Consider the following 115,343-nt stretch of genomic DNA (forward strand, 5'->3'; position numbering starts at 1 on the left):
GACGAGGACTACCTCAAGCTCAAGGTCATCGCCAGCTTCCTGCCAGCGCTACCCCAAAACGTCCGTTTGGACCCACACTGATCCGCGAAGACCCACAATTGTTAACAGGAGAAAACCCGGATGCGGAATCGTGGCGAAACCTCGATCCAGGTAATGTCGGCGTTATGCGGCGTGTTCACCGAGTTATGCGCCATAACGGCGGCCGCCGCGCCATATCAGGCGCAACGCGCAAAACGCGGGTCAGCTCTGGGACGACTTCAGCCCCGGCCCCTCTTCCAGCACCGCCCGCACCAGCGGCACGGTGACGCGCCGCTGGCGCGCCAGGCTTTCGCGGTCGATGCGGTCGACGAGGTCGAGCAGCGCCGGCAGGTCGCGGCGGTGCCGGCGGAACAGGAAGTCGAGGACGGTGTCGTCGAGGTCGAAGCCGCGGGCGCGGGCGCGGCGTTGCACTAGGCGGCGGCGCGCGTCTTCGGGCAGCGGGTTCAGTGCGTGCAGGGTGGCGGCGTTGAGCCGCGAGCGCAGGTCGGGCAGTTGCAGCGGCAGCTGCGCGGGCGACTGGTCTGACAGCAGCAGCAGCGCCCTGCCCTCGTCGCGGCAGCGGTTGAACAGGTCGAAGACGGCGACTTCGGCGTCGCGGCGGCCGGCGCAGTGTTCGATCTCGTCGATGACGACGAGGTCCTGCGACGACAGCGCGACCAGCGCGTCGACATCGAAGTCGGACCAGCGCGACAGGGCGATATAGGCAGTGCCGACGCCGGCGGCGCGTGCGGCGCTGGCGGTGGCGATGGCGAGGTGCGTCTTGCCGGCGCCGTCGGGCCCGACGACCAGCAGCGGCGCGCCGTCGAAGGCCTGCCGCGAAAGGCTTTCCAGCAGCGATTGCAGCGCGGCGACGACGCCTTCGTTGCCTTCGCTGTCGAATTCATCGAAGCGGGCGTGCGCGGGCGTCGGCCAGTTCAGCGGCAGCTGCGGACTCATGCCTTGCCCTTGCCGCGGCGTGCGCGCCGGCCCGGTGGTTTTTCCGGCGCGGGCGGCGGCGATGGCGGCGATGGCGGCACCGAGGCGGCAGCAGGCGTTTCCGCGGCCGCGACGGCATGCGCCGTGTCGGCGGCGCTGCGTGCGCTGACCTGCGCGTCGGCCGGTGCGGCGACTTCGACCTGCACGACGACCGGCTCGGTCTTCGGCGCCGGCTCCGGTTCGATGCCGGCATAGACGTCGCTGGCGCGATAGCGGCGATGGAAGTGGCGCAGCACGACGACCAGCACGGCGGCGACGGGCAGCGCCAGCAGCACGCCCAGGAAGCCGAACAGCTGGCCGCCGGCCATGATGGCGAAGATCACCGCCACCGGGTGCAGGCCGATTCGGTCGCCGAGCAGCAGCGGCTGCAGCACGAAGCCTTCGACCGTCTGGCCGATGCTGAAGACGATGGCGACGCCGACCAGCGGCCACAGCTCGCCGAACTGCACCAGCGCGGCGATGACCGCCATGCCGACGCCGACGATCGCGCCCAGATACGGAACGAATGAGATCAGGCCGGCGACCAGTCCGATCAGCAGCGCCAGGTTGATGCCGACGATCCAAAGGCCGACCGAATAGATCGTCGCCAGTGCCAGCATGACCAGCATCTGGCCGCGCAGGAAGGCGCCCAGGACCTGGTCGGATTCGCGCGCGAGGCGACGCACCACCGGCGCGTTCGGACGCGGGACCAGGCGATCGACCTGCGCCACCAGCGTGTCCCAGTCGCGCATCAGGTAGAAGGCGACGACCGGGATCAGCAGCAGGTTCACCACCCAGCTGATCACCGCCATGCCGGACTTCGAGACGCTGGCGACGACGGTGGCGGCGATGCCGCCGGCGGTGCGCCAGTGTTCGCCGAGCAGCGTCGCGACCTGGCCGCCGTCGAGCGTCGGTGTTTCCAGGCCCAGGCGCTCGGTGATCCACGGCAGCGCCGTTTCCTGGAACCACTGGAAGTAGCGCGGCAGTTCGTTGATGAGGCGGCCGATCTGCCGTTCCAGCATCGGCACCAGCCACAGCAGGACCAGCACGAGAATGATGACCCAGGCGGCGAAGACGACGACGACCGCGCCGGTGCGTCCCAGCGCGCGGCCGGCGATGGACCAGCGTTCCATGCGGTCGACCAGCGGATCGGCCAGGTAGGCCAGCAGCGCGGCGAAGACGAACGGCGTCAGGATCGGCGCCAGCAGGTACACCAGCACGGCGGTGACCAGCACCGTCACCAGCCAGAAACGGCCATTGGCGGTAATCATGCGGTGGCTCCGTGGGTGCGGGTGGGGGTGGGGGTGCAGGCTGTCATGACGCGCTCCGGTTGCGCCAGACCGAGCGGGCGCGCCGGCTCCAGACCCAGACGTAATGCGCGCCGCTGGTGATCGCCAGCGCGGCGACGACGGCGATCAGCGCGGTGATGGCCTGCTGCGGCACCGGCAGCGCGGCCAGCTGCGCCAGCACGGCCAGCACCAGCAGCACCTGCGCCATCGTGCAGGTCTTGCCGGGAATGCTCGGCTCGGCCGGCACCGGTTCGACGTAGTGGTTGTAGGCGAAGGCACCTGTGACGATCACTGCGTCGCGCAGCATGACGATCACGATCAGCCACCACGGCAGCGCGCCGATCCACGCCAGCGCGACGAAGGCGCAGACCATGAAGAACTTGTCGGCGATGGGATCGAGCAGCCCGCCGAGCCGGCTCTGCCAGCCCAGGGTGCGCGCGAGGAAACCGTCGAGCACATCGCTGAGTCCCGCGAACACCGCCAGCCACAGGGCAGCCTGCTCACGCCCGCTCACGATCAGCCACACCAGCGGCAGGCAGGCGCCGATGCGTGCCAGGGTGATCGCGTTGGGCAGGTGGCGCAGCATGTCCGGGTCGGTCGTTCCATTCTTCAGGCCCGCGCCGGCCGCACGTTGCAGCCGACGCAAGGGCTGAGGTTTGCCGAAGTGTACTTGCCAGCACCGTCGAGGCGCAGGCGCTGCCTGCCGCGGGGCAGGCGGGCATCAGCGGCCGGCCCGTTTCAGGGCTGCCACTGCAGGCTCAGGTCCGCGTCTTCCGGCTTGTCCGCCAGCACGCGCAGGCGGCCATCGGCGGCGAGCAGCGCCAGCAGCTGGCCCAGCGGTGCGGAGACCTGCGCACGCACGCGGACGCGGGTGCCGTCGGCCTGTTCCGGCGATACGCCGGTGACCATCGGCTGCGCGCGCAGCAGTTCCAGCGCCTGCACGTAGCTGCCGGCGCGATCCAGGCCGGTCAGCCAGATGACGTAGTCGCCGGCGCCGCGATCGACGTCAGCGCTGGATTCGATCACCGACTCCGGGCGCACGGCAAGCGCGGCGGCGAACAGCTCCAGCAGGGTCGGCGCACCGGCTGCCAGCGTGCCGGCGATGTCCTCGCCTTCGCTCGTGAACCGGTGGTCGCGACCGGCGGCGTGAACGTACCACTGCGCGACCAGGCCGGTGTCGGCGGCACGCAGCCATGCAAGCACGGCGGGCTCGGCACCGGTACGCAGCGCCGCGACCGGGAGCGCCTCGGCGACGCCGTCCTCGCTCAGGGCATCGACCATGCGCCAGTCTTCCAGGTCGTTCAGGGCCGGCATCACGCGCACGCCCTGGACACCCAGCGCCTTGCCCAGTCCATCGAGCAGGCCGGGCTCGTTGCCGTCGACCAGGCGGCGCTGGTCGCTGCTGTCGTCCACAAGCCACAACGTCGCGCCGACGCCGCCCCCCGGCCACACCGGCACGCCGGCGTTGACCAGCAGGCTGCGCGCCTTCGGCACGTTGAACCAGGCCCGCAGCATCAGCTTGATCGAGGGAATGCCGCTGGCGGTCGGACGGATGACCTGCTCGTATTCGAAACGCTGCAGGACCAGCGGGTCCGCTTCCAGTGCCGCCGCCAGGTCGACGCGATCCTGCGGCGCCGTCTCCGGCGTCAGCCGGCGGATGGCTTCGGCGAACACCTGCGGCAGCGCGGCGGCGCGCGTGGCGTCGCTGCGATTGGCCACCGCGACCTCGCCCATCACCACGTCCGCGGTCTGCGCCTGCACCGTCAGCACGCTGGCACACAACAGGAACAGGGCGAGGATCGAAGCGCGCATGGCCGGATACCGTGGGAAAGCCGGCGAGTTTCGCGCATGCGGCCAAGGCAAGTCCACCCGGCGGCCGCGCCGGGACGTGGCCGGAAGCGCCTCGCCGCGTCCCGTTGCCGGCACCGCCCGCCGCGCATCCCGAGCTTTCCAGGTGTCCGCCCGCGGGCCGGCGGCTATCCTGACCGCCTGTTTTTCCAGGAGGACATGATGGCCAAGGCCCTGATATGGATCGTCGGCGCGCTTACCGCGACCGCCGCGCTTGCCGCCGACGCACCGAAGTGGGACGTCAACACCGTCCAGGGCGAGGCGCGCCATGCCCGCTTCAGCACCGACGAAGGCACATGGATGAACGTCGACGTCAGCCCCGACGGCCGGACGCTGGTGTTCGACCTGCTTGGCGACCTCTACACGCTGCCGATCAGTGGTGGCAACGCCAGGCGCATCACCTCCGGGCCGGCCTTCGACGTGCAGCCGCGCTTCTCGCCGGATGGCAGCCAGATCAGTTTCACGTCCGACCGTGGCGGCGGCGACAACATCTGGCGCGCGAAGCCCGACGGCAGCGATGCCCGCGCGGTGACGCAGGAAACCTTCCGCCTGCTCAACAACGCGGTGTGGACGCCGGACGGCCAGTTCCTGATCGCCCGCAAGCACTTCACGGCGCGCCGTTCGCTGGGTGCCGGCGAGATGTGGATGTACCACGCCGGCGCCGGCGGCGAAGGCCTGCAGCTGACGAAAAAGAAGAACGACCAGCAGGATGCCGGCGAGCCGGCGGTGTCGCCGGATGGCCGCTACGTGTATTTCAGCGAGGACGTCAGCCCCGGCCCGAACTTCGAATACAACCGCGACGGCAACGGCACGATCTACGCCATCCGCCGCCTTGACCGCGAAAGCGGCGAGCTGGTGGACCTGGTGCGCATCCAGGGCGGCGCCGTGCGCCCGCAGCCCTCGCCGGACGGCAAGCAGCTGGCCTTCGTGCGCCGCATCCGCGAGAAGACGGCGCTGAGCCTGTTCGACCTGGAAACCGGCCAGATCCGCACCCTGTGGGATGGCCTCTCGCACGACCAGCAGGAAGCCTGGGCGATCTTCGGCGTCTATCCGAACTTCAACTGGACCCCGGACAGCCGGCACATCGTCATCTGGGCACAGGGCAAGCTGTGGCGCGTGTCGGCGGCCGATGGCTCGCAGGCGCAGATTCCGTTCACTGCCGAAGTGGACCAGCAGCTGTCCGAACCGGTGCGCGCGAGCTACCGCCTCGAGGAAGGCAGCTTCACGCCGAAGATGATCCGCGACGCCGCCACCAGCCCGGACGGCCGCACGCTGGTGTTCCACGCCGTCGGCAGCCTGTGGAGCAAGCGCCTCCCGGACGGCCGCCCGCAGCGCATCAGCAGCACCGACGCCTTCGACTACATGCCCAGCTTCAGCCACGACGGCCGCCAGCTGGTGTTCGTGCGCTACAGCGACGAGGAACAGAGCCGCATCATCGTGCGCGACATGGCCAGCGGCCGCGAGCGTGTGGTGTCGCAGCGCCCGGGTTTCTACTTCGATCCGGTGTTCTCGCCGGATGGCCGCAGCATCGCCTACAGCAAGCAGCGCGCGAGCGGGCTGATCGACTACCGCTTCGCCCTCGACACCGGCCTGTGGCTGCAGCCGCTTGACGGCAGCGCGCCGCGCCGCCTGCATCGCGACGGCCGTTCGCCGCAGTTCTCGGCGAATGGCTCGCGCGTGTACTACTTCAGCGGCGGCGGCATGGAGAAGAAGCTGTCGAGCATCGGCATCGACGGCACCGAGCCGCGCGAGCACTTCAACCTGAAGTACACCACCTCGGTGTCGATCAGTCCCGACGACAAGTGGGTGGCCTTCACGGAGCTCTACAACGCCTACGTGGCGCCGATGCCGAACACCGGCGGTGCCGTGGACCTCAACAAGGACACGCGTGCCCTGCCCGTCGCCCGCGTCAGCCAGGATGCCGGCCCGTACCTGCACTGGTCGGGCAACGGCAGCCGCCTGCACTGGGTGCTTGGCGACCGCTACTTCACGCGCGAACTGAAGGACGCCTTCGCCTTCCTGCCCGGCGCACCGGCAACGTTGCCGAAGCCGGAAGACGCGCAGTCGGTGGAGATCGGCCTGAGCCTGCCGCTGGATACGCCCAGCGGAAGCGTCGCTTTCACCAACGCGCGCCTGGTGACCATGCGCGGTGACGAAGTCATCGACAACGGCACGCTGGTGGTCGCCGGCGACCGCATCCAGGCCATCGGTCCGGCCGCCGACGTGCGCGCGCCGTCCGGCGCCCGCGTCATCGACCTCGGCGGCCGCACGATCGGCCCGGGCATCATCGACGTGCACGCGCACGCCAGCCACTTCAGCACCGGACCGTCGCCGCAGGCGAACTGGGCCTACTACGCCAACCTCGCCTACGGCATCACCACGATGCACGATCCGTCCGCCACCAGCGAGACCGTGTTCGCGCAATCGGAACTGGTGAAGGCCGGCCTGACCGTCGGGCCGCGCGTGTTCTCCACCGGCACGATCCTCTACGGCGCCGACGGCGACTTCAAGGTCGTGGTGAACTCGCTCGATGATGCGCGCGCGCACCTGCGCCGGCTCAAGTCGCTGGGCACCTTCAGCGTCAAGAGCTACAACCAGCCGCGCCGCGACCAGCGCCAGCAGATCAACCAGGCCGCGCGCGAACTGGACATGCTGGTGGTGATGGAAGGCGGTTCGACCTTCTTCCACAACCTGACCATGATTCTCGATGGTTCGACCAGCGTCGAGCACAACCTGCCCGTCGCGCCGCTCTACAAGGACGTGATCCAGCTGTGGTCGGCGACGCAGGTGGGCCAGACGCCGACGCTGGTCGTCGCCTACGGCGGCTCCAGTGGCGAGAACTGGTGGTACCAGAAGGAAGAGGTCTGGAAGAACGAGAAGCTGCTGCGCTTCTTCCCGCGCGAGCAGATCGACGCGCGCTCGATGCGCCGCACGGCCATGCCCGACGAACAGTATTTCCATCCGACGGTGGCCGAATCGGTGAAGGCGCTGCATGACGCCGGCGTGCCGGTGCAGGTCGGCGGCCACGGCCAGCTGCAGGGCCTGGCCACGCATTGGGAAATCTGGATGCTGGCGCAGGGCGGCTTCACGCCGCACGAAGCCTTGCAGGCGGCGACGATCAACGGTGCGCGCCTGCTTGGCCTCGACCGCGACCTGGGTTCGCTGGAAGTCGGCAAGCGCGCCGACCTGGTCGTGTACGGCGCCGATCCGCTGCAGGACATCCGCAACACCGAGGACATCGACTACGTGATGGTCAACGGCCGCCTGTTCGACGGCGGGACGATGGCGGAAATCGGCGGCAGGCAGCGTCCGGCGCCGACCTTCTACTGGCAGCGCCACGGCGCCGCCGCGGCGACCGCCGCCGGCATCGGCCTGCCCGGCCCGACCGCCGAATGCCATTGCCCCAAGTCCGCGACCAGCCAGCTCATCCTGCCCTGATCCAGTCGCGGCGCGGCGACGCGATCCATGCGTCGCCGTGCCGCGCGATGGCTGGAATCACCAACTGGCGGACATCTCCTGAAGCCCGCACCCGAGCTGGCGGCGCACAGCATCGCACCCGGGCGCGGGTGCCGGCATGGCGCCGTCGTTGCGAAGCCGGCGCCGAGGTGACCTGCGGAATCGGCCGGGCAACCTGCGTTCCGCCATTCAACGACCGGTCGCTCGGCCGTAGGGCTTCCGTGGATTGGAAAGACACAGGAGCCGCGTGCCGGCAGCGGGCTGTGCGCTGCCGGCGCATCAGGTCCGCGGCGTCACCCAGAACACATACATCGCCGCGAAGGTGTCGGGGTGCTCGGTTTCGAAGGCGTCCCACGCCGCCAGGTCGACCTTTGCCTGTGGCGACGGGAACCGGCGCTCGAAGGCCGCGGCCACCGGCCCCGGCACTTCCATGCCCAGCAGTCGCAGGCGCTGGCGATCGAGCAGTCCGGCGATCCCTGGCAAGGTGAAGCGATGTTCCTGGACATGGAACAGCAGGTCGCGGCACTCGCTCATCGAATGGAAATCGTTGAAGACGGTCGCCGGTTTCCGTGGATCCTTGTCCGGCAGGCACTTCAGCTCGGCGCGACAGGCGCGGATGCCTTCGCTGGTGGCCTCATGGCCACGCTCGGCAACATGGGCGCGCGCGGCGACGATGCCGCGGCGCGCCCGCTCGCTGTAAAGCGCGATGCGCATGACGCCGTTGTCGGCGAGCAGGCCGCGCAGGACCGACAGGCCCCGTTCGGGATCGGCCATGTGATGCAGCACGCCGGTCGATTCGATCAGCCCGAAACGTCGATCCAGCCGCCCGAGCTCGACGATGTCGCCCTGCACGAACTCGATGTTGTCCAGGCCCATGGCCTGCGCCTGGCGCTTGCCGTAGGCCAGGCTAGCAAGGCTGAGGTCGACGGCGAGGATCTGGATCCCGGCAATCCGGCTGGCCATGTCGATCGGATGCTGGCCGGTGCCGCATCCAGCATTCAGGGCGTGCACCTTCGCCGAGGCATCCAGCACGGGCAGCCCGGCTCCGGGCAGCTGCGCTGCCAGGAACCGCGGCAGCGGCAACGGCCGCAGGTCGCGCGGCAAGGACGACCAGCGCGGATACGGATTGCGCTCGTACTGCGCCCGCACCTTGACGGAGACGTCGTCGCTGATCGGGGTGACGGCGATGATGCCTGCACGCAGGCCGCGCTCCAGCATCGGCTCGCGCAACTGGCGTTCGATCAGCAGCCGCATCGGCGCCAGCCACGACTTCGCCGCCAGCGCTTCGCTGCCCTCGATCGATTCCAGCGACTGGTAACTGCCCAGCGCGCACAGCCACGAAGCGGGAATCGCCGCCTCGGCGCGCAGGCGCGCGCGCACCTTGCCGGCCAGTGCGCGCACCAGCGCCTTTTCATCTTCGTCCACCGCCCAGACGAATTCGTTGAGGTGGCACTGGACCGCCAGTGCGGCATGCAGCCGGAGCAGCGCCGGATCGGCGTAGTCGCCATCGCTTTCGGCGGCACGCTGCAGCAGCGCGCGGCGAACGCCAGTCAGCACCTGCTCCAGCGGCAGGGACGTCACCAGCGCGTGTTGAAGCCATGCCGGCAGCAGTGGCTCGCGCGCCACCACCTCGGGTTCCAGGCCGGGCAGGTCGCTGGCACCCGAGGATGCCGACGCCAGGACTCCGGCCAGCGCACCGCGGCTGCGCATGCGTGCAACCAGGGCGGGAACGATCGTCTGCGGACGCGCCCACGGCGTCGAAACGGCCTGGACCAGCAGCGCATCGAATTCCTCGGCCGGCCCTGCCGGCAGGTGCCCGGTGTCCAGCACCAGATGGATGAACCGCTGCCCCGCTGCCGCGAGTCCCGGCGCCATGCGCAGCGCCTGCATGAAACCCGCCAGCGCCTCGCCGTGCCGCCCCATTGCAGCCAGCACATCGGCGCGATTGAGGACGACACCGACCTCGTCGGGCCGCAGTGACAGGGAGCGGTCGAAGGCCTGCAGCGCCAGCTGCAAGCGACCCAGTTGCCGCAGCACCATGCCATGGTTGTTGTGCGCGATCGGATCGTCCGGCTGCAGGGCCAGCTGGCGCTCCAGTCCGGCCAGCTGCCGCTGCGGGTCGGCGTCCTGCTGGCCGCGGCACAATGCCAGCTGGTTGCGGGCCTCGGGGTCCTCCGGCGCGACCACGACGGCCCGTTCCGCAAGGACCAGCGCCTCGTCGAAGCGTTCGCTGGCGATCAGCAAGGCAGCCAGGTTGACCAGCAGCGAAAGACGGTCGGGGAGCAATGCCAGTGCCTGGCGGTAAAGCGGCTCGGCCTGGTCCAGCCGATTGTGGTTATGGTGATCGAGCGCCTGCATGAACAGGCGGCGCGCCTGATCGGTAGCATCCATGGAAGATCCGGTCCCGTGGCGATGAGGAACGACGGCACCCGATACCTGGCATCACCGCCCTCCCGGCGGCGACCGGCGTGACACACGGGCGGTCAAGCCGCCATGTTAAACGACCGGAGCGGATGTGTCCGGGCCCGCAATGGATCGGGCCGGCACCCGCGTGGAAGATAGACCGGGAAATGGTCGACAGGGAAAGGGTGTCCACGGTGGTTGCCATGGACACCCTTCCGGTCAGCCCGACTTGCGGGCCGAGGTCAAATCAGCGCCGGCTGTTGTCGGCCAGTCCACGGGGCTCGGAAGCGAGGCGCTCGAGGACTTCGTCCTGCCACTTCCAGTACAGGTCGGGCTGCCAGAAGCGGCGGTCGAACAGCAGTTCGCCGGTCACCATGTCCGGAAAGATCCCGGACTGCATGTACCCCGCATCACCGATCTGGCTGGTGGCGCGCAGGTTGCCGACGTGGCCGAGGCGGCTGCCGGTGATCGATCCCTGGTGGCGGCGCATCGCCTTCGCCTGCCGGGGCTTCGCCACCGCATCGCCATACCGGTCGTACACGCCCTGGCCGACCGCGATGGCCTCGTTGCGCTCGGCCTCCGACAACTGCTGCCAGAGGTATTCACGCCGGACCAGGAAAAGGCGGTTACCGCGCTCGGCCGCCAGGTCCATCCAGGCGTAGGCCAGCGGGCGGTTCCGCGACGTGCCATGCCCGATCCAGTAAAGCTCGGCGACCATGGCCTGCGACGGCTTGTCGGCGTAACGGGCGGCCTGCTCGAAGTTGACGAAGGCATCGCCGTGGTCGCCCTTGCGCATGGCATCCAAGCCGGCATGCCGCCAGCGCAGGTCCGGGTGACCGTTGATGAACGTCTCGCTCTCGACGATCGCGGCACTGGGCATCAACGACTGCCAGGACTCCGACCTCATGCCATCCGACGCCGTGGCCAGGCCCGCGCACAGGGCCACCGCCGTGACCGGTCCCAGCATCAGTTTCCATGTGTTCCGCATCATGCACCTCCCGCTCTGGTGATCCGTCTTCATCCTACTGCCGACCGGCAGGAATGTGCGGGTGGACTTCCCGGCCCGCTGCAATCGAGGACGGCGCCCACGGGATTTCCGTCGCAGCCCCGTCGCCGGGACGGCTTGGGAACGTCCCGGGAGCGGACGGCGTCGCCGGCCCGGCATGGCCGTTCCCCCCGCAGACGGGTGCGTGCCCGGGAAAAACAGGCCCTTCGGGTGGACTCAGCGCTGTGGCCGGCCCGCGCCCTGCCCCGGTCCCGACAGCAGGCCGCAGCGACGGAACCCGTAATCGAGCGGCAGCGTGAGCAGCGGCGGGATCGCCGCCAGCACCGCCAGCAGCAGCGCCCACATCGGCCAGCGCAACCGGGCGCCGGCGATGAACGCGGTCGCGAGATAAAGCAGGAAGGCACCGCCATGCAGCCAGCCGAAGATCTGCACGCCGAGGTCGGTCGTGCCGCTGCCGTATTTCAGGTACAGGCCGACAAGCAGCCCGGCCCAGGTGATCGCCTCGATCAGCGCCACGGCGGAAAAGATCCTGCCGGCGGTGCCCGGTGGTTCGGCTTGCATTCGCATCCGGTTCTTTCCAGTGAAGGTGGCCGGACGGATCTCCGGCCGGGGTGCAGTGCAGATGGACGGACGCCCGGCGCTGGGCCGGGCGTCCGTTTGCCTCGGGCGCAGGCCGTCAGGCGGCGGCGGTGTCGGCGACCTCGCGGTACTCCTCGATCTGGTCGAAGTTCATGTACCGGTAGATCTGGTCCCCGTTGGCGTTGATGACGCCGATGTCGGCCAGGTATTCCTCGCGCGTCGGGATGCGCCCCAGGCGCGCGCAGATCGCCGCCAGCTCCGCCGAACCCAGGTACACGTTGGTGTTGCGGCCGAGGCGGTTGGGGAAATTGCGCGTCGAGGTGGACATCGCCGTCGAACCTTCACGGATCTGTGCCTGGTTGCCCATGCACAGCGAGCAGCCCGGCATTTCCATGCGCGCGCCCGCGGTGCCGAAGGTGCCGTAGTGGCCTTCCCTGGTCAGCTCGGCGGCATCCATCTTGGTCGGCGGTGCCACCCACAGGCGCGTCGGGATGTCGCGCTTGCCTTCCAGCAGCTTGGCGGCGGCGCGGAAGTGGCCGATGTTGGTCATGCACGAACCGATGAATACCTCGTCGATCTTCGCGCCGGCGACGTCGGACAGCGACTTTGCATCATCCGGGTCGTTGGGGCAGCAGACGATCGGCTCGACGATGTCGTTGAGGTCGATCTCGATGACGGCGGCATAGTCGGCGTCGGCGTCCGGCTCCAGCAGCTGCGGGTTTTCCAGCCACTGCTCCATCCTGGCGATGCGGCGCTGCAGGGTCCGAGCGTCCTGGTAGCCCTCGGCGATCATCCATTTCAGCAGCGTGATGTTGCTGTTGAGGTATTCGACGATCGGCTCCTTGTTCAGGCGCACGGTGCAGCCGGCGGCGGAACGCTCGGCCGAGGCGTCGGCCAGCTCGAAGGCCTGTTCGATCTTCAGGTCGGGCAGGCCTTCGATCTCGAGGATGCGGCCGGAGAAGATGTTCTTCTTGCCCTGCTTGGCGACGGTCAGCAGCCCCTGTCTGATGGCGTACAGCGGGATCGCGTGCACGAGGTCACGCAGCGTGACGCCCGGCTGCAGCTGGCCCTTGAAGCGCACCAGCACCGACTCGGGCATGTCCAGCGGCATGACCCCGGTGGCCGCGGCGAACGCCACCAGGCCCGAGCCGGCCGGGAACGAGATGCCGATCGGGAAGCGCGTGTGCGAGTCGCCGCCGGTGCCGACGGTGTCTGGCAGCAGCATGCGGTTGAGCCAGCTGTGGATGATGCCGTCGCCCGGGCGCAGCGACACGCCGCCGCGAGTGGAGATGAACTCCGGCAGCGTGTGGTGCGTCTTCACGTCCACCGGCTTCGGATAGGCGGCGGTGTGGCAGAACGACTGCATGACCAGGTCGGCGCTGAAGCCCAGGCAGGCCAGGTCCTTCAGTTCGTCGCGCGTCATCGGGCCGGTGGTGTCCTGCGAACCGACCGTGGTCATCTTCGGTTCGCAGTAGGTGCCCGGGCGCACGCCCTGGCCTTCCGGCAGGCCGCAGGCGCGGCCGACCATCTTCTGCGCCAGGGTGAAGCCCTTGCCGGTGTCGGCGGGCTGTTGCGGCTGGCGGAACAGGTCGGTGCGCGGCAGTTCCAGCGCTTCGCGCGCCTTCGCGGTGAGGCCGCGGCCGATGATCAGCGGGATGCGGCCGCCGGCGCGCACCTCGTCGAACAGCACTTCCGACTTCACCTCGAACTCGGCGATCACCTCGCCGTCCTTCAGCGCCTTGCCTTCATACGGGCGCAGTTCGATGACGTCGCCATGCTGCATCTTCGACACGTCGAGCTCGATCGGCAGGGCGCCGGCGTCTTCCATCGTGTTGTAGAAGATCGGGGCGATCTTGCCGCCCAGGCAGACGCCACCGAAGCGCTTGTTCGGGATGTAGGGAATGTCCTCGCCGGTCCACCACAGCACGCTGTTGGTCGCCGACTTGCGCGAGGACCCGGTGCCGACGACGTCGCCGACGTAGGCGACGAGGTGGCCCTTCTCCTTGAGCTTGAGGATCTCGCCGATCGGGCCGCGCTTGCCGTCTTCCTCCGGCACGAACGGCGCATCCGGGCGCGCGTTCTTCAGCATCGCCAGCGCGTGCATGGGAATGTCCGGGCGCGTGGTCGCGTCCGGCGCCGGCGACAGGTCGTCGGTGTTGGTTTCGCCCGGCACCTTGAACACGGTCAGCGTCATCGACGCCGGCACGTCCGGCTTGCTGGTGAACCACTCGGCGTCGGCCCAGCTCTGCAGCACGGCGCGGGCATGGGCGTTGCCGTTCTTCGCCTTTTCCTCGATGTCATGGAAGGCATCGAAGACCAGCAGCGTGTGCTTGAGCGCATCGGCGGCGATGTGGCCGACGTCGATGTCGTCGAGCAGTTCAATCAGCGGATGCACGTTGTAGCCGCCCAGCATGGTGCCGAGCAGGCGCGTGGCGTCCTCGCGCGACAGCAACGGCGTGGTTTCGCGACCGAAGGCGACGGCTGCCAGGTAGGACGCCTTCACACGCGCCGCGTCGTCCACGCCCGCAGGCACACGGTGGGTGAGCAGTTCCAGCAGGAACCCGGCCTCGCCGGCCGGCGGGTCCTTGATCAGCTCGATCACGTCGGCGGTCTGCTGCGCGGTCAGCGGCAGCGGCGGGATGCCGAGCGCGGCGCGTTCGGCCACGTGTTGGCGATAGGCTTGCAGCATGGAAGTCTCCAGGAGGTGTCGCGGGTGTGGTGGGGCGTGGGTCGGGCTCAGGGGGCCTTGGGTACGATGATCTTCAGGCCCTTGAAGTAGTCGCGGAAGAATCCGGCGTCGCGGGTGATGAGGCCCGCGCATTGCAGCAGCGCGTGGGCACCGACGATGAAGTCCGGCACGGTGCGCGATGAAACGGAACCACCCTGCCCGGCTGCGCGGCGACGCTGGTTGAAGCGGCGCTGCATTTCGCCGGCACGGATGGCGGAGCGGCGCTCGACGGGCACGTAGCGCATGCCCATTTCCTCGACCACGTCCATGATGTCGGTGCCGTGGCCGAGTCCGGCGGTGATTTCGCTGACGACGACGTCGCAGAGCACGACCGGGCCCTGCGCCAGCGCGTCGCGGACGCACTGCTCGGCGGCGTCGGCGCGGGCCGGGTCATTGCCCAGCAGGTCGATCAGGACCGGCGTGTCGATCGCGATCATGCCGTCGACCGGTCAGGGTTCCACCGGATCGTCCGGTGCGCGGCCGCGCAGTTCGCGCATCACGTCATCGGTGCTGACGCCCTCGGGCAGCCTGAACCGGCCGCGGGCGCGGGAAATGGCGTCGTCGACGTTCTTGCGCAGGATGATGCGGCCGCCCTCGAGTTCGACCTTGAGCAGCGTGCCCTTGGTCAGGCCCAAGGCATCGCGGACCGCCTTGGGCAAGGTGATCTGCCCGCGTTCGGCAACGGTGGCTTCCAAGGCAACCTCCTGCAAAGTAGGCGTCAGCCGGTATGCGCGCATTATACATACCTGGCATGACATACTTCCAGAGGCATACCGGGCTGTTCAGGCAACTGCGGCTGGCAAAACCACGGTTTCCGGGGCCTCGACGGTGAATGCCAGGCACTCGCCGTCGTCCGGGATGGACAGCCGGTCGGCGACACCGGCGCGGGCCGCTTCCGCGGCAAGGCCGGCACGGGTCTGCGGACAATGGCTGAGCGCCTCCAGATGGTTGGCCACGACGTGGCCGCGCACCAGGGTCGCCAGCTCGACCGCGGCGGCGCCGTCCATGATGACCTCCCCACCCAGGTCGAAGCGCGCGCCGCCGGCCGGGACCACGCACACATCCGGCTGCTGCCGCGCGACGAAGGCACGGATCTCGTCCGTGAGCAGTGTGTCGCCCGCCAGGTAGACGGACGGCTCGCCGGGCATCTCGATCAGGTAGCCGACGCCATGCTCCATCAGCCGCCCGATCAACCCCCGGCCGTGCAGGCATCGCTGCGTGCGGATCTGTCCGTCCAGGAAGGGGCTGGGATGTCCGTGATCGGCGGGCAACGGCACCACATTGAGACCTTTCCGTCGCAGGTGCGGGGCGTCATGCGGCGTGCAGACCACGGGCAGCTGGCGTTCGCGCAGCCAGCGCGCGCCAGCCCTGTCCAGGTGATCGAAGTGGCCCTTCTGGCAGTGGGTGATCAGGCCGTGCGTGACCTGGTCCAGCAAGGGTTCGTGGCCTGCGGGCAGGTCGACCAGCGGATTGCGCAGACGCCCGCCGCCCAGACGCAACGGCGGCAGGGCCCCACGCGGCGCCAGCATGGGATCGACCAGGACCCGTGCCTGGCGGTATTCGAGGACGAGGGTGGCATTCCGCAGCTGGTGGATCTTCATGGCATGGGCTCCGATCGGGGTGCCCACATGGTCGGCTCGCCAGGCGGCCACCGAAATGGCATGATTCGCCATCTTTCATTCGATTCCTGCCATGGTTGCCCCGTTGCGCATCGGCCTGCTGCTCTATCCGGGCTGCATGCCGGCCGGTCTGTTCGCGTTCGCCGACCTGCTGCACGCCGCCAACCGGCGCGGCGGCCGCCGGCTGTACGAGACCACGTTCGTGTCGGCGCAACCGTGGACCGCGACCGGGCCGCACGGGACGCCCGTGCGCGCGCAGGATCGCCTGCCCTTCGCCGGTGACGCGTTGCTGGTGCCCGGCTTCTGGGCCGAATCGCAGGCGGACGTCGAGGCCGCGCTGTCCGCCAATGCCGACCTGGTCGCAACACTTCGCCGGCTGGGCCGTCGCTGCCAGCTCTGGAGCTACTGCGCGGGCGTGAGCCTGCTCGCCGCCGCCGGACGTCTCGACGGCCGGCGGGCGACCGCCACCTGGTGGCTGGCCGATGCATTGCGGCGGCGCCATCCGCGGGTGCACTGGGCGTTCGGGCAGGACTGCGTCGCCGGCGAGCGGACGATGACCGCGAGTGGTACGAATGGCCATCTGCCAATTGCCCAGGCCTTGATCGAACGCGATCTCGACGCCGAGGCCTTCCTGGATCTGACCCGCCTGATGGTGCTGCCGCGTCCCACGCCGGGCCATGACGCCTTTGAACAGCTGGCGCTGATCGAACAGGGCAGCGACTGCCTGCGCGACCTGCACCGGGTGGTCGAACGCCTGCCGGCCTCGAGGCTCACCGCCAGCGCACTGGCAATGGCGCTGGGCATGTCTTCACGCACGCTGGCTCGGCGTGTGAGAAGCGAAACCGGGCTTTCCCTGGCCGCGCATGTGCGCCGGCTCAAATTGCGCCAGGTCAGCGACCGCCTGGTCCTGACCAGCGAGCCGGCCAGCGCCATCAGCGCTGCCCTGGGTTTCAGCAGTGAATCGAACATGCGCCGCGCCTTCAAGGCGGTCACCGGGATGACGCCCGGCGACTACCGCCGGCGCCATGGCCGGCGCTGAGCCTGACCGACATCTGACGGGCGCCGGCGCGCCGGAAGCGCGGGCGACGTAGACTGCGACATTGCCAGCCATGCCAGCCAGAGGAGCCCCGCCATGCATGATTCGTTCTCCACCCGGAGCCAGCTTTCGGTCAACGGCAGGACCTACGCCTACTACAGCCTGCCGAAACTCGGCGCGCGCTACGACATCGCCCGCCTGCCCTTCTCGCTGAAGATCCTGCTGGAAAACCTGCTGCGCCACGAGGATGGCGGCATCACCGTAGGCAGCGCGCACATCGAGGCGCTGGCGCAGTGGGACCCGGCGGCGACACCGGCCACCGAGATCGCCTTCATGCCCGCGCGCGTGGTGCTGCAGGATTTCACCGGCGTGCCGTGCGTGGTGGACCTGGCGGCCATGCGTGACGCGGTGGTCAAGCTGGGTGGCCGTCCCGAACAGATCAATCCGCTGATCCCCTCCGAGCTGGTCATCGACCACTCGGTGCAGGTCGATGTCTTCGGTCGCGCCGATGCACTGGACCTCAACGGCCGCATCGAATTCGAACGCAACCAGGAACGCTACGGCTTCCTGCGCTGGGGACAGAAAGCGTTCGCCAACTTCAAGGTCGTGCCGCCGAACACCGGCATCGTCCACCAGGTCAACCTCGAACACCTGGCGCGCGTCGTGTTCGCCGCCGAGCGTGACGGCGAATGGCTGGCCTATCCGGACACCGTGTTCGGCACCGACTCGCACACGACGATGATCAACGGCATTGGCGTGCTCGGCTGGGGCGTCGGCGGCATCGAGGCGGAAGCGGCGATGCTCGGCCAACCCTCGTCGATGCTGATTCCGCAGGTCGTCGGCTTCAAGCTCACCGGACGCATGCCGGAGGGCGCGACCGCCACCGACCTGGTGCTGACGGTGACGCAGATGCTCCGCCAGCATGGCGTCGTCGGCAAGTTCGTCGAGTTCTTCGGCGACGGCCTGCAGCACCTGCCGCTGGCCGACCGCGCCACCATCGCCAACATGGCGCCGGAATACGGCGCCACCTGTGGCATCTTCCCGATCGATGCCGAATCGCTGAATTACCTGCGCCTGTCGGGCCGCAGCGAAAACGAAATCGCGCTGGTCGAGCAGTATGCGCGCGTGCAGGGCCTGTGGCATGAGCCCGGCGCACCGGAAGCGCAGTACAGCAGCGTGCTGCACCTGGACATGGGCGAAGTCCGCCCGTCGCTGGCCGGTCCGCGCCGGCCGCAGGACCGCGTGCTGCTGGAAGATGTCGCCACCAACTATCGCGACAACCTGCCGGCCCTGACGGCAAACCGCGAAAAGCGCTGCACGGAAGTGGCCGACTTCGTCAACGAAGGCGGCGGCGCCGCTGTCGGCAACGAACAGCTGCAGAAGGGTTTCGCCGACATCGAGATCGGCGGCGAGACCTTCCGCCTCAAGGATGGCGCCGTGGTCATCGCGGCGATCACTTCCTGCACCAACACGTCGAATCCGGCGGTGATGATCGGCGCCGGCCTGCTGGCCCGCAACGCGGCGGCGCGCGGCCTGACGCGCAAGCCCTGGGTGAAGACCTCGCTCGGGCCAGGCTCGCGCGTGGTCACCGAATACCTGGAAAAGGCCGGCCTGCTCGACGAACTGGAGAAGGTCGGCTTCTATGTCGTCGGCTATGGCTGCACGACCTGCATCGGCAACTCCGGCCCGCTGCCGCCGGAAGTCAGCGCCGGCATTGCCGCCGGCGACCTGGTGGTGACCTCGGTGCTGTCCGGCAACCGCAACTTCGAAGGTCGCATCCATGCCGAAGTGAAGATGAACTACCTGGCCTCGCCGCCACTCGTCGTCGCCTACGCACTGGCGGGCACGGTCGACATCGACCTGACCACGCAGCCGCTGGGCCACGACGGCAACGGCGAGCCGGTCTATCTGCGCGACATCTGGCCGACCAACAAGGAGATCGGCGATTTCATCGCCGCGACCATCGGCCCGGACATGTTCAAGCAGACCTACGCCGATGTCTTCAAGGGCGACTCGCGCTGGAACACGATCGATTCTCCGGATGGCGACCTCTACGCCTGGAGCGATGCGTCGACGTACATCAAGAACCCGCCGTACTTCGAAGGCATGTCCATGCAGGTGGCGGGCATCAACGACATCGCCGGCGCGCGCTGCCTGGCGCTGCTGGGCGACTCGATCACCACCGACCACATCTCGCCGGCTGGCAGCATCAAGAAGGATTCGCCGGCCGGCCGTTTCCTGATCGAACATGGCGTGCAGCCGGCCGACTTCAATTCCTATGGCAGCCGCCGCGGCAACGACGCCGTGATGGTGCGCGGCACGTTCGCCAACATCCGCATCCGCAACCAGATGCTGGAGGGCGTCGAGGGCGGCCACACCCGGCACATTCCCAGCGGGGAACAGCTGTCGATCTACGACGCCTCGATGCGCTACCAGGCCGCCGGCACGCCGCTGGTGGTGATCGCCGGACAAGAATACGGCACCGGTTCGTCGCGTGACTGGGCGGCCAAGGGCACCAACCTGCTCGGCATCAAGGCGGTGATCGCGGAAAGCTTCGAGCGCATCCATCGCTCGAACCTGGTCGGCTTCGGCGTGCTGCCGCTGCAGTTCCGTGCCGGCGAAAGCGCCCGCAGCCTCGGCCTCACCGGCTACGAGACCTTCTCGATCTCCGGGCTGGCAGACGGCGCCGCCAAGGTGGCGACGGTGACCGCGGTCGCCGACGATGGCCGCGTCACCACCTTCACTGTCGATGTGCTGCTGCTGACGCCGAAGGAGGTCGAGTACTTCCGCCACGGCGGGATCCTGCACTACGTGCTGCGGCAGCTCGCCGCACGACCGGCCTGAGGCACGGCATGGTCCACAAGGACTTCGGCGCCGGCGCGGCCTGCGCGCGGGACATTCGGGCATGACGACGAAATCCCTGCCCGCGGCCATGGTGCATGTCGGCTACGCCCTGCCCCGCAGCGGCCTGCCTTCTGTGGTGTCGTTCCGCGCCTGGGTCGCCGCCGCGCTGGCAGGCGCGCGGCGGCGGGCGGCCAGCGAACTGTCGATCCGCCTGGTCGATGCCGACGAAGGGCGGGCGCTCAACCGCGACTACCGCGGCCGCGACTACGCCACCAACGTGCTGTCGTTCCCGGTGGAGCTGCCGCCGGGCGTGCGCTCGCCGCTGATCGGTGACATCGTCATCTGCGCGCCCGTGGTCGCCCGCGAAGCGGCTGAACAGGACAAGCGGCTGCGCGACCACTACGCCCACCTCACCGTCCACGGCGTCCTGCACCTGCTCGGCCACGACCACGAGAACGACGCCGACGCCGAACGCATGGAGAAGCTGGAGGTCCGCATCCTCGCCGGCCTCGGCATCGCCGATCCCTACCGGAAGGCCGAGAGACGCTGAATCCGTCCAGATCGCGCCGGCCGGCAGGCCGGCGTGGCGCCTTTGCCCCGTTTCCCGCGTAACATGGCAGAGCAAGGCCAGTCGCTGCGCCATCCGGGAGGGATTCCATGCGCCGCCTATTCGTTGCATGCATCGCCATGGCGACCACCATCGCCGCGGCTGCGCCGCCATGGTCGACCGACGACGACAGGACTCCGAAGGTGACCGACCCCTCGGTGCCGATCACCTACGTCGGCGGCGACGGCAGCATTTCCATCGGATTCAATGCCGAAGGCGAGACCGAAGGCCAGCTGATGGGCGTCTTCGGCCGCAACGACGAGCACGCCGTGGTCGGCCAGCTGTGGTGGGACCGCAGCGGCGCCGGCGGCGTCCAGGGCGACTACAACTGGCTCTGGGGCGCCACCGCCGACGAAGTGCGCGAGGATCCCTCGAAGGCGGCGGTGGCGCGCCTGTCCTTTGCGATCGTCCAGAACGGCGACCACAACCGCAAGGCGACCCTGGGCTTCGGCATCGAGCGGCCGAACTACGCGGTCGACGCTTACCTGTCGCGCGGATTCGGTGGCGGCCGATCCGCCGGCAGCAGGTTCAACGACATCGCGCGCCCGGTCACCGGCAGCGACGAGATCGGCGCCTACACCGAAATGGAGATCACCACGATCGAAACGCTGCTGGCGACGAAGGCCTACGACACCGAGGTCGGCGTGCAGTTCAGCCATGTCTTCGACCCGCTTGGCATGCGCGTTTACGGCGGCGCCGGCCTGCAGGACGGCGACGGCGCCGCCCGCGCGGCCATCTATTCGATCGGCCTGGACTCCCCGCTCGGCCGCCGCGGCTGGGCCATGACGGCGCGGGCCGAGCACCAGCGTCGCGAAGGCGACTTCGAGGACGAACATTCCGACACGCGGCTATCGTTCTTCCTGCGCTACCAGTTCGGCCGCAACGGAGTCTTCGTGCCCAGCACCGGCCAGGCCAGCCCGGCATGGGTGCAACGCGCCTTCGGCCGGCCCTCGAACGCCGCCCCGCGCACCGTCGATTCCTATGTCACCTCGGCCGGCACGCGCGTCAGCGTCAGCCAGGGCCCGCGCGAATACAGCAACTACTTCCCTGTTGCCCAGCCGGACAGTGCAACGACCCGACGTGGAACGGCTGTCGCCATCGCCGTGCTGGCCAACGACGGCGATCCCGATGGCGATCCGCTGGTCCTCACTGGCGTCAGCCAGCCGGCCAACGGCAATGCGGCCATCCAGGGCATGCAGGTCGTGTACACGCCGGACCCGGATTTCATTGGCGTCGACACCTTCACGTACACCGTGGCCGATCCGGATGGCGGCACCGGCGGCGCCACCGTCACCGTCACGGTCGAGGAACAGCCGGATCCCAACCGTGCCCCGGTGGCCCGTGACGACCAGGTGGTCGCACAGGCCGACACGGCGGTCAGCATCGACGTACTGGCCAATGACGAAGATCCGGACAACGACAGGCTGGTCCTGGTCGAAGCCGGACCGGCAGCCAACGGAACGGTAGTGGCTTCCGGTGACCGGGTCATCTACACGCCGCTCCCCGGTTTCGTCGGCACGGACAGCTTTGCCTACACCATCAGCGATGGCCGCGGTGGTACTGCTACGGCAACGGTCGTGGTCACGGTCACGCCGGCGCCGAACCGGCCACCGGTCGCCAGCAGCGACGGCGCCAACACCACCGTCAATACGCCGGTCAGCATCGACGTGCTCGCCAACGATTTCGATCCGGATGGCGATCCACTCGTGATCTTCGCCACCAGCGCGCCGTCGTCCGGCACCGCCGTCGTGGCCGGCAACGTGGTCGTCTATACGCCGGCGGCCGGATTCACCGGCAACGATGCGTTCTCCTATACGGTCGGCGACCTGCGAGGCGGCATCGACACCGGCTTCGTCAGCGTCCGCGTCGACGCCGCGGCGAACACGCCGCCGGTTGCCGTCAACGACACCACCACGACGACCAGCGGCACGGCGATTTCCATTCCCGTGCTGGCCAACGACAGCGATCCCGACGGCGATCCGCTGACGATCATCGCGGTGGGCACGCCGGCGCTGGGCACGGCGTCGATCGCCGGCGCGAACATCCTCTACACACCGGGTGCCGGCCTCGTGGGCGCCGACAGCTTCAGCTACACCATCGACGACGGCAACGGCGGCCAGGCCAGCGCGACGGTCACGGTGAACGTGCTGCCGCCGGTGAACCTGCCGCCCGTCGCCGTCAATGACACCCGCACCATCCTGCTGGGCGCGCCGACCAGCATCGATGTGCTGGCCAATGACAGCGATCCCGATGGCGATCCGCTGACGATCGTGTCGGTGACGACGCCAGCGGCCGGCACGGCGACGATCAGCGGCAACATGGTGGTCTACACGCCAGCCGTCCCGTTCCCGGGCACCGACAGCTTCGACTACACGATCAGCGACGGCAACGGCGGTTTCGCGACGGCGACGGTGTTCCTTGCAGCCGCGGTGAACAACCCGCCGGTGGCGGTCAACGATACCCGCACGGTCCCGCCGGGCGTCCCGACGGCCATCGACGTACTGGCCAATGACAGCGATCCGGACGGCGACCCGCTGACCATTGTCTCTGTGACGACACCGGGCGTCGGCACGGCATCGATCAGCGGCAACATGGTGATCTACACCGCTGTTGCCGGTGGCCCGGCGGCTGACACCTTCGATTACACGGTCAGTGACGGCAACGGCGGCTTGGCGACGGCGACGGTGTCCATCGCGATCAGCACGGTGAACCAGCCACCGGTTGCCGCCAACGATGCCGCGACGACCTCCGAAAGCGTTCCGGTGATGATCCCGGTGCTGGACAACGACAGCGATCCCGATGGCGACCCGCTCACCCTGGTGTCGGTGACCACGCCGGTGTCCGGCACTGCAAGCATCGTCGGCAACATGGTCGAGTACGTACCGGAAGCCGGCTTCGTCGGCGCGCTGACGTTCCAGTACACCATCAGCGACGGCAATGGCGGCACGGCCACGGCGACGGTCACGGTCACGGTGACGCCGGTCAACCAGGCGCCGGTCGCCCTGGATGACAACGTCACCATCGACCCGGCCACCTCGGCCACGATCAACGTGCTCGCCAACGACTTCGATCCGGATGGCGATCCGCTGACCATCGTCGCGGTCGGTCCGCCGTCCAGCGGCAGCGCCGTCATTTCCGGCAGCGTGATCGTCTACACCGCCATCGCCGCGTTCCCGGGAGCCGACGAGTTCACCTATACGATCAGCGACGGCAACGGTGGCACCGCCACGGCGCTGGTCCGCGTCACCGGCGCCCCGCCGAACCAGCCGCCGGTCGCCAACGACGACGTCGCCGTCACCGATTTCGGCACGCCTGCCGTGATCCAGGTGCTCAACAACGACTTCGATCCGGATGGCGATCCGCTGCTGATCATCTCGACCACGCAACCTGCCAATGGAATCGTGTCGTTCAACAACACCACGGTGACCTACAGCCCCAACGGCGGTTTCACCGGGGTCGACGCATTCACCTACACGATCAGCGACGGGCGCGGCGGCACCGCGACGGCCACGGTGCTGGTCGCCGTGAACTGATCCCGGGCAGCGGCGGCCGGAGACGGCCGCCGCTGCGTGGAGGGGAACATCCCGCAGGTCTGCAGCGGGCCCGATTCGCTCGGAACGACCGCCCAGCGGCGGCCTTTCTGCACAAAGTACCGGCAAACCCTTGATTTTCCGCGCTTACCAAGCTGAGCAGCAATCGGGTACACTCGGTTTCCCCGCTCCGTCGCGAGCGTGTTTTCCCGCTACATGAACGGCGAACCCCCCAGTAGTACGCAACCTTCCCGCTCCTGGCTGGAGCGACTCGGCCACATGCTCGGCGGTGAACCGCAGAGTCGTGAGGAGCTCATCGACGAGCTGCGCGCCGCGCAAAGCAACGGCCTGCTTGCAGCCGACACGCTCGCAATGATCGAAGGCGCGCTGCGCGTCACCGACCTGCGCGTGGCCGATGTCATGATCCCGCGCGCACAGATGGTGTCGATTCCGCTCGATGCCACCTACGACGACATACGCGCCGTGGTGATCGAATCGGGGCATTCGCGTTTTCCGGTACATGGCGAGGACCGCGATGAAATCGTCGGCATCCTGCTCGCGAAAGACCTGCTGAAGGTCCCGGCCTGCGACCACGGCCGCTTCGCCCTCGGGCCGATGCTGCGTCCGGCGGTGCTGATTCCCGAAAGCAAGCGCCTGAACCTCCTGCTGACCGAATTCCGCGCCAGTCGCAACCACATGGCCATCGTCGTCGACGAGTACGGCGGCGTCGCCGGCCTGATTACGATCGAGGACGTGCTGGAGCAGATCGTCGGCGACATCGACGACGAGCACGATGCCGACGATGCCACGGTCGTGCACATCCAGCCGGATGGCGACGGCTGGAAGGTCAGCGCGCTGACGCCGATCTCCGAATTCAATGCCCGCTTCGACTGCCAGTTCTCCGACGAGGACTACGACACGGTCGGCGGTCTGGTGACGGCGACCGCGGGCTACGTACCGGAGACCGGCGAAACCATCGAGATTGGCGGCTTCCGTTTCCAGGTCGCCCAGGCCGACGATCGCCGCGTGCACATGTTCACGCTGGCCTCGGCGAGCTGATGCCTGCGCAGACCGGCCACCAGGGAATGTTCCCGGGTGGCCAGGCGTTCCTGCTGTGCATGCTGATATGGCTCTGCGGCAGCCTCGCGCAGGCCGCGGAGCCGGTGCCGCCGGCGGCGGAAGGCATGAGCGTCGCCGCGAACGACGCCGAAGCGGCGGCGGACGGCACGGACCTGCCCGATCCGACACCGGCCGCGACGGTCGCCCTGGCCACCATTGCGCCCGGCGAGATCTACTGGGAGCGTTTCGGCCACAACATGCTGCTGGTCACACCACCCGGCAGGGAAACGCTGTCCTTCAATTTCGGCTATTTCGATTTCGAACAGCCGGGTTTCATCCGCCGCTTCATCCTCGGGCGCATGCTCTACCAGGCGCTGGCCTTCGCGGCCGAGGACGACCTGGCGGCCTATGTGTCCGATGACCGCGGCATCGTCGTGCAGGATCTGGCGCTGACACCTCGGCAGGCGGATGACCTGCTGCGATCACTCGTCGACGCGGTGCGTCCGGAAAACCGTGACTACCTGTACGAGTACTTCCGCGCCAACTGTTCGACGCGCGTACGCGACGCCATCGACTCGGCGCTGGGTGGCGGACTGCGCCGGCAGACCTCCGGCCGCTCGCGCGGATTCACCTACCGCATGCATGCGGCAAGGCTGGCCAAGGACGACGCCTGGCTGGCACTGAGCATCGATCTTGGCCTGGGCCCGGACACCGACCGCCGCCTGAGCCTGTGGGAGGAAATGTTCATTCCGGGCATGTTGCAGCGTTACCTCCGCGATGTCGTCAACAGCGAAGGCGAACCGCTGGTGACGAACGAGCGCGTGCTGCATCCCGGTCGTGGCAATGCGCCGGCCGAGCTGCCGCCGGATCGGCGCACGTCAATGGCCGTCACCGGCCTGTCCGTCGCAGTGCTCCTCCTGTGGCTGTCGTCACGTGCCCGGGCGCGCCGGGGCGCTGCACGCGCACTGGAATTCACCGCATTCCTGCTGCACCTGCTGTTCGGCGTAGCCGGCGCCGTGCTGCTGTTCCTGTGGCTGGGCACCGACCATGTCGCTGCGCATCGGAATGAAAACCTGATGCTGCTCAATCCTCTAAGTCTGGCGCTTGCGGCGTTGTGGCTGCTTGGACCGCGCGCCACAAAGTCTGGAAATACCCTCGCCTGGCTGGTAGGGTTGTCGGCCATGTGCGGGCTGGCGGTCAAGGTCGTGCCCGACACGTTCATCCAGCAGAACCTGCATTGGTGTCTGCTTTTCATCCCGATTCACGTATCCCTGCTTGTCGCCTGGAGGCGAAGCACCGTGACCAGATGATTGTCGACCTGCTGGACCAGACGCGCCTGCCCCTGCAGGACTGTGATGTGTGCATCCTCGGTGCCGGTCCTGCCGGCATCACCTTGGCACTCACCCTCGCCCGACTGCGTCCGGACTGGCAGATCGTCCTGGCCGAAGGCGGCGGCGAATCGCTGCCGACACCCGACGAGAACGACAGCTACCGACCCGCGGGGGACGATCCCGGCGTGTATCCGGTGGGCGCGACGCGACTGCGTTTCCTCGGCGGCACCAGCAACCATTGGGGCGGCTGGTCGCGACCGATGGACCCGGACATCTTCGAGCCGCGCGACTGGCTGGGCAATGGTGGCTGGCCGATCGCGCACGCCGAACTCGCGCGCCATTACGACCATGCCGCGACATGGTGCGAGATCGGCAGCAACGACTACGACGCCGACACCCATCTGGAACCCTGGCGTGATGCGCTCCTGGATGTCAGTGGCTCATCCCTGCTCTGCCACAAGCTGTTCCGCTTCAGTCCGCCCACGCGTTTCGGCGTCCGCTACCGCCCGGACCTGCAGGACGCCAGCAACGTCCAGTGCTGGTTGAATGCCACGGCCGTCGGCCTGGGCATGCGGGGTGACCGGATCCATGAGGCCGAGCTGGCCAACCGCACTGGACTGCGGGCGCGCCTGAAGGCGCGCCACTTCGTTGTCGCGATGGGCGGCATCGAGAACGCGCGATTCCTGCTGGCCGCCGCAGCCGGCGGCGCGCCGTCGGACAGCGGTCTCGCCTCGCCTGCCCTGGGACGGTACTTTGCAGACCATCTCGGTTTCGCACCGGCGCTCGTTCTGCTGCCGGCACGACTGGAATACGGACGCCGCTCGCACGAGTCCGGACCCGTGATGCCGATCCTGTCGCTGAAACCGGAAGCGCAGCGCGAACTGGAGCTGGGCAATTTCGCCATCACGCCCGTCGCGCACGCGGATGACCAGTTGATCCCGCACCGCTACGGTCGAAACGAAGCGCTGGGACTGCGCGGCGATGATTGCTGGTGGTACCGGATGCAGGTCGTCCTCGAGCCGCAGCCCGACCCCGACAGCCGGATCTCTCTCAGTGGCGAGCGCGACGCGCTGGGTGTTCCGCGCCTGCGCATCGACTGGCACATGCTCGACAGTGACCGCGAACGCGGCGACCGGTTGTTGCAGGCGCTGGCCAGTGAATGGGGCAGCCGTCGCACCGGCCGCGTGCGACTGATGCCGCCGGAACTCGCCTTTGAACGCAGTCCCACTTTCGTCGCCCACCACATGGGCGCCACGCGAATGGGCGCCGACGCCGAGGGCAGCGTCGTCAACGGCGACTGCCGCGTCCATGGCATCGAGAACCTGCACGTCGCCGGCTCTTCGGTGTTTCCATCGTATGGTTTCAGCAACCCGACGCTGACCATCGTCGCGCTGGCCCTGCGCCTGGGCGAACAGCTGTCCGGCCGCAGTGGAACGGGTACAGCGTGATGGAACGCCGCGAATTCATCACCGGCAGCCTGGGCGGCCTTTCACTGATCGCACTGGCCACCACCCTTCCCGGCTGCCGCAGCGGCCCGGCGGCACCCGTTGTCGAACCGGTGCAGGGCCTGCTCGACTCGCAGGCACTGGCTGTCATCCAGCAGTTGCGTGGAACGACGCCGGTGGCGCTGGCATGGAAGGCACGCCATGGCGGCGGTGAAAGCCCGGACCGTGAAGAACTGGAGCGTCGCCTGCTGGCGATGCTCGAAACCGACGAGCCCGTCCATGCATCGGCGCCGCACTTCAGCGAGCGGCTGGCGGCGGCCGTCAGCCGCGACTTCGAGGCCGGCAGGCTCTGCGAGATCGAAGGCTGGCTGCTCAGCGAGACCGAATGCCTGGCCGCGACCTTGCGACTCGTGCTGTACGGGGAAACGGAACCCGCGGGCGCGACCGACTGGCGCCAGGGAGAGCTGGCCGAAGTCGTCGACTGGGGCCCTCGGGAAACGACGCGCGGCGTGGGCGTCAACGTGCAGCCGGACGGCCACTCCGGACTCTGGTTCAAGATCGATCATGCGCCCTCCTGGCTGAAGATCGAAATCGACGGCGTGGTGGCGCCGACCGTGATATCCGAAGCCGTGGTGACGTCCGGACTGTACGGAGAACTGCGCGACCGCATCCTGGATGCCCCGGGCGAGTACCCCATCGCCCTGGTCGATCCGATGCAGCGCATCCGGCAACCCATCGGGCACTTCGTCGTGAAGGCACCGCCGCCCTATCTGGTCCTCGAAGACGGCTCGACCTCGGTGTTCTGCGCCGTGGAAGCATGGGGCCCCGATGTCACCTTCGCCGGCCGCCCCAGCAATCCGCAGCGGGAGGGTCACGAAGGACTGTGGATCCGAACGGCGTGTGCGCCCGACCAGGTACAGGTCCTTTACGACGGCGATGCGCTGGTGACCACCAACGATCGCGGCAACGGCCTGATTACGGCACTCCTGCCACCCAGCCACTTCGCAGTCGCACGCGAAGCCCGTCTACAGCTCCACGACATGGAAACCGGCGAAGTCCTCGATGTCGGCGTACTCGTCGTGAAGGATTGAAATCCCTGTGGCGGTCCGGACGGCGTAAGCGCCGCCCCATCGTGGCCGCCGTGCGCCCCTGCCGCTGCTTTTCACCCGGCCCGCTCCATCCAGTGCGGGATCGACGGGCGCAAGGCACATATCGATCAGCTTCCTGTATATTGGCAAGCTTCCAATATCCCCCGATGATCCAGCATCGGATCTTGTCACGCCATTGTCAGGTGCATGAACGCAGGACGCGGATCGACCAGCAGATCGCAGCAGCCGTGGTGGGACTTCCTCATACCGGTGGCCGTCATCACCGCCCTGGCGATCGTCGCCTGGGATCTGCTGGTGGTGAAAGGCATGAACTGGCATCTGAGCCAGCCCAGTGCCGTCGAGGGCGGAATCGAGGCGCTGGCGCTGCTGGGCTGCCTGGCGCTGGCGGCAGCGCGACGCCGGCGCGGCATGATTCTCATGGCCGTCGCGGTGACCCTTGTTTTCCTTCGCCGGCACAATGCCGAGCTCACGCTGCTGTCAGGCCTCTTCATCATGGAAAGCCTGTACGCGATCGGGGCGATGCTGCGCCGGACGCCGGGAGCCAAAGCGGCCGACCCGGCCGGCGCCGACATCTTCCCCGCATTCATCGCCGGGACGGGTGCGTGGGTTCTTGCCGTCGCCACACTCTCGCTTTTCAGCCTGGCGACCCCTGCCCATCTCGGCTGGCTCTTGCTGGCCATCGGCATCGCTGCAATCGCCGCTCACCCTAATCCGCTTTGCATCCAGCTGTTCCGCGCACTGCGATCGCGCCCCAGGTCGGACTGCGTGAAGGCAAGTCTGCTGCTCGGATGGCTGCTGATCCTCATGGCGCGAACGGCGAACGTGATCGGCCATGACACCGTCTGGTACCTCGGCCAGGGCGACCGCCTGCTCGCGCCGGGCGGATCGATCTTCCAGCCCCTTTCGCTGGTGGCGCCGGTGCACTATTTCCCGAAGCTGTGGGAAGTGCTGCTGTTGCCATTGACGTCGTTTGACCAGCTGCGGCCGCAGACCGGACTCGCCATCGCCGTCGGTGCCCTGTTCTGGATTGCCCTTTGGCAACTGGCAACGCAATTGGGAATCACGCGCCGCTGGCGATGGTGGGCGCTCTGGATCATTGCGACGCTGCCCGCCGTCGCCAACACGGCGTTGACGCTCAAGAGCGACACACTCTGCGCGCTGTTCATGGCGGTGATGTGCCTGCAACTGCTTGACTGGTTCCAGCGGCGAAGACCGCCAGCGCTGGGCTATGCGCTGGCCGCGGCGGCGCTTGCCTGTTCGACCAAGCTGACCGCCATTCCCTACGTCGGCATGGGCTTCATCGTGCTGGTCGCACACGAGCTCACACTCAGTCGGATGGCAACAGGCTGGCGACCGGAAAAAACGGCTGCCGCTGCCGAGCCGGTACGCGCTGTCGTCATCACGACGACACTGGCCCTGCTTGCCGCGCTGGTGCTCCTTGCGCGCACCTGGGCCCTCGCCGGCGTCCCTACGATCGGCCCTGACGCCCTGCTGTCACTCTGGAACGCCCTGGGCATGCACATCGCCGAGCCGGCCGGCACGCTCAACTGGACGCGGCCGCAAGACTGGTCCGATGTGCCCGCCCTGTTCCACGACTGGCTGTTTGCACCGAGCACCATGCCGAAGATGCCGATCGGCTGGACCGGCAACATCTGGGCTGTGCTGTCCGTGCTGTCGCTTGCTGCCGCGGCGATGGGCCGCGAACCACGTGGGGCTGGGCCACCCTCTCCCTGGTCGCGGGTGCTGCTGCTGGTGCTGGCGCTGACCGGACTGTTGCTGGCCATCGCCTGGCGCTACCACTCGCGCGGCAGCGACGGCAATTACTTCATGCTGCCCGTGGCGCTCGCCACGCTGCTCGCGATGCGCGCAGCGTCCTCACGCCTGGGCGACGCGGGCCGCCGCACCGGTGCGATACTCGCGACGACACTGCTGCTGACCGGGCTGGTCCACGCCACCCATTCCTTCATCAGTGCCGGATGGGGACAGCCGGGCACGCGCCCTTTCGATAGCCAGTTCGGGAAGACCCCGTTCGAAACCGGAGCGTGGCGGGAGCGCATCCTCCAGCGCGCGGGCGTTTCGGGCATTGCGCGGCGCCTTGCCTCGCGTCCGGCCTGGGAACGCGGCATCGGCTTCGACCCGCGAGACGAACAGTACTTTGCGGCCCTGCCGATCGCCGTGGAGGAGATCCGCAGCATCGGCTATTCCCGACCCGCCTACGTTCGGGATGGCGGCGCCCTGCTCGAATTCATGGACCTGTGGGGCATCCAGCATGTCGTCTTGCCACCCGACGAGGGATCGCCGCCAGCCATCGCCGACTACCGTCGGGCACTTCTTGCAGCGGGCTGGCTGTCGTTCGGGGACGCCGGCGCAACCTTGTATTCCCGGCCGGGTGCATTCAGCGGACAATGAGCAATGTGCATCCCACGATCCCACGACACCCGCGCAGGCGACGCGCGGGGAATCGCGGGATTGAGCGCGGTCCGGTCGGACCACTGCAGCGGCGGTTCAATCCGGGCAGCCGCATCGTGCCCGGCGCCAGGCGCAGCCGCTCGGCGTTGCGCGGCGGGTCGGGCCGTTCGGCCCCCGGCATCAGTCCGGTCGGGACAGGAACCGGCGCGCACGGGCCCGCGCCCGTAACGGGATCTACGGCGGTACGGGACAGTTTCCGGCTGCGCCAATGCACCTCGGATACAGCACAACCATCCGCCCTTTTGCAGACCGGATGCCGGCCATCCACTTGAACACCACATGCACGCGTCCTTGCGTGGGATAGCATGGACCCGGTCCCCTTGACCGTCTGGCACTAACCCATGGTTGGCAACGCCGTCCAACGTCTACCGCGCCCCAGTGCGAACATCGTTTTCCTCCCAGTTGCCGCTGTTTTCGTCGTTCTTGGACTGGTCGCCATTGCCAAGTACGGGTGGACCGAGATCCATGCCGACCAGTGGCGGCTCTATCGCATCTACCTGGAAAAGCCCTTTCCCGCCGACATCCTGACCCTGGAGAACGGCCATCGGCCGGTTTTCCCGGCCCTGCTGCGCGTGGTGGAGATGGAATGGCTGCTTGCCAACCAGGTCCTGCAGCTGGCTGTGGGCGCCCTTCTCGCCCTGTGTACCGTCCTACTCCTGGCCCATGTCGCGCGGCACGATGATTCATTGCCCGCGGCGTGCCGCGGCGCCGCCATTGCCATGGCGGCATTCGGCATTTTCTGGATGGGGAATGCCCGCTACCTGCTGCACGGCAACGAATCGGTCCACGGCTACCTGCTGACCACCTGCCTGGCTGGCGGGCTGCTGCTGGTCACCGGAAGCAGGCAGGGCGCGAGGCCGCTGCTGTCGGCGCTGCTGCTGGCCTTCATCGCCACCTTCAGCTTTGGCCCCGGCATGGCGACCTTCGTCGCGCTCGGGATGGTGCTGGCAATCCAACGCCGGTACCGCCTCCTGCCCTGGCTCGCCGCGGGCTTGGCGATGACGGTGACGCTGTATTTCCTGTTGCCGGGCGGTACCGGCGTCCGCGACCGGCTCGCCTTCGATCCGGTCCTGACCCTGACGACAGCCGCCACCTGGCTGTGCTCCGCGCCGGTGAACATGCTGCTGGCCTTCATCGACCCCAAGGTTGGCAGCTACCTTCCGGATTTGATCAAACCGGTCGCCGCCGCCAGTTCAGGACTGTACGAACGGGCATTTGGTTCGATCTGGAGCAATCACCGACATGTTGCCGTCGCCGGCCTGTCAGCGATCGCCTACGTCACCTGGGCAAGCGTCGACACCTGGAGGCACCGGCTCGGCTCCCGCACGTTGCTGGTCGCCCTGGGCCTGGCATGGTTCGCCATCGCCGCCTCGATCATCGTCGCGCTGGCACGGGCCGACTACTTCGTGCAGTTTCCGGAACAGATCTTCGCCACCCGGTTCCTGCCCTGGTCCAGCCTTTTCTGGATGGCTGTCACCTGGATCGCACTCGTCCGCGGCAGCCGGGCAACGGCGGCGGGGAAGCCGCGCCTGGCCACGGTTTTCGTGGCGCTTGCGCTGGCGACCGGACTGGCCACGGGCATCGGCTATGTCGGCTGGGGACACCGGGTCCAGAAGGATATCCGCCTGGTGGCCACCGGCCTGGCTGTGGGCGTGTTGCCCGTCAACGGGGGCCGCTACGGCGAGACCTATCTGAACGAGGTGCTGGAAGGACTGCCGGCGGTACGTAGCGCTGGCCTGTCCATGTTTGCCTGGCCCGAGTCGCGCATGCAGGGCCGCCGGATCACATGGGCAGCCACCGAGGCCTGGCCGGATCCGCCGGTCATCGAGTTCGATGACGTGGACAACGAACTACCCGACGCGCCGGCATGGGAAATCCGGTTCACCGCGCCTGCGGGCGAAGGCAGGCGACGGCTGCTGGCCGTCGATGCGGAACACCGTGTCGTCGGTTTGTTGTCCCGCTTCGTCGAGGGCGACAGCATCCGGTTCAGGGGCTATGTGGTCGGGCTGGACGACAAGCGCGGCCTCCGCATCGCGAGTCTCGACAAGGATGGTCGCATCCGCTGCCATGCCAACTGCATGCCGGCCGTCGATTGAATACGGCAACGCCAGCGATGTCGACCCGCGGGCCGGCGCACGAGCATCAGGCCGGGGTCCCCTGAAGGGTAGCGCCGGTGCCGCCGGCTCGGACAGATCAGCAGTCGGAAGGACAGCCTTGTTCGTGCCGCCGGTCGCGGCCGGCACGCGGGTCAGCGCAGGCTGGGATGGACGCTGGCCTCGGGCGTGATGCCACGGCTGCAGAAACGCCGCTGCGCCGGCTCCGTCGCCAGCACCGCGAGCATGTGCGTCGGGGTCAGCCGTCCCTCGGCCAGGCCGGCTTCGTCGTAGGCATGCAGGCGGTCGACGAAGGCGCGGTCCCACTCGGCGTCGGCATTGAAGTTGTGACCGAAGTTGCGGTCGACGAAGACATCGATCACGTTGCCGAAGCCGATGAAACAGTGGAAATGCAGTCGTTGCAGCAGTGCCGGAACGATATCCTGGGCACGGATGCCCTCGAAGCCTTCGTGCGAGCAATCCCAGTTGATGTACTGCGGCTCGTGGCGCTTCAAGGCCTGGTTGTAGCGGTAGGCATCCGGCAACTCTGTCCAGAACGACTGCACCGCCCTCAGTGCCTCCGGCCAGCGCGCATGACCGTTGCGGCCGATGATGTCGCTGACCACGAACAGGGCGCCATCAGCCAGGCAGTCATGTACGCTGGCGAACAGGGCCTCCAGCTCCACCACATGATGCAGCGACTGGTTGGCCATCACACCGTCGAAAGTCCGACCCGGCCGCCAGTGGTTGAAATCCCCATGCAGCGGCCGGATATGCGCGGCCACGCCTTCGGCTTCGGCCAGCGCCATGCCGCGCGCCAGCATCGCCGGGTTGATGTCCAGACAATGGATGACAAAGTCCTGCAAGCCCTGTTCGCGCAGCAGTTTCGCCACGCGCACCTCGGTGTCGCAGTTGCCTGCGCCGATGCTCACAAATTGAGCAGCCGCCCCGCTATTTCCATTTTGGGCACTTTGCATCAGGAAGCGGGCGAAGAACTGGTCGGGATTGGACGCCCCGACCTCCTCGATCATCGGCCGGATATAGGTATCCGACCAGTAGTGGAAGATTTCCGGAAGCGCGTTGACATCAACGCAGGCGGAGTAGTTGGCCAGCTCCTGCTGCAGCCGCCGGTCGTAGGCATCGCCCGTCTCCGCGGCGCGGACCTTTCGCAGCCATCGCGCCACCGATTTCAGTGCACACATCGGCATCTCTATAACTTCACCGAGCCGGCTTCTCGACCAGCCACTGCGTCAGCCAGGCGTTGACGGTGTCGTGCCAGAGGATGGAGTTGGCCGGCTTGAGGATCCAGTGGTTCTCGTCCGGGAAGCGCAGGAAGCGGCTGGGAATGCCCTTGCGCTGCAGCGCCGTGAAGGTGCTGATGCCCTGCTCCAGCGGCACGCGGAAATCGAGATCGCCGTGCACCACGAGCATCGGCACGCGCCACTTGGCGACGTGGTTGGCGGGATTGAACTGCTCGTAGACCTCCGGCGTCTCGTAGTACGGGCGACCGCCGTGCTCCCATTCGTCGAACCACAATTCCTCGGTGGCGTAGTACATGGTGCGCGCGTCGAAGATGCCGCTGTGGTTGACCAGGCACTGGAAGGCATCCGGCCAGTTGCCGGCGATCCAGTTGATCATGTAGCCACCGTAGGATGCACCCAGCGCGCAGACCTTGTCGCCATCCAGCCAGTCGTACTTGGCGAGCGCGGTGGCCAGCCCCTTCTGCAGGTCGACCAGCGGCTTGCCGCCCCAGTCGGTGCGGATGGCATCGGTGAACGCCTGGCCATAGCCGGTGGAACCGTGGAAGTCGATGAACACGGCAGCGAAGCCGGCGCCGGTGTAGGTCTGCGGATTCCAGCGGTAATGCCAGTGGTTGCCCATCGAGCCCTGCGGGCCGCCATGGATGATGAAGGCGACCGGATAGCGCTTGCCCTGCTCGTAGTTCCACGGCTTGACGACATGACCGTACACCGTGGCGTCATTGGCACCGTAGAAGCTGAACTGCTCATAGGCTCCGAAGGCGACATCCTGCAGGCGCTCGCGGTTGAGCTGCGTCAGCGGCTGCACGTTGCCGCCCTGCAGGTCCATGCGGAACAGGTCGGCCGGCGTGGTCAGGTCGTCATAGACATAGACCAGGTCCCTGGCGCCGACGGCGACCGCGCCGACATAGCCGACGTCATTGAGCGCGCGCACCGTGCCCTTGGCGATGTCGATGGCGAACAGGCGATGCTGGCCAAGCTCGTCAGCGGTGACATACAGCGTCTTGCCATCGGGCGAGAACGCCAGCGAACCCGCCGAACGATCCCAGTCGGCGGCCAGCTCGCGGGTTTCGCCGCTGGCGAGGTCGCGCAGCAGGATGCGCTGGCGGTCGGCCTCGTATTTAGGCCGCGACATCGCCAGGTAGGCCAGCGTCCTGCCGTCCGGCGACACCACCGGCGTGCTGTCGCTGGCGTCGTTGTCGTCGGTCAGGTTCACCGGACGACGACTGCCGTCCACCGGCGCCTGCCAGATGTCGAGGTTGGTGGACAGCGGCTCCAGCGCGGCATCGACGTCGCGCAGCACGAAGAACACGCTGCTGCCATCGGCGCTGAAGGTGAAGTCGCCATCGCCGCCGAAGGGCTTGGAGGGCGTGTCGCCGTTCAGGCCCTTGCTGACCCAGACCGGCGTGCCGGCCTTGCCGTCGCGACCGATGTCGGCGACGAACAGCTGCGAGCGCGTGCCGTCCTTCCAGGTGTCCCAGTGACGCACGAACAGACTGTCATAGACGTGGCCGCTGGCCTTCTCCGAGGCACGCGCCTCGTTGCGCTGCACCGTGCAGGCAATGTCGGCGCAGTCGAGGAACATGTCCATCGACACGGCGATCCTGCGACCGTCGCGGCTCAGTCCATAGGCACCGATGCCGAGCGGATAGCTGGTCACCTGCTCGGCCTCGCTGCCGTCCAGCGGCAGGCGCCATACCTGCGCCGAGCCGGACTTGCCGGACACCGCATAGAGCCGGCCGTCACCCGCGAAACGCGCGCTGGACCAGCTTTCGCCGGCCGGCGTCAGGCGGACCGCCTCGTCGTCGCGGCGGTCAAGGCGACGCAGCCACAGGCTGTTGACGCCCTTGTTGTTCTCCAGGTCGGTCTCGCGCACGGCATAGACCAGCAGCGTGCCGTCCGGGGAAACCTGTGGGTCGGACACGCGTTCCAGGGTGACCAGGTCGCGGACATCGAATCCGCGGGTGTCGGCCAGTGCGGGCACGGCGACAAGGGAACACAACACGGCGGCAGTCAATGCGCGCATGGGAGGACTCCAGGACGGCAATACGGTCGGGCGATGGTAGCAGCCGGCCGTTGGCGCCGGCACGGGCGCGACAATCACGGCGAATTGCGCTACGGTCCGCGCTGGCGTTGCCGGCCAAGGAATGCGGCGCGCCGACCGGATGGGAGGCCGGCCATCGCATGGTCGATCGCTCCCGAAGTCGACCCCACTGCATGGAATTTCCGATGCGCGCCGAAGCCTTACCGCAGCTCACTGCACGTGCCGTCATCCTGGCCATTGTCCTGGCCGTGATCCTGGCCGCCGCCAATACCTACCTCGGCCTCTTCGCAGGCATGACCATCGCGTCGGCGATCCCGGCGGCCGTGGTGTCGATGGCCGTTCTGCGCGCCCTGGGGGGCGGCACCATCCTCGAAAACAACATCGTCCAGACCGGCGCCTCGGCGGGTTCCTCGATCGCCTCCGGCGTGATCTTCACCATTCCCGCGCTGATCATCCTGGGCTACTGGACCGAATTCAAATACAGCTGGGTGCTGGCCATCGCCGGCCTCGGCGGCCTGCTCGGCGTGCTGTTCTCGGTGCCGCTGCGCCGCTCCCTGATCGTCGACCAGGGCCTGGCGTTCCCGGAGGGCAAGGCGGCGGCGGAAGTACTGAAGACCGGTGAGAACCCGGCCCAGGGCGTGAAGATCCTCGCCGGCGCCGCGCTCCTCGGCGGCTTCATGAAGCTGGCGGCCGCCAGCGGCCTGCGGCTGATCTCCGATACCGCCGCCGGCGCCGTCTGGCTCGGCAAGGGCATCGCCTATGCGGGCACCAACCTGTCGCCGGCCCTGCTCGGCGTCGGCTACATCGTCGGACTGAACATCGGCATCGTCGTCCTTGCCGGCGGCGTCATCGGCTGGAACATCGCGATTCCGCTGTACAGCATGTTCGCCGAAAGCAATCCCGACCTGCTGGCCGCCATCACCGGCGCCTGCGGTGCGATCGGCACCGGCGACGCCGAATGCGCGGCCGGCGTGATCTGGTCGCGTGAAGTGCGCTACCTCGGCGTCGGCGCCATGCTCGTCGGCGGAGTCTGGACCCTGATCTCGCTGCGCAAGTCGCTGTTCTCCGGCATCAGGACCGGTCTCGCCGTCGCCCGTGCCGGCGCCAATGCCAACATCGCGCATACCGAGCGCGACCTGCCGATGAAGGCCATCCTGATCGGCCTGGTGCTCTTCACCCTGCCCCTGCTGGCGCTGTACCAGGCCATCGTCGGCAACTGGGGCGTCAGCGTGCCCATGACCATCATCATGATCGTCGCCGGCTTCCTGTTTGTGTCCGTGTCTGCCTACATGGCCGGCCTCGTCGGCTCGTCGAACAACCCGGTGTCGGGCATCACCATCGCCACCATCCTGTTCTCGGCCGGCGTGCTGGTCGTGCTGCTCGGACCGGATGCCGAGATCGGCCCGGTCGCGGCGATCATGATCGGCGCCGTCGTCTGCTGTGCGGCCTGCATCGGCGGTGACAACCTGCAGGACCTGAAGTGCGGTTACATCGTCGGCGCCACGCCCTGGAAACAGCAGGTCATGCTCGCCATCGGCGCGATCTCCAGCGCGCTGGTCATGGCGCCGGTGCTGAACCTGCTGGCGCAAGCCTACGGCATCGGCGTGCCGACCGAATCGCATCCGAATCCATTGCTGGCGCCGCAGGCCAACCTGATGGCGTCGGTGGCGCGCGGCATGTTCGGTGGCGACCTGCCCTGGAACACCATCGGCATCGGCGCCGCCATCGGTGCCGCCATCATCGCGCTGGACAGCTGGCTGAAGGCGCGCGGCTCCTCCTTCCGCGTACCGGTGCTGGCCTGCGCCATCGGCATCTACCTGCCGATCGAGCTGATGGTGCCGATCTTCCTCGGTGGCCTGCTGGCGCACTTCGTCGAGCGTCGCGCTCACGTCGGCAACGACGAGGAAGCGCGCGACAAGGTGCATCGCATGGGCATGCTGTTCGCCGCCGGCCTGATCACCGGCGAGGCGCTGATGGGCATCTTCATCGCCATTCCGATCGTCGTCGCCGAAAGCGCCGACGTGCTTGCCCTGCCGCCCAGCATGCAGCTGGGCAAGTGGCTGGGCCTGGTGATGCTGGCAGTGGTGGCATGGCTGCTGTATCGCAGCGCCACCAAGGCGCGCCCGGAGCACTGATCCGGCGATGGCAGGACCTGCGCGGGGCGCCTTCAGGCGCCCCGCGCATGGGTGGCCTTTCCTCGATGCCGCATGCCATGCACCTTCCCGCCTGCGGGCCGCTGTTCCAATGACCGACGCAACCCCGACATGATCGAACGCCTGCCCCAGTGGCTGCAGAACTGGCTGCACGAGTTGCTGCCACTGGTCCTCACGATCCTCGTCCTGCTTGCGGCCTGGCTGCTCAAGCGCATCCTGCGGCGTGTCATCGACGAGGCCGGTCGGCGCTACCAGATGCCGGCGGCGATGGTGATGGCGCCGAAGCGCCTGGGCGGTTTCGTCATCAATGTCGCCGCACTGCTGCTGATCCTGCAGTTGCTTGGCGTTTCGGGCACGGTGCTGTGGACGGCGTTCACGGGTTTCGCGGCGGTCGGCGCGGTCGCCTTCTTCGCCGCCTGGAGCGTGCTGTCGAACCTGTTCTGCACGCTCCTGATCATCACCACGCGGCCGTTCCGCCTGCATGACCGCGTCGAACTGCTGGAAAACGGCGAGAAGCCCGGGCTGAAGGGCGAAGTCATCGACATCAACATGGTCTATACGACACTGCGCGAGGACGGAGAAGCCGGCACCACGCTGCGCGTCCCGAACAACCTCTTCTTCCAGCGCACCATCCGCCGCTGGCCGCCGGGCACCGCGCCGGCACCGGAACCAACCATCCAGTAGGCACACGGCGGTTGTCCTGGCGGCGGAGCGCCATGACCGATCGGCCTACGGGTACCACGGCGCAGCCGCACGCCCGGCGGCGACGGTCGCGGCATCACCGCGACCGGCACGCGGCTCAGGCGTCGGGGAACGAGAACGCGAGGACGTCGCGGATGTCGTCGGTTTCGACGATGGCCATCAGCAGGCGATCGATGCCGAGTGCGACCCCGGCACACCCGGGCAGTCCGTCTTCCAGCGCCGCCAGGAAACGGGCGTCGATCGGCATCACCGGCAGGCCGCGCGCGGCACGCTGCCGGTTGTCCTGCTCGAAGCGCGCAAGCTGTTCGCCGGCATCGGTGAGTTCATGGAATCCGTTGGCCAGTTCGACCTGGCCGGCATACAACTCGAAACGCTCGCCGACCTTGTAACCATCCGGTTCCTTGCGGATCCGCGACAGCACCGCCTGGCTGGCCGGATAGTCGTAGACGAAGGTGAGCCCGGTCGGCGGCAGCGCCGGCTCGATGCGATGCGTGAGCAGTACGTCCAGGCAGGTGTCGCGGTCCAGGCGGTTGGCGTCGACCCAGAACGTCGCGGTGAGCTGGCGCAGCTCGTCATCGGATGCCCGCAGGGGATCGATGGCGAGGTGGCGCTTGAACAGCTCGCGGTAGGTGACGCGCTCGCTGTTGCCGGTGGTGCGTCCGCCGAAGGCGAAGGCGGTGCGGACCAGCGCCTCGACTTCGTCCATGAGGCGGTGATGGTCCCAGCCGACGCGATACCACTCGAGCAGGGTGAACTCGGGGTTGTGGCGCCGGCCGAACTCCCCGTTGCGGAACACCTTGCCCAGCTCGTAGCAGTCGCCGATGCCTTCGGCGATCAGCCGCTTGTGCCAGTACTCCGGCGAGGTGCGCAGGAAACGCTGGCGCACGCCGCCGTTCGCCGGCCCTGTGAAGCCGGTATCGAAACTTTCGATGTTCACGTCGGTCACGCCGGCCTGGCCGAGGATCGGCGTATCCACCTCGAGGACGGCGCGCTCGGCGAAGAAGGCGCGTATCAGTGCATACAGGCGTGCCCGCAGTCGCAGTACGCGGTCGCGGTTGTCATCCATCCGGGTTGTCATCCATGACGTTCGAGCAGTTGCAGGAAGGCGGCTTCGTCGAGGACCTCGATGCCCAGCGACTGCGCCTTGTCGAGCTTTGAGCCGGCAGCCTCGCCGGCGACCACGAAAGCGGTGTTTTTCGAGACGCTGCCGGCGACCTTGGCGCCCAGTGCTTCCAGCTTCGCCTTGGCCGCATCACGGCCCATGGAGGACAAAGTGCCGGTGAGCACGACGGTCCGGCCTTGTAACGGCAAGTCCGCGCCCCCCGCCTCCGCGTCGATGCCTTCGGCGAGCTCTTGCGCCGCGGCCTCGGCGGCGAACAGGCGCGGCGCCCAGTGTGGATCGGACAGCAGCTCGCGGACGGCTTCGACCTTGGCCACGGTCTGGCCCGACTGCGCGGCAAGCTGCCCACTGTCGCCGTCGCGCAAGGCCGCGAACCCCGTGGCCGCCTGGGCGATGGCCTTCAGCGATTCCGGGCCGACGCCTTCCAGCGGCGCGCCGAGGCGCTTCGCCGCTTCCAGCAGGAAGGCGTTGTCGAGTGCACGCACGAAAGACGCATCCGGTGCACGACGGTCGCCGATCACCACGCCGCGTGCGAACAGCGCGTCGATGACTTCATGGTTGTGCGGCTGCGCGAAGAACGCCGCCACCGATTGCGCGACCTTGGGTCCGACTTCCGGTACGGCCAGCAGCAGCAGGGGATCGGCGCTGGCGATGCGGCCGAAATCACCGAACGCACGCGCCAGCGCCTTGGCGGTTTCCTCGCCGATCTGGAGGATGCCGAGCGCGAACAGGAATCGGTCCAGGCGCGCCATCCGCGTCGCGTCGATGGCGGCGACCAGGTTTTCCGCCCACTTGCTGGCGACCTTGCCCTGGCGCACGGTCTGCGGCACCGTGCCGTCGCGCTCGTCGGCGCGCCGCTTCATGGCGATGAAATCATCGACGGCCAGTGCGTAGAGATCGGCCGGCGTGCGCACGTAGTCGAACTCGACCAGGCTTTCGATGAAGCGGTCACCCAGGCCTTCGATGTCCATGGCCCGACGGGATGCGAAGTGCCGCACGGCCTCCTTGCGTTGCGCCGGACAGAACAGGCCGCCCGAACAGCGCCATGCCGCCTCGCCCTCGGCGCGCACCAGCGCCGAATCGCAGACCGGACAGTTCGCCGGCATGGTCCAGGGCTGCGCGCCCTCCGGGCGGCGCTCGGCGATCACCTGCACCACTTCGGGGATGACATCGCCGGCACGGCGCACGATCACGCTGTCGCCCACGCGCACGTCCAGGCGCGCGATCTGGTCGGCGTTGTGCAGCGTCGCGTTGGTGACGGTGACGCCGGCAACGGCGACCGGACGCAGGCGGGCCACCGGCGTGGCGGCGCCGGTCCGGCCGATCTGGATATCGATGGCCTCGACCACGGTGCTCTGTTCCTGCGCCGGGTACTTGTGCGCCAGCGCCCAACGCGGCGCGCGGGCGACGAAGCCCATCTGCCGCTGCTGGTCGTAGCGGTCGAGCTTGTACACCACGCCGTCGATGTCATAGGGCAGCGCATCGCGCAGAGATCCGATCCGCCGGTAATAGGCGACCAGTCCGTCCAGTCCGCTGGCGACATCAACTTCCGGCGAAACCGGCAGTCCCAGTTCGCGCAGCCATTGCAGGGTCTGCGAATGCAGCGCCGGCAGCTCCAGGCCTTCCACCACGCCCACGCCATAGGCGTAGAAACTCAGCGGCCGCGTCGCCGTCACCGCCGGATCGAGCTGCCGCAGCGAACCGGCGGCACCATTGCGCGGATTCGCCAGCGTGCGCTCGCCGTTGGCCAGCGCGCGTTCGTTGAAGGCGAGGAAATCGGCGCGACGCATGTACACCTCGCCGCGCACTTCCAGCACGCGAGGCCAGGCCTCGCCACGCAGGCGCAGGGGAATCGCCTTCACCGTGCGCAGGTTGGCGGTGACGTCCTCGCCGGTCTCGCCATCGCCGCGGGTCGCGCCCTGTACGAAGCGGCCATCCTCGTAGCGCAGGCTGATCGCCAGGCCATCCAGCTTGGGTTCGACGGAAAAACGCGGTTCGGCGTCGCCTGTGGTGGTGACGATGCGGCGCACGAAATCGGCGACCTCGCGGAAGCGCCTGGCATCGTCGCCGGCTTCGGTATCGTCGAAGGCGTTGGCCAGCGACAGCATCGGCAGCGCGTGCGTGACCTGGGCGAATCCGCTGCGGCCACGCGCACCCACCTGGCGCGTCGGCGAATCATCGCTGGCAAAGCGCGGATGCTGCGCTTCCAGCGCCTCCAGCTCGCGCAGGAGACGGTCGTACTCGGCGTCGGGAATCACCGGCGCATCGAGGACGTGGTAGCGGTAGTTGTGCTCGCGGATCTGCGCTCGCAGCGCTTCGATCCGCTCGCCCGGATCGTACGTTTCGGCCATCCGCCAAGTATGGCGACTCGGGCCCGGATCCGGCAGTGCATGCGGCAAACCGGCACAGTTGTGTCGCCGCTTTCGTGCGCCAGGCCTCACAACTGTCCATGGCGGCATCACAGACCCCCGCTAAACTGCGCGCACCCGCGACAGGAATCCACCATGCCACACCGTTCGACCGGCAACCGCGCTGCCATCAAGGATGGCGACCTGCTGGCTGCCGTCGACCTCGGATCGAACAGTTTCCGGCTGGTCGTCGCCCGCTATTCGCTGGAGCAGCTGCATGTCGTCGACCAGCTGCGCGAAAGCGTGCGCCTGGCCGCCGGCCTGACGGCGACCGGTGACCTGATGCCCGAGAAGCGCAAGGCGGCACTGGACTGCCTGTCGCGTTTCGGTCAACGCCTGAAGGCGATTCCCGCCGAACGGCTGCGGGCCGTCGCCACGCACACGTTCCGGCGCATGCGTGCGCCGCAGGAATTCCACCAGGCCGCCGAAGCGGCGCTGGGCCACAGCATCGAGGTGGTGTCCGGTCGCGAGGAAGCGCGGCTGATCTACCAGGGCGTGATCCAGAGCGTGCACGAGAGCGGACGCCGGCGTCTTGTCATCGACATCGGTGGGGGCTCGACGGAATTCATCATCGGCGAGCGCGACCAGGCGCTGGAAACCGAAAGCGTCCAGGTCGGCTGCGTGGCGACGACGCTGCGCTTCTTCGGCGACGGCCGGCTGGGGGCGAAACGCTGGAAGCAGGCCGTCACCGAGGTCGGCGCGGAACTGCAGCAGTTCGCCGCCGACTACGTGCAGCGCGGCTGGGGCGAGGTCATCGGCTCGTCGGGCAGCGTCAAGGCCATGCTGCGCATCGCGCATGAAGCCGGCTGGTGCGATCGCGGACTGTCGGCGCAGGCACTGGCGCGCATGCGCGACCGCGTCCTGCAGGCCGGGCGCATCGACGACATCGACCTGCCTGGCCTTGGCGCGGAACGGCGACAGGTGCTGCCCGGGGGCCTGGTGATCCTCGATGCCGCCTTCCAGGTGCTGGGCATCACGCAGATGGAGTTCAGCGAAACGGCGATGCGCGAAGGCGTGCTCAACGACCTGCTTGGCCGTGCGCAGCATCGCGACCCGCGCGAAGCCAGCATTGCCGCGCTGGCGCGACGGTTCAGCGTCGATGCCGCGCAGGCGGCGCGTGTCGAGGATACCGCCTTCCATCTGTTCGACCAGATCGCCAGCCAGTGGTCACTGGGCGACGTCGAAGCCGACTGGCTGGCCTGGGCCGCGCGCGTGCACGAGGTCGGCCTGGCGATCGCACACAGCCAGCATCACGTCCACGGCGCCTATCTGCTGGCGCATTCCGACCTGCCCGGCTTCACCCGTGGCGAGCAGCAGATCCTGTCCATCCTCGTCCGCTGCCATCGCCGGCAGGTCGCGCTGCAGGCGCTGCGCTCGCTGCCGGCGCGCCTGCACCAGCCGGTGACCCACCTGATCGTGCTGCTGCGCCTGGCGGCTCTGCTGCACCGTCCGCACAGCAGTGAGACGCTGCCCGCGCTGCGGCTGGGCCAGGACGGGGCGGTGCTGGCGCTTGGCCTGTCGAAGGACTGGCTGGATGCACACCCGCTCACCGCCATGGACCTGGCGCAGGAGCGCAAGTACCTGAAGCCGCTGGGATACAAGCTGGAGCCTTGCTGACCGCGGCGGTGTGACCGGATCGCGGCGGGCAGTCGATTCGGTGTAACGTACGGGCATGTCGCCGGCCTTGCGAACCGGTCGTGTCGCACCCGCGCCGGACCGCACGATTCCGCCAGGCACCGCTGCCCCGGCAGCCGCGCCATTCCGAAACGGCACCATGGCGACAAGGAATTCCGAGGCTTCAAGCGTGCCGCAAAACGACAGCGCCCGCCTTCACATCTGCCTGGTCACCGAGACCTATCCGCCGGAGATCAATGGCGTCGCCCTGACGCTGCGGACGCTGGCGCACTCGCTGGCGGCGCAGGGCCACGCGGTGTCGCTGCTGCGTCCCCGGCAGCCGCGGTCCGCCGGCGACGCGGGCACCGGATTCGACGAACTGCTGGTGCCCGGCGCCGCCCTGCCCCGCTATCCCGGCCTGCGCTTCGGCCTGCCGGTCACCGGACGTCTCGCCGGTCAGTGGCGCAAGAACCGCCCTGACGTGATCTATGCGGCCACCGAAGGCCCGCTCGGCTGGGCGGCGGTGCGCGTCGCACGACGTCTTCGCATTCCCGTCGCCACCGGATTCCACACGCGCTTCGACGACTACTTGGGCCACTACGGCCTGCGTTTGCTGACGCCTGTGGCGTTCGCCTGGCTGCGGCGCTTCCACAACCAGGCCCAGGCCACGCTGGTGCCCACGGCGCAGCTGCGCGATGTCCTGTCCGGCAAGGGTTTCCGCAACGTGCAGGTACTGCGGCGCGCCGTCGATGTGCGACGCTTCGATCCGGTTTGGCGCGATGCCGGCCTGCGTCGCCAGTGGGGCCTGGACGACGACGACCTTGCGGTGATGTATGTCGGCCGCATCGCCGCCGAGAAGAACCTCGCGCTGGCGGTCCGCGCCTTCGAGGAAATCGCCGCGCGGCAGCCGCGTGCCCGTTTCATACTCGTCGGCGACGGACCGGCGCGTGCCGGGCTGTCGCGCGCGCATCCGGACTTCGTGTTCAGCGGCCTGCAGCTGGGTGAAGACCTGTCGCGCCACTACGCCAGCGGCGACCTGTTCCTGTTTCCCAGCCTGACCGAAACCTTCGGCAACGTGACGCTGGAAGCGATGGCCAGCGGTGTCGCCACGGTGGCCTTCGACTATGGCGCAGCGCATGAACACATCGTCGATCCAGGGCTGGGCCGCGCCGTGCCCTGCGCCGACGAGGCGGCCTTCATCGCCGCCGCGGTCGAACTGGCCGGCGACAGCGGACTGCGCCGGCGCATCGGTGCCGCCGCGCGCACCTCACTGCAAGGCCTGGACCCCGAAGGGCTTGCGGAGCGTTTCGTTGCCCTCGCCCGCGACCTGCAGGCGCGGAGCACGGCATGAGCCTGCCCACCCACGTTCCGGAGCCGCAAGGTGCCGAGCTGCGCCTGACCCTGGCGCTGAACCGGCTCGGCGTGCACCGGCCCGTACTGCGGCTGTTCCGCGCGGCCAGCCGGCTCGGTGACGGATGGATCTGGTACGGGCTGCTCGCCACGCTTGCCTTGTTCGGCGGCTATCCCGGTTTTCGGGCCGCCGCGCATATCGGCCTGACTGCGCTGTTCGTGGCCGGTCTTTATCGCGGCATGAAGCACCTGGTCCGCAGGCAGCGTCCGTACCGGCGCCATGCGGTGATCGTCGCACGCGTGCGACCGCTGGATGAGTTCAGCTTTCCCTCCGGGCATACGCTGCATGCCACCTGCTTCACGCTGATGACCATGGCCTACTACCCGCGACTGGGCTGGCTGCTGGTGCCGTTCTCGCTGCTTGTGGCCGCGTCGCGCGTGATCCTCGGCGTGCACTACCCCAGCGACGTGCTGGCCGCGGCGGTGATCGGCGCCCTCGTCGCCTTAGCTTCGCTGGCGCTGTTCTGAAAGGCCGCCGCCTTTACGACTGCGGCTGCGGCTGCGTTGGCATCTCCGCCTTTTCCACCAGCATCGCGTCGCCATAGGAGAAGAAGCGGTAGCGTTCGGCCACGGCGTGCCGATAGGCGGCGAAAACACGCTCTCGACCGGCATAGGCGCTGACCAGCATCAGCAGCGTCGATTCCGGCAGGTGGAAATTCGTCAGCAGCAGGTCGGCGCTGGCGAAACGGTAACCGGGATAGATGAAGATCGCCGTCTCGCCGGTGTAGGGCAGCACTTCGTCACCGCCCTGTCGCGCGCTTTCCAGCGCCCGCATCACCGTGGTCCCGATGGCGACAACGCGTCCACCGCGCGCGCGCGCCTGGCGGATCTGCGCGCACAGACCGGCGCCGACGTTGATCCACTCGCTGTGCATGCGGTGTTCGCGGATGTCATCCGCGCGCACCGGCTGGAAGGTGCCGGCACCGACATGCAGCGTGACGTTGCCGGACTCGACGCCCTGCGCGGCCAGCGTGTCGAGCAGTTCCTGGTCGAAATGCAGTCCGGCGGTGGGCGCGGCGACGGCGCCGGGTTCGCGCGCGAACACCGTCTGGTAGCGCTGCGCGTCGGCCTCGTCGACGGGACGGTCGATGTACGGCGGCAACGGCATCCGCCCCAGCCTTTCCAACCGCTGCGCCAGCGGCAGGTCGGCATCGAAACGCAGCAGGAAGAAGGCGCCGTCGCGCCCGAGCACTTCGACGCCACTGCCGTCCGCCAGCGCCAGGCGATCACCGCTGCGCGGCTTCTTGCTCACGCCCAGCATCGCCTTGACGTCGAACGGGCCGAGTACGCGCTCGATGAGGATCTCGGCGCGTCCGCCGGTGCGCTTCCGCGCATCCAGGCGTGCCGGCAGCACACGCGTGTCGTTGAACACAAGCAGGTCACCCGCGCGCAGCAGCGACGGCAGGTCGCCGATCCGGCGATCCTCGAGGTTACCGGAGGCCGGCAGGTGCAGCAGGCGCGAATCGCTGCGCCGTGGCAGCGGCGCCTGTGCGATCAGTTCGGGCGGCAGTTCGTAATGGAAGTCGCTGCGTTTCACGTCGGATGGCCTTGCGAATTCGGAATCGGCCATCCGCTCGTGCGAAGGCCAGCGTGTCAATTGTCGCCGATTCCCGCACAGACCTTTTCGGGATCGCTCCCGTGGGACGGGTCACCGGAGAATCCGGCATCCGGGGACCGGGCTGATGCCCTGCAGACCAGGCAAGGCGCAGCCGCTCGGCCTCGGCGTGGACCGCCACCATATCGATATCCGGGCCCGGTTTCAGCGCCGGGTCGAACCAGCCTGCCGGCGGCGGTTCGGCCCGCCCTTCATCCGGATTCAGAAGTCGGTCCAGTTCAGCGTAGACGAAGTGCCGGAACGCATCGGGTTCGCGCATGACCGTCGCCTGCGCAGTCAGCGCATCGGTCGGGAGGTGCACGCGCGCGAGCACAGCCGGGGCTTCGGGCAACCCTGACTGCAACGCTTCATCCAGATAGCGTCGCGCCACGGCTCGATAGCGCGCCCATTCCTCCAGATCGTCGAGAAAAAACGAAGGATCCAGGGCAGGCTCGGCGACATACCAGAGCCGCACGCGTGCATCGCCTCACTCTGCGGCGATGCGCTGATGTTCGACGGCACGACGCCAGTGCTCAGGTCCGATCCCTTCGCAGCGACGCCTGGATGCCAGCTGGCGATCCTCCATCTTGGCGAGCAGGTCCAATTCGAAATCGGAGATTTCGCCCCGGCGCTGCTGTACAGCGGACCGGAGCAGGTTCTGGATGTTCTCCTGCTGGCTGTGATTGCGACAGCGCAGCAGTTCGACGCCGAGGCGGCAGGCCGCCCGGGCATCTCCGCGCCGGGCGCGCGGTTCCAGCTGTTCGATGAGCTGCAGGACCGGCACATCGGCCGCAGGCAGGTCGCTCGACCTGGATGCCACGACATCGTTGGGCGTGACCGTCGGCGTTGCCGACAACGCGCGGACGTGTCCAACGGCGGCGTCGGCGGGGTCCGGCTCGAGCCTGGTCACTGCGCTGGCCTCGGCGTCCGGGGACGCCACGGCGTAATCGGAAGGAAGACCGGCGGGAAACCGGCTGCCTGCAAGATAGGCGGCCAGTGTGACCGGGATAATGACCAGGCCCCGCACCCACTTCCTGTTGAACATCCCCAGCGTATCCCTTCTGGACGAGTCCAGAGGGATCGTCGCGCCCCCGAAAAGTTCACGTTGTGCGGGCGGCGCGCGCGGCGGCGATGGCTCCGGCGTGTTCGACCAGGTCCTCGCGCTGCAGGACGAATACGCCCATCTGGCCGACCTTGAACTCGACCCAGGCGAAAGGCACGTCCGGCAGCAGCGTCTCCAGCGCGCGCTGCGACTCGCCGACTTCGACGATCAGTACGCCCTGCCCGTTGAGGTGGTTGGCCGCCTCGTCGAGCATGCGCAGCGTCAGGTCCAGGCCATCGTCACCGGAAGTCAGGCCCAGCTGCGGCTCGTGCGCGTATTCGGCGGGCATGGCCGCGTACTCGGCGTGCGTGACATACGGCGGATTGCTGACGATGAGGTCGTAGCGGCGACCGCCGAGGCTGGCGAACAGGTCGGACTGCACCAGACGCACGCGGTCGGCCACTTCGAAGCGCTCGACGTTCTCCGCGGCCAGGGTCAGCGCCTCCTGCGAGAGATCGACGCAATCGACGCTCCAGCCGGGGTTGTACACGGCCATGGCGATGCCGATGCAGCCGCTGCCGGTGCACATGTCGAGCGCGGAACCGACATCGATGTGGTCGATCCAGGGCGAGAAGCCCGACTCGACCAGCTCGGCGATCGGTGACCGCGGCACCAGCGCACGCGAGTCGGTGGAGAAGCACAGGCCGGCGAACCAGGCTTCCCCGGTGAGGTAGCAGGCCGGGATACGTTCCCCGATGCGACGGCGGAACAGGGCGCGGATCTCCTCCTGCTCCTCCTTGGTCAGGCGCGCGGCGCCGTACACCGGCGACAGGTCATGCGGCAGATGCAGCGCGTGCAGCACCAGTTGCGTGGCCTCGTCCAGCGCGTTGTCGTAGGAATGGCCGAAACTCAGGCCGGCGCGACCGAACTCGCTGGCGCCGAAGCGGATGAAATCCAGGATCGTCTTCATGGAACAGGGCTGCTTTGCGGGGGTGTGCAGGGTACAGCCAGCCGCTCCGCCACGGTAGCGCGGAGCCGGCCGGAAGTCGCAAAGCCGCGGGCCCGACGCCCGCCCGCATCAGAAGCCGCGCCGCAGCCAGGCCTCGTAGGCGTTGGGCGGCGCCACGTTCACGCCGCAGTCGTCGATGCCGCGGTCCAGTGGCCACTGCAGGAAGTACCGCACCTGCCGGCCGGTGGTGGCCATTGCCGAGGAGAGGCCCGCGGCGGCGACGGCATCGTTGAAGTACGACTCCGCGACGATCCAGGGCTCGTTGCGGCCAAGATCGGCCATGGCGTGGTGGTGGCGTTCGAAGATCGTCCGTTCGTCGGTCGTGCCGCCGCCATAGATGTCGATCGCGAACAGCGGCGGATAGCGCACGCTGCCGTCCGCCAGCATGTAGATGTAGCGCAGGTGGCGCACGCGTGCGCGGGTTCGTACCGGGTCGCTGTCACTGACGAACGAGAATCCGACGCTGCGCCTGTAGTCGAACTCGGCCACGTAGTTGCGCCATATCCGGCGTGCGTACTCGCTCCAGGCCGGATTGTCCGGCCGGTTGTCATCGATGTAGTACTGGCCCAGCGCCTCGACGAACCATGCCCGCGGCATGCCTTCGACACCCAGGTCGGTGCGGTAGGACAGCCCCGAGGCCTGCAGGATCGGCTCGATGCTGCGGATCAGCTGCCAGTTCTCCTGGAACAGGCTTTCGTCGAACGTCGTCCACCACACCGGCGTGTTGTCGCCCTGCGGGAAATAGCGGAACAGCAGCTCGCTGAAGCCGGCGCGGTAGACGTCGCGCAGGAAGGCGACAAGGTTGTCGCGGATCCGCGGATGCAGCGTCCCGCCGGTCGAGTCGATCAGCGTCCCGCCGTAGCGTCCGTCGACCGACTGGCCGGCCGGCGCGCGCAGGTGGACGATGCCGGTGGCGATCCGCTGCTGGCCGGCGTCGCGCATCGCCCGGAGTTGCGTCCGCACGGTATTGCGGACGCCGGCACGGTGATAGTTGGCGAGGATGCCGTATGGATCACGCGCATCGATGCAGGACTGCACCGGATCGGCGGCATCCGGCGGCACCCGGTCGACCCGGTACCAGAGGAAATTGCTGCCGCCACGGGCCAGCGCCGCGTTCTGGAAACCGCCGACGAACAGCGTGTCGGCGCCGGCGAATGCCGCCGTTGAAACCATCAAGGCCAGTGCCGGGAACAGCCAGCGCATCGGGCAAACGACTCCGGTGGGGTGGGATCGCGCATGATGCGGTGCGGAAGCTGAAGGGGCGCCTGCCCCGCCGTACCCATGCCCGCGCTGGCGCGGTTCGTTCCCGGACGCGGACGCGGGGAGATGCACGGCGACCGGAAAGCCACCACAATCACCGCGCAGTCCAGCGATGGGAGACCTGGCATGGCGATGATGACCGGCTCGGACGACGAGCGCACGGTCCTGCTTGCATCCGGCGTTGTCGAAGGCGGTGACGCCGGCGACGGCGCCAGCGCGGGCAGCCTCATTGGTGCCTACCGCCTGGAAAGACTGATCGGCGAAGGGGGCATGGGCCAGGTCTGGCTGGCCGAGCAGCGCGAGCCGATCCAGCGCAAGGTGGCGCTCAAGCTGATCCGCAGCCAGCTCGCCGGCAGCCTGGCCGAAGCGTATTTCGAGATCGAACGCCAGGCACTGGCGCGCATGGACCACCCGGCCATCGCCAAGGTCCTCGACGCCGGCCGCACCAGCGAGGGGTTCCCGTGGTTCGCCATGGAATACGTCGACGGCCAGCCGCTGGACGAATGGTGCAGCCACCACGCGCCGACACAGCGTGCGCGCATCGAACTGATCATCGCGCTGGCCTTCGGCGTCCAGCACGCGCACCAGCGCGGCATCATCCACCGCGACCTGAAGCCCAGCAACGTGCTGGTCTCGCTCATCGACGGCCGCCCGCAGCCACGACTGATCGATTTCGGCATCGCCACCGCGGTGGACAACCGGCAATCCAGCAATGCCAGGTCCAGCTACGAGCGCGTCGGCAGCGGTCTCTACATGAGCCCGGAACAGTATGCCGCGGACTCGTCGCTGGACACCCGCAGCGACGTCTATTCACTGGGCATGGTGCTGCTGGTGACGCTGCTGGCGGGCGAGGAATCGGACATCCTCAAGGGCCTGGATCCGCACACCCGCCAGCCACATGCACGCATCGACGCCTCGCTGCGCGCGCCCGGGCGCGAGCCGGCGCTGGAGCGCCTGCCGCGCGAGCTGCGCCATATCCTCGCCAGGGCCACGCATCCTGACCGCGAAGCACGCTACGACTCCGCGACGGCGTTCGCCGACGACCTGCAGCGTTATCTGGATGGCGATGCCGTGCTGGCCGTTCCACCCAGCCGGATGTACCGGCTGCGCAAGTTCGTGCAGCGGCGACGGCGGCTGCTGGCCGCGACAGGACTGGTCGCCCTGGCCCTGGTCGTCGGCCTGGTGGTCGCGGTGTGGGGCTTCGTCGAGGCCGAGCGCCAGGCCCGGAAGAGCAAGGCGACCTCGGAATTCTTCGCGACGGTCCTCTCCGGCATCGACCCCGAACTCGCCGCCGATCTGGACAAGACGCTGATGCGCAAGGTCCTCGACGAGGCCGCGCGGCGCGCCGCCGCGGGGCTGGGCGACCAGGCCGATGCCCTGGCGGAAATCGAGAACGTGATCGCCGGCAGCTACATGGCCCTGGGCGAATACGTGACCGCGCTGGAACACTCGCGCCGCGCCTATGACCTGTCCACGGTCCTGCACGGCGAGAATGACCCGCGCACCCTGAACATGACGCGCCAGCTCGGTCGCCTGATGGTGGACACCGGCGACGTTGCCGACGGCGTCCGGTTCCTGCGCGAAGCCGTGGCGCGAGCGCGTGAAGTCGGGGGTGGAAACGACCGCACCACGCTGATGACGATGCAGGCGCTGGGCTGGGCGCTGCGCGAGGACCAGGAACGCGAGGAAGCGCTGGCCGTCCTGAGGCAGGCCGGGCAGGGCCTGATGGCGCTGCTCGGGCCCGACAACGACGACACCATCAACGCCCGTTTCATGGAGGCCATCCTGCTCGCCGACCTGGACCGCCACGAGCAGGCCATTCCGCTGCTCACCGAGCAGATCGACCGCCTGTCGGCCCTGAACTCGCCCGACCACGCCGGCGTGTTGAACATGCGCAACAGCCTGGCAGTGTTCCATCTGCAGAAGCGACGCTTCGCCGAGGCCGAAGTGATCCTCAAGGACCTCGTCCCGGCCATGGAGCGCGTCTTCGGCCCGGACAACACCAACACCGTGATGGCTGCGGCCAACCTGGGTGGCGCCCTGCGCCAGCAGGGCAAGGTGGAGGAATCCGGCCCGCACTACCTGCGGGCGCTGGAGTCCAACCTGGCGCGCTTCGGCCCGCTGCACACGCGCACGGTCATGGCCCAGCACAACTACGCCAACTACCTGCTCGATGCCGGCCGCGCCGCTGAAGCCTTCGAGTTGCAGGACACGGCCCTGCAGGCCGCGGGTGGGTCGCTGGGCGAAAAACACCCGGTATACGCGGGCGCCATGCGCGGCAAGGGCATGGCCGCCATGCACCTGGGTCGGCTGCAGCAAGCCGAAGAACTGCTGCTGCAGGCCCTGGCCCTCCAGGAATCGATGTGGGCGCCCGGCAACAGCCAGATCATCCAGACCCGCGAAGCACTGGTGAAGCTGTACGAGAAGATGGGCCGGCCGGAAGCGGCCGCGCGCTATCGCGACTGAAGCAGGCGCTCGCGGTTCTGCCGCCACTGCGCCCGCGTCTGGCCCCAGACAACGGTGCTGACGTCCTCGTACGGCGGCGGCATGCGTGCCTCGCCGAGCGCGGCCGAGCCCAGGCGCTGCGCGACGAGCTGCGAGGCGACGTTGGCCGGCGCGATGCAATGGATCACGTCGTCCCAGCCGAGATGCCCGAAGGCCCAGTCCATGGCGGCAGCGGCCGCTTCGGTGGCGAAGCCCCGGCCCCAGGCCGCACGCCGGAAGGCCCAGCCGATCTCGTTCCCCGGCCAGCCCTCGGGTTTCCAGGGGCCGGCCTGGCCCAGCCATTCACCGCTGGCCTTGTCGATCACCGAGAACATGCCGAAGCCCTGCACCAGCCAGGCGCCGGGCTGCTGCAGGAACTTGCGCCAGGCCGCCTCGCGCACCATGTGCCCACCAATGTGGCGCGCCGCCTCCTCGTCGCCGACCAGATCGGCATAACCGTCGAAGTCACCGATGCGGGGCACGCGCAGCAGCAGGCGCGCGGTCTCGACGACCGTGTCCAGGCGGGAATGTCCTTCGCTGCTCACCGGGTACGACTCAGAACGCGTTGATGCCGGTCACCTCGCGACCGATCACCAGCTGGTGCACGGTCTCGGTGCCTTCATAGGTGATGACCGATTCGAGGTTCAGGGCGTGCCGGATCGCCGCGTGCTCGGTGGTGATGCCGGCCCCACCGAGCAGGTCGCGGCATTCGCGCGCGATGTCGATGGCCATGCGGCAGTTGTTCCACTTCGCCAGCGACACCTGCGACGGCACCATCTTGCCGGCATCCTTGAGGCGACCCAGCTGCAGCACCAGCAGCTGCGCCAGCGTGATGCGGCGGGCCATGTCGGCGAGCTTGATCTGCGCGCTCTGTGTCGCCGCCACCGGGCGGTTGAAAAGCATGCGCTCCTTCGAGTACTCGAGGGCCTCGCTGTAGCAGGCGATGGCGGCGCCGATCGGACCCCAGGTGATGCCGTAGCGCGCCTGCGTCAGGCAACCCAGCGGCCCCTTGAGACCCTTTACGTTGGGCAGCCGGCTGGCGTCGGGAATGCGCACGTTGTCGAGGAACAGCGCGCTGGTGACCGAGGCGCGCAGGCTCATCTTCTTGTGGATTTCCTGCGCGGTGAAGCCCGGCGTGTCGGTGGGCACGATGAAGCCCTGGATGCCGTCTTCGGTCTGCGCCCAGACGATGGCGATCTGCGCGAGGTTGCCGTTGGTGATCCACATCTTGGCGCCGTTGAGCACCCAGTCGCCGCCGTCACGGCGCGCGCTGGTCTTCATGTTGGCCGGGTCGGAACCGCCGTGCGGCTCGGTCAGGCCGAAACAGCCGATGACCTCGCCGGCGGCCATGCGGGGCAGCCACTCGCGGCGCTGCTCCTCGCTGCCATAGGCGAAGATCGGATACATGCACAACGAACTCTGCACGCTGACGAAGCTGCGGATGCCGGAATCGCCGCGCTCCAGTTCCTGGCAGATCAGGCCGTACTGCACACCGCTCATGCCGGCGCAGCCGTATTCCTCCGGCAGCGACGAGCCGAGCAGTCCGAGGCTGGCGACTTCCGGAACCAGCTCGCGCGGAAAGCGGCCCTGGTCGAAGCAGTCGCCGATGATCGGCAGCACCTTCTCGTCGGTGAAGCGGGCAACCGCATCCTGGACCATGCGCTCCTCATCGGACAGCAGCGAACGGACATCGAAGAGGTCGGTGGGGTTCAGGCTCATGGAAAGACGGCTCCGGTGGGACGGTGCTGGACACCCGGCGCTTTCGGCCCGGGTCATGCGCACGTGCAAAGGGGCGGCTATTCTAGCGCCTGCGCCCGTGCAGGGCACGACGACCGGTCGTGCGGCAGCGGCCGCCAGCGGTTTCGATGCGCATCCCTGTCCTGACCTATCACGCGGCCAATGTCGCCGGCATGGCCTATGCCGGCAATGACCACGTCGCCCTCGCCCACGACCTGCGGCTGATCGACGCACTGGGCTGGCAGATCATTCCGCTGGACGCCGTCCTCGACCTCATCGACGGGCGCCGGCCCTGGCCGTCGCGACCCTGCCTGGCCCTGACCTTCGATGACGGCACCGACCTGGACGTGCGTGCGATCGAATGGCCGGGCATCGGCCTGCAGCCGGGTTTCCTGCCGATCCTTCGGGCTTTCCGCGATGAAACCGCCGGGCGCCAGCCCGAACTGCACGCCACCTGCTTCGTCATCGCCTCGCCGGCGGCGCGCGAGGCCATGGACCGCCAGTGCCTGTTCGGCGGCGATGTCATGGGCGAGGACTGGTGGCCCATGGCGGCGGCGACCGGCCTGCTCGGCATCGGCAACCACAGCTGGGACCACAACCACGACGTGGCGCCGGAAGCGGCGCCCGATGGCCTGCCGCGCGGCCGGTTCTTCGCCGTGGACAATGCGGTCCGCGCCGACTGGCAGATCGCCCGCGCCCAGGACTACATCGCCGCCCGCGTGCCGGGGCAGCCCATCCGCCACTTCGGCTATCCGTATGGCGACGTGAACAGCTACCTGCGCGACGACTACCTGCCGTCGCGCGGGCAGGCACTGGGGCTGGCGGCGGCCTGGACCACCGATGGCCGGCCCGTCACCGCGGCGGAACAACGCTGGGCCCTGCCCCGCTATGTCTGCGGGCTGCACTGGCGCAGTCCGGACGAACTGGAAGCGCTGCTCGCCGGAGCATCGGCGTGATCCGCGCCGCCGCGTTGCCGAGCCAGCCGCTGACCGGCCGCGGCGTCGCCCTGATGATCGGCAGCGTGCTCTGCTTCGCGCTGATGGCGATCACCATCCGCCTGGCCAGCGATCAGCTTCACCCGTTCCAGATCGCGTTCTTCCGCAACCTGTTCGGGCTGGTCTTCACCCTTCCACTGATCTGGCGCGCCGGCCTGTCACTGCTACGCACGGATCGGCTGCGCCTGTACTTCCTGCGCTGCCTGACCGGCCTGTCGGCCATGCTGACCGGCTTCTGGGCACTGGTGCACCTGCCCTTGGCGCAGGCGGTGGCGCTGAGCTACACGACGCCGCTGTTCGTCACCATCCTCGCCGTCCTGGTGCTGGGCGAGGTGGTGCGCGCACGGCGCTGGAGCGCGGTCGCCATCGGCTTCGTCGGCGTACTCGTGATCCTGCGCCCGGGCGTCGATGGCCTGCAGTTCGCAGCGCTGGTCGCGATCGCATCATCGGCGCTGTCGGCCAGCTCGGCGATCAGCATCAAGTTCCTCTCGCGCACCGAGCCCGCCGATGCCATTGTCATCTGGATGGTGCTGATCATGACCCCGATGTCGCTGCTGCCGGCACTGCCGGTCTGGGTGCCGCCGGAACCGATGAGCTGGCTGTGGGTCATCCTCACCGGCGGCCTTGGCACGCTCGGCCATCTCTGCATGACGCGCGCCTACAAGCTGGCCGATGTCTCGGCGCTGCAGCCGCTGAATTTCCTGCAACTGCCGATCGTCGCGTTCATCGCCTGGCTGCTGTTTGCCGAACACGTCGATGCCTGGACGGTGGTCGGCGCGACGATCATCTTCTCGAGCACGTTCTATATCGCGCGCCGCGAGGCGCGCTTGCACCGCGCCAAGGTCATCGACCCGGAAATCGGCGCCGAATCGATGCCGAACCGCTGAGCGCCGGTCGGCCATCACCGGGCGCGCGGCTCACGGCGCCGATGCCGTCGCGTCCGGCACGCGCAAGACGGTTTCGCGCAGGCGCCGCAGGCGCGGCGCCAGCTGTTCGCCGTCGGTTTCAAGCAGCGGTCGCAGGTGCCGGCGACGGACGTCGTCGGCATCGGCGTCGCGACCCTGGCCGCGATAGAGCTCATACAGCGCCACCGCGAGCGCGTAACGTTCGTCGCCGGCCTCCACCGACTGCGCCGAGGCGGCATCCAGCAGCTCGCGCAGGCGCCGGATCGCGTCATCCGGACGGCCGATGTCCACCATCGCCCTGGCCGTCTGGATCGCCACATCGATCGTGTCCTCGGCCCACGGTCCCTGCGTCTGGACAAGACTCGCGTGCATCTCGCGGGTCAGCGACAGCATCTGCTCATGCCGGCCCATGCGCTTGAGCAGGTCGGCCAGGCTGCGGCCGACCCGGTAGGTGTCCAGGCTGCCGGGACCGAGGATGCGTCGCCGCATGGTGTACACGTCGCTGTAGATGGCCAGGGCCTGGTCATGGCGGTCGAGGCGGACCAGCGCCCGAGCCAGGCTGGCGCGGCTGCGCAGCGTATGTGGATGTTCCGGACCGAGCACGCGTGCCCGGCCTTCGGCGGCTTCCTCCAGCGCGGCCATGGCCTCGACCGGATCACCCGCCTCCATCATCGACATGCCCATGTTGTTGAGGATCATCAGCGTCAGCGGATGGTCGGCGCCGAGATGCTGGCGGTTCAGCGCGTAGGCTTCGCGCTCCAGTTCCAGGGCCGCCGCCACGTCGCCGGTATCGGCCAGCAGCGCGGCGTAGTTCACCAGCACGCCGACCAGCTGCTGCCAGTTGCCATCCTGGCCGCGCTGCACGGACAGGACCTGTTCGAACTGCGGCCGCGCCTGGTCGGAGGCCCCATCAAGGTGCAGCGACAGCGCGTACTGCTGACGCGCGCGGGCCACCTCGGGGTGGTCGGCCGGATGGATCCGCAGCGCGGCATCCAGCGCCTTCTCGTACCACTGGCGCGCCTTGCCGTATTCGATCTTGGAGCGGGCGACCTGGGCACGGACCATGGTCGCGGCGATGTGTCGGGAACTGTCTAGTGGCAGCCGTTCGACGGTTGCGACGGCCTCCGATGCCATGGCCTCGGCGGCATCGAACTGCCCGGAGCGCTCCAGGGAATTGGCCAGCGCCACCTGCGCGTCGACCACGGACTCGAGGTCCGGCTGCGGCAGCGCCACGCGCTGTTCCAGCACCGACTGCAAGGCCGCGACGGCCTCGTCGTACTGGCCGATCGCGTGATAGACCTCGCCCACCGACTGCAGCAGGTCGGCGGCCAGCGCCGGTTGCGTTTCGAAGCGCTGGCCGATGATCGACTCGGCGCGCTTGAGCACCGATTCCACCAGGATGGCTCGTGCCAGGCTGGGGCCGTCGAGAATGCCCGGCAGCTGCTCGACCTGCAGCACGGTGTCCCTTTCGCTGCGGCGCGACAGCTGGTCGCGCACATGGCCGACGAGTCGTCGACCCATGTCCATGACGTCGATGTCGCTGAGCATGGCCTGCTGGAAGGCGACGACCTGTTCCAGTTCATGCTGGCGCGCCTCGGCGACGCCGCGCTGGATGCGCGCCTGGTTGAAGGCGTGCAGGCTGAGCACCAGGCCGCCGACCAGCGTGAGCAGGACCGCCGCGCCGGAAGCCAGCCAGAGCCGGTGCCGGCGCGCGAATCGACGCAGCAGGTAACCCGGCGTTGCCGGCATCGCCTGCAACGGCAGGTGGGCCAGATAGCGGCGCAGCTCGTCGGCCAGCGCGATGGCGCTCGGATAGCGGTCGTTGCGATCGTGCGCCATCGCGGTCAGCACGACGCGGTCCAGTTCGCGCAGGCGGCCACGCCGCGGCGAGGCCGCGCCGGTGGGCAGGCGGCGGCTGCGCAGGCGCTGCGAAGGTGCCGTCAACGGGCCGGAACGCGTCGATGAAGCGGTTCGCCCGCTCTGGCTGGCGATGCCAGGGCGGTCACCGACGATCAGTTCGTAAAGCACCACGCCCAGTGCATAGACATCGCTGCGCGTGTCGATGCTGGCCAGTCGCCCTTCCAGCTGCTCCGGACTCATGTACTCCGGCGTGCCGGCCATGTCGACCGGGCCTTCCACCGCGGCGTCGGCCAGCCCGGCGCGTGCCGCCGCGGTGGCGATGCCGAAATCGATGATCTTCGGCAGCCACTCGCCATCGACGCGGGTGACCAGGATGTTGCCGGGCTTGAGGTCGCGGTGCACGACACCTTTCTGGTGCGCGTGCTGGATGGCATCGCAGACGCGCGCGAGCAGGGCCAGGCGCTGGTCCAGCGACAGGTCGCGCGCCACCTCGGTGATCGGGCTGCCCTCGATGAATTCCATCGCGAACCAGGGCACGCCGTCTTCGGTCGTGCCGGCGTCGAAGATCTGCGCGATGGCCGGGTGCTGCATCTGCGCCAGGGTCTGGCGCTCGATCTCGAAGTAGGCGCGCTGGCGCGTGCTCAGGCGGCCGCGCAGCAGCTTCAGCGCGACGGTGCGACGGACCGGCTGCAGCTGTTCGGCGCGGTAGATGGCGCCCATGCCGCCGCTGCCGATGCGGGCGACGACGCGGTAGTGGCCGACCAGGGTGCCCGGCGCCAGCACGCCCGCTTCCGGCGCATCGACGCCTTCATCTGTGCGTGTTTCGAGCCGTCGCGTCGCGTCGGCATCGTCGGCATCCGTTTCTCCGGTCGGCAGCATGGTCCCTCCACACCCTGGACCAGGCATGGTAGCCCAGCCTCCAATGGGTGAGGCGCTGCGCTATGCTTCCGCCAGCCAGAGGGTGGCCATGAACCGACGAAGCGACGAAGCGAGCACCACGCGCAGGACCATGATCAGTCCCGGGCCGGACCAGCCCGAGCAGGGGACCATGTGCCTGGTGGTGATCCATGGCGAAGGCCTGGGCAAGCGCATCGACGTGCCCGAACAGCCGATCGTGATCGGACGCTCGCACGACGCCGACCTGCACATCCCCCACGTCAGCGTGTCGCGGCAGCATTGCCAGGTCTGGCGGGAAGGCAACGCCTGCCACGTCCGCGACCTGGGCGCGACCAACCGTACGCGCATCAACGACCTGCCGGTCGAACACGGCACGCTCAGCGACGGCGACCACCTCACCATCGGCGAGAGCATCCTCAAGTTCATCGGCGAAGGCAGCGTTGAGGCGCGCTACCACGAAGAGGTTTACCAGGTCGCCACCCACGATGCCCTGACCGGCCTGTGCAACCGCCGCCACTTCATCGAGATCGTCGACAAGGAAATCTCACGCTCGCTTCGCCATGAACGACCGCTGGCGATGTGCATCGTCGATGTCGACCTGTTCAAGCCGATCAACGACACCTACGGCCACATCGCCGGCGACGGCGTGCTGCGGCAGATCGGCGAGATCATGCGCAACCACGTGCGCGGCGACGACATCGCCGCCCGCATCGGTGGCGAGGAATTCGCGGTGCTGCTGCCCGAGGCCGGCATCGAGGCCGCCGGCACCTTCGCCGAGCGCCTGCGGCAGGCGGTGGCGGAGTCCAGTTTCACCCTCGGCGACCAGCCGCACAAACTCACGGTGAGTATCGGCGTGGCCATCCTGGGACCCGGCCGCGAGGAGCGCAGCAGCCTGATGGCTGCGGCGGACTCGGCGCTGTATCGGGCCAAGGAAGGCGGCCGCAACCAGGTCTGCACGGCCTGACCAGGGCGGCGGCCGCGGGCGATGCCGTGCCCCGCCAAACCGCGATCAATCCGTCGCCGTCGCCACCGCTGCCGCGACGTCGCCGGGACCGTAGCGGCGCTGCACGTAGTCGTCGATCAGCGCGACGAAGTCGTCGGCGATGCGCTCGCCGCGCAGCGTGGTGAATTTCCGCCCGTCCACGAACACCGGCGCCGCCGGCGCCTCGCCCGTTCCCGGCAGTGAAATGCCGATGTTGGCGTGACGACTCTCGCCGGGCCCGTTGACGATGCAGCCCATCACCGCCAGCGTCAGGTGTTCGACGCCGGGATACTTCAGCTTCCACACCGGCATCTGTTCGCGGACATGGTCGGTGACCTGGCGCGCCAGTTCCTGGAAGAAGGTCGAAGTCGTGCGGCCGCAACCGGGACAGGCGGTCACCATCGGCGTGAAGGCGCGCAGTCCCATGCTCTGCAGCAGCTCCTGCGCGACCACGACTTCCGTCGTGCGCGACTGCCCGGGTTCCGGCGTCAGTGAAACGCGGATGGTGTCGCCGATGCCTTCCTGCAGCAGCACGCCCAGCGCCGCCGCCGAAGCGGTGATGCCCTTGCTGCCCATGCCGGCTTCGGTCAGTCCCAGATGCAGCGCGTAGTCGCCGCGCGCCGCAAGATCGCGGTACACGGCGATCAGCTCCTGCACACCGGACACCTTGCAGGACAGCACGATGCGTTTGCGCTCCAGGCCCAGTTCCTCGGCGCGCCGCGCCGACTCCAGCGCCGAGCGGATCAGGGCCTCGCGCAGCACGCGCGCGGCATCCCAGGGTTCGGCGCGCTGGCTGTTCTCGTCCATCATCCGCGCCGCCAGCGCCTGGTCGAGCGAACCCCAGTTGGCCCCGATGCGCACCGGCTTGCCGTGGCGGACCGCCAGTTCGATGATGGTTGCGAACTGGGTGTCCTTCTTGTGCCCGAAGCCGACGTTGCCGGGATTGATCCGGTACTTGGCCAGCGCTTCCGCACAGGCCGGTTCGGCGCTGAGCAACTGGTGGCCGTTGTAGTGGAAGTCGCCGATCAGCGGCACCGGCACCGACATCATGTCCAGGCGTTCGCGGATGCGCGGCACGGCGGCCGCCGCTTCCGGCGTATTGACCGTCAACCTGACCAGCTCGGAGCCGGCCCGCCACAACTCGGCCACCTGCCGCGTCGTGCCCTGGATGTCCGCGCTATCGGTATTGGTCATCGACTGCACGACGACCGGCGCACCGCCGCCGATGCGCACGTTGCCGACCGTCACCGCCGTGGTGCGGCGGCGCTGGCCGGGCTGGAGATCGGCGCTCATGTCCGTGGTTGTCCTCGAATGTTTGCGGCTGGACGCGTCAGCGCGGCCGGCGACTTGAGTCGTCCGCCGCTTTGGCCGAGACTGGGCCGCCGTTTACGGATTCCCGTCCGGCGCCATGGCCCTTCGCTTCGTCCTGCGCTGTCTGCTTGACCTGCCAGCGGTGATGCCGGCGCACGCGCAGTTTACCGTGGAACGCCTGTGGGAACTGAACCGCATGGGTGACTTCGCCGTCGCCCCGGATGGCCGATCGGTCGCGGTGACGACCACCGCGTTCGACTTTGATGTGAATGGCAGCCAGACCCGCCTGTGGCTGGTCGACAGCCTCGCCCGGCGCCCCGCCCGGGCCCTCGGCACGCCGGAAGGCAGCGACAGTGATCCGGCGTGGCACCCGGATGGACGGCGCCTGTTTTTCCTCGGCACGCGGCCGGGCACACCGACGCAACTCCATGAAACCGGTATCGATGGCGGACCTTCGCGGGCACTGACGAGCCTGCCGGTGTCCGTTCGCCGCTTCCGCGTTGTCGAAGATGGCGAGGCCATCGTCTTCGAGGCCCTGACCTGGCCCGACCTCGATGCCGACTTCAAGGCCGTCCAGGCACGCCTGCAGGCGCAGCGCGCCGACGCGACGCAGGCGCGCATCAGCGAAAGCCGCCTGCTGCGTTACTGGGACCGCTACCGGACGGACGGCCGCGTGCCGCACCTGTTCCGCCTCGACCTTGGCGACGGCTCGATCCGCGACCTGATGCCGGGGTTCGACCGCCTGACGGGACTCGACGGCTTCGACTGGGATGCATCGGCGGACGGCCGCTGGCTGGTGTACTCGGCCAACATCACGCCCGCGCCCTACACCACGATCGATTTCGACCTGTTCCTGCAATCGACCGAAAGGGGCGTCGACACGGCCCGCAACCTGACCGCGGACAACCCGGCGGACGACGTCGAACCCGTGTTCTCGCCCGATGGGCAGTCGATCGCCTACGGCCGGTTCAGTCGACCCGGCACCGGTTCGGACCTGAAACGCCTCGCCGTCCTCGACCTGCGGACATCCGGCCCGGCGCAAGTGGTCGGCGACGACCTGCCCGGGCCCGTCCGCGACTGGACCTTCACGCACGACGGCACGGCGCTCTACTTCCATGTCGAGGACGGCGGCCGCATCGATCTCTACCAGTGGAAGCAGCAGCGCCTGCGTCGGCTGGTCGAGGGCGGCAGCACCGCGAAGGTGCAGGTGGCGGGCAGCGGCATCGTCTATCTGCGCCATGCCTTCGACAGCCCGCACGACCTGTGGCGACTGGATCCGGGCGCCGGCCCGCGCCGCTTCACCACGCTCAACGATTCACGCGTGAAAGCCCTGCGCCACGGCCGTTACCAGAGCGTGACGTTCACCGGCGCGGACAGCGACCCCGTGCAGATGTTCGTCGCCTATCCGCCGGGATGGCGACACGGCAGCCGCCATCCGGCCGTCGTGCTCAATCACGGCGGCCCGTTTTCGGCCTGGACCGACGGTTTCAGTTTCCGCTGGCATCCCGGCGTCCTGGCCGCGCGCGGATACGTCGTCGCATTGCCGAACGTGCACGGATCCACCGGTTTCGGCCAGGCGTTCGCCGACAGCATCCTCGGCAACCACGGCGAGAAGCCCGCGGCCGATGCCCTCGCCGCCGCGGACTGGCTGGTCGCCCATGCCGGCGTCGATCCTGACCGCATCGCCGTGGCCGGTGGATCCTATGGCGGCTATCTCGCCGCCCTGCTGACCGGCCTGAGCGACCGGTTCCGCGCCGCGATCGTCCACGCCGGCATCTACGACCTTGGCCACCAGTTCGCCGCCGATTCGCACTGGCAGCGCCCGGTCGCCTACGGTGCCGCGCCCTGGGCCAACCCGGAAGCCCTGGCGGACTGGTCGCCCAGCAGGCTGGTGCCGCGGATGACGACGCCAACGCTGATCCTGCACGGCGAACTGGATTACCGTGTGCCGGTCACCCAGGGCATCAACCTCCACGGCGCGCTCAGTGGAAAGGGCGTGCCCTCGCGCATCGTCGTGTTTCCGAACGAGAACCATCGCATCAACCGGCCCCAGGCCGCGCGCCTGTGGTGGAACGAAGTGTTCGACTGGCTCGATCGCTGGACCGGCCCGCGGCGCGCTGCCCACGCACAGGACACAGCCCCTTGAGTACGCCCGACCCGCGCGAGATCCTCACGCCCAGTTCGCTCAACCGCCTGGTGCGGCAGCTTCTGGACGACGCCATGCCCCCGGTGTGGGTGGAAGGCGAGCTGTCGAACGTCGCCCGGCCGGCGTCGGGACACCTTTACTTCACGCTGAAGGATGCCGGGGCGCAGATCCGCTGCGCGATGTTCCGCACGGCGGCGACGCGCCTGCGCTTCCGTGCCGGCGACGGCCTGCACGTGCGCCTGCGCGGACGTGTCGGACTGTACGAACCGCGCGGCGACTACCAGCTTATCGTCGACGCGATGGAGGAAGCCGGTGAAGGCGCCCTTCAGCGCGCCTACGAAGCGCTGAAGGCGCGGCTCGCCGCCGAAGGGGTGTTCAACAGCGCGCGCAAACAGCCACTGCCGGCATTCCCCAAGCGGCTGGCCGTGATCACCTCGCCGTCCGGCGCCGCCATCCGCGACGTGCTCACCGTCATCGCCCGGCGTTTCCCGCTGCTCCCGGTCGATATCCTGCCGTCGCCGGTGCAGGGTGCGGAGGCCGTGCCGGTGCTGCGGGCACAGTTGCGTGCCGCCATCGCCGCAGGCCGGCACGATGTCATCCTCATCACCCGCGGCGGCGGCTCGCTGGAAGACCTCTGGGCCTTCAACGACGAAGGACTGGCTCGCGACATCGCCGCCTCGCCCGTGCCGGTTGTCGCCGCCATCGGCCACGAAGTGGACGTGACGCTGGCGGAACTGGCCGCCGACCTGCGCGCACCGACGCCCTCGGCAGCCGCCGAGTCCATCGCACCGGACGGTGCGCAACTGGCGCGGCAACTCCGCCTGCTCGGCCAGCGCCTGCGCCGTGACACCACGCGCCATTTGCAGGGGCTGGCGCAGCGTCTGGATTCCGCGCGCCTGCGCCTGCAGTCGCGTGATCCGCGCCGACAGCTGGAACACATGCGCGAACGCGCTCTCGCCGCCCGTCAACGTCTGCTGCTCGCGATGCGCAATGGCCTGGCGAACCGCCGCGGCCGCCTCGCCACCTCGGCGACCGCGCTGCGCAGCCAGCGACCGGAACGCCGCATCGCGCAGTGGCGCCTGCAGCTGCAGCAGGCCGGCCGACGCCTTCGCCACGGTGCGATCCAGCAGCAGCGCCAGCAGCGGCAGCGGCTTGAAACCGCCGGCCGCAGCCTCAATGCCCTGAGCCCCTTGCGCACCCTTGAACGGGGCTACGCCATCGTCCGTGAACCGGCCGCGGGCCATGTCCTGACCTCCGCCCACGAGGCGGCGCAACAGGCACGCCTGCACGTTCGCTGGCAGGACGGCCAACTGCTGGCGACGCCGCTTCCCGACTCGTTGCAGCGCCTGCCTGGCCCGGACCGGTCCGGCCAGGCCGACTGAAAGTGCCGCCGTCGCCGACGCGCGGCCGCCTGCGCCACCCGCCGCGGCGAAAACCGGCTAGAAAATGGCCGCCACGGCGTTCCTGCGTGATATAAGTCACATATTCGCCCCAGCCGTAAACGCGGCCCATGTCCCGCCCCAGGCCCAAGACTCCCGTCGACATCGCTCCGACCGCGCTTCCGCGAGAAGACGCGGCGGTGCCGGAACACCTCTACGACTGCCTGCCGGCAGCGGTATTCGTCATCGACGTCGACTCCGGGCAGATCGTGCATGCCAACGCCGGCGCGGTCGAACTGAGCGGCTTCCCGCTCGACCAGCTGGTCGGGCGCTTTGCTGTCCGCCTTTTTCCACGCAGCGACGTCTCGCGCTTCATCGATCCGCAGGCGGAAGTGCGCTTGCAGGGTGGATTCCTGGGCTGGATCCGCACGCGCGGCAAGGTGGACGTCGCCATCGCGGCACGCATCAGTACCGTGTCCGGCACCTCGCCGCGCAGGGCCCTGCTGGTCGCCTTCGACATCACCGAGACCCGCCAGCAGCTGGACAGCCTGTCCGAACGCGCCCGCATCGACACCCGCACCGGCCTGCTTCAGCGCGACGAGTTCGAGTCGGCACTCGCCGACATGGTGCTGTGCCGTCCCGGCCAGAACTCCTCGGCGGCGCTGTCCATCGCGTTCGACGGCGTGCAGCGTCTGCGCGACAGCCTCGGCCGCGAACAGGGCGACCTGCTGCTTGCCGAACTGGCGCGCCGCCTGCGCGAAGCCAGCGTCGCGCCCACGCTGATCGCCCGTGACGGCCAGGACGGCATCCTGCTGGTCTGGAACGACCTGCCGCCGGGCCTGCTGGAAGCCCGGCAGGAACTGGACCAGCGCGCGTCGGCGCTGCTCGCGTCCAGCCGGCAGCCGTATTTCGTCCAGGCCGTCATCATGGTCTGTACCTGCAGCATCGGCATCGCGCTGGCGCCGCACGACGCCGACACGCCGGGCGCGCTGCTGCACTACGCCGACCTCGCCCGCCGCCAGCAGCAGGCGGAAGGCCACGATGGCCACCACCACTTCGTCAATGGCGACCTGCGCCGGGTCAACGACGAACTGGAAGTCGAGAGCAACCTGCGCGAAGCCCTGCGCCACCGCAACCTGGAGCAGCGCTGGCTGCCCGTCGTGCGGCTCTCCGACGGCCTCTGCGTCGGTGTCGAGGCCCTGCTGCGCGGCAACGAACCGCTGCAGCGACATGAGGCCGGGCGCATCGTCGCGATCGCCCAGGCGCGCGGCCTGCTTCCGGAAGTCGGGCGGCTCAGCCTGCGCCAGGCCGCCGACTCCTATGCACAGCTGGGCCGCGCCGGGCGCACCGCGGCCATCCAGTATTTCGGCCTGAACCTGGGCGCCGACGAGGTCACCGCGCCGGGATTCGTGGAAGAGCTGATCGAAACCGCCCAGGCCGTCGCCATGCCGCTCGACCGCCTGATGCTGGAGATCGGCGAGGCCGACCTCACCGCGCGCATGGCCGGCGTCGGGCCGCCGCTGCACCTGCTCGCCGAACACGGCGTGCGCGTGGCGATCGACGGCTTCGGCAGCGGCTTCGCTTCGATGAGCACGCTGGGCAACCTGCCGGTCGGGATGATCAAGATCGACCGCCGTTTCGTCTGGCAGCTTGAACACAACGCATACGACCGCGAGATCGTGCGCACGATGATCGAGCTGGCCCACCGCATCGACCTGCGGGTGACGGCGGTCGGTGTCGAAACCGCGGCGCAGCAGCAGATCCTGCGCGACCTCGGCTGCGACTTCGCCCAGGGCTACCTGTACAGCCGGCCCTTGCCGCTGGCCGAGCTGGTCGAGTTCCTGCGCCCGCACGCCGCGCGCGCGCGCTGAGGACGCCGTCGCGCGGACACCGCGCAGCCCAGCTGTGAGAAACTAGCGCGGCCACCAGATTGCCGTGCGGGACGCCTGCAGGCGCCTGCACCGACCACGGAGACTCCGGCCGATGTTTGAAGGACTGCGACCGCGGCATTGCCGCGCCGAACTGCGCGACGACGGTATCGCCGTCATCACCCTGGACCGCGCCGACAAGCCGGTGAATGCACTGGCCCAGGCGCTGATCGACGAGATCGGCCAGCTGGTCGAGCGCATGGCCATCGAGCCGCCGAAGGGACTGGTCTTCATGTCCGCGAAGGATGGCGGCTTCTCGCCCGGCGCCGACATCGGCGAGTTCGAGGGCTTCTTCGCGCAGGGCACCATCGCCGACGCGATCAGCAACGGCCACAGGGTCTTCGACGCCATCGCGCGACTGCGCTGCCCGACCGTGGCGGCGATCCACGGCCACTGCTTCGGGGGCGGCATGGAGCTGTCGCTGGCCTGCGACTACCGTGTCGCCGCCGACACGCCGGACACCCGCCTGGGCCTGCCGGAAGTGAAGCTCGGCATCCATCCCGGCTGGGGCGGCCTCGCCCGCCTGCCGCACCTGGTCGGCGCCCCGGAAGCCATGCGCATGATGCTGGCCGGTGGCTCGCTGAGCGCGTCGCGCGCACGCGCGATCGGGCTGGTCGATGGCGTCGTTCCGCGCGAAGACCTGATGGCGAAGGCCACCGACCTGGTGCGCACGCGCCCTGCCCGCCCGTTCAGGCAGCGCCTCACCGCGTGGGCGACGAACACCTGGCCGGCGCGCGTCGCGCTGGCGCCGACCCTGCGCAAGACCGTGCAGCGCAAGGCGCCCCGCAAGCACTACCCGGCGCCGTACGCGATGATCGATGTATGGCGCAAGCACGGCGGCAGCGTCGCCAAGGCACTGCGTCCGGAAATCCGCTCGGTGGTCAGGCTTGCCGGCACGCCGACCGCACACAACCTGGTACGCGTGTATTTCCTCCAGGAAGGCCTGAAGGCGCGCGGCGCCGGCACCGGTCACGGCATCCATCATGTCCATGTCATCGGCGCCGGCGTGATGGGCGGTGACATCGCCGCCTGGGCGGCAATGCAGGGTTTCAACGTCACCCTGCAGGACCAGAACGCGCAGGCCGTGCAGGCGGCACTGGCACGCGCCGGCACGCTGTTCGAGAAGCGCCTGAAGACCGCCGATCGCATCGAGGCCGCCCGCAGGCGGCTGGCCGGCGATCCGGAAGGCGCACGCGTCGGCGAGGCCGACCTCGTCATCGAGGCCATCGTCGAAAAGGTCGAGGTCAAGCGCGCGCTGTTCGCCGACATCGAGCCGAAGATGAAGCCCGATGCCCTGCTCGCCACGAATACCTCGAGCATCGTGCTCGAAGACCTGCGCGAAGGGCTGGCGCGCCCGCAGAACTTCATCGGGCTGCATTACTTCAATCCGGTGCCCATGCTGCCGCTGGTCGAGGTGGTGCACCACGACCAGGCCAGCGGGGAATCGCTCAGGCGCGGCCTGGCCTTCGTCCGCGGCCACGACAAGCTGCCGCTGGCCGCCGCCAGCGCGCCGGGCTTCCTGGTCAACCGCATCCTGTTCCCGTACCTGCTGGAAGCCTTCCGCCTGCGCGAGGAGGGGGTGCCGCTGCGCGCCATCGACGAGGCCGCCGTCCGCTTCGGCATGCCGATGGGGCCGGTCGAGCTGGCCGACCAGGTCGGCCTGGACGTCTGCGCGCATGTCGGTGCCGTGATCGCGCCGAAACTCGGCGTCGAGCTGCCCGGCGGCGTCGAAGCGCTGATCGCGGCCGGCAAGCGCGGTCGCAAGGACGGCGAAGGTTTCTACACCTATCCCGAAGGGAAGGCCGTCAAGCCGCCGCTGCCGGAAAACTACGTGCCGCCGGTCGACCTGGAGGATCGCCTGATCCTGCCGCTGCTCAACGAAGCGGTCGCCTGCCTGCACGAAGGCATCGTCGCTTCCGCCGATGAACTCGATGCCGGCGTGATCTTCGGCACCGGCTTCGCGCCGTTCCGTGGCGGCCCGATCCAGCACATCCGTGCCGTCGGCAAGGACGAGGTCATCAAACGGCTGACCGAACTGGCCAAGCGCCACGGCCCGCGCTTCGCGCCCCGACCCGGCTGGTCCGAACTGGCGTCCTGAGGCGCAGCCGGTCCGCGCCGGTGTCCGCCGCCCGCCGCACGCGGTCTGCGCCGATGCCCGCCGCCTGCTGCGCCTGACGGCGTCGAATGTCCGCAGGCGGTCGCACAGTGACAAGGCGTACGCTCCGCATGGTGCCTGCCCTGGCGCTGGGGCTGGTCGCCACGCTCGCACTGTGGGCTTTCGGTTAAGGCATCGTCGCCATCAGGGATCCCGATCTCGGCGGCCCGGATCCGGCTGCCCAGGCGTGGGGCTGGCATCAGGCGCTCACTCCCGCGTTCGAAACCTGGGCGCGGGGGCGGGTCGTTTCTTCCGCGGCGCAGAAACTGTCGATCAGGGAAATTTCAGCGACCGAATGGCCACTGTTCTGCGCGGTCTTCTTTCTACGCGCAACCGAGAACCTCGATCGCGCCTGGACGGCGGCGCGCGGCCGCCCCCGTCCCGCGGTCTATGCCGAGGCGGCGGTACACGCTGCAGCAGAGTTGCTGGCGGATCCGGGGCATGCGCACTGGGTGCAGCTGCACTGGGGCGAAGACCAGTATCTCGACAGGGAGAACGTCTTCTACCGGATGCTGCTGATCGACGGCCTGGCAACGCAGGCGCGGATCTACGGCAATACGCCACACCTCGACCTGCTCCGGTCGCAGGTCGAGTCTTTGGCCGCCGAACTTGCCAACTCCGCGACGTGCCTGTTGGCCGATTTTCCGGCCCAGACATTCCCTGCGGACGTCGCGGCCGCGTGGCACGCCATCCTGCGTGCCGACGTCGTCCTCGGCACCAGCCACCGACAACGGGTCGCCGAGGGTCTGCGCGGTTTCACCGGCGTCATGGCACCGGGCGGTGGACTGCCGCCCTATGCCTGGTTCGATGATCCGCCCAGGCACACGCCGGTACGCGGTTCGGCAAACGCCTGGCTGCTGCACCACGCCCCCTTGCTCTGGCCGGAACAGGCTGCGAGCTGGGCCGGAACGTTCAACCGGCAATTCTGGCAGGCGTCACGCTGGCGCGTCGGCTACCGCGAGTTCGCACGCAACGAGCGGCATCCCCATTCCGGAGACATCGACTCGGGTCCGATCATTGCCGGTCTGGGCGTTGCCGCAAGCGCCTTCGGCATCGGCGCAACACGCATCCAGGCGGATGCCGCGAAAGCCCGGCCCCTCGCCCTGCAGGCCATCGCCCTGTCGTGGCCGCTTCCAAACGGCCGCTTGCTGCTGCCTATGGTGCTGTCGGACATCGGGCATGCACCGATGCTCGGCGAAGCGGCACTGCTCTACAACCTCAGCCTTGCCCCCTCACCGTCGCCAGCAGGCGGCAACGGAGGCCCTGGACCCGTGCCCTGGCTGGTCTGGACCATCCTGGCCGCCCAGCTGTTCCTTGGACTGTCCGCGCTGGTGTTCGCCGTACGTTTGTTCCGCCCCGGCTCCGGCAGCGACGCGCGCGGTTCCGCCGACTGACGGGAGAACCAGGCAACCCTGGGTACCTGCTGCTCCGGGCCCGTACACCGCCGCCGTGACCCACGCGGCCATCGTTACATCGTCAGCGTCGGCTTGTCGGAATTGAGCATGGCGCCGAGGACGGCTTCGATGCGGGAACGCGCCGCCTCGCCGTCGGGTGAGTCGTTGAACTGGATGCCGACGCCAGCGACCGCACCGGACTGCGCACCCGTCGGGGTCACCCAGACGACCTTGCCGGACACCGGCAGGCGGTCCCCTTCTTCAGCGAGGTTGAGCAGCAGGAAGATCTCGTCGCCGAGCCGGAACGACTGCGTCGTCGGCACGAACAGGCCGCCACCGCGAATGGACGGCATGTAGGCGCCATACAGCGCCGCCTTGTCCTTGATCGTGATCGGCAGGATGGCCTGCCGTGCTCCGCCCATCTGCATACAGCCCCCTGTAAAGCTGCCGGTATCGGCCGGCTTGCGGCACGAGTTTGCCACACGCGAAGCGGCGCGCGCGAGCGGCCACCGGCCGCGGCAGGGAACATTCACGCGGCTGGCGACCCGTTCGGCGCTATGCTCGGTCGGCCCAGACTGGCGGCTCCGACCAATGACCCCGGCAAAGACATCCACCCCGAACGCGCGCCTGCGCGCCCTGGTCCCGGGTCTCGCCGCTGCGGCAATGGCCAGCGCGGTGCTGGCGTCGCCGCTGAAGCGGGACGAGCACGTGCTCCTTGTTCCGACGCCGGCGCGTAACCTTGCAGACGGACGGGTCGAACTGGATATCCAGGCCTGGGTGTTCGAGTACGAGCCACGCCGCGGCAGCGTCGCGCTGTTCGCCCGCTATCTCGACCTCGATCCAGATGACCTGCCGCCGGAGCGGCGCGGCCTGTTCGAGGCGCGCACACAGCTGTTCCGCGTCGACTCCGAACGCAACAAGCAACTGCGGATCCGCATCGCGGGCGGGATCGAGGTCGACCTGCCACGCACGCGGTCCGATGGCCGGACCGGCAGGCGGGTCACGCTGGACGCGGGCGCCCCAGGCACCGCCGACTGGATCGAGTTGCAGGTCGTCGCACCCGGGGGCGATGACCGGCTGTTCACCGGCAGGGCACAGCGTGTACCCGACGAAGGGCTGTCCGTGGTCTCGGACATCGACGACACCATCAAGCATTCCAGCGTCCGCGACCGTCGCGAGCTGCTGCTCAACACCTTCGCCCGCCCGTTCACCGCAGTGCCAGGCATGGCGGCCCGTTACCGGACATTGGCTGCGGAATCGGGAACGCGTTTCCACTATGTCTCGGCCAGTCCGCTGCAGTTGCAACCGGCGCTGCTCGAGTTCCTGGACGACGCCGGCTATCCGGCCGGCAGCCTGCACCTGCGCGAGATGACGTCGTGGGTCAGCCTGCTCGGCGCCGCCCCGGATTCGCCGTCGCACAAGCGAGGGGCCGTCGACCGGCTTCTACGTGATTTCCCGGGGCGCCGGTTCCTGCTGGTCGGCGACTCCGGCGAACACGATCCGGAAATCTATGCCGGCATCGCGCGCGAGCATGGCAGCCGCATCGCCGGCATCGCCATCCGCGACGTCACCGGGGAGCCGGCCGGGGCGTCGCGATGGCAAGTGGTGTTCGAGGGCCTGCCCGAGGATCTCTGGACGGTGTTCAAGGATGGCGGCGACTGGCGGGCCACGCCCTGAACCCGGCTTGCGCGGCGGAAGAACCGGCGAACCATGTCTTGCGGCCATCGGCATCCAGTGAGCGGCGGCGGCGGACAAATCGTCCGTTCGGCGATCCTTCCAGACGAGCCCTCAGCAAGACACGGCCGTGGCAGGCAGCGGCGACGCCCCCCCCGGCGGTTAAACCGCAAACCGGAAACGAAAACGGGCCCTTGCGGGCCCGTTTCCATATATGGCGGAGAGGGTGGGATTCGAACCCACGGTACGCTATAAACGTACGCCTGATTTCGAGTCAGGTACATTCGACCACTCTGCCACCTCTCCGGTGGTCTTTCGGCGGCGAGGCCGCCTCCCGTCCGGTCCGGGCCGCGTGATCCAATCACGCCTGTTTGCCCGTATCTGTTGGGGTTGCGCAGTTTATAGGGCGGCAGGGGTCGTCGCAAGGCCCGTTGCACGGATGACGGGAGCCGTGCATTCTGCCGACCGCAGCAGCATAAGGACGCCAATGATCCATTACGGCCATGGCAGCCATGTCGGCCGCCGACGCCAGCACAACGAAGACACCTACCTGGCGGATGCCGGGTTGGGTCTGTGGCTCGTCGCGGACGGCATGGGCGGGCACGCGCATGGCGAGGTCGCCAGCGCGCTGGCGCGCGACGCCGTGCAGTCCGCCATCGAAGGCGGCCTGGGCCTGGACGAGGCCATCCGCAGCGCTGCCGAACGCATCATCCGCCAGAGCCGCAGCCAGGGCGACCAGGGACTGCCGATGGGCACCACCATCGCCGCCGTGCGCGCCGACGACAACGGATTCCATGCCGCATGGGTCGGCGACAGCCGCATCTACCGCTGGGATGGCAGCACGCTGCAGCAGATCTCGCGCGATCATTCCTATGTCCAGCACCTGGTGCAGCAGGGCACGCTCACGCCAGGTGAAGCGCGCCGCCATCCCCAGCGCAACGTCGTCACCCAGGCACTGGGCGTGACCGAACAGGACGCGCTCGACATCGCGATGATCGACCAGCCGTGGACGCCGTCGACGCAACTGCTGCTGTGCAGCGACGGACTTACCGAAGAAGTCGACGACGAGGCCATCGCCGCCGTGTTCGCGCGCAATTACGCGCCGCAGGAAACGGTGGACCACCTGATCCACGCGGCGCTGACCGCCGGTGGCTCGGACAACATCACCGTCCTGGTGCTCAAGCGCTGCTGAGCAGCGCGGAGGGCCTTGGCCGCGCTTGACGGGCCGGCCCCCCTGCTCCCCGCCCTCAACCCACCGCCGCTTCCGCGGCCAGCTGGCGCCACAGGCTGCCGCCGCTGACCTTGTCGATGCGGTCGAGCATGGCCTGGTGCTCCCGCAGCTCGTCGAGCGTGGCGCGCAGCACGCGGATCGGTGGCCGCTCGCCGATCGGGCGAGGAACGAAGGCCTCTCCAGCCGTGGCGGTTTCGGCATGCACACCGGCCAGCATGAGATCGGCCTGACCCGAGGTCATCGCCAGGTACACCTCGGCGAGCAGCTGGGCATCGAGCAGGGCGCCGTGCAGCGTTCGGTGTGCGTTGTCGATGTCCAGGCGCGAGCACAGCGCATCCAGTGAATTGCGCTTGCCCGGATAGCGTTCGCGCGCCATCGCCAGGGTGTCGGTGATGCGGGCGCACTCGGCCAGTGAGCGCACCCGCGCGCCAGCGCGCTGCAGTTCGGCATCGAGGAAACCGACGTCGAACGCCGCATTGTGGATGACCAGCTCCGCACCTGACACGAAGTCGAGGAATTCTTCGACCACCTGCTCGAACAGCGGCTTGTCGGCAAGGAAATCCAGCGTCAGCCCGGTGACTTCCTGCGCGCCGGCATCGATCTCGCGCTGCGGGTTGAGGTAGTAGTGGAAGTGCCGCCCGGTCGGGCGGCGCTCGACCAGTTCGATGCAGCCGATTTCGATGACGCGGTGGCCCTTCGACACTTCCAGGCCGGTGGTTTCGGTATCGAGGACGACGAGGCGCGCACCACTCATGGCACAGGACTCCGCAGGGATTCGGCGGCCGCGCGTGCCAGCTGGTCGACACGTTCGTTTTCGGCGTGGCCGGCGTGGCCGCGCACCCAATGCCAGTCGACCTGATGGCGTGCCGCGGCGGCGGCCAGACGTTGCCAGAGATCGACGTTCTTTACCGGCTTGCCGTCGGCCGTCCGCCAGCCCCGCGCCTGCCAGCGCGGCAGCCATTCGGAAATGCCCTGCTGGACGTAGCGGGAATCGGTGTACAGCGAAACGCGGCAGTCGCGCGTGAGCGCTTCAAGCGCCGAGATCGCCGCCATCAGCTCCATGCGGTTGTTGGTGGTGTCCGGCTCGGCGCCGGACAGTTCGCGTTCGCGGCCGGCGTAACTGAGCACGGCGGCCCAGCCGCCGGGTCCGGGATTGCCAAGGCAGGCGCCATCGGTATGGATGACCACGTGTGTACTCAAGAATGCGTGCTCCACATGCCTGTAAACAGGGCGGCGGCAGACAGCCGGCCGGGCGTGGTTCCGGTTGACCGACCAGCGTCGCGGAGGGCATCGGGTGGCCACGCGCCGGCGGGCGGGATGAGGGGCCCCGACCCCGCCTCGATGCGCCTGGCAAGGCTGTCACGCTCGTTCACGACGCGGGCCAGGCCATAGCCGGCCGGCACCGGCACGGGCGCCGGCCGCCGCCCCGGCAGTACCCACTGCCGGCTGCGCTTGCGTAGAACCCAGATACGCGTGGCGCGCAGGCTGGTGACCAGGGGCCAGCGCTCGGGCGCGCGTTCCGTTCCCGGCAAGCCGGCGACACTGTCACGCAGGCCCCGGCTGCCGAGGGCGTGGCGGTATTCCAGGGCCAGCCCTCGCGCCTGCGCTTCGGCCAGATGCAGGCGGCGACCCAGCACGCGCGGCGCACCGCCGCGCACCACGCCCGCGCTTCCGAATCGCCAGTACCACGGACTGAAGCGGTCGAAGCGCAGAACGTACAGCCGTCCCTCAGGCGCGAGCACGCGAGAGGCCTCGGCGAGGATACGGCGATCCAGGTCCGAGCCTTCGCAGACATGCTGGAGCACGATCGCGGGGACGCTGCCGTCGGCCCACGGCCAGTGTTCCGCGCTGGCGCGCACTGCGCCGCGCAGCCGGCCGTCCAATCCGGGCCGAAGCGACAGGATGCCGTGACGTGCCGATGGACCCGGCGGATGCCGGCGCAACCACAGCACCGGACGGACGCTGGCGATCTGGCGCAGCAGCCAGGCGTCCTCCTCGCGCAGCAGGCGACGCCAGGCGCGATACGTCACGTCCGGCGGTCGCATTGCGCCGTCGCTGGATCCGGTTTTCCTGAACATCGTCCGTGCATTGTCCCGCAAGCGTCGTTATGCTCGCCAGCCTCTCCACTGGTTCACGGGTTCCGATGCCGGACGCCGCGACGCCCTGCCGGATCGAGGCCGTTCCGGTTCTTGGCGACAACTACGTCTGGGTACTCCACGACGGCCGTCACGCGGTGGTGGTCGATCCGGGCGAGGGCCCACCGGTCGGTTCATGGCTGCGCGAGCGCGGCCTGGCCCTGACGACGATCCTCATCACCCACCATCACGGCGACCACATCGGCGGCGTGCCCTACCTGTGCGGCGCCTGGCCCGAGGCCATCGTGATGGCGCCGGAAGACGCGCGCATTCCGCAGGCACTCCGTCGCGTCGGCGAAGGCGACCGCCTGCGCATCGGCTCGCCGTCCTTCGACTTCGAGGTCTGGGCGATTCCGGGACACACTTCCAGCCATATCGCCTATGTCACCGTGGGCGCGGTGTTCTGCGGCGACACGCTCTTCAGCGCCGGCTGCGGCCGCCTGTTCGAGGGTACGCCGGCGCAGATGCTGGGGTCTTTGCAACGCCTGGCTCAGCTGCCCGATGACACCGCGGTGTACTGCACGCACGAATACACGCTGGGCAATTGTCGCTTCGCCCGCCATGTCGATCCGGACAATGCGGCATTGCGTGACTATTGCTCATGGGTCGCCGCCCGGCGTGCCGAGGCGCTGGTCACCCTGCCCAGCCGCATCGATAGAGAGCGGGCGGTCAACCCGTTCCTCCGCATCGACGAGCCCCCGGTCCGCGCGGCGCTGATGAAGGAACGCGGCCTGCAGGAGGGCGCCTCACCCGTCGAAGCGTTCGCTGTGCTGCGGGCCTGGAAGGACGGTTTCCGTGGCTGATTGGCGGCGACTGCTGTGGGTGGCGCTTGCCTGCGCGGGACTTGCGGCCTGCCAGGCGCACGCGCCGCGCCGGGTCGCAGATGTGCCGGCTGCAGACACGGCTGTGGATCCCGGATCACACGCCGGCGGCGGCGATATCCCGCTGCACAACCATCCGCCAGCGAGCAAGGCACGCGCACCGGGCAACATCGCGGACAGCCGCACGACCGGCGAAACGGCCGCGGAAGGCGACGTCTGGCAGCGTCTGCGCGCAAGCTTCGTGATGCCGGGCTGCGACTACACGCCGGGCGTCCAGCACTGGGTCCGCCGCCATGCCGGTTCGCCACGGCGCTTCGCAGCGCAACTGTCGCAGATGCTGCCCGCGATCGAATACACGCAGCGGCAGCTGGCCCAGGCATCCATTCCCGGCGAGTTCGCCCTGCTGCCGGTGGTGGAAAGCCATTACCACCCGTTCCCCGGTGGGCCGGACCGGCCGGCAGGCATCTGGCAGATGATCGCGGCGACGGGCCGCGCCGGCGGCCTGCGCGTGGACGCCTGGTTCGATGGCAGGCTCAATCTCGCAGCCAGCACCGCGGCGGCGGTTGTGCTGCTCGACCGCTATGCCGAACAGTTTGGCGAGGACTGGCGCCTGGTCGCATTCGCCTACAACGCGGGTGAATACCGCGTGCGGCGCGCCCTTGAGCGCCACAAGCCCGGTGACCATGCAGACAGCCTGCAGGCACTGGGCATGCCGCGTACCAGCCTGGAGTACCTCGACAAACTGCTCGCCCTGTCGTGCCTGGTGCGCGAGCCTGAGCGCGTGGGGCTGGAGCTGCCGGCGCTTCCCGCCGGACAGCAGCTGGTGGAGCTGGAACTGGATGGCGCGGTCGGACTGTCGCTGGCGCGTGCCCTGTCCGGCATGGACCGCGACGAATTCGCCCGCCGCAACGGCGGCATGCTGAAGGGCCGCACGCCGCCGGGCGACCGCCTGAAGCTGCTGGTGCCCGCGCATCGCCTGGACGATGCCAGGCGCGCCCTGGCCGGCATACCGGCCGCGCGGCGCATGGAATGGCAGCAGCAGCACCTGGCCTCGCCCGACGAGTTGCAGGCGATTGCGGCCGAGAACGGCCTGGACACCGGCGCGCTGCTGGCGCTCAACGGCCTCGATAACCTCGACGCCGACATCGCCGGCCAGCGCCTGTGGCTGCCGGGCGCTGGCGGCGGAAACGGTGACGTCGCGGCCGGCGCGCAAGGAAGCGGCACGGTCCATGTCGTCCGCAGTGGCGACAGCCTCTGGCAGATCGCCCGCCGCCACGGCCTCACCGTGGCCGAGCTGCTTCGTTACAATCGGATGAATGACACGCGCATCAAGCCGGGCCAGCGCCTGCGCCTGAGCGCGCCGTGATTCACGCCATTCCACTTCTCGGAGTACATCGCGATGGGATTTCTTGCCGGCAAGCGCGCCCTGGTCGTGGGCATCGCCAGTCACCGATCGATCGCCTGGGGCATTGCCGAGGCCATGCGCCGTGAAGGCGCCGAACTCGCCCTGACCTACCAGAACGAGCGCCTGAAGGATCGCGTCGACGAGGCGGCCAAGGAGTTCGGCAGCAATATCGTCCTGCCCTGCGACGTCGCCGAGGACAGCCAGATCGACACCCTGTTCACCGAACTGGGAAAGCACTGGGATGGCCTCGACATCCTGGTCCATTCGGTCGGCTTCGCGCCACGTGAAGCGCTGCAGGGCGGTTTCCTTGACGGACTGACGCGTGAGAACTTCGCCATCGCCCACGACATTTCCAGCTACAGCCTCGCCGCGCTGGCGAAGGCGGCGCGCCCGATGATGCAGGGACGCAATGGCGCCATCCTGACCCTGACCTACCTGGGCGCCGTGCGCGCGATGGCCAGCTACAACGTCATGGGCCTGGCAAAGGCCAGCCTCGAGGCCAACGTGCGCTTCCTGGCCTACAACCTGGGACCGGAAGGCACGCGCGTGAACGCGATCTCCGCCGGCCCGATCCGCACGCTGGCGGCTTCGGGCGTCGGCAATTTCCGCAAGATGCTGGACACCGTGCAGGCGGCGACGCCGCTGCGGCGCAACGTGACCATCGAGGACGTGGGCAATGCCGCCGCCTTCCTGTGCTCCGACCTGGCCGCCGGCATCACCGGCGAGGTCACTTACGTCGACGCCGGCTACAGCACGGTTGCGATGGCGGGCATCGAATAATCCGTCGCATTCCCATCCGCCAGGCCGCCGGCCTGGCGGATGTCGCCGCACGACCACGGCGACGGACGGCCTTCGCAAGACACCCGCTGCGCATGGCAACCGGGCAGCATCGGCTCCCGCCATAGGGTCTTGTGGCAAGCCGCAATTCGGGGCGTTACGGCTCACTCCGGCCGACCGGCGGCAGCCGCCCTGGCCACCGCGCGGCGGCTGGCGCGGCGACCTGGATGTCCTCGGCGTACAGCCCCGGCGCGGAAGTCCCTGGCCGACGGCGCTGGCAGCCTCTGCCGGCTGCCTGATCGCGCTGTGGTCGCCCGGCCGGGCGCCCGGCCGCCCAGCGGATCACGTCGACCCGTTGCATGTTCCCGCGCGGGACACTTGAGAGGCCTCACCTTGGCCTGGCACCGCGCAAAGGCGCGGACAGCCTCTGGCCATTGCGGACCGTCGGCAGGCGGCCGTCCGGAAGTCCCTGGCTGCGCCCCTCGGGTCCCATGACCGAAAAGGCCGGCAATGCCGGCCTTTTCATTCTCGCGGTCGGCGCGGGGCGTCGCCCGCGCTGGATCCGTCGCCCGGGGCTTACTGCTGCTCCAGGCGCTCTTCGGCGATGACGATGCGCGTCTGCGCGCGCAGCGCCGCAAGCAGCGCCTGCGCCTCGCCCATGCCCAGGCGCTGCTGCAGTTCGTTGCGGACCTGGTCGCGACGCGCGGCATCAACGGTGGCCGGGTCGCCATCCTTCACCGCGGACAGTTCGACCAGCGCCCAGGCATCGCCGTACTGCACGCGGGCGCGCGTCGGCACCTCGCCATCCGGACGGCGCAGGCGGAAGACTTCGCCGACCAGACGACTGTCCGGCATCAGCGCCGCCCGGGTCACGCCCTCGGCCGATTCGACTTCGGCTTCCAGTTCCGACGCAATCTCGTCCAGCGCACGGCCGCCTTCCAGGCTGGCGAACAGCCCCTGGGCGCGCTCACGCAGCGCATCGGCGCGACGCTGCGCGATCACGCGCGAACGAATGGAATCCGCCACCTCGGCGAGTGGCTTCGGCGCTGCGGCGACGTGATCGGTGACGCGCATGGCGACGACGTGGTTCGGGCCAACCTGGACCGGCTCGCTGACCGCGCCTTCGCGCAGCACTTCGTCGGCAAACGCGGCGTCGCGCACGGACGGTACCGCGAACGGACCTTCACCGGCCATGCGCGAGAACGGGCCCGCCTGCTTGATTTCGAGGTTCAGGGCTTCGGCGGTCGGCGCCAGCGAACCCGGCTCGGCGAACACCAGGTCGGTCAGCTCGCCCATGCGCTCGTTGAAGAGGCGCTCGCGTTCGACGTTGGCGTACTCGCTGACGAGCTGCTCGCGGACTTCCTCGAACGGGGTCTGCGTGGCAGCGCGTACTTCGCGCAATTGGATCAGGTGATAACCGTCGACACCCAGCACCGGCTCGGAAATCGTGCCCGGCTCCATGGAAAACAGCACTTCCTCGAAGGCCGGGTCGGTCACGCCGCGCCCCAGCCAGCCCAGGTCGCCACCCTTTTCACGGGAGCCCAGGTCGCGGGTGTGCTCACGCGCAAGCGCTGCGAAATCGGCGCCGTCGGCGCGAGCCTGGGCCAGAACCTCCTCGGCCCTGGCCAGGGCGGCGCGCTGGGCATCGGCGTCGTCACCGTCGGGCTGGATCAGGATGTGCGAGGCCAGGCGTTCTTCCGGCGTGCTGAAGCGCTCGATCTCGGCTTCATAGTGGGCGCGCAGGGCATCATCGTCCGCTTCCGGCAGGGAAATCGACGCGGCATCCAGCTCGACGTATTCGACGCTCACCGTTTCCGGATTCATGAATTCGTCGACGTGCTCGTCGAAGAAGCGCTGCAGTTCCTCGTCGGACACGTCCTCGGACACCGGCTCGCCGGGCGCGTTGACCGTGACGAAACGGAAGTCGCGGGTCTGCTCGCTGATGCGCAGGTAGGCGTCCACTTCCCCGTCCGTCACCACGGCCGAACCCATCACCGCGGCGGGCAGGATCTGCGCGCCGACGTCTTCGGAAATGCGGCGATCCAGTTCCGCCGCGCTCATGCGACGCGCGGCCAGGAACGCACGGTATGCCTCGGCGCTGTAACGGCCGTTCATCTGGAAAGCAGGAACAGCCATGATCTCGGAGCGCACGCGGCTGGCCGGCACGACGATGTCCATGCGTTCGTTGGCTTCATGCAGCACGGCGCGATCGACCATCTGGTCGAGCAGCTGGCGGCGCAGGCCCGGCTGTTCGAACAGGCGCGGATCGTAGGAGTCGCCCAGGCGGCTGCGCATGTTCTCGCGCCACTGCTGGTATTCCTCGCGGAATTGCGACTGGTCGATCTCGCGACCACCCACCTTGGCGACGTAGGTATCCACCGAAGTGGTGAAGTAGTCGGTGATCCCGAAGAAAGTCAGCGAGAACAGCGCCATGAAGAGGATGACAAGGGCGAACCAGCTGGACGCCTTGTTCCGGATCGACTGCAACATGCGAAAGGTCCGATGTCCGCGGAAAACAACCATTGTAGCCGTTCAGCGGCGCTTCGGGATATCAGGACTTTCAATCGGCGCGTCCGGAGCGCAACCGCGCAGGTCTCGAACAGGCAAAACGAAAGAGGGCGCCCAGGGGGCGCCCTCTTTGCGATATGGCGGAGTGGACGGGACTCGAACCCGCGACCCTCGGCGTGACAGGCCGATATTCTAACCGACTGAACTACCACTCCATTGTCTGTTCCGGCTCAAGCGGTCAAGCCGGGCGGCGCATTCTACTGCATCTGCGCCGAATTGGAACCCCCCGCGAAACAAAATCTCTCGTGGTGGGTGCTGAGGGTTTCGAACCCCCGACCCTCGCCTTGTAAGGGCGACGCTCTACCGCTGAGCTAAGCACCCCTAACGAGGTCACTCAGTTTACAGCATCCTTCAGGGCCTTGCCAGCCTTGAAGCTCGGCGTCTTCGACGCCGCGATTTCGAGTGTCTCGCCGGTGCGCGGGTTGCGACCGGTGCGAGCGGCGCGCTCGCGAACCTCGAACACCCCGAAGCCCACCAGGGTGACGGTGTCGCCGGCCTTCAGCGCCTTCGACACGACATCGGCGAAGGCATCGACGGCGCGCGCCGCATCCACCTTGCTCATGCCGGCGGCGTCGGCCACCGCTGAAACAAATTCCGCCTTGTTCATCTGTTACTCCCGTGAATGATTACCAATGGTGATCCTGTTGATGTGTGCATCCCGCGGCATCCGCGAAACACGCCAGCCTCACGCACCCCCTGGGAACATCGGCGCGTGAGGCTTTTATACCAGCGCCCCCCTACCCCCGCAAGGAGAAAACCGCGGAAAATCCGCAGTTTTCCCCACACTCGAAGTGGGTGGCGCAAGGTCTTGTCAATGCGGCCTTTGGGCGGGTGAAGACACCGTCTTCGACGACTCGATCGACGCCGACGCTTCCTCGTTATCCATGCCCGGAGCACGCGGATCGATGGGACGCACGAGTGCGATGTCCAGCACCTCGTCGATCCAGCGCACCGGATGGATCTCCAGCGAGCCGGTGATGTTCTTCGGGATCTCGGCCAGGTCCTTCCGGTTTTCCTCCGGAATGATGATGGTTTTCAGTCCGCCGCGATGCGCGGCAAGCAGCTTTTCCTTCAGCCCGCCGATCGGCAGGACGCGGCCACGCAGCGTGATTTCGCCCGTCATCGCCACGTCGCGGCGAACCGGCACGCGTGTCAGCGCGGACACCAGCGCCGTGCACATCGCGATACCCGCGCTGGGACCATCCTTCGGCGTCGCACCTTCCGGCACGTGTACGTGGATGTCGTGCTTCTGGTGGAAATCCGGATCGATGCCGAGGCGCTCGGTGCGCGAACGCACCACCGACAGCGCGGCCTGGATGGACTCCTGCATCACGCCGCCGAGCTGGCCGGTGTGGATGAGCTTGCCCTTGCCGGGGACGATGCTGCCTTCGATCGACAGCAGGTCGCCGCCGACGCTGGTCCAGGCCAGGCCGGTGACAACGCCGATCTCGTCCTGCGCCTCTGCGCGACCGAAATCGTGGCGACGTACGCCCAGGTAGGCCTCGAGGTTGCGGGCATCGACGCGTACGCGCCTGGCCTTGGCTGGCGGCTCGCCCTTGTTCTTGCGCTTCGCCGCGGACATGGTCAGTTCCTTGACCACCTTGCGGCAGATCTTGGCGATCTCGCGCTCGAAGTTGCGCACGCCGGATTCGCGCGTGTAGTAGCGCACGATGTCGCGCAGCGCCGATTCGCTGACATTCAGTTCGTCGGTCTTGAGACCGTTCGCCTTCAGCTGCTTCGGCAGCAGGTAGCGTTCGCCGATCGCGATCTTCTCGTCCTCGGTGTATCCGGGGATGCGGATCACCTCCATGCGGTCCAGCAAAGGACCGGGGATGTTCAGCGAGTTGGCCGTGGCGATGAACATCACTTCGGACAGGTCGACGTCGACCTCCAGGTAATGGTCGTTGAAGGTGTGGTTCTGCTCGGGATCGAGCACTTCCAGCAGCGCCGCCGACGGATCGCCCCGGAAATCCGTGGACATCTTGTCGATCTCATCGAGCATGATCAGCGGATTCCTGCTGCCCGCCTTGTTGAGGTTCTGGATAAGGCGACCAGGGAGCGAACCAATGTAGGTGCGGCGGTGGCCGCGGATTTCCGCCTCGTCGCGGACGCCGCCCAGCGCGATGCGCACGAACTTGCGGTTCGTTGCCTTGGCGATGGACTGGCCCAGCGAGGTCTTGCCGACGCCCGGCGGACCGACCAGGCACAGGATCGGTCCCTTGAGCTTGCGCACGCGCTGCTGCACGGCGAGGTACTCGAGGATGCGTTCCTTGACCTTCTCAAGGCCATGGTGGTCGGCATCGAGGACGCGCTGTGCCTCTTCCAGGTCCTTGCGCACCCGCGTGCGCACCTGCCAGGGGACGCCAAGCAGCCAGTCCAGGTAATTGCGCACGACGGTCGCCTCGGCGGACATCGGCGACATCTGCTTGAGCTTGTTGAGCTCGGCGCGGGCCTTGGTCTCGACGGGCTTCGGCATGCCGGCCTTCTCGATGCGGCGGGCCAGCTCCTCGACCTCGTTCGGCGATTCGTCGAGGTCACCCAGTTCCTTCTGGATGGCCTTCATCTGCTCGTTGAGGTAGTACTCGCGCTGGCTTTTCTCCATTTGCGACTTGACGCGGCCACGGATGCGCTTCTCGATCTGCTGCACGTCGATCTCGCTGTCGACGAAGCCGATCAAAAGTTCAAGCCGGGCGGCGATGTCGACCGCCTCCAGCACCTGCTGCTTGTCGGGCAGGCGGATGTTGAGGTGCGCGGCGATGGTGTCGGCCATGCGGCTGGGATCATCGATCGCACCCAGGGTCGCCAGCAGTTCGGGCGGAATCTTGCGGTTGAGCTTGACGAACTGCTCGAACTGGTTGAGCAGCGTGCGACCAAGGACGTCGATCTCGCGTTCTTCACGCGTGACCAGGTCGGCGATGGGCTCGACGCGCGCGCTGAGCTGGCCGTCGCGCTCCTCGAAGCCGACGATGCGGCAACGCGTGAGGCCTTCGACCAGCACCTTGATGGTGCCGTCCGGCAGCTTCAGCAACTGCAGGACGCTGGCGATGGTCGCCACGCCGAACAGGTCGTTGACGCCCGGGTCGTCGATATCCGGACTGGTCTGGGCGACGAGCAGGATCTGCTTGTCGCCTTCCATTGCCTCTTCCAGCGCATGCACGGACTTCTGCCGCCCGACGAAGAGCGGAATCACCATGTGCGGGTACACCACGACGTCCCGCAGCGGCAGGACAGGGAGCACGGAATGCTGGGAAAAATCGTTGGCCATCTAGAGTCCGATCACGTCAGGTGGGCACGACCACCAGGGTCGTCAGGGGCCCGCCGGGCTGCCTGGGCAGTGCGGCGGGCGTCCGTTGTCAGCCAGATTACTGGACAGTCCCAAGCTGGGGGCGCCCACGACGAAAGCAAGACCTTCCCGGAACCGGGAAGGTGCACGCAAGTGACTGATATATCAGCTGCTCAGCTTGTCCGAGGCTGCCTTGGCCCGGGTCTGGCCGGCGCCACCCTCGAAAATGAGGTAGGGCTCGGCCTGGCCGTTGATGACGGCCTCGTCGACCACGACCTTGCTCACGTTCTCGAGGGTCGGCAGCTCGAACATGGTGTCCAGCAGCACGCTCTCGAGGATGGTGCGCAGGCCGCGTGCTCCCGTCTTGCGCTGCAGCGCCTTGCGGGCGATGGCGACCAGGGCATCGGGACGGAACTCCAGCTCGACGCCTTCCATCTCGAACAGCTTGCGGAACTGCTTGATGACGGCGTTCCTGGGCTCGGTCTGGATCTTGACCAGCGCCTCCTCGTCCAGCTCCTCGAGGGTCGCGACCACTGGCAGGCGGCCGACAAACTCGGGGATCAGGCCGAAGCGCACCAGGTCTTCCGGCTCGACGTCCTTGAAGACCTTGCCGACGCTCTGCAGCTTCTTCTTGCTGCGCACCTCGGCGTTGAACCCGATGCCGACGGTTTCGGAACGCTGCTGGATGACCTTCTCCAGTCCCGCGAACGCACCGCCGCAGATGAACAGGATGTTGCGGGTATCGACCTGCAGGAACTCCTGCTGCGGGTGCTTGCGACCGCCCTGCGGCGGCACGCTGGCCACGGTGCCTTCGATCAGCTTCAGCAGCGCCTGCTGCACGCCTTCGCCGGAGACATCACGGGTGATCGACGGGTTCTCGCTCTTGCGCGAGATCTTGTCGATTTCGTCGATATAGACGATGCCGTGCTGCGCCTTCTCGACGTCGTAATCGCACTTCTGCAGCAGCTTCTGGATGATGTTCTCGACGTCCTCGCCGACATAGCCGGCTTCGGTCAGCGTCGTCGCATCCGCGATGGTGAACGGCACGTTGAGCAGGCGCGCCAGCGTTTCCGCCAGCAGCGTCTTGCCGGAGCCGGTCGGGCCGATCAGCAGGATGTTCGATTTCGCAAGCTCGACCTCGTCGTTCTTGCCGCGCGATTCCAGTCGCTTGTAGTGGTTGTACACGGCCACGGCCAGGACCTTCTTGGCCTGGTGCTGGCCGATCACGTACTGGTCGAGGACCTCGAGGATTTCCTTCGGGCGCGGCAGCGAGCTGCGGGTGCTGGCGGTCTTCTCCTCCAGCTCCTCGCGGATGATGTCGTTGCACAGCTCGACGCATTCGTCGCAGATGTACACGCTGGGGCCGGCGATCAGCTTGCGGACCTCGTGCTGGCTCTTTCCGCAGAAAGAACAGTAGAGGATTTTCCCGCCATCACCGCTGCCACCGCGACCCTGTCGCTCTTCGCTCATGCCTGCTTCCGAAGCCTCTTCATATCGGGAACGGAGAATACCACAGGGGTTTTCGGGCCCGTGTACACGGAATTGGCCTGGCCGGACGCCGCCTGGCCCGCCGTCTGGCCGCCCTGATCGGGCGGAATGCAGGCATCTCTGGACGGAAATCCGCGGTCCGTACCGGACAAGCCCGGGTCAGGCGGCCTGGACCATGAATTGGCGCAGCGAGGCGGCGGGCATCGGCCGGGCGATCAGGAAGCCCTGCGCATAGTCGCAGCCGATCTGGCGCAGGTACTGCCGCTGCGCCTCGGTCTCGATGCCCTCGGCCACGACCGTCAGGCGCAAGGCGCGGCCAAGCCGGACGACGATTTCGCAGATCTGTGCCGCACCTTCGTCCTCCTCGATGCCCTGGATGAACAGCCGGTCCAGCTTGAGCAGGTCGACCGGAAAGCTGCGCAGCTGGGCGAGGCTGGAATAGCCGGTGCCGAAATCGTCCATGATCAGCGTGACCCCGAGGGCCTTCAGTGCCCTCAGCCGGGCCAGAATGCCATCCGGGTCGTTCATGGCGCAGCTTTCGGTGACCTCCAGCGCCAGCCGGCGCGGCTCCATCCCGGTCCGCTGCAGGATGTCGGCGACCATGCCGGCGAACCGCTGCTCGCGCAGCTGCAGGACGGAGACATTGACCGCGACATAGTCGAAGGCGAGGCCTTCGGCGCGAAGGCCGACCAGCTCGCGGCAGGCCTGTTCGATCACCCAGGCGCCGATCGGCTGGATCAGCCCGCACTCCTCCGCCAGCGGGACGAACTGTTCCGGTGACACCTCGCCCAGGTCGGGGTGCGACCAGCGCAGCAGCGCCTCGATCGCCGTCGCCCGGCTGCCATCCAGGGGCATGATCGGCTGGAAGACCAGCGAGAGCTGTTCGCGTTCGAGTGCGCGACGCAGGTCGGCGACCACGCGCAGGCGGCGTTCGCCCTGCGCGCCCACCTCGGGCAGCCAGCGCGCGTGCCGGCCGCGGCCCAGGGCACGCGCCTCGGTCATGGCGACATCGGCGCGACCCAGCAGCATTTCCGCGGTGTCGCCCTCGCCTTCGACCAGTGCATCGCCGGCGGTCGCACTGACCGTCACTTCGCGACCGTCGACAATGATCGGCCGCGCCAGCTCGGCCAGAAGCTCGTCGACGCGGGCATCGAGCTGGTCTGGACCATCGACCAGCAGCAGGATCCCGAAGGCGTCGGACCCGAAGCGGCCGGCCAACTCCCCGGAGAGGGCATGGCGGCGCAGGCGCGCCGCCATCTCGATCAGCACGCGGTCGCCGCCCTCATGGCCCAGGTTGCCGTTGACGAAACGGAACTGGTCGAGGTCGATGGCCACGACCGCTACCCGATGGCGCAAGCCGGGTTCGGCCAGCGCCTCGGTGACCCGCGCAAGCAGACCATGCCGGTTAGCCAGGCCGGTCAGCTCGTCATGGCTGGCCAGGTATTCCAGCCGCTGCATGCGCTGCGTCGCATCGGTGACGTCGTGTGCATAGGCTTCCAGCAGCGATTCGCTTGACGCCGGGTCACCCAGGCAGACGCCGCGTTCCCAGAGATGCCGGATCGCCCCGTCGGCGCGGACGATGCGGTATTCGATCGTGTAACCGCCACCATCGGCGATCTGTCGCGAAACACTGCCGCGCACGCGCTCGCGGTCGGCGAAGTGGATCACCGACGCCCAGGTGCGGATACCGTCGAGGAATTCGCGCGGCGCGTAGCCGGAGAGTTCCTCGACGCCACCACTGATGTACTCCATCGTGTAGACATCGTCGTTGCGGCAGCGGAACAGCGTTCCCGGCAGGTTGCCGATCAGCGCCTGCAGCTTGCGTTCGCTTTCATTGAGGCTGTCGAGCAGCGTTTCGCGTTCGTCGATCTGTCGCGCGAACGCCATCGTCCCGATCGCCTTGCCGGCGTTGTCGTGGACCACGAAGGCACGGATTTCGAAGCAGCGTTGCCGGCCATGCCGGTCCGTCATCTTGCGGCGGTAGCGGATGCTGCCACCACTGCTCAGCAGGGCCTTGTCCTCGGCATCGATCTCCGCCGCCGAGCGGGCGTCATAAATGTCCGCGGCGCGACAGCCGATGATCTGTGCCGAACGGTTGCCACCGTGGCTGCGGTATTCATCCCAGTACGCCGAATTGACGGCCAGGTAGACGCCATCGACGTCCTTGATCCACGCGGGATCCGGCAGGGCGTCCAGCAGCAGCAGCGCGGCGCGCCAGCCGACACGACCCGCCGACTCGAATACCCCCACGTTGGCCAGCTTGACCATGACCCTCCCCGGTCAGTCCGGCTTGAACACACCGGCCGGGTCAGTGTGCGACGCTGGTCACGCCAACGCAAGGCACCCTGCAATGCAGGGCGAGGGCGCGATGCAGGCGACCCACGGTGACGACCCACTAACATTCATCCATGCGATTCCCGTCCCGCCGATGGGCGCGATTCCTGCGCACCACCCTGCTCTGCCTTGCCGTCGTTGCGTTGGTACTGCTGGCGCTGGATCGCCTGTGGCCGCCGCTGCTGCCGGATGCCGGACATGGCACCGTGGTCGTGGCGGCGGATGGTCGTCCGTTGCGCGCATTTGCGGACGAGCGCGGGGTCTGGCGTCGGCCGGTTGCCGTGGACGAGGTGTCGCCGCTGTACATCGAAGCCCTGCTCGCCTACGAGGACGGGCGTTTCTGGTGGCATCCCGGCATTGACCCGGTCGCACTGGCGCGGGCCGCGTGGCAGACGCTCCGCCATGGCCGCATCGTCTCCGGCGGCTCGACGCTGACCATGCAGGTGGCGCGCATCCTGCAACCGCCGGGCCGTCGCCACAGCGTGGCCGGCAAGATCCGCCAGGCTTTCCGCGCGCTGCAGCTGGAGTGGCGCCTCGACAAGAAAGACATCCTGGCGCTGTACCTCGATCACGCACCGTTCGGCGGTCCGATCGAGGGCGTTGCCGCGGCTTCCTGGGCCTACCTCGGCAAGCCACCGGACCAGCTCAGCCATGCCGAGGCGGCCCTGCTGGCCGTGCTGCCGCAGGCGCCCAGCCGCAACCGGCCGGACCGGCACCCCGGGCGCGCCCGCCGGGAACGCGACAAGGTCTTGCAGCGCATGGCCGACAGCGGCGTCTGGGCGGCGGATGTCGTCGCCGCCGCCATGCAGGAACCGGTGACGAGCCGGCGCCTGCGCGCACCCGCCGATGCCGCGCTGTTCGCCGAGCGGCTGCGCAGCGCCCACCCGCGCCAGGCACAGATCGCCACGCTCATCGATGCCGACCTGCAGGCGACGCTCGAGGCGCGCGTCAGCGGCTGGCTCGAGCGCTTCCCGCCATCGACCTCGGCCGCCGTGCTGGTCGTTGAAAACCATTCGCTGGCCGTCCGCGCCTATGTCGGCTCAGGCGCCTGGGGCGATCCGCAACGCCTGGGCCACGTCGACATGGTGCGCGCGCGGCGCTCGCCCGGCTCGACCCTCAAGCCCCTGCTGTTCGGCATCGCCGTCGATGACGGACTGATCCACAGCGGCAGCCTGCTGGTCGATGCGCCGCAGTCCTTCGCCGGCTACCGCCCGGCCAATTTCGACACCGGCTTCCGCGGCCCGGTGTCGGCGGCGGAGGCTTTGCGCCTGTCGCTCAATGTGCCGGCGGTCGACCTGCTCGACCGCGTCGGGCCTTCGCGATTCGCCGCCCGCCTGCAGCATGCCGGGCTGCGGCTGCACCTGCCGCGCGGTGCCGAACCCAACCTGAGCATGATCCTAGGCGGGGTCTCCACCAGCCTGGAGGACCTCGTCGCCGCCTACAGCGCGCTCGGAAACGGCGGGCTCGCCGGCCGGCCGAGACTCACGGCGGACCAGCCGGTTGTACAGCGCCGCCTGATGAGTGCGGGCGCGGCCTTCATCGTCCGGGAAATGCTGACCGAACCGGCGCCGCCGGGCTCTGCGGCGGAGCAACTGGCACGCGCGGACCGGCTGGTCGCCAAGACCGGGACCAGTTGGGGTTACCGCGACGCCTGGGCCGTCGGCGTGCTGCCGGGCTGGACGCTCGGCGTCTGGATCGGACGCCCGGACGGCACGCCGATGCCGGGCCACTACGGCGCGGTATCGGCGCTGCCGCTGCTGCAATCCATCGGCAATGACCTGCCCCGCCGCGCGACCGCCTTCGGCCGGCCCGACAGCGTCAGGCAGGTCGATGTCTGCTGGCCACTGGGCCAGCTGGCGGCAGGCAGCGAGCCGGAAACCTGCCCGCAACGGCGGTCGGCATGGATCCTCGACGACGTCGTGCCGCCGACGCTGCCCGACCGATCGGCGCCGAATGCGCAGCGCCGGATCCAGGTGCAGGTCGACGGCCGCGGCGAGCGCCGCGATACGGCCTGCGCCAATGGACAGGCGCTGACGACACGCACCATCGCGCGCTGGCCGCAACGTCTGCTGCCGTGGCTTGAGGCATCGGCGCGGAATGCAGCGACGCCACCACCGTGGTCGCCAGCGTGTCCGGGCCGTCCGGCGCACCTGGCGCAGGCGTTGGAGATCACCGGCCTGCGGGAGGGCATGACGCTGCGGCCGGCGCCCGGGAGTCGCGACTCGACAGCGCGAGTGAAGGTCACCGCACAGGGATCGGGCGCCGACATCTGGTGGCTGGTCGATGACCGGCTGGCCGCCCATAATGGACCGGGCGAATCGACGACGCTTGCGTTCGCCGAAGCAGGTCCGCACCGGGTCGTTGCGGTGGACGGCAATGGCAATCATGCCGCGGTGCGGGTCCGGGTGCTGCCGGCCAGCGGCGACCGGGCGGCGGACGCGCAGGAGCCGCCCTGAAGGTGTCGCGGCGGTCGCCGATGCCGCAAACGCGCCGAGACCGCCGGGTCCATCCGGGCTAGAATTGCCGACCTTTCACCCGACAACCGGCCCATGAGCGGCGAAACACGCAACGATTTCATCCGCCAGATCGTCCGCGACGATCTGTCCAGCGGCAAACACGACCGGATCCAGACCCGCTTCCCTCCGGAACCGAACGGCTACCTGCACCTGGGCCACACGCGCGCCATCTGGGCGGATTTCGGCATCGCCCAGGAGTTCAACGGGGCCTGCAACCTGCGTTTCGACGACACCAATCCGGCGAGGGAAGACCCGGAGTACGTGCAGGCGATCCAGGACGACGTGCGCTGGCTGGGCTACGACTGGCGTTCGCTGCGCCATGCGTCGGACTACTTCGACGTCTATTACCTGGCCGCCGAGAAGCTCATCCTCGACGGCAACGCCTACGTCTGCGACCTCAGCGCCGACCAGGTGCGCGAATACCGCGGCACGCTGACCGAACCGGGTCGCGATTCCCCGTTCCGCGGTCGCAGCGTCGAGGAAAACCTCGACCTGTTCCGGCGCATGCGCGCCGGCGAGTTCGCCGATGGCGCCCGCACGCTGCGCGCGAGGATCGACATGGCCAGCGGCAACATCAACCTGCGCGATCCGGCCCTGTACCGCATCAAGCATGTGCCACACCAGAACACCGGCGATGCCTGGTGCATCTACCCGATGTACGACTTCGCGCACGCACTGGGCGACGCCATCGAAGGCATCACGCATTCGCTGTGCACGCTGGAATTCGAGGACCACCGTCCGCTGTACGACTGGTGCGTGGACAAGGTCGATCTGGCCGGCAACCCGCAGCTGCTGCAACCGCTGCTGGATCGCGGGCTGCCGCTGGAAGCAGGCAAGCCGCGCCAGATCGAGTTCTCGCGACTCAATGTCAACTACACCGTCATGAGCAAGCGCAAGCTGATGGCGCTGGTGCAGGAAGGCCTGGTCGATGGCTGGGACGACCCGCGACTGCCGACGCTGCAGGGCATCCGCCGCCGTGGCTACACGCCGGCGGCGCTGCGCGCCTTCGTCGAGCGCCTCGGCCTGAGCAAGCAGAATTCGCTGATCGATTTCTCGGTGCTGGAAGCGGCGGTGCGCGAGGACCTCGACGCCAGCGCGCAGCGCCGCATGGCGGTGCTGGATCCACTGGGGCTGGTGCTGACCAACCTGCCCGAAGGGCACGGGGAAGTGGTCGCTTTCGCCAATCATCCGAAGGATGAAGCGGCCGGACAGCGCGACGTGCCGTTCTCGCGCGAGCTGTGGATCGAACGCGAGGACTTCATGGAGCAGCCGGTGAAGGGCTTCCACCGCCTGGTACCGGGTGGCGAGGTGCGGCTGCGCGGTATCGGCATCGTGCGTTGCGACGAAGTCGTCAAGGACGGCGATCGCGTGGTCGAGCTGCGCTGTTCGCTCGATCCGGAAACGCGACCCGGCCGCGAGGGCGCCAACCGCAAGGTCAAGGGCACCATCCACTGGGTCAGCGCGCGACATGCGGTCGCAGCCGAAGTGCGCCTGTACGACCGCCTGTTCAAGGTCCCGGATCCGGACGACGACAGCGACGGCCGGACCTACCGCGATCATCTCAATCCCGAATCGCGCCGCACCGTCCAGGCCTGGCTGGAGCCGGCGGCCGTCGATGTGGCGCCGGAAACCCGCCTGCAGTTCGAGCGCCTGGGCTACTTCGTCGCCGACCGCAAGGACCATTCGCCGCAGAAGCCGGTGTTCAACCGCACCGTCACCCTGCGCGATACCTGGGCCACGCGCGCCTGAACCCGGCGCCTGGAAGCGCCGTGACGCCGGTCACGGTGTGGCGGCGCCTCGCCGGCGCGGCAGGTGGATCCCGAAGCCCATCACCGCAGCAACCAGCAGCCCGCCCAGCAGCAGCCAGCCATCGACCGGCGACAGCAGTCCTTCCAGCACCAGGCTCGCGAACTGGACGCCGGTGTCGGCCAGCGAAGCCAGCGGCGACAGATGCAGCACGCGTGCGATATGGAAGGCCGCCTGTCCATACAGCGCCAGTGCGATCGTCAGCGCCGTGAGGCCGACCGCCCACAGCGCGCCGCGCCAGCGTCGGCCTCCCAGGATCTGCACGGCCACGCCCAGGGTCAGGCCAGCCGCCAGCGCCACCACGCAGCACGGTTGCCGGAACTTCAGCGAAAGCAGCAGCCACAGGCAGGCTTCAAACAGGACCAGAACCGTCCAGAACGGCCACATGCGCAGCAGGGAATCAACAGCGGCATTTCCCCGCGACGCGGAGTGTTGGACAATCACGTTCTGACCCCATCTAAGACATTGCAGAGCGACCCGGCGGCGGCACTGGCATGCACCGGGCCTTCACGGTGCCGGCAACGGCGACCGCGCGACCGGAACCCCTGTTCGGCATGACACCTTACAGCAGCACCAGCGAACCCTTCACCCTTCAGCGCGACTGCCCGGCCATCCTGGTACCGGCCGGCGACGAGGTGACCCTACCGGCCGGCCAGGCCGGCTACATCACCCAGGCGCTCGGTGGCAGCTTCACCGTCTATGTCGAAGGCAACCTGTTCCGCATCGCCGGCGCCGAGGCCGACGCCCTCGGCAAACTGCCGCCGCCGCTCCCGGAACTGCCGGAAGGGGCGACCGAGTCCGACGTCGAACAGGTCGTCTGGCAGCAGCTTCGGACCTGTTTCGATCCGGAGATCCCGGTGAACATCGTCGATCTCGGCCTCGTATACGAATGCGTGCTGTCGCGCAGCGCTGAGGGCGGCTACCGCGTCGACGTCAAGATGACGCTGACCGCGCCCGGCTGCGGCATGGGCGAAGTGCTGGTGGACGAGGTGCGCAGCAAGCTGGAGCTGATACCCACGGTTGAAGAGGCCGACGTCGAACTGGTGTTCGATCCGCCCTGGGGACGCACCATGATGTCGGAAGCCGCGCAGCTGGAAGTGGGGATGTTCTGATGGCGACACGCGAAGACCGTGGCATCGAGTTCATCCTGGATCGACCGCACGTGGAGCTGAACCAGTTGCTGAAGCTGGTCGGACTGTGCGACAGCGGCGGCGCCGGGAAGCAGATGGTCGCCAGTGGCGCGGTCAGCGTCGACGGCGAAGTGGAATCGCGCAAGACACGCAAGATCGTCGCCGGCAACGTCGTCGAGGCCGCAGGCGAGCGAATCCACGTTCGCGGCGCCTGAGGCGCAAAGCGGAGACACACCGCCGCAAGGGCAGGCGCTCGCGCGATACGGAAACGGGTGCGACGCCCCTGGGCTTGCCGGGCATCGTCGGTCGCTGATTCCAGTGCGCGGCGGCCAGGCCTGATAGCCGCCTTCAGCCGCCTTCAGCCGCCTTCAGCCGGCCGGCAGGATGAATGCAACGAGCACGCGCCGGCCCTCGCTTGCCAGCACGTTGTAAGTGCGTGCGGCAGCATCGTTGGCCATCACTTCCAGCCCGACGCCGCGCGTCAGCGGACGGGCCATCAGCGCGGCCGCCAGCTGCACGCGCGTGCGGCCGGTGCCAAGCAGGATGACATCGACGCCGGTCGCTACCAGCGTGTCCAGATGCGCGGCCTCGATGGCCGCTGCCGAGGCCACCGGCCAGTCCTCGATCACGCCTTCCGCCCACAGCGCGAAGCTTGACGGGAATTCGCGATCGCCGACCACCACCGCGTCATCACGCACCGAGCGCACCAGCGGCGCGCCGCCGGCATCGTCGAGGACGAGTGTCGTTGTCATCTCGTGCGCGGCCCGGTCACGCCGGCAGGGCGATCTTCGGCTCGTCGCGGTTGCGCCGGAACAGCACGACGATGTGGCCGATGGTCTGCACCACGCTGGCGCCGGTGCCGGAGACCAGTTCGTCGATCATGGCGGCGCGTTCCTCGCGGTCGCCGGCGGCGATCTTCACCTTGATCAGCTCGTGCTGGTCGAGGGCGACGCCGACCTCGGCGATGAAGGCGGCCGTGACGCCCTTGTTGCCGCTCTGCAGGACGGGCTTCAGGTGGTGCGCCTGGCTGCGCAGGTAACGCTTCTGTGTGGGCTTGAGATTCATCCGCGCATGATACAGCCCGCGCCCGCGCGCGTTGGGCTACACTACGCGCCGTTTTCGGGGAGTAGCCAGCTTCGCCGGGCCACCGGTGGAGCGTGTCCGTCAACATACTTGGCCCACAGGCCATGGCGGGCACCGGGTTCGACCGCAGCAAGACCGGAGACCGCGATGGCGCCAGGACCGGCCGCTTTCGTGGTCTTCGTGCGCCTGCCGGTCGGAATCATCGTCACCATGTCCACCTTCCTCCTTGCGACCGGCCTGGTCGCCCTTGCCGAGATCGGCGACAAGACGCAACTGCTGTCCCTGCTGCTCGCCGCACGCTACCGGCGTCCCTGGACGATCGTGCTCGGCATCCTGGTCGCCACGCTGGCCAACCACGCCCTCGCGGCCTGGCTCGGCGCCCTGCTCGCCGATGCCGTCAGCCCGGAGGTCCTGCGCTGGATCGTGGTGGCCGGCTTCGCGGCCATGGGCCTGTGGGCGCTGAAGCCGGACACCCTGGAAGCCGACAGCGTTCCGCAAAGCAGTCCGTTCGGCGTCTTCGGCATCACCCTCGTCGCATTCTTCCTGGCCGAGATCGGCGACAAGACGCAGGTCGCGACCATCGCCCTTGCCAGCCGGCACGCAACGGAACTGTCCGCCGTGGTGCTGGGCACGACCGCCGGCATGATGATTGCCAACGTGCCGGCCGTTTTCGCGGGCGCCTGGCTGCTGCGGAAGCTGCCCATGGTCTGGATCAGGCGCGCCGCCGCCGCCAGCTTCCTTGCCCTTGCTATCCTCGCGGCGCTGGCGCCCGTGCACGCGCCGGCATCGCACCCCACGCCGGCCACCGGGACGCCACCATGAACCGTATCGCGCTGCTGTGCCTGCTGTCGCTCCTTGCCGCCTGTGCGGCCGCCGTTCAACCCGACAGGCGTGAAACGGCGCAGGCGTCCGCTGCTGCGATCAGCGGCCTGAAGGCCCATCGCGGCATCGCCACGCACTGCGAACGCGACAGCGATTGCACCGTCCAGGACATCGGCAACTGTTGCGGTAGCTATCCGGCTTGCGTACGCGTCGATGCCCGACCGGACCCCGAGGCCGTCGCCAGCGAATGCGCGCGCGAAGGTCTCGCCGGCATCTGCGGCTTTCCGGACATTTCCACCTGCACCTGCGTGGAAGGCCAATGCGCCGCCGCCGGTGCTTCCCAGCAAGAGAACCTCCGATGACGTTGCCCCATTCGCTGAGCCTGACCCTGCCGGACTGGCTGCCCGACCTCGTCGATCCCGCGCTGCGTTTCGACAGCGACGAAGCCAAGGTCTCCATCGCGATCACGCTGTCGCGGCACAACGTCGACCACCGCAGTGGCGGCCCCTTCGGCGCGGCCATCTTCGATCCGGAAGGTCGCGTCGTGGCCGCCGGCGTCAATCGCGTGCTGCCGCAGAACTGCTCTGCCGCGCATGCCGAGATGATGGCGTTCATGCTCGCGCAGCAGCGCCTGGGGCGCGCGCGCATCAACGACGATGGTGGCCACTACACGCTGGCCACGTCGGCGCAGCCCTGCTGCCAGTGCTACGGCGCCAGCTTCTGGGCCGGCATCGACACGCTGCTGATCGGCGCGCGCAGCGAGGACGTCATGAGCCTGACGCAGTTCGACGAAGGTCCGCTGCCCGGCGACTGGGTCGGCGAACTGCAGGCACGCGGGATTGCCGTGCGACGCGACATCGAGCGCGAACAGGCCTGCGTCGTGCTCGCCGACTACGGCCGGCTCGGCGGCGTTTTCTACTGACCGGCATCGTGGCGATCATCGAACCGACCCACGCCGTGCTGGCACTGTGCCGCGCCGGCTTCGAAGGCGAATGCGGCCAGGAGCTGGCCGACCTGGCCGGTCGCACCGGCGGCGTCGGCTATGTGCGGGCGCGCAACGGCACGGCGATGGCGGAGTTCGTCGCCAGCGAAGACGGCAAGGCCAGCGCACCGGCCGTGGAATCGACGATCTTCGCGCGACAGGTTGTTTCCGTGTTCGCGCGCCTGACGGCGCTGGATGTCGGCGACCGCATCTCGCCGATGCTGGCGGCAGTGCGCGCGCGGGCCGACGAGGCGGGCCGGGTGCCGTGGCGCGAAGTGCTCATCGAATCACCGGACAGCGATGGCGGCCGCGAACTGGCACCGCTCTGTCGCCGCTTGGCGGGGCCGCTGGACCAGGCGCTGCTGCGTGCCGGCCTGCTGTCACGCACCGGAACGCGGCGCCTGCACGTGGTGTTCACCGCGACCGACGCCGCGATGCTCGGCGAACACACCTCCGACGCCAGCCGGCCCGCAGCCGGTGGCATTCCCCGCCTGCGCCGGCTGAGCGGTGCACCCAGCCGTTCCGCCGCCAAGCTCGACGAAGCGCTCGCGGTGATGATGGACGCCGACGAACGCCAGCGCCTGTTGCAGCCGGGCATGCGCGCCGTCGACCTCGGCGCCGCACCGGGCGGATGGACCTGGGTGCTGACCCGACACCATGTCCAGGTCAGCGCCATCGACAATGGCCCGCTCGCCGCGCACGTCATGGACACCGGGCTGGTCACCCACGTCCGTGCCGACGGCTTCCGCTGGCGGCCGGCAAAGACCGTCGACTGGCTGGTCTGCGACATGGTGGAACAGCCCATCCGCGTGGCCACGCTGATCGGCGGCTGGCTGGCCGACGGCGCCTGCCGCCAGGCGCTGTTCAACCTCAAGCTGCCGATGAAGAAGCGCTACGCGGAAACCCTCGCCTGCCTGGAACGCTTGCGCGACACCGCCGGCCTGCCGCTGGATCTGCGCTGCCGGCAGCTTTACCACGACCGCGAGGAAGTGACGGTACTGGCGATTCCGGCACGTCGCTGAGTCGGGTCCGACCTGCGCCGGATCGCGATGGGACCGGGACGGCAGGGCCGCTCCGGCGCCGGCGCGCCCCACGTCCATCCCGCCCCGGGACAGGTCGGGTCGCCGCCACAACGTCCAGTCGCGGCGACGTTCACCGGCATGCCATCCCGCTGACATGAATCCATCCTAAAATTGCCGCACCCCTGTCCCCGCCATCGAGGTCCATGCCGATGCAACGCTCCCTGGGCGCCCTTCGCGCTCTAGCCCTGCTCGCCGCGGTTGCCGCCGCACCGTCCGTTTCCGCACAGGTCGTCATCAGCCAGGTCTACGGCGGTGGTGGCAACAGCGGTGCGGTCTATACCCACGATTTCGTGGAGCTGTTCAACGCCGGCAGCGCACCGGCCGATCTGGCCGGCCTGACGCTGCGCTACGCCAGCAACAACGGCAACTTCCCGAACTCCGGCACCAACTATTTCGAACTGCCGGCCGACACGATTCCGCCCGGCGGCTACTACCTGGTGCAGATGGCCGTCGGCGCCAACACGGGCATGCCGGGCCTGCCGACCCCGGACGCGATCGGCGCCGCCACGATGGGCGGCACCAACGGCAAGATCGTGCTGGCCACCATGGGCGACCTTGCCTGCGGCAGCACCACCGGCACGCCGGTTCCCTGTTCGCCCGGGCAGCTCGACCTGATCATCGACCTCGTCGGCTTTGGCTCCGCGACGATGTTCGAAGGCAGCGCGCCGACCGCGGTGCTCTCCAATGCCACCGGCGCGATGCGCAAGGAAAACGGCTGCCAGGACACCGATGACAATGGCGCCGACTTCGACGTCGTCACCCCGGTTGCACGCAACTCCTCCAGCCCGGCCGCACAGTGCGGCTCGCCGAAGGTCGTCATCAGCCAGGTCTACGGCGGTGGCGGCAACAGCGGTGCGGTCTATACCCACGATTTTGTGGAGCTGTTCAACGCCGGCAGCGCACCGGCCGACCTGGCCGGCCTGACGCTGCGCTATGCCAGCAACAACGGCAACTTCCCGAACGCCGGCACCAACTACTTCGAACTGCCCGCCGACACCATTCCGCCCGGCGGCTACTACCTGGTGCAGATGGCGGCCGGCTCCAACCTGGGCCTGCCGGGCCTACCGACGCCGGATGCGACAGGCGCCGCCACCATGGGCGGCACCAACGGCAAGATCGTGCTGGCCACCACCGGCGACCTTGCCTGCGGCAGCACCACCGGCACGCCGGTTCCCTGCTCCCCCGGGCAGCTCGACCTGATCGTCGACCTGGTCGGCTTCGGCTCCGCCACGATGTACGAAGGCAGCGCGCCGACCGCGGTACTCTCCAATGCCACCGGCGCCATGCGCAAGGAAGACGGTTGCCAGGACACCGATGACAATGGCGCCGACTTCGACGTCGTCACCCCGGTTGCCCGCAATTCGGCCGCGCCGGCGCATGTCTGCGGCGGCGGTGGCGGCACCGACCTCGTCCTCTCGATCGCGAGCGCCAGCGTTGTCGAAGGTGACAGCGGCACGACCCATCTCGACTTCATCGTGACGCTGTCCGGTCCGGCTCCGGAAGGCGGCGTCGCTTTTGTCGCCACCACCACCGACGGCAAGGCCACGTCCCCGGATGACTTCACCGCCCTTTCCTTCGCGTTGTTCGCCATCGACGAAGGCGAGACCACGACCACCGTTTCCGTGCAGGTCAATGGCGACACCACCGTCGAACCGGACGAGACCTTCACCGTCAGCATCGACGCACCGGTAGCCGGCGTGGTGCTGGGCACGGCCACCGCGACCGGCACCATCATCAATGACGACGCCGAGATCCTTGCGATCAACGCCATCCAGGGCAGCGGCCTGCGCTCGCCGCTGGCGCCTGTAACCGGCAACGGCATCGGCACCATGGTCAGCACCACCGGCAACATCGTCACCGCGATTTCCAGCAACGGCTTCTTCATGCAGACGCCGGACGGCGCCGATGACGGCAACCCGGCCACCAGCGAAGGCATCTTCGTGTTCACCGGCAGCGCGCCGAACGTGCAGATCGGCGACGTGGTCAACGTCAACGGCAGCGTCCAGGAGTACTACGAGTGGACCCAGCTCACCGGCGTGACGGTGACCGTCACCGCCAGTGGCGCCACCCTGCCGACGCCGGTGGTCCTCGACGAGACCCGTCCTTCCGCCGACCTGCTGGCACTGAGCTGCCCGGAAACCGAAAGCAATTTCGAATGCTTCGAGAACATGCTCGTCCATGTGCCGGCGGGTGCCGTGGTGCAGGGCAACCAGCGCTTCGGCAGCGATCCGTTCGGCGAAGCCTTCGTGACTGCCAGCGGTGAACGTACGCGTCGCGAGAAGGGCCTGCTTCCGAACGTGACGCCGCCCGTGCCCGGCCTGCCGGTGTGGGATGGCAATCCGGAAGTGTTCGAGCTCGACGCCGACGGCGCCGGTGCGGTGCCGACCGGCACGGCCCTCTTCGGCGGCGACCTGTTCGAAGCCACCGGCGTGATCGCCTACCAGTTCGGCAATTACGCGCTGCGTCCGACTTCGCTGACGATCGTGCCGGCGGATCTTCCGCGTGCCGTTCCTGCCAGCGCCGGCGACGCCGAGCTGCGCATCGGCTCGTTCAACACGCTGAACCTGTGCCAGGGCAGCTGCAACGCGACCAAGGTCGCGCGTGTCGCCGCCTACATCGGCGACGTGCTGGGCCTGCCCGACGTCGTCGGCCTGCAGGAACTGCACGGCACCGGCGCGGCGACCGCGCTGGCTGCGCGCCTCAACGACCAGTACGGCACCGACTACGTCGCCTACACCGGCAGCACGCCGCACAGTGACGGCATCCGCAACGGCTTCCTGGTCAAGGCCGGCCGCGTCGATGTCACCCGCGTCCGCAACCTCAACGCCGGCGCGACCATCGACGTCTGCGAAGGTACGCCGCCCTGCGTGATGCATGACCGTCCGCCCTACCTGCTCGAAGCCAACTTCACGGGCGGCGAGGGCGAGCGTTTCGCGGTCATGAACAACCACACGCGCTCGCTGATCGGCATCGGCGACGACGGCGCCACCGGCACGCGCGTGCGCGCCAAGCGCTTCGCCCAGGGCAAGGACATCGCGCAGCTGGTCCAGCGCTTCCAGGAAGGCGAGGAACTGGAACCGGCATCGCCGGTCGGCAACCCGGACACCGCCGGCGTGCCGCTGGTGCTGGTGGGCGACTACAACGCCTTCGAGGTGACCGACGGCTATGCCGACGTGGTCGGGCTGATCACCGGCCACTACGACGACGACGAGAACGAATACCAGTTGTCCGGACCGAACATCGTCGATCCGCCGCTGCAGAACCTCGTCCTCGACGTGCCGCTCGACGACCGCTACTCGTACACCTACACCGAAGACCTGGGCGACACGCTGGCGGAAACGCCGCGCAACGTCGGCTCGGTGCAGGTGCTCGACCACGGCATGGTGAACGAGGCGGCGCTGACCTGGTGCGGCGGCCTGCACTACGGTCGCGGCAATGCCGATGCGCCGGTCGAACTGCGCAACACGGGCACCGGCGCGGTCGGCAGCTCCGACCATGACGGCCTGGTGGTGCGCCTGTTCACCGACCGCCTGTTCATCCATGACTTCGAGGATAGCCTGCGCTGCAGGCGCTGATCCGGTCCCGTACCGGCTCACTTCGACGGCTGCCTGCGGGCAGCCGTCGTCGTTTGCGGCCCCTGCCCCGCTAACATGGCGTCATGCGAACGTTGCTGCGCTTCCTGCCTTTGCTGGTCCTCGCTGCCCTGGCCATCGCCGCCTTCGTGGTCGGACTGCCGGGACGGCTGGCACCCGAGCGCCTGCTCACCGACGCCAGCGATTTCCTCGGCCTTGCCTCCAGTCGGCCGTTCACGACGTTCGGCCTGCTCTGCCTGCTGCTCGCGCTGGTGACCGCGGTCGGACTGCCCGGCGCGTTCGCGGTGTTCGCGGCCGCGGGTTTCCTGCTCGGTGCGCCCGCCGCCATGCTGGTCGCCGCGACCGGAAACTGCCTGGGCACGTCGGTGCTCATGCTGGCGCTCAAGCGGGCTTTCTTTTCGAGCGAGCATGCGCCTCGCGCCGACCAGGGCACGCTGTCGCGGCTGCGCCATGACTTCGCGCGCAGTCCCTTCTATTATGCAGTGGCCTTGCGTGCCATGCCGGTCCTGCCCAACGGCGTGGTGACGGCGACCCTTGCTGCGCTGCGCTGTCCCTGGCCCAGCTTCCTCGCCAGCAGTGCCGTCGGACCGCAGGTCAATGCCGCGCTTCTGGGCTGGATGGGCGCCGAGCTCGCCCATGAAGTGCGAGCCGGACATCCGCTGGAACTGGAAACGCTGGCCCGTCCCGGCCTGTGGTTGCCGATGCTGCTGGTGGTGGCAGTCGCCCTGTTGCCGCCCCTGCTGCGCAATCGCCGCGAGAGGAAGCGTGAGGCCGCCGCCGACGATGCGGTTAAGCCTGGTTACTCTAACCTCACGCCATGAATGCACTGTTCCGCCCGTCGCGCCTGTTCCTTGTCCTGCTCGCACTGCTGCCGGCAATGCCGGCCGACGCCGCGGTGCGCGTGGTGATCGAAGGTCTCAAGGGCGCGACGCTGCGTGAACAGGCCCAGAAATCGACCAGCCTCTACGGCTACCGCGACCGCGCGATCAGCCCGGCTCAGGCGCGCCGCCTGCATGAGCGCGCACCGGACGAAATCCGTCGCGCCCTGCAGCCGCACGGTTACTACCGGGCCGAAGTCACCGGCGACCTTGTCCAGAACGGTGATGACTGGGTAGCGACCTACACCATCCGCGTGCGCATCAGCGCGAAGGTGCGCAAGATCGACATCGCCTTCACTGGCGAAGGTGCCGACGACGAGGCGCTGCAGGCGCTGGCGTCACGTTTCCCCCTCGCCGTGGACGATCGCCTGGTCCATGCCCGCTACGAAAGCGGCAAGGCGGCCATGCTCAACGCGATCCAGGGGCGCGGCTACCTGCGCGCACGAGGCGTCACGACGCGGGTCGACGTGCACGTCGACGAGGACGCCGCAGACATCACGCTGCACTGGGACACCGGGCCGCGCTACCGGATCGGCGAAACCCATTTCGAAGGCGCACAGTTCCCCGACGAGTTCATGCGCCGCTTCGTCCAGCACAGGGAAGGCGACTACTACGACGCCGACACGCTGCTGAAACTGCAGCGACGCCTGATCGACGCCGACTATTTCGGATTCGTCGCCGTAACGCCGCGCATGCAGCGCCGTCGCACAGGCCGCGGCGCGGCTGCGGCGGCGGGGGCGGAAGGTGAAACGGTGACGACCGCTGTCGATGGCGACCTGCCCGCCGATGCGGACCCGCGCGCCGATGATCCACCCGCCGATGCCGCCACCGGCACGGCAGCCAGTCGCAGTCCGGGCGAAAGCGGCGCGGCAAATGGCGAAGCCATCGTGCCGATCGTCGTCCAGGTCGCGCCGGCGCCGCGCAACGTTTACACCGCGGGCGTGTCGATCGGTACCGATTCCGGCGTCGGCGTGCGGGGCGGCGTCAAGCGGCGCTGGGTCAACAGCCGCGGCCACAAGGCGAATGCCGAGTTCGAACTCAGCCAGCGCCTCACCGCGGGTGCACTGAACTACGAGATCTTCTCCACCGACGAACACCTGCGCAGCTTCAACATCGGTGCCACCCATCGCCGCGAAAGCACCGACAGCACCGAATCGGAAACCACCAGTGTCTTCGCCATGGAGAACCGCCTCTGGCATGGCTGGTGGCGCGACCTCGGCCTGCGCGCGCTGTATGGCGATTTCGAAGTCGCCCGCCAGCGCAGCAACTCCACCCTGGTCTTCGCCGAAGGCCGGCTGACGCGCCGACGCGCCAACGACGACCTGTTCCCCACCCGCGGCTACAGCATCACGCTGGAGGCCCGCGCCGGCAGCGAAGCCATGCTTTCCGACACCGATTTCGTCCAGTTGCGTGGCGAAGCGCGCTACATCCATCCGCTCGGGGACAGGCAGCGCCTGTACTTCCGTGGCATTGCCGGCAGCACCTGGGTGGACGACTTCAACGCGCTGCCTCCTTCGCTGCGTTTCTTCGCCGGCGGCGACCGCACCATCCGCGGCTATGGATACCAGGCTGTCGGTCCGGAAACGCGCGTCTGCGATTTCGACCCGGAACGACCCGGCTACTGCGAGGACTTCGTGGTCGGCGGCAAGCACCTGGCCGTGCTCAGTGCCGAATACGAACGCGACATCGCCCGCGACTGGTCTTTGGCCGGCTTTGTCGATACCGGCAATGCCTTCAACGACGCGGGCGCCTTCAAGACGCGCACCGGCGTCGGCGTCGGTGTGCGCTGGCGATCGCCGGTCGGCCTGGTACGGCTGGACATCGGCCACGGCCTCGACGACGCCAAGAACGCTGTCGAGCTGCACATCATCATCGGGCCCGACCTGTGAGGCGCGGCGTCCGCTACGCGCTGTGGGGGCTCGCCTCGCTGCTGGTACTGGTGGTGCTCGTGGTCGCCTGGCTTGGTGGCAGCCAGAGCGGCCTGCGCTTCGCGCTCGGCCAGGTGCGCGGACTGCTTTCCGACCGCCTTGACGTCGGCAGCGCCGAAGGCTCGCTGCTGGGCGGCATGCGGCTGCGCGACATCCGCTATTACGATCCACTCGTCGGCGATTACAGGCTGGCGCTTGTCGAGGTCGCGCCGCGCAGCCGGCGCCTGTTCAGCGGCGAACTGTTTCTTGCCGGCGTCACCGTCGAAGGCGTCGATATCACGCTCGCGCCACCGTCCGACGATACGCCGGCGGCGGACGATCCGTTCCGCCTGCCGCCCTTGCATGCGCCACTGGCGATGCAGGTCGAATCACTGGAGGTGCGCAATGTAGCCGTCCGCCAGCACGACGGCACGCCTGTGGTCGACATCGAGAGTATCGACGGCGCCGCGCGCTGGGCCGGGGCACGCCTTGCCGTCCAACAGTTCGACGTGCGCCTGCAGGAAGGCGAGCTGGGCATGACCGCGGACATCGACACCGCCGCCGACTGGGCCGGCGACGCCCGGGTCGCGTTCAACCTTCAATGGCCGGATCAGCCCGAACCGCTGGCCGGTGTCGCCCAGCTGCAGGGCCCGCAGGATACCCCGACGATCCACCTCGCCCTGGCGCAGCCTTCGGCGGCGACACTCGACCTCGACTGGCCGGCGGGACTGGAATCGCGCTGGCGGCTGAGCGCACGCAGCGACGGATTCGACCTTGACCGACTGCTGGCCGATGCACCGTTCAGGCGGATTGCGCTCAGCATCGAAGGCGAAGGCGACCTGCATACCGCCGCGCTGGATGGCAGCGTGCGGCTCGATGACTACGGCGTTGTCCTGGAAGCGCTGTCACTGCGTCGCGAGTCGCCCCGCGTGGTACTGGAACGGCTTGCCCTCGGTGAGGCCGATGGCAGTGGCCGCATCGACGCCAGCGGTGAGATCGACCTTTCCGGAGACACGCCGGTGGGCCGCATCGCGGCCGACTGGCATGGCATCAACCCGCCACTGCAGGCACCGTTCGACCAGCTCGCCGCCAGCGGACATGTGTCGGCCAGTGGCACGCCGTCGCAGTTGCGCGCGCGCATCGACGCCGTTGCCCAGGTCAACGCCCAGCAGGTTCGACTGGACGCGCAGCTGGAAGGCGATCCGCAGCGCGAACTTCGCGTCGCGCCGTTCACGCTGGTGACCGGCAACGGGCAGCTCGACGGTGAGGCGCGCCTGCTGCTGGCCGACGGCCTTGGCTGGGATGCGACGTTGCGCGCGCAGCAGTTCGATCCCGGCCTACTGTTGGCCGACTGGCCGGGACAGGTGGATCTCGACGCCACCTCGACGGGGCATGTTCCTGCCGGCGACCGCGATGCAATGAGGGCGAACGTCGAGATCACGCGCCTGGGTGGCCAGCTGCGGCAGCGCAGGCTGGCGGGTGGCGGCCGACTCGAGCTCGCCGACCGCGAAAGCGCGCGTACCGATCTCGACCTTCGGCTGGGCGACAACCGGCTGCGCATCGAAGGCCGTGTCGGCAGCACCATGGACGCGCGACTGCGCGCCGACCTGCCCGATCCGGCAGCGTTCCTGCCCGACGCCAGCGGACACGTGGACGCCGATCTCACAGCGCAAGGCAGCTGGCCGACGCTGGCGATCGCCGGCCGCATCAATGGCGAAGACGTCGCCTTCGCTGATGTCCATGTTGCCGGGCTGTCCCTCGACATGGACGCACGCAGCGACTTCAGTGGCGACAACCGCCTCCGGGTCCAGGCCACCGGCCTGCAACTGGCCGGCCAGCACTTCGACACGCTCGACCTCGCCGCAGGCGGCAATGAGGCGGACAACCGCATGACGCTGGAAACCGACTCCGCGCAGGGTCAGCTTCGCCTTGCCGTGGCCGGTGCCTGGTCGCGCGCCGATTCCCGCTGGGCGGGACGCATCGACACGCTGGAACTGGCGTCGCCACAGTTGCCCGAGCCGCTGTCGCTGCGCGACAGCAGTGCCCTGCAGCTGTCGGCGCAAGCGGTCGCGCTGGAACGCGCCTGCCTGCATGGCGCCGACACCCATGTCTGCCTCGACGGCGACTGGAACGCCGGCAGCGGCGGCGCCATCGGCTTCGAACTCGCACGCCTGCCGACGGCCTGGCTGGTGGCGCTGTCCGGCGACGACACCCTGCAAGCCAGTGGCGAACTCGGCGGTCGCGGCCGCCTGCTCATCGACGCGGACAACCACATCACCGGACAGGTGCGCGTCGAAGGGACGCCGGGCCGCATCGCATTCGTCGAGGCCGAGCGCAGCGACGAACGGCAACCCGACCTGCTCGCCTGGACGCGGCTGGAAGGCCAGGTCGAGCTCGCCGGCGACCAGCGCAGTGTCGATGCCACGCTGGAACTGAGCCCGAGCGGGCTGCTGCGTGTCGTCGCCGTCACCGCGCCGGGCGACGACGGCCGCGACACATTGGCGGGCCATGTCGACGTCGATGTGCCCGACCTGTCGATGCTGGCATTGCTGACGCCGGAGCTGGTCAACCCGGTGGGCGGCGTGCGCGGCCGGATCGCGCTGGGCGGCACGCTGGACGCGCCGGAAACGCGAGGCAACATCGAACTGGCCGGGTTCGGCGCCGAGATTCCGTCGGCGGGCCTGCGCGTGCGCGACAGTAACGTGAAGGTGGTGGCGGGCGCCGATGGCCGCCTCGACATCGAAGGCGATGTACGCACCGGTGATGACGGCAACCTGCGCATCGGCGGCTGGGTCGGCCCGTTCGCCGGCGAACGCATCGCGATGGAGATCACGCTGACCGGCGAGCAGGTGCTGGCTGCCGATATTCCCGCCGCGCGCGTGTTCGTCAGTCCGGACCTGCGCATCGTCAACAATGCGCGCGGACTGCGCGTGCTGGGCAAGGTGGCGATCCCGCAGGCGATGATCCGGCCGGAGCTCCTCGAAGGTGGCGCCAGCCCGCCCTCGCCCGATGTCCATATCGCCAACCAGGATGACGTCGATGTCGCCACCACCGGCCTGCCGGTGTTCGCCAATGTCGAAGTCACGCTGGGCGACCGTGTGCGCATCGAAGGATACGGCCTGAAGGGCAGCCTCGGCGGCAAGCTCGACATCCGCGAACGTCCGGACAGCGATACCCGTGCACTGGGTGAAATCACGGTGGCCGGCACCTACCAGGCCTATGGCCAGGATCTCGACATCGAACGCGGCCGCCTGCTGTTCTCCGGCCCGGTCGGAAACCCGGGCCTCGACATCCGCGCCATCCGCCGCATCGACGCCGTTACGGCAGGCCTGCAGGTCACCGGCTACGCTCAGCGCCCGATCCTCGAGGTCTATTCGGTGCCGGCGATGGACCAGGCCGAAGCCCTGTCGTACCTGGTACTGGGCCGTCCTTTGCGCCAGGCAACCAGCAGTGAAGACCAGAGTGCGCTCGGCACCGCCGCGACCGCCGTCAGTACCGCCGGTGGCGACCTGCTCGCCAAGTCGCTCGGCGCGCGCCTGGGCCTCGATGAGGTCGGCGTCGGCACCTCTCGCGAGCTCGGTGCCGGCGCCCTGACCGTGGGCAAGTACCTGTCACCACGCCTGTACCTGGGTTACGGGCGCAGCCTGTTTGACGGTGGCCAGCTGATGACGCTGCGCTACCGCCTGACCGAGCGTTTCGAACTGGAGGCGCAGTCGGGCACCCGCGACAACAAGGCCGGCATCAACTACCGCCTGGAACGCTGAGCAGGACCGCGTCGACGGCGGAAACCGGTTGGGAAGAAGGGGCAGCGCCGCGCGCATGCCCCCTTCGTGTCGTCGAATGCAAAGTTGCATCAGTGGTTGGATCAGTGGTGCACGAGAAGGCGCCCGGCTGCAACCGGGCGCGCAGGCGTCCTCGCCTCGCGCAGCTGGCGCAGGAAGGAGCGGCTCCAGGCATGGATGTCGTTCTGGCGGATCACGCGCATCATCGCCTGCCAGCGCTCGCGACGTTCCGCCTTCGGCATGGCGATCGCGCGCGCCACGGTGTGCGCAGTGCCATAGACGTCGTACGGGTTCACCAGCAGGGCGGCGTCCAGCTCGCTGGCGGCGCCGGCGAACGACGACAGCACCAGCACGCCCGGATCGGCGGGATCCTGCGCTGCGACATATTCCTTCGCAACCAGGTTCATCCCGTCCCGCAACGGCGTCACCAGGCCGACTTTCGATCCGCGGTACAACGCCGCGAGCTTCCGGAGTGGCAGCGCTTCCCTGACACAGTCCACGGGCTGCCAGCCGTCCGCGCCACAGTGGCGGGTATTGATCGTCTCGACCAGCATCTCCACGTGATCCGCCAGCTCGCGATACGCATCGACATCGCCGCGTGATGTCGGTGCGACCTGCAGGAAACGGAAACGGCCCTGCAGCTGGGGATCATCGCGCAGCAGGCGATCGATGCAGCGCAGGCGCTCCGGAATGCCCTTGGTGTAATCGAGGCGATCGACGCCGATGACCTGCGCGATGCCGTCATCGCGCTTGCCAGCGTCCGCGCGACTGCCGTTCGCCGCGAGCGCGGCAACGGCATCGGGGTCGATGCCGATCGGAAAGGGCTTAACCCGGAAGCCGCGACCATTGTCCAGCCGCACGCGCCCATCGTCCTCGATCCGGGCGCCATGCTCCCGTTCGAAGTAGTCACGGAGATTCAGTGCGTCCGTCTCGGTCTGCACGCCGATGAGATCGTAGGCGGACAGCATCGACAGCAGGCGCTGGTGCGATGGCAGCAGCGACAGGGTCGCTGGCGCGGGCACCGGGGTATGCAGAAACAGCCCGATGGGAACGCGAACGCCCAATTCGCGTGCCTGGTACGCCAGCGGCAGCAGGTGGTAATCGTGGACCCAGATGATGTCGTCTTCACGGACAGCTGCGTGCAACTGGCGTGCAAAGTGCCGGTTGACGGCCAGGTATCCATGCAGATCGCGGGGATCGAACGCCATCAGGTCCGGTCGCGCATGCAGCAGCGGCCACATCACGCTGTTGGAAAATCCACGGTAGTAGCAGCGGTAATCCTCGTCGGTGAGGTCCCTGACGAGGAACTGCATGTTGCCAACCGTGCTCTCGTGCACCGAGGGCTTTTCGCGGGTTTCTCCGCTCCAACCCATCCACAGGCCTTCGCTGCCCGCCAGCGCCGACTTCAGCGCCTGCCCGAGTCCGCCAACATGTTCGTGCTGCGGCTTGACGACTCGGTTCGAGACGACGATCACTCGACGTTTCGATGTGCCCGGCGTAATCGTGGACAAGGAAGCGCGTCGAACGGCGCCGTTGGCCGGGTCATTGGCGGCGGTGTTGATGTGTGGTGAGGGCGAATCCATCGGCATCGATCTCCATGAGTCTGCGCTGCTTCAAAGCAAGTCCAAAGCAAGGTCGATGCCAGCTGCATCAATCCTTCTTCCTGCGCTCCGGTGCATCGAGGTTGGGACGCCGATACACGCCACCGCGATAGGTCTTTCCTTCGGAGAGATCCGCCGGCTGAACGGTCCGGTCTCCGGAGGAGTGCGGCATCGTCCGCGGCGCGGTGTCGTTGTCTTGTACCGAAGGCGGCTCCTTCCGCTTAGCGGCCATCGTCCTGCTCCCGGTCCTGCTGTGGTCCAGTGCCCTTTTGCGGAGGTGCAACAGGCTGCGCGCCGGCCCGCGGCGCCGACGGATCCATCCGGCGCTGCGCGTCACCATCACCGCCGGGATGCGCGTCGGCGCGGACCGTCGGGGCGATCCGCAGGCATTCATGCGAATCGGGCGCCTGCAGCTCGGCACAACGGCCATCGCGAGCCGCCTGTTCGATCGCCGCACGCGACGTATCGCCATATGCACGATCATCGAGGCGATCGTCCTGCGAATTGCCACAGGCGGCGAAGAGGCCGATCGCGGATATGAATAGAATTCTCATGAGGTCACCTGTCTAGGGGTTATTGGCCGGAATCGACGGGCTTGGCCGGAATGAACGGCGATACCGGGTCACTGGCCGGGAATGTTTCATCGAGCGCCTCGTCCAGGTTTTCCTGCGTCTGCGCGCGGCGCCGGTAACGGGAAACCGCTGTTTCGGGCGGACAACCGGACTGGCGCTTCGGATCGGGGTCTTTCGCATCGCGTGGCATTGGCCGCTCTCCTGATGGAAGGTAGGGAGAGTCAGGCAAGCCGCGTGCCGGGTTCGCGGTTCGTGACGCCGCATTCAGGAAACAGGCACGTCTCCGCGCGTGATGGCCTGCCGCGTGCTTCGTGGCACCCATGTTCGAACTGGGCGTTCCGTTCTGGGAGTTGCCGATCCGCGCCGCCGCGGTCTATCTGGCTGTCCTGCTGATGATCCGTCTTTCAGGGAAGCGCACGATCGGCGAGTTTTCCCCTTTCGATGTCGTCGTCCTGCTGCTGATCGCCGAAGCGGCGCAGGGATCGCTCACCGGCAACGACACATCCCTTCACGGCGGGCTCGTGGTCATGGCGATCCTGATCGCGCTGAACTACGTCGTCGCCTACGTGAGTACCCGAAGCCGTCGCATGGAGCATCTTCTGCAGGGCCGTCCCGTGGTGCTGATCCGCGACGGCGTCCTCGATCGCGACATGCTTTGCCGCCACAACGTCCCGGAAGGCGACGTCGATGAAGCCATGCGTTCCAGCCAGATTTTCGATCGCGCCAACGTGCAGCTGGCGGTGCTGGAGCCCAATGGCGGCATTTCATTCTTCGAACGCCGGTCGGGCAGGCGCAACGCGGACTGAAGCTCCCGACGCCGGAAGCCCGGCTTGGCATGGCCGGTGCAACTACAGCGCCAGTCCACCCCAACACCAGGAGATACGTCATGGCCAAGGCGGAGCCGGGCTTCAACGCTGAACAGCTCAACGAACTGCTCTACCAGGCCCTCGAAACCGAAATGGGCGGCATCGAGATCTACGAAACCGCCATCGAGTGTGCGGTCAACGACGACCTGCGCGAAGAGTGGGAGAAGTACCACGCGGAAACCGTGAACCACCGCGACATCCTGCTCGGCGTATTCGAGCAGCTCGGCCTGGATCCGGAAGTGCAGACGCCGGGTCGCCAGGTGGTCCACCACATCGGCCAGTCGCTGGTCGAAGCCATGCGCATGGCGCTCGCCGAAGGCAAGGGCCCGGCCAGCGAGCTGGTTGCCGCCGAATGCGTGGTGCTCGCGGAAACCAAGGACCACATGAACTGGGAACTGCTCGGCAAGCTGGTCGAGCACAGCCGTGGTGACCATACCGGCATCCTCAAGGAAGCCTACGAGCAGGTCGAACAGGAAGAGGACCACCACCTCTACCACACGGCCGGCTGGGCCCGCGAACTGTGGATCCAGAGCCTGGGCATGCCGGCCGTGCTGCCGCCTCCGGAAGAGGTCAAGAATGTCGAGACCGCCATCGGCGCTTCGCGTGCCGAGCAGGCCCGCGACAACATGATCAACTGATACGGACGGACGCTTTGCCCGCGGCGTCCTGCATGACCGGCCTTGCCGGCTCGTGCAGGACGCATTGTTTTTTGCCGCCCGTCAATCCTGCACGGGCGCTTCCCAGCGCGAAAGATCCTGCTCCAGGCCGTCGATGCCTTCCCACGGATCGGCATTCAGGCGTTTGAGCCGGGCCGGCAGCGTCGCCAGCGAATAGGCGTCCGACTGTTTCAGTCGGCCCAGCTCGCGCCAGGCCAGCGACACGGCGACCGGTGCGCCGGGCCGCGCGCGCAACGAGTACGAGGCCACGCTGGTGGCACCGCGGCTGTTGCGCAGGTAGTCCACGAAGATCCTGTTCCGGCGACGGCTCATGGTCGCCACCGACACATAACGTTGCGGCTCGCTGGCAACCAGGGCTTCGGCGAATGCGCGGGCGAAGTTCTTCACCAGGGGCCAGCGGCTGCGCGGCCGCAATGGCAGCGCCACGTGCAGGCCCTTGCCCCCGGAGGTGCGCAGGAACGACTGGAAGCCGATCTCCGCTAGCCGGTCACGGACGGTCAGCGCCGCTTCCTTCACCTGGTCCCAGGAAATCCCCGGGCCGGGATCGAGATCGAACACCACGCGGTCGGCGCGCTCCGGATCGTCGGAACGCGCGCCCCAGGGGTGGAATTCCAGTGCGTTCATCTGCACGAGGGCCATGACATCGGCTGCGTTCTCGACAACCAGGTAATCGGCGCGCTTGCCGGATTCCTCGCGCAGCCGGACATGGCCCACCTCGTCCATGCCGCCACTGTGGTGCTTCTGGAAGAAACAGGAGCCGCCCAATCCCTCCGGGCAGCGGATGATCGACAGGGGCCGGCCGACGATTTCCGGCAGGAACCAATCCATCACCTTCGCGTAGTAGTCGGCGACATCGGCCTTGGTGAAGCCGTCTTCGGGATACACCACCCGTTCCGGACTGGTCAGGCGGCGCACGGTTTCGTCTGGCGCCTTTGGACCTTTCCGCCGTGCGGTGCGCCTGCCGCTTCCCCCGGTGGCCGGCGCCTGTGCGCCGGAACGCCGATCACTGTCAGAGAGTGCGTCCACGGACTTGTCCTCGCGCAGGGACTTGAATGAGGCCTGCCGCAACAGGCCGCTGGAGGCATGTCCCCGGACATTGACCTCGATCACGAACAAGGGCTCGAACCAGCGCGCGCCGCGCAGTTCGGTGTCGTTCGCAGGGATGCGGACCGTCGGGTCGCGGCCACCCGCCTTGCCGATCATGCGCGTGATCCGCCGGATCATCTCGTCGGAGAACCCGCTGCCGACGCGGCCGGCATAGGTCCATGCGCCGGCATCGTCGGGGCGCGCCAGCAACAGCGAGCCGAAACCGGTCCGGCTGCCCTGCGGTGGCGTGAACCCGACCACGGCATATTCATCGCCTTCGACCAGCTTGCTTTTCCGCCAGTCGTCACCGCGTCCACTGCGATGGGGTCGATCGGCCCGTTTCGGTCCTGGACCTGGATCCGCTGATCGACCAGCAGCTGGCCGGACTGGTGATGTGGGTCCCCACCTGCCTGCCATACCTCGTCGCGGCCGCCGCCATTGTGGTGACGAGACTGGGACCGTACTCCAACCGGCGGATGCGGGACGGGCGCCCTGCCGATTGACCGGGCTGCAGCAGCGCGCCGGCGATGAAGAGGTTGGCGGCGACACGAGCGCAACGAAGGCCAAACGGACCGCGCTTCCGCGCAGTCCGTGGCAAGGCCGTTGCTGCCCCACTACACCGCCAACGACAGGTCAATGCCATGAGCACGACTCCGCGCCGACACCATAGCCATGGAAACACGCCCGACGACCGTTCCGCACGCCTGCCCGATTCCATCCGCAAGGCAACGGTCGACGGCGCCGAAAACGCGAATTCGGAAGACACCGCAGCCACCTCCAACGACGCATCCGCGGGCCGCAACGACGGCCCGGGCGGCTACGCACCCACGGTGTCGCCCGATGACGACACCCCACGTCGTCCCGGCGACAGCGGCAGCGGGATGCGGGATGCGGGATGCGGGAAAAGGGCGCCAGTGACGACCGGCGCCCGCCACCGCTCGACGACAGGCAACGCTAGAAGACAGGCACCGACCGGCACCCGCCGGTCCTTTCCCCCATTTCGCCGGCAACACCCGGCAAACCCTATCCAGGAGCTGATCGCATGAAAGTCAGGGACGTAATGAGCCGCGATGTGAAGACCATCCCGGCAACCGGCACACTGCACGAAGTGGCGGTACTGATGAAGCAGAATGACATTGGCAGCGTGCCCGTGGCGGAGCAGAACCGCCTCGTCGGGATGGTTACCGACCGTGACCTGGTAATCCGGGCGCTGGCCGAACAGCTGCCCTCCGACACGCCCGTGCGCACGATCATGACCGACAAGGTGATGTATTGCTTTGATGACCAGGACCTCGCCGATGCCGTGCGCAACATGGCGGAGTTCGAGGTCAGGCGCCTGCCGGTGGTGGACCGCGAGAAACTGCTGGTCGGCGTCCTTTCGCTCAGCAATGTCGCCTCGGGCGACGATGACGAGCTCAGCGGCGAGCTGCTCGACGGCGTGGCGACGCCGCACTGACGACATCGCGGGGAGCATGGCTCATCGCCATCCTCCGGTCACAAAAAAACCGGGATCGATCGATCCCGGTTTTTTTTCCTGGCTGGATTTTTCTTCACGGCCGGACGTCGCGTGCACGAGCCGGGTTTGAGGGGGTTTGAGGGCTGCGACGCGATCAGGGCATCGGTGCGTGGACGGCGTGCACGACGCCGATCTGGCTGTAGGCGTCGAAGCCCGGGCTGCGCAGCGCATTCAGGGCCGTCGGCGGCTCGATCGCGCCATCGCTGATCGACCACAAACCGGTCTCGGTGCCGACGTACATGGGCAGCGCGGCCCAGAGGCTCCAGTACACGTGCGCCTCGGTCGGCGCCGGGTCGCCGGGATTGGCCGCCACCATCACGCCGATGCTTGCGTCACTGCGGTCCAGTTCGATGCACGTATCGGCAATGGCGTGACGGGCCAGCACTTCGCGCCCATCGGTGTCGATGCGGTGGCTGCCGCCGACCGGTATCGAGCCGTGGTCGCTGGCCTGGGGCAGCAGGTAGACCTGCCACTGTCCGCGCGCTGTCGGATCCGG

General features: G+C 68.3%; 87 protein-coding genes, 3 tRNA genes and 1 riboswitch (1 of these 91 running past the window's edge). Of the genes, 47 read left to right on the forward strand and 43 right to left on the reverse strand.

The genetic code is table 11. From position 1 onward, the window contains the following. Positions 1 to 240: 240 nt before the first annotated feature. The 4 genes from hda to EDC25_RS03890 all read right to left on the reverse strand — a co-directional run bounded on the left by hda (position 241) and on the right by EDC25_RS03890 (position 4,094). On the reverse strand, positions 241 to 975 hold the full coding sequence (gene hda / locus EDC25_RS03875) for a DnaA regulatory inactivator Hda (RefSeq protein WP_123523077.1): 735 nt from the start codon (positions 973 to 975) through the stop codon (positions 241 to 243). Then, positions 972 to 2,264 (reverse strand): AI-2E family transporter, encoded by a 1,293-nt coding sequence (locus EDC25_RS03880; protein WP_123523078.1) that lies wholly within the window; start codon positions 2,262 to 2,264, stop codon positions 972 to 974. The genes hda and EDC25_RS03880 overlap by 4 nt, the downstream gene beginning before the upstream one ends. Positions 2,265 to 2,307: 43 nt before the next feature. Then, positions 2,308 to 2,868: a CDP-alcohol phosphatidyltransferase family protein gene (locus tag EDC25_RS03885; protein ID WP_132577254.1), complete on the reverse strand. Its 561-nt coding sequence runs from the start codon at positions 2,866 to 2,868 to the stop codon at positions 2,308 to 2,310. Positions 2,869 to 3,020: 152 nt separating this feature from the next. Beyond that, a complete protein-coding gene (locus EDC25_RS03890; RefSeq protein WP_164484198.1) occupies positions 3,021 to 4,094 on the reverse strand; it encodes a DUF2066 domain-containing protein in 1,074 nt (357 codons plus the stop codon). 198 nt (positions 4,095 to 4,292) lie between these two features. Here EDC25_RS03890 and EDC25_RS03895 point away from each other — a divergent pair, with 198 nt between their 5' ends. Further along, positions 4,293 to 7,568, forward strand: coding sequence for an amidohydrolase family protein (locus tag EDC25_RS03895; RefSeq protein WP_240639733.1), 3,276 nt, complete (start codon positions 4,293 to 4,295; stop codon positions 7,566 to 7,568). A 297-nt stretch (positions 7,569 to 7,865) separates the two neighbouring features. Here EDC25_RS03895 and EDC25_RS03900 read toward each other — a convergent pair whose 3' ends face one another. The 7 genes from EDC25_RS03900 to EDC25_RS03930 form a co-directional block, all read right to left on the reverse strand. Then, on the reverse strand, positions 7,866 to 9,977 hold the full coding sequence (locus EDC25_RS03900) for a methyltransferase domain-containing protein (RefSeq protein ID WP_123523080.1): 2,112 nt from the start codon (positions 9,975 to 9,977) through the stop codon (positions 7,866 to 7,868). 259 nt (positions 9,978 to 10,236) lie between these two features. Continuing rightward, complete coding sequence (locus EDC25_RS03905; RefSeq protein WP_132577255.1) at positions 10,237 to 10,896, reverse strand: SEL1-like repeat protein; 660 nt, start codon at positions 10,894 to 10,896, stop codon at positions 10,237 to 10,239. 315 nt (positions 10,897 to 11,211) lie between these two features. Continuing rightward, a complete protein-coding gene (locus EDC25_RS03910; RefSeq protein WP_240639734.1) occupies positions 11,212 to 11,562 on the reverse strand; it encodes a DUF3817 domain-containing protein in 351 nt (116 codons plus the stop codon). 109 nt (positions 11,563 to 11,671) lie between these two features. After that, entirely contained in the window at positions 11,672 to 14,263 is a 2,592-nt protein-coding gene (gene acnB, locus EDC25_RS03915; protein ID WP_123523083.1) for a bifunctional aconitate hydratase 2/2-methylisocitrate dehydratase, read from the reverse strand. 47 nt (positions 14,264 to 14,310) lie between these two features. Next, a complete protein-coding gene (locus tag EDC25_RS03920) occupies positions 14,311 to 14,739 on the reverse strand; it encodes a type II toxin-antitoxin system VapC family toxin (protein ID WP_123523084.1) in 429 nt (142 codons plus the stop codon). A gap of 12 nt (positions 14,740 to 14,751) precedes the next feature. Beyond that, complete coding sequence (locus EDC25_RS03925) at positions 14,752 to 14,997, reverse strand: AbrB/MazE/SpoVT family DNA-binding domain-containing protein (RefSeq protein ID WP_123523189.1); 246 nt, start codon at positions 14,995 to 14,997, stop codon at positions 14,752 to 14,754. Positions 14,998 to 15,084: 87 nt separating this feature from the next. Continuing rightward, the gene (locus tag EDC25_RS03930) at positions 15,085 to 15,903 is read right to left on the reverse strand and encodes an MBL fold metallo-hydrolase (protein ID WP_123523190.1); all 819 of its coding nucleotides are present in this window, start codon (positions 15,901 to 15,903) and stop codon (positions 15,085 to 15,087) included. Between the two features lie 91 nt (positions 15,904 to 15,994). Here EDC25_RS03930 and EDC25_RS03935 point away from each other — a divergent pair, with 91 nt between their 5' ends. The 10 genes from EDC25_RS03935 (at position 15,995) to EDC25_RS03980 (ending at position 33,447) form a co-directional block, all read left to right on the forward strand. Next, entirely contained in the window at positions 15,995 to 16,960 is a 966-nt protein-coding gene (locus tag EDC25_RS03935) for a GlxA family transcriptional regulator (RefSeq protein ID WP_123523085.1), read from the forward strand. 93 nt (positions 16,961 to 17,053) lie between these two features. Next, positions 17,054 to 19,801 carry an aconitate hydratase AcnA gene (gene acnA / locus EDC25_RS03940; RefSeq protein WP_123523086.1) on the forward strand — a complete coding sequence of 916 codons (2,748 nt, stop codon included), beginning with the start codon at positions 17,054 to 17,056 and terminating at the stop codon, positions 19,799 to 19,801. Between the two features lie 61 nt (positions 19,802 to 19,862). Further along, positions 19,863 to 20,351, forward strand: a complete 489-nt coding sequence (gene ybeY, locus EDC25_RS03945; protein ID WP_240639735.1) for an rRNA maturation RNase YbeY — start codon at positions 19,863 to 19,865, stop codon at positions 20,349 to 20,351. Positions 20,352 to 20,458: 107 nt separating this feature from the next. Next, complete coding sequence (locus tag EDC25_RS03950; protein ID WP_123523087.1) at positions 20,459 to 23,941, forward strand: cadherin-like domain-containing protein; 3,483 nt, start codon at positions 20,459 to 20,461, stop codon at positions 23,939 to 23,941. 213 nt (positions 23,942 to 24,154) lie between these two features. Beyond that, positions 24,155 to 24,997, forward strand: coding sequence for a CorC family transporter (locus EDC25_RS03955; protein ID WP_123523088.1), 843 nt, complete (start codon positions 24,155 to 24,157; stop codon positions 24,995 to 24,997). Next, a complete protein-coding gene (locus EDC25_RS03960) occupies positions 24,997 to 26,307 on the forward strand; it encodes a lipoprotein N-acyltransferase Lnb domain-containing protein (RefSeq protein WP_123523089.1) in 1,311 nt (436 codons plus the stop codon). The genes EDC25_RS03955 and EDC25_RS03960 overlap by 1 nt, the downstream gene beginning before the upstream one ends. Beyond that, on the forward strand, positions 26,304 to 27,776 hold the full coding sequence (locus tag EDC25_RS03965; protein ID WP_123523090.1) for a GMC oxidoreductase: 1,473 nt from the start codon (positions 26,304 to 26,306) through the stop codon (positions 27,774 to 27,776). The genes EDC25_RS03960 and EDC25_RS03965 overlap by 4 nt, the downstream gene beginning before the upstream one ends. Next, on the forward strand, positions 27,776 to 28,864 hold the full coding sequence (locus tag EDC25_RS03970) for a hypothetical protein (RefSeq protein ID WP_123523091.1): 1,089 nt from the start codon (positions 27,776 to 27,778) through the stop codon (positions 28,862 to 28,864). The genes EDC25_RS03965 and EDC25_RS03970 overlap by 1 nt, the downstream gene beginning before the upstream one ends. A gap of 204 nt (positions 28,865 to 29,068) precedes the next feature. Next, the gene (locus EDC25_RS03975) at positions 29,069 to 31,291 is read left to right on the forward strand and encodes a hypothetical protein (protein ID WP_123523092.1); all 2,223 of its coding nucleotides are present in this window, start codon (positions 29,069 to 29,071) and stop codon (positions 31,289 to 31,291) included. Positions 31,292 to 31,692: 401 nt separating this feature from the next. After that, complete coding sequence (locus EDC25_RS03980) at positions 31,693 to 33,447, forward strand: hypothetical protein (RefSeq protein WP_123523093.1); 1,755 nt, start codon at positions 31,693 to 31,695, stop codon at positions 33,445 to 33,447. A gap of 152 nt (positions 33,448 to 33,599) precedes the next feature. On the opposite strand, the gene EDC25_RS03985 is transcribed toward EDC25_RS03980, so the two are convergent. After that, positions 33,600 to 34,646, reverse strand: a complete 1,047-nt coding sequence (locus EDC25_RS03985; RefSeq protein ID WP_165910873.1) for a class I SAM-dependent methyltransferase — start codon at positions 34,644 to 34,646, stop codon at positions 33,600 to 33,602. A gap of 16 nt (positions 34,647 to 34,662) precedes the next feature. After that, positions 34,663 to 36,729 carry a S9 family peptidase gene (locus EDC25_RS03990; RefSeq protein ID WP_123523095.1) on the reverse strand — a complete coding sequence of 689 codons (2,067 nt, stop codon included), beginning with the start codon at positions 36,727 to 36,729 and terminating at the stop codon, positions 34,663 to 34,665. 203 nt (positions 36,730 to 36,932) lie between these two features. Between EDC25_RS03990 and EDC25_RS03995 the strand changes: the two genes are divergently transcribed. Together EDC25_RS03995 and EDC25_RS04000 are read left to right on the forward strand one after the other, a co-directional pair. Next, positions 36,933 to 38,882, forward strand: a complete 1,950-nt coding sequence (locus tag EDC25_RS03995) for an OPT family oligopeptide transporter (RefSeq protein ID WP_132577257.1) — start codon at positions 36,933 to 36,935, stop codon at positions 38,880 to 38,882. 129 nt (positions 38,883 to 39,011) lie between these two features. Further along, positions 39,012 to 39,584, forward strand: coding sequence for a mechanosensitive ion channel family protein (locus tag EDC25_RS04000; protein WP_123523096.1), 573 nt, complete (start codon positions 39,012 to 39,014; stop codon positions 39,582 to 39,584). Positions 39,585 to 39,699: 115 nt separating this feature from the next. Here EDC25_RS04000 and epmA read toward each other — a convergent pair whose 3' ends face one another. Beyond that, the gene (epmA, locus tag EDC25_RS04005) at positions 39,700 to 40,680 is read right to left on the reverse strand and encodes an EF-P lysine aminoacylase EpmA (protein ID WP_164484205.1); all 981 of its coding nucleotides are present in this window, start codon (positions 40,678 to 40,680) and stop codon (positions 39,700 to 39,702) included. Next, the gene (gene ligA / locus EDC25_RS04010) at positions 40,677 to 43,073 is read right to left on the reverse strand and encodes an NAD-dependent DNA ligase LigA (protein ID WP_123523098.1); all 2,397 of its coding nucleotides are present in this window, start codon (positions 43,071 to 43,073) and stop codon (positions 40,677 to 40,679) included. The genes epmA and ligA overlap by 4 nt, the downstream gene beginning before the upstream one ends. Before the next feature lie 153 nt (positions 43,074 to 43,226). Here ligA and EDC25_RS04015 point away from each other — a divergent pair, with 153 nt between their 5' ends. From EDC25_RS04015 to EDC25_RS04025, 3 genes are all read left to right on the forward strand, one after another. Then, entirely contained in the window at positions 43,227 to 44,747 is a 1,521-nt protein-coding gene (locus tag EDC25_RS04015) for a Ppx/GppA phosphatase family protein (RefSeq protein WP_123523099.1), read from the forward strand. Positions 44,748 to 44,934: 187 nt separating this feature from the next. Continuing rightward, the gene (locus tag EDC25_RS04020) at positions 44,935 to 46,095 is read left to right on the forward strand and encodes a glycosyltransferase family 4 protein (RefSeq protein ID WP_240639736.1); all 1,161 of its coding nucleotides are present in this window, start codon (positions 44,935 to 44,937) and stop codon (positions 46,093 to 46,095) included. After that, positions 46,092 to 46,622: a phosphatase PAP2 family protein gene (locus tag EDC25_RS04025; protein WP_123523101.1), complete on the forward strand. Its 531-nt coding sequence runs from the start codon at positions 46,092 to 46,094 to the stop codon at positions 46,620 to 46,622. Before EDC25_RS04020 ends, EDC25_RS04025 begins: the two co-directional genes overlap by 4 nt. A gap of 13 nt (positions 46,623 to 46,635) precedes the next feature. Here EDC25_RS04025 and queA read toward each other — a convergent pair whose 3' ends face one another. From queA to EDC25_RS04050, 5 genes are all read right to left on the reverse strand, one after another. Then, positions 46,636 to 47,691, reverse strand: coding sequence for a tRNA preQ1(34) S-adenosylmethionine ribosyltransferase-isomerase QueA (gene queA, locus EDC25_RS04030; RefSeq protein ID WP_123523192.1), 1,056 nt, complete (start codon positions 47,689 to 47,691; stop codon positions 46,636 to 46,638). Further along, positions 47,585 to 48,223: a hypothetical protein gene (locus EDC25_RS04035; RefSeq protein WP_132577258.1), complete on the reverse strand. Its 639-nt coding sequence runs from the start codon at positions 48,221 to 48,223 to the stop codon at positions 47,585 to 47,587. The genes queA and EDC25_RS04035 overlap by 107 nt, the downstream gene beginning before the upstream one ends. A 12-nt stretch (positions 48,224 to 48,235) precedes the next feature. After that, positions 48,236 to 48,793 (reverse strand): hypothetical protein, encoded by a 558-nt coding sequence (locus EDC25_RS04040; RefSeq protein ID WP_123523103.1) that lies wholly within the window; start codon positions 48,791 to 48,793, stop codon positions 48,236 to 48,238. Between the two features lie 55 nt (positions 48,794 to 48,848). Then, positions 48,849 to 49,760 carry a 50S ribosomal protein L3 N(5)-glutamine methyltransferase gene (gene prmB / locus EDC25_RS04045; protein ID WP_123523104.1) on the reverse strand — a complete coding sequence of 304 codons (912 nt, stop codon included), beginning with the start codon at positions 49,758 to 49,760 and terminating at the stop codon, positions 48,849 to 48,851. 108 nt (positions 49,761 to 49,868) lie between these two features. Further along, positions 49,869 to 51,002, reverse strand: a complete 1,134-nt coding sequence (locus EDC25_RS04050; RefSeq protein WP_123523105.1) for a hypothetical protein — start codon at positions 51,000 to 51,002, stop codon at positions 49,869 to 49,871. Between the two features lie 183 nt (positions 51,003 to 51,185). On the opposite strand from EDC25_RS04050, the gene EDC25_RS04055 reads away from it, so the two are divergent. After that, entirely contained in the window at positions 51,186 to 53,525 is a 2,340-nt protein-coding gene (locus EDC25_RS04055) for a serine/threonine-protein kinase (protein ID WP_164484207.1), read from the forward strand. On the opposite strand, the gene EDC25_RS04060 is transcribed toward EDC25_RS04055, so the two are convergent. Both EDC25_RS04060 and EDC25_RS04065 read right to left on the reverse strand, forming a co-directional pair. Beyond that, the gene (locus EDC25_RS04060; RefSeq protein ID WP_164484209.1) at positions 53,513 to 54,088 is read right to left on the reverse strand and encodes a GNAT family N-acetyltransferase; all 576 of its coding nucleotides are present in this window, start codon (positions 54,086 to 54,088) and stop codon (positions 53,513 to 53,515) included. The two genes, EDC25_RS04055 and EDC25_RS04060, sit on opposite strands and share 13 nt — an antisense overlap. A 10-nt stretch (positions 54,089 to 54,098) precedes the next feature. Then, positions 54,099 to 55,262 carry an acyl-CoA dehydrogenase family protein gene (locus EDC25_RS04065; RefSeq protein WP_123523107.1) on the reverse strand — a complete coding sequence of 388 codons (1,164 nt, stop codon included), beginning with the start codon at positions 55,260 to 55,262 and terminating at the stop codon, positions 54,099 to 54,101. A gap of 146 nt (positions 55,263 to 55,408) precedes the next feature. Here EDC25_RS04065 and EDC25_RS04070 point away from each other — a divergent pair, with 146 nt between their 5' ends. Continuing rightward, complete coding sequence (locus tag EDC25_RS04070) at positions 55,409 to 56,236, forward strand: polysaccharide deacetylase family protein (protein WP_123523108.1); 828 nt, start codon at positions 55,409 to 55,411, stop codon at positions 56,234 to 56,236. Then, positions 56,236 to 57,162 carry a DMT family transporter gene (locus tag EDC25_RS04075; protein WP_276312356.1) on the forward strand — a complete coding sequence of 309 codons (927 nt, stop codon included), beginning with the start codon at positions 56,236 to 56,238 and terminating at the stop codon, positions 57,160 to 57,162. The genes EDC25_RS04070 and EDC25_RS04075 overlap by 1 nt, the downstream gene beginning before the upstream one ends. Before the next feature lie 30 nt (positions 57,163 to 57,192). On the opposite strand, the gene EDC25_RS04080 is transcribed toward EDC25_RS04075, so the two are convergent. Then, a complete protein-coding gene (locus tag EDC25_RS04080; protein ID WP_164484211.1) occupies positions 57,193 to 59,919 on the reverse strand; it encodes a serine/threonine-protein kinase in 2,727 nt (908 codons plus the stop codon). 88 nt (positions 59,920 to 60,007) lie between these two features. Between EDC25_RS04080 and EDC25_RS04085 the strand changes: the two genes are divergently transcribed. Continuing rightward, the gene (locus EDC25_RS04085; RefSeq protein WP_164484212.1) at positions 60,008 to 60,901 is read left to right on the forward strand and encodes a GGDEF domain-containing protein; all 894 of its coding nucleotides are present in this window, start codon (positions 60,008 to 60,010) and stop codon (positions 60,899 to 60,901) included. 45 nt (positions 60,902 to 60,946) lie between these two features. On the opposite strand, the gene ispG is transcribed toward EDC25_RS04085, so the two are convergent. After that, positions 60,947 to 62,212, reverse strand: a complete 1,266-nt coding sequence (gene ispG, locus EDC25_RS04090; RefSeq protein WP_123523111.1) for a flavodoxin-dependent (E)-4-hydroxy-3-methylbut-2-enyl-diphosphate synthase — start codon at positions 62,210 to 62,212, stop codon at positions 60,947 to 60,949. A gap of 115 nt (positions 62,213 to 62,327) precedes the next feature. Here ispG and EDC25_RS04095 point away from each other — a divergent pair, with 115 nt between their 5' ends. The 5 genes from EDC25_RS04095 to EDC25_RS04115 all read left to right on the forward strand — a co-directional run bounded on the left by EDC25_RS04095 (position 62,328) and on the right by EDC25_RS04115 (position 71,232). After that, the gene (locus EDC25_RS04095) at positions 62,328 to 64,376 is read left to right on the forward strand and encodes a S9 family peptidase (RefSeq protein ID WP_123523112.1); all 2,049 of its coding nucleotides are present in this window, start codon (positions 62,328 to 62,330) and stop codon (positions 64,374 to 64,376) included. Next, on the forward strand, positions 64,373 to 65,758 hold the full coding sequence (xseA, locus tag EDC25_RS04100; protein WP_123523113.1) for an exodeoxyribonuclease VII large subunit: 1,386 nt from the start codon (positions 64,373 to 64,375) through the stop codon (positions 65,756 to 65,758). Before EDC25_RS04095 ends, xseA begins: the two co-directional genes overlap by 4 nt. 197 nt (positions 65,759 to 65,955) lie before the next feature. Then, the gene (locus EDC25_RS04105) at positions 65,956 to 67,626 is read left to right on the forward strand and encodes an EAL domain-containing protein (protein WP_168708769.1); all 1,671 of its coding nucleotides are present in this window, start codon (positions 65,956 to 65,958) and stop codon (positions 67,624 to 67,626) included. A gap of 112 nt (positions 67,627 to 67,738) precedes the next feature. Next, positions 67,739 to 69,781: a 3-hydroxyacyl-CoA dehydrogenase NAD-binding domain-containing protein gene (locus tag EDC25_RS04110; protein ID WP_123523115.1), complete on the forward strand. Its 2,043-nt coding sequence runs from the start codon at positions 67,739 to 67,741 to the stop codon at positions 69,779 to 69,781. Between the two features lie 479 nt (positions 69,782 to 70,260). Further along, positions 70,261 to 71,232: a hypothetical protein gene (locus tag EDC25_RS04115; protein ID WP_123523116.1), complete on the forward strand. Its 972-nt coding sequence runs from the start codon at positions 70,261 to 70,263 to the stop codon at positions 71,230 to 71,232. Between the two features lie 74 nt (positions 71,233 to 71,306). On the opposite strand, the gene EDC25_RS04120 is transcribed toward EDC25_RS04115, so the two are convergent. After that, positions 71,307 to 71,660 carry a PilZ domain-containing protein gene (locus EDC25_RS04120; protein ID WP_240639737.1) on the reverse strand — a complete coding sequence of 118 codons (354 nt, stop codon included), beginning with the start codon at positions 71,658 to 71,660 and terminating at the stop codon, positions 71,307 to 71,309. 163 nt (positions 71,661 to 71,823) lie between these two features. Between EDC25_RS04120 and EDC25_RS04125 the strand changes: the two genes are divergently transcribed. After that, positions 71,824 to 72,909 (forward strand): phosphatidate phosphatase App1 family protein, encoded by a 1,086-nt coding sequence (locus EDC25_RS04125; RefSeq protein ID WP_164484214.1) that lies wholly within the window; start codon positions 71,824 to 71,826, stop codon positions 72,907 to 72,909. Between the two features lie 212 nt (positions 72,910 to 73,121). On the opposite strand, the gene EDC25_RS04130 is transcribed toward EDC25_RS04125, so the two are convergent. Beyond that, a tRNA-Ser gene (locus EDC25_RS04130) sits at positions 73,122 to 73,212 on the reverse strand. 181 nt (positions 73,213 to 73,393) lie between these two features. On the opposite strand from EDC25_RS04130, the gene EDC25_RS04135 reads away from it, so the two are divergent. Further along, positions 73,394 to 74,098 carry a PP2C family protein-serine/threonine phosphatase gene (locus EDC25_RS04135; RefSeq protein WP_123523119.1) on the forward strand — a complete coding sequence of 235 codons (705 nt, stop codon included), beginning with the start codon at positions 73,394 to 73,396 and terminating at the stop codon, positions 74,096 to 74,098. Positions 74,099 to 74,153: 55 nt separating this feature from the next. Here the strand turns inward: EDC25_RS04135 and dnaQ are convergent, their stop codons facing one another. From dnaQ to EDC25_RS04150, 3 genes are read right to left on the reverse strand one after another with little or no spacing between them, the layout of a single operon-like run. Continuing rightward, a complete protein-coding gene (gene dnaQ / locus EDC25_RS04140; RefSeq protein WP_123523120.1) occupies positions 74,154 to 74,891 on the reverse strand; it encodes a DNA polymerase III subunit epsilon in 738 nt (245 codons plus the stop codon). Then, positions 74,888 to 75,337: a ribonuclease HI gene (gene rnhA, locus EDC25_RS04145; protein WP_123523121.1), complete on the reverse strand. Its 450-nt coding sequence runs from the start codon at positions 75,335 to 75,337 to the stop codon at positions 74,888 to 74,890. The genes dnaQ and rnhA overlap by 4 nt, the downstream gene beginning before the upstream one ends. Beyond that, on the reverse strand, positions 75,334 to 76,182 hold the full coding sequence (locus tag EDC25_RS04150; protein ID WP_165910874.1) for a methyltransferase domain-containing protein: 849 nt from the start codon (positions 76,180 to 76,182) through the stop codon (positions 75,334 to 75,336). The genes rnhA and EDC25_RS04150 overlap by 4 nt, the downstream gene beginning before the upstream one ends. Positions 76,183 to 76,280: 98 nt before the next feature. On the opposite strand from EDC25_RS04150, the gene gloB reads away from it, so the two are divergent. From gloB to EDC25_RS04165, 3 genes are all read left to right on the forward strand, one after another. Continuing rightward, positions 76,281 to 77,075, forward strand: coding sequence for a hydroxyacylglutathione hydrolase (gloB, locus tag EDC25_RS04155; protein WP_123523123.1), 795 nt, complete (start codon positions 76,281 to 76,283; stop codon positions 77,073 to 77,075). 103 nt (positions 77,076 to 77,178) lie between these two features. Continuing rightward, on the forward strand, positions 77,179 to 78,459 hold the full coding sequence (locus tag EDC25_RS04160; protein WP_132577260.1) for a LysM peptidoglycan-binding domain-containing protein: 1,281 nt from the start codon (positions 77,179 to 77,181) through the stop codon (positions 78,457 to 78,459). 33 nt (positions 78,460 to 78,492) lie between these two features. After that, positions 78,493 to 79,278 (forward strand): enoyl-ACP reductase FabI, encoded by a 786-nt coding sequence (locus EDC25_RS04165; protein WP_123523125.1) that lies wholly within the window; start codon positions 78,493 to 78,495, stop codon positions 79,276 to 79,278. Between the two features lie 573 nt (positions 79,279 to 79,851). On the opposite strand, the gene EDC25_RS04170 is transcribed toward EDC25_RS04165, so the two are convergent. From EDC25_RS04170 to EDC25_RS04200, 7 genes are all read right to left on the reverse strand, one after another. Next, the gene (locus tag EDC25_RS04170) at positions 79,852 to 81,765 is read right to left on the reverse strand and encodes a SurA N-terminal domain-containing protein (protein WP_164484216.1); all 1,914 of its coding nucleotides are present in this window, start codon (positions 81,763 to 81,765) and stop codon (positions 79,852 to 79,854) included. 156 nt (positions 81,766 to 81,921) lie between these two features. Continuing rightward, positions 81,922 to 81,998, reverse strand: a tRNA-Asp gene (locus EDC25_RS04175). 91 nt (positions 81,999 to 82,089) lie between these two features. Further along, positions 82,090 to 82,164, reverse strand: a tRNA-Val gene (locus EDC25_RS04180). Between the two features lie 13 nt (positions 82,165 to 82,177). Further along, positions 82,178 to 82,450, reverse strand: coding sequence for an HU family DNA-binding protein (locus EDC25_RS04185; protein ID WP_123523127.1), 273 nt, complete (start codon positions 82,448 to 82,450; stop codon positions 82,178 to 82,180). Positions 82,451 to 82,654: 204 nt separating this feature from the next. Further along, positions 82,655 to 85,108: an endopeptidase La gene (gene lon, locus EDC25_RS04190; RefSeq protein WP_123523128.1), complete on the reverse strand. Its 2,454-nt coding sequence runs from the start codon at positions 85,106 to 85,108 to the stop codon at positions 82,655 to 82,657. A gap of 183 nt (positions 85,109 to 85,291) precedes the next feature. Beyond that, on the reverse strand, positions 85,292 to 86,596 hold the full coding sequence (gene clpX / locus EDC25_RS04195) for an ATP-dependent Clp protease ATP-binding subunit ClpX (protein WP_123523129.1): 1,305 nt from the start codon (positions 86,594 to 86,596) through the stop codon (positions 85,292 to 85,294). Between the two features lie 177 nt (positions 86,597 to 86,773). Beyond that, positions 86,774 to 88,882 (reverse strand): putative bifunctional diguanylate cyclase/phosphodiesterase, encoded by a 2,109-nt coding sequence (locus EDC25_RS04200; RefSeq protein ID WP_123523130.1) that lies wholly within the window; start codon positions 88,880 to 88,882, stop codon positions 86,774 to 86,776. A gap of 140 nt (positions 88,883 to 89,022) precedes the next feature. On the opposite strand from EDC25_RS04200, the gene pbpC reads away from it, so the two are divergent. Further along, the gene (pbpC, locus tag EDC25_RS04205) at positions 89,023 to 91,404 is read left to right on the forward strand and encodes a penicillin-binding protein 1C (protein ID WP_123523131.1); all 2,382 of its coding nucleotides are present in this window, start codon (positions 89,023 to 89,025) and stop codon (positions 91,402 to 91,404) included. 93 nt (positions 91,405 to 91,497) lie between these two features. Then, positions 91,498 to 93,213, forward strand: coding sequence for a glutamine--tRNA ligase/YqeY domain fusion protein (locus EDC25_RS04210; protein WP_123523132.1), 1,716 nt, complete (start codon positions 91,498 to 91,500; stop codon positions 93,211 to 93,213). 30 nt (positions 93,214 to 93,243) lie between these two features. Here EDC25_RS04210 and EDC25_RS04215 read toward each other — a convergent pair whose 3' ends face one another. Beyond that, positions 93,244 to 93,657 (reverse strand): hypothetical protein, encoded by a 414-nt coding sequence (locus tag EDC25_RS04215; RefSeq protein WP_123523133.1) that lies wholly within the window; start codon positions 93,655 to 93,657, stop codon positions 93,244 to 93,246. A 167-nt stretch (positions 93,658 to 93,824) separates the two neighbouring features. Here EDC25_RS04215 and sufT point away from each other — a divergent pair, with 167 nt between their 5' ends. Both sufT and EDC25_RS04225 read left to right on the forward strand, forming a co-directional pair. Next, positions 93,825 to 94,382 carry a putative Fe-S cluster assembly protein SufT gene (sufT, locus tag EDC25_RS04220; protein WP_123523196.1) on the forward strand — a complete coding sequence of 186 codons (558 nt, stop codon included), beginning with the start codon at positions 93,825 to 93,827 and terminating at the stop codon, positions 94,380 to 94,382. Then, positions 94,382 to 94,615: an RNA-binding S4 domain-containing protein gene (locus tag EDC25_RS04225; RefSeq protein WP_123523134.1), complete on the forward strand. Its 234-nt coding sequence runs from the start codon at positions 94,382 to 94,384 to the stop codon at positions 94,613 to 94,615. Before sufT ends, EDC25_RS04225 begins: the two co-directional genes overlap by 1 nt. 153 nt (positions 94,616 to 94,768) lie before the next feature. Here EDC25_RS04225 and EDC25_RS04230 read toward each other — a convergent pair whose 3' ends face one another. Further along, positions 94,769 to 95,152 (reverse strand): Mth938-like domain-containing protein, encoded by a 384-nt coding sequence (locus tag EDC25_RS04230; protein WP_123523135.1) that lies wholly within the window; start codon positions 95,150 to 95,152, stop codon positions 94,769 to 94,771. Between the two features lie 16 nt (positions 95,153 to 95,168). After that, positions 95,169 to 95,465, reverse strand: coding sequence for a ribosome assembly RNA-binding protein YhbY (gene yhbY / locus EDC25_RS04235; protein ID WP_123523136.1), 297 nt, complete (start codon positions 95,463 to 95,465; stop codon positions 95,169 to 95,171). A 38-nt stretch (positions 95,466 to 95,503) separates the two neighbouring features. Further along, positions 95,504 to 95,684, forward strand: a riboswitch (yybP-ykoY riboswitch). 9 nt (positions 95,685 to 95,693) lie between these two features. Between yhbY and EDC25_RS04240 the strand changes: the two genes are divergently transcribed. The 8 genes from EDC25_RS04240 (at position 95,694) to EDC25_RS04265 (ending at position 108,511) form a co-directional block, all read left to right on the forward strand. Then, on the forward strand, positions 95,694 to 96,305 hold the full coding sequence (locus tag EDC25_RS04240) for a TMEM165/GDT1 family protein (RefSeq protein WP_123523197.1): 612 nt from the start codon (positions 95,694 to 95,696) through the stop codon (positions 96,303 to 96,305). Then, entirely contained in the window at positions 96,302 to 96,667 is a 366-nt protein-coding gene (locus tag EDC25_RS14645) for a hypothetical protein (RefSeq protein ID WP_164484218.1), read from the forward strand. Before EDC25_RS04240 ends, EDC25_RS14645 begins: the two co-directional genes overlap by 4 nt. Beyond that, positions 96,664 to 97,227, forward strand: coding sequence for a nucleoside deaminase (locus EDC25_RS14650; RefSeq protein WP_164484219.1), 564 nt, complete (start codon positions 96,664 to 96,666; stop codon positions 97,225 to 97,227). Before EDC25_RS14645 ends, EDC25_RS14650 begins: the two co-directional genes overlap by 4 nt. Before the next feature lie 5 nt (positions 97,228 to 97,232). After that, positions 97,233 to 98,309, forward strand: a complete 1,077-nt coding sequence (gene rlmM, locus EDC25_RS14655; protein ID WP_377601279.1) for a 23S rRNA (cytidine(2498)-2'-O)-methyltransferase RlmM — start codon at positions 97,233 to 97,235, stop codon at positions 98,307 to 98,309. A gap of 209 nt (positions 98,310 to 98,518) precedes the next feature. Continuing rightward, a complete protein-coding gene (locus EDC25_RS04250; protein WP_164484220.1) occupies positions 98,519 to 101,944 on the forward strand; it encodes a lamin tail domain-containing protein in 3,426 nt (1,141 codons plus the stop codon). An 83-nt stretch (positions 101,945 to 102,027) separates the two neighbouring features. Beyond that, on the forward strand, positions 102,028 to 102,783 hold the full coding sequence (locus EDC25_RS04255) for a VTT domain-containing protein (RefSeq protein ID WP_123523139.1): 756 nt from the start codon (positions 102,028 to 102,030) through the stop codon (positions 102,781 to 102,783). Beyond that, entirely contained in the window at positions 102,780 to 104,729 is a 1,950-nt protein-coding gene (locus tag EDC25_RS04260; RefSeq protein ID WP_123523140.1) for an autotransporter assembly complex protein TamA, read from the forward strand. Before EDC25_RS04255 ends, EDC25_RS04260 begins: the two co-directional genes overlap by 4 nt. Further along, positions 104,726 to 108,511: a translocation/assembly module TamB domain-containing protein gene (locus EDC25_RS04265; protein ID WP_132577261.1), complete on the forward strand. Its 3,786-nt coding sequence runs from the start codon at positions 104,726 to 104,728 to the stop codon at positions 108,509 to 108,511. The genes EDC25_RS04260 and EDC25_RS04265 overlap by 4 nt, the downstream gene beginning before the upstream one ends. 101 nt (positions 108,512 to 108,612) lie before the next feature. Here the strand turns inward: EDC25_RS04265 and EDC25_RS04270 are convergent, their stop codons facing one another. Next, on the reverse strand, positions 108,613 to 110,112 hold the full coding sequence (locus EDC25_RS04270) for an alpha,alpha-trehalose-phosphate synthase (UDP-forming) (RefSeq protein ID WP_123523142.1): 1,500 nt from the start codon (positions 110,110 to 110,112) through the stop codon (positions 108,613 to 108,615). A 209-nt stretch (positions 110,113 to 110,321) separates the two neighbouring features. Here EDC25_RS04270 and EDC25_RS04275 point away from each other — a divergent pair, with 209 nt between their 5' ends. Further along, the gene (locus EDC25_RS04275; RefSeq protein ID WP_132577262.1) at positions 110,322 to 110,675 is read left to right on the forward strand and encodes a hypothetical protein; all 354 of its coding nucleotides are present in this window, start codon (positions 110,322 to 110,324) and stop codon (positions 110,673 to 110,675) included. 28 nt (positions 110,676 to 110,703) lie between these two features. Here EDC25_RS04275 and EDC25_RS04280 read toward each other — a convergent pair whose 3' ends face one another. Beyond that, entirely contained in the window at positions 110,704 to 110,892 is a 189-nt protein-coding gene (locus EDC25_RS04280) for a hypothetical protein (RefSeq protein WP_123523144.1), read from the reverse strand. A gap of 130 nt (positions 110,893 to 111,022) precedes the next feature. Here EDC25_RS04280 and EDC25_RS04285 point away from each other — a divergent pair, with 130 nt between their 5' ends. Together EDC25_RS04285 and EDC25_RS04290 are read left to right on the forward strand one after the other, a co-directional pair. Continuing rightward, on the forward strand, positions 111,023 to 111,508 hold the full coding sequence (locus tag EDC25_RS04285; protein WP_123523145.1) for a DUF421 domain-containing protein: 486 nt from the start codon (positions 111,023 to 111,025) through the stop codon (positions 111,506 to 111,508). An 80-nt stretch (positions 111,509 to 111,588) separates the two neighbouring features. Then, the gene (locus tag EDC25_RS04290) at positions 111,589 to 112,206 is read left to right on the forward strand and encodes a ferritin-like domain-containing protein (RefSeq protein WP_123523146.1); all 618 of its coding nucleotides are present in this window, start codon (positions 111,589 to 111,591) and stop codon (positions 112,204 to 112,206) included. Between the two features lie 81 nt (positions 112,207 to 112,287). Here the strand turns inward: EDC25_RS04290 and ligD are convergent, their stop codons facing one another. After that, positions 112,288 to 113,748, reverse strand: coding sequence for a DNA ligase D (gene ligD, locus EDC25_RS04295; protein ID WP_123523147.1), 1,461 nt, complete (start codon positions 113,746 to 113,748; stop codon positions 112,288 to 112,290). A 224-nt stretch (positions 113,749 to 113,972) separates the two neighbouring features. Between ligD and EDC25_RS04305 the strand changes: the two genes are divergently transcribed. Both EDC25_RS04305 and EDC25_RS04310 read left to right on the forward strand, forming a co-directional pair. Further along, on the forward strand, positions 113,973 to 114,377 hold the full coding sequence (locus EDC25_RS04305) for a hypothetical protein (RefSeq protein ID WP_132577263.1): 405 nt from the start codon (positions 113,973 to 113,975) through the stop codon (positions 114,375 to 114,377). Continuing rightward, the gene (locus EDC25_RS04310) at positions 114,374 to 114,787 is read left to right on the forward strand and encodes a CBS domain-containing protein (protein WP_123523148.1); all 414 of its coding nucleotides are present in this window, start codon (positions 114,374 to 114,376) and stop codon (positions 114,785 to 114,787) included. The genes EDC25_RS04305 and EDC25_RS04310 overlap by 4 nt, the downstream gene beginning before the upstream one ends. Before the next feature lie 154 nt (positions 114,788 to 114,941). Here EDC25_RS04310 and EDC25_RS04315 read toward each other — a convergent pair whose 3' ends face one another. Next, positions 114,942 to 115,343 carry the final stretch of a hypothetical protein gene (locus EDC25_RS04315; RefSeq protein WP_132577264.1) on the reverse strand. It continues 456 nt past the right edge of the window, so the window shows 402 of its 858 coding nt (coding positions 457–858); its start codon lies off the right edge, out of view; the stop codon is at positions 114,942 to 114,944.

It is taken from the genome of Pseudofulvimonas gallinarii (genome assembly GCF_004343305.1).
GTDB classification, from domain to species: Bacteria; Pseudomonadota; Gammaproteobacteria; order Xanthomonadales; family UBA2363; genus Pseudofulvimonas; species Pseudofulvimonas gallinarii.

Bases quoted from the DNA above. Each gene is read 5' to 3' on its own strand.
- hda (WP_123523077.1), bottom strand. From the start codon at position 975: ATGAGTCCGCAGCTGCCGCTGAACTGGCCGACGCCCGCGCACGCCCGC.
- EDC25_RS03880 (WP_123523078.1), bottom strand. From the start codon at position 2,264: ATGATTACCGCCAATGGCCGTTTCTGGCTGGTGACGGTGCTGGTCACC.
- EDC25_RS03885 (WP_132577254.1), bottom strand. From the start codon at position 2,868: ATGCTGCGCCACCTGCCCAACGCGATCACCCTGGCACGCATCGGCGCC.
- EDC25_RS03890 (WP_164484198.1), bottom strand. From the start codon at position 4,094: ATGCGCGCTTCGATCCTCGCCCTGTTCCTGTTGTGTGCCAGCGTGCTG.
- EDC25_RS03895 (WP_240639733.1), top strand. From the start codon at position 4,293: ATGGCCAAGGCCCTGATATGGATCGTCGGCGCGCTTACCGCGACCGCC.
- EDC25_RS03900 (WP_123523080.1), bottom strand. From the start codon at position 9,977: ATGGATGCTACCGATCAGGCGCGCCGCCTGTTCATGCAGGCGCTCGAT.
- EDC25_RS03905 (WP_132577255.1), bottom strand. From the start codon at position 10,896: ATGAGGTCGGAGTCCTGGCAGTCGTTGATGCCCAGTGCCGCGATCGTC.
- EDC25_RS03910 (WP_240639734.1), bottom strand. From the start codon at position 11,562: ATGCGAATGCAAGCCGAACCACCGGGCACCGCCGGCAGGATCTTTTCC.
- acnB (WP_123523083.1), bottom strand. From the start codon at position 14,263: ATGCTGCAAGCCTATCGCCAACACGTGGCCGAACGCGCCGCGCTCGGC.
- EDC25_RS03920 (WP_123523084.1), bottom strand. From the start codon at position 14,739: ATGATCGCGATCGACACGCCGGTCCTGATCGACCTGCTGGGCAATGAC.
- EDC25_RS03930 (WP_123523190.1), bottom strand. From the start codon at position 15,903: ATGAAGATCCACCAGCTGCGGAATGCCACCCTCGTCCTCGAATACCGC.
- EDC25_RS03935 (WP_123523085.1), top strand. From the start codon at position 15,995: ATGGTTGCCCCGTTGCGCATCGGCCTGCTGCTCTATCCGGGCTGCATG.
- acnA (WP_123523086.1), top strand. From the start codon at position 17,054: ATGCATGATTCGTTCTCCACCCGGAGCCAGCTTTCGGTCAACGGCAGG.
- ybeY (WP_240639735.1), top strand. From the start codon at position 19,863: ATGACGACGAAATCCCTGCCCGCGGCCATGGTGCATGTCGGCTACGCC.
- EDC25_RS03950 (WP_123523087.1), top strand. From the start codon at position 20,459: ATGCGCCGCCTATTCGTTGCATGCATCGCCATGGCGACCACCATCGCC.
- EDC25_RS03955 (WP_123523088.1), top strand. From the start codon at position 24,155: ATGAACGGCGAACCCCCCAGTAGTACGCAACCTTCCCGCTCCTGGCTG.
- EDC25_RS03960 (WP_123523089.1), top strand. From the start codon at position 24,997: ATGCCTGCGCAGACCGGCCACCAGGGAATGTTCCCGGGTGGCCAGGCG.
- EDC25_RS03965 (WP_123523090.1), top strand. From the start codon at position 26,304: ATGATTGTCGACCTGCTGGACCAGACGCGCCTGCCCCTGCAGGACTGT.
- EDC25_RS03970 (WP_123523091.1), top strand. From the start codon at position 27,776: ATGGAACGCCGCGAATTCATCACCGGCAGCCTGGGCGGCCTTTCACTG.
- EDC25_RS03975 (WP_123523092.1), top strand. From the start codon at position 29,069: ATGAACGCAGGACGCGGATCGACCAGCAGATCGCAGCAGCCGTGGTGG.
- EDC25_RS03980 (WP_123523093.1), top strand. From the start codon at position 31,693: ATGGTTGGCAACGCCGTCCAACGTCTACCGCGCCCCAGTGCGAACATC.
- EDC25_RS03985 (WP_165910873.1), bottom strand. From the start codon at position 34,646: ATGTGTGCACTGAAATCGGTGGCGCGATGGCTGCGAAAGGTCCGCGCC.
- EDC25_RS03990 (WP_123523095.1), bottom strand. From the start codon at position 36,729: ATGCGCGCATTGACTGCCGCCGTGTTGTGTTCCCTTGTCGCCGTGCCC.
- EDC25_RS03995 (WP_132577257.1), top strand. From the start codon at position 36,933: ATGCGCGCCGAAGCCTTACCGCAGCTCACTGCACGTGCCGTCATCCTG.
- EDC25_RS04000 (WP_123523096.1), top strand. From the start codon at position 39,012: ATGATCGAACGCCTGCCCCAGTGGCTGCAGAACTGGCTGCACGAGTTG.
- epmA (WP_164484205.1), bottom strand. From the start codon at position 40,680: ATGACAACCCGGATGGATGACAACCGCGACCGCGTACTGCGACTGCGG.
- ligA (WP_123523098.1), bottom strand. From the start codon at position 43,073: ATGGCCGAAACGTACGATCCGGGCGAGCGGATCGAAGCGCTGCGAGCG.
- EDC25_RS04015 (WP_123523099.1), top strand. From the start codon at position 43,227: ATGCCACACCGTTCGACCGGCAACCGCGCTGCCATCAAGGATGGCGAC.
- EDC25_RS04025 (WP_123523101.1), top strand. From the start codon at position 46,092: ATGAGCCTGCCCACCCACGTTCCGGAGCCGCAAGGTGCCGAGCTGCGC.
- EDC25_RS04040 (WP_123523103.1), bottom strand. From the start codon at position 48,793: ATGTTCAACAGGAAGTGGGTGCGGGGCCTGGTCATTATCCCGGTCACA.
- prmB (WP_123523104.1), bottom strand. From the start codon at position 49,760: ATGAAGACGATCCTGGATTTCATCCGCTTCGGCGCCAGCGAGTTCGGT.
- EDC25_RS04050 (WP_123523105.1), bottom strand. From the start codon at position 51,002: ATGCGCTGGCTGTTCCCGGCACTGGCCTTGATGGTTTCAACGGCGGCA.
- EDC25_RS04055 (WP_164484207.1), top strand. From the start codon at position 51,186: ATGGCGATGATGACCGGCTCGGACGACGAGCGCACGGTCCTGCTTGCA.
- EDC25_RS04065 (WP_123523107.1), bottom strand. From the start codon at position 55,262: ATGAGCCTGAACCCCACCGACCTCTTCGATGTCCGTTCGCTGCTGTCC.
- EDC25_RS04070 (WP_123523108.1), top strand. From the start codon at position 55,409: ATGCGCATCCCTGTCCTGACCTATCACGCGGCCAATGTCGCCGGCATG.
- EDC25_RS04080 (WP_164484211.1), bottom strand. From the start codon at position 59,919: ATGCTGCCGACCGGAGAAACGGATGCCGACGATGCCGACGCGACGCGA.
- EDC25_RS04085 (WP_164484212.1), top strand. From the start codon at position 60,008: ATGAACCGACGAAGCGACGAAGCGAGCACCACGCGCAGGACCATGATC.
- ispG (WP_123523111.1), bottom strand. From the start codon at position 62,212: ATGAGCGCCGATCTCCAGCCCGGCCAGCGCCGCCGCACCACGGCGGTG.
- EDC25_RS04095 (WP_123523112.1), top strand. From the start codon at position 62,328: ATGGCCCTTCGCTTCGTCCTGCGCTGTCTGCTTGACCTGCCAGCGGTG.
- EDC25_RS04110 (WP_123523115.1), top strand. From the start codon at position 67,739: ATGTTTGAAGGACTGCGACCGCGGCATTGCCGCGCCGAACTGCGCGAC.
- EDC25_RS04120 (WP_240639737.1), bottom strand. From the start codon at position 71,660: ATGCAGATGGGCGGAGCACGGCAGGCCATCCTGCCGATCACGATCAAG.
- EDC25_RS04125 (WP_164484214.1), top strand. From the start codon at position 71,824: ATGACCCCGGCAAAGACATCCACCCCGAACGCGCGCCTGCGCGCCCTG.
- EDC25_RS04135 (WP_123523119.1), top strand. From the start codon at position 73,394: ATGATCCATTACGGCCATGGCAGCCATGTCGGCCGCCGACGCCAGCAC.
- dnaQ (WP_123523120.1), bottom strand. From the start codon at position 74,891: ATGAGTGGTGCGCGCCTCGTCGTCCTCGATACCGAAACCACCGGCCTG.
- EDC25_RS04150 (WP_165910874.1), bottom strand. From the start codon at position 76,182: ATGCGACCGCCGGACGTGACGTATCGCGCCTGGCGTCGCCTGCTGCGC.
- gloB (WP_123523123.1), top strand. From the start codon at position 76,281: ATGCCGGACGCCGCGACGCCCTGCCGGATCGAGGCCGTTCCGGTTCTT.
- EDC25_RS04165 (WP_123523125.1), top strand. From the start codon at position 78,493: ATGGGATTTCTTGCCGGCAAGCGCGCCCTGGTCGTGGGCATCGCCAGT.
- EDC25_RS04170 (WP_164484216.1), bottom strand. From the start codon at position 81,765: ATGTTGCAGTCGATCCGGAACAAGGCGTCCAGCTGGTTCGCCCTTGTC.
- EDC25_RS04185 (WP_123523127.1), bottom strand. From the start codon at position 82,450: ATGAACAAGGCGGAATTTGTTTCAGCGGTGGCCGACGCCGCCGGCATG.
- lon (WP_123523128.1), bottom strand. From the start codon at position 85,108: ATGGCCAACGATTTTTCCCAGCATTCCGTGCTCCCTGTCCTGCCGCTG.
- clpX (WP_123523129.1), bottom strand. From the start codon at position 86,596: ATGAGCGAAGAGCGACAGGGTCGCGGTGGCAGCGGTGATGGCGGGAAA.
- EDC25_RS04200 (WP_123523130.1), bottom strand. From the start codon at position 88,882: ATGGTCAAGCTGGCCAACGTGGGGGTATTCGAGTCGGCGGGTCGTGTC.
- pbpC (WP_123523131.1), top strand. From the start codon at position 89,023: ATGCGATTCCCGTCCCGCCGATGGGCGCGATTCCTGCGCACCACCCTG.
- EDC25_RS04210 (WP_123523132.1), top strand. From the start codon at position 91,498: ATGAGCGGCGAAACACGCAACGATTTCATCCGCCAGATCGTCCGCGAC.
- EDC25_RS04215 (WP_123523133.1), bottom strand. From the start codon at position 93,657: ATGTGGCCGTTCTGGACGGTTCTGGTCCTGTTTGAAGCCTGCCTGTGG.
- sufT (WP_123523196.1), top strand. From the start codon at position 93,825: ATGACACCTTACAGCAGCACCAGCGAACCCTTCACCCTTCAGCGCGAC.
- EDC25_RS04225 (WP_123523134.1), top strand. From the start codon at position 94,382: ATGGCGACACGCGAAGACCGTGGCATCGAGTTCATCCTGGATCGACCG.
- EDC25_RS04230 (WP_123523135.1), bottom strand. From the start codon at position 95,152: ATGACAACGACACTCGTCCTCGACGATGCCGGCGGCGCGCCGCTGGTG.
- yhbY (WP_123523136.1), bottom strand. From the start codon at position 95,465: ATGAATCTCAAGCCCACACAGAAGCGTTACCTGCGCAGCCAGGCGCAC.
- EDC25_RS04240 (WP_123523197.1), top strand. From the start codon at position 95,694: ATGTCCACCTTCCTCCTTGCGACCGGCCTGGTCGCCCTTGCCGAGATC.
- EDC25_RS14645 (WP_164484218.1), top strand. From the start codon at position 96,302: ATGAACCGTATCGCGCTGCTGTGCCTGCTGTCGCTCCTTGCCGCCTGT.
- EDC25_RS14650 (WP_164484219.1), top strand. From the start codon at position 96,664: ATGACGTTGCCCCATTCGCTGAGCCTGACCCTGCCGGACTGGCTGCCC.
- EDC25_RS04250 (WP_164484220.1), top strand. From the start codon at position 98,519: ATGCAACGCTCCCTGGGCGCCCTTCGCGCTCTAGCCCTGCTCGCCGCG.
- EDC25_RS04255 (WP_123523139.1), top strand. From the start codon at position 102,028: ATGCGAACGTTGCTGCGCTTCCTGCCTTTGCTGGTCCTCGCTGCCCTG.
- EDC25_RS04260 (WP_123523140.1), top strand. From the start codon at position 102,780: ATGAATGCACTGTTCCGCCCGTCGCGCCTGTTCCTTGTCCTGCTCGCA.
- EDC25_RS04270 (WP_123523142.1), bottom strand. From the start codon at position 110,112: ATGGATTCGCCCTCACCACACATCAACACCGCCGCCAATGACCCGGCC.
- EDC25_RS04280 (WP_123523144.1), bottom strand. From the start codon at position 110,892: ATGCCACGCGATGCGAAAGACCCCGATCCGAAGCGCCAGTCCGGTTGT.
- EDC25_RS04285 (WP_123523145.1), top strand. From the start codon at position 111,023: ATGTTCGAACTGGGCGTTCCGTTCTGGGAGTTGCCGATCCGCGCCGCC.
- EDC25_RS04290 (WP_123523146.1), top strand. From the start codon at position 111,589: ATGGCCAAGGCGGAGCCGGGCTTCAACGCTGAACAGCTCAACGAACTG.
- ligD (WP_123523147.1), bottom strand. From the start codon at position 113,748: ATGGCAGGCAGGTGGGGACCCACATCACCAGTCCGGCCAGCTGCTGGT.
- EDC25_RS04305 (WP_132577263.1), top strand. From the start codon at position 113,973: ATGAGCACGACTCCGCGCCGACACCATAGCCATGGAAACACGCCCGAC.
- EDC25_RS04310 (WP_123523148.1), top strand. From the start codon at position 114,374: ATGAAAGTCAGGGACGTAATGAGCCGCGATGTGAAGACCATCCCGGCA.